The following is an 81,149-nucleotide window of genomic DNA, read 5'->3' as shown; positions in this document are numbered from 1 at the left end:
GCTCAGAAACAAGACCCGCTACCAGCCGGCCCGCCCCACAACCCAGCCCGCAGCGCCCCCAGCCGCCGCTTGACAAAAACATAGGAACACCCCCCCCTAGAACTGCGGCACCCCACGCAGTCCTAGGGCACGCACAGTCGGTGATCAACCGGTTTCGGTGAACTGTGATCAGGAAGGCCGTTCGTCGAGTTGGGCCGGGATCTCACCGTGTGGCGGTGACTTGCCATGCCGTGCCGCGCAGTCGGACGCCGTTGGCCTGCTGGTGCTGTTGCATCGCCGCCGTGAGGGCGGCGCGAGCTCGTTCGGCGGCGGTCGGATCGGCGTTGCGGACCATCGCCTGGACGGGGCCCCATTCGAAGAGGAAATCGGCCGCGTCCGTCGCGTCGCGGCCCCACGTTTGCGGCGCGTCGACCGGGATCGCGGTCACGTCGGAGAAGCCCGCACCGGTCAGCACTTCGCGGATGCGTTCCGGATCGGCCAGCGACATCGGACCGGGGGTGTGCGGGGCGGCAGGTTCCGGTGCCGGTAAGTGCTCCGCCGCCGCATCCAGCACCGCCCCGAGGTCGTTGCCGCTTCGCTCCCGCAGGCATACGAACGCCAGGCGTCCGCCTGGTCGTAGGGCGCGGCGGATGTTGGTGAATGCGGCGACTGGGTCGGCGAAGAACATCACTCCGAACCTGCTTATGGCCACGTCGAATTCGCCGTCATGGAACGGGTGGACCTGGGCGTCGCCCTGTTCGAACGACACATTGGCTATGCCCGCTCGGGTCGCGGTGTTCCGTGCTCGTTGCAGCATCGGTGCTGAGAGATCGAGCCCGACCGCGTGTGCTGCTCGTGCTGCCGCCAGGCGGGTCGTTTGCCCGTTGCCGCAGCCGATGTCGAGCACTCGGTCCTGCTCGTCGATGTTCGCGGCGTTCAGCAGGGGTTCGTTGAAGCCGCTGTTCACCGCGTCGTAGCGGTCTTGGTGTTCGGCCCAGTGCTCGCCTTCGCAGCCGTTCCACGCTTCGGCTTGGCCGGTGTTCACGATGGATTTCACGGTTTCTCCTCGATCAACTGGTTGCCCGGACGAGCCAGACGGTGCCGCGAACCTGCACTCCCTGCGGGGTTTCGTACGGCTCGAATCCGGCGCGCACCTCGTTCCGGATCCGGTCCACAGTGGATATCGGGATGTTTTGGAGGTTGAACTGGACCGGGCCCAGCGAGCACACGAACTCGGCTGCGTCGGCCGCGTTCGCCCCCAGCGTCTCGGTGGCTTCGGTCCGGTCGATGGTGATGTCGCCGAACCCGGCTTCGGTGAGCACCTCGCGGATGCGGTCCGGGGCGACCAGGGACATCATGCCGCGCGCCGCCGGGGACGGGCCGCGGAGGAATTCGGCTAGGGCCGCGGTCGCGCGGGCGTAGTCGCCGTCGGGGTTCGGGGCGGTCGGGGCGATGAACGCGAGTCGTCCGCCGGGCTGGAGGCTGCGGCGGATGTTGGCGAATCCGGCGACCGGATCGGCGAAGAACATCACGCCACCCCGGCTGATGGCCACGTCGAAACCGCCGGCCGGGAACGGGTGGACCTGGGCGTCGCCCTGCACGAACTCGATGTTCGGGATGCCCGTCGCGTCGGCGCGGGCGCGGGCCAGCATGGGGGCCGAGACGTCCACGCCGACGGCTCGTGCCGCGAGTCCGGCCGCCACTCGCGTGGTGTGCCCGGTTCCGCATCCGACGTCGAGGACCTGGTGGGTCTCGCCGATCTCGGCGGCGGCGAACAGCGGGCCGTTGAAGTCGTCGAGCATCCCGTCGTAGCGGCTGGAGTTCTCCGCCCAGAGCTCGCCTTCCCAGCCGTTCCACGCCTCGGCCTGCTGGGTGTTGGCCACGGATCGCATCGGTGGCTCCTTCCGAATTGACTAGAGTTCAACTCTAGAGAACGACTCTAGTTATAGACTCCGGTCATGAGTTCGGTCAACAAGGGCGGCAAGCGGGCCGAGAAGGCCAGGCAGACGCGGCTGCGGATGCTGCAGGCCGCCGGGGAGCTGTTCGTCGAGCGCGGCTACGGCGCGACGCCGCTGCAGGACATCGCCGACCGGGCCGGCGTCGCGGTGCAGACCATCTACTTCACCTTCCGCAACAAGCGGAATCTGCTGAAGGAGGTCGTGGACACCGCCATCGCGGGCGACGACGAGCCGATCGCGACGATGGACCGGCCGTGGTTCCGCGAGGCCCTCGAAGCCGACACCGCGGAGGCCCAGCTGCGGGCGCACGTCGCGGGCACGCGGCAGATCATGGAGCGGGTCGCGGCGATCACCGAGGTGCTGCGCATCGCCGCCGCGACCGAACCCGAGGTCACCGAGCTGTGGCCGCAGGGACCCGACCCGCGCTACACCGTCCAGGCCGCCGCTGCCGAGGCCCTCGTCGCCAAGCAGGGAGCGCGCGCCGATGTGTCCGCGGAGCAGGCTGCCGACGTGCTGTTCGGGCTGCTCAGCCCCGAGCTCTACCTGCTCGTGGTGCGCGATCGCGGCTGGAAGCCGGAGCAGTGGGAGCAGTGGGTTTCCGAGCTCCTGCGCGCGCAGCTCTGCGGGAGCTGATACCTGTTCGCCGGGTGCCGCAATTTCAATGGAAATCGGACCTCTGATTTCCATTGAAATTGCGGACGTTCACCCGATCAGCGGCGGATGAGGCGTTCCAGGACGTCGAGGGCGACCGGCATCGCCGACTCGTCGATGTCGAACAGCGGGTTGTGGTGCGGCGCCGTGTTCCCGCCGCCGACCGTCATGTAGGTGGCGATGCCCCCTGCGCGCTGGACTTCGCGGGCGAACAGGCTGGCGTCGTCGCTGCCGCCCATCTGCTTGAACCCGTCGGTGGTTCCGGCGTCGGGGAGCTCCGCCGCGATCCGGTCGATAGCGTCCACCAGCTCGGCATCGCAGTCCATAGTGGCCGATCCGCCGGTCTCGACCACGTCCACGCCGACCCCGTGCATCGCGCCCGAGCCGCGCAGTGCGGTCTTGATGCGTTCGGTCAGGTCCGCGCTCACATCGGAGTCCGTGGACCTCGCCTCCAGCGTCATCTCCGCCCACGACGGCACGATGTTGACGTTGTCGCCGCCGTGCAGCGTGCCGACGTTGATCCGGGTGTCCGCGGTGGAGTACCGCGGCAGCGCCATCACGTTGAGCAGCGCGCTCGCCGCCGTGACCAGCGCGTTCACGCCCTGCTCCGGTGCTCCCGCGGCGTGCGCGGCCGTGCCGGTGAACCTGGCGCGCATCTTGGTGGTCGCGAGCAGGCCCTGGATCCCGCCGCTGACCTTCCCCGCCGGCTCGTCGAGCCCGAGATGCACCGCGACGAACCGGTCGATGCCTTCGGCCGCCCCGGCGGCGATCATCGACGCGGCCCCGCGGCCGCCCTCCTCGGCGGGCTGGAACAGGAACCGGACCGTGCCCGCGAAGTCGTTGTTCGCCGCCAATCGGCTCGCCAGGCCGAGGCCGATGGCGGTGTGGCTGTCGTGCGCGCAGGCGTGCATCGCGCCGTAGTCGCAGCGGAATCCCCCTGCCGCCGGGGCGTGTTCCGGGCTGTCGGACTCCGCCAGCGGCAGGGCGTCCATGTCGAACCGCAGGCCCCACACCGGACCCGGCCGGTTGCCCTCGACCTCGGCGATCACCGCCGTGCCGAACTCGGCGGCGTGCTCGACACCCGCGGCGTCGGCGCCGGTGTTCACGGCCCGCTCCGCGAACAGCTCGCGCCGCTCGGCGGTCGGGTAGTCGACCACGGTGTCCGCCCGCATCGCGGCCCGGCCGGTCAGCGGCTCCAGGCCCAGCGCCCGCAGCCGCGACGCGACGATGCTGGACGTGCGGATCTCCAGGAACGCGGGCTCGGCGTACCGGTGGAAGTCGCGCCGCAGCGCCACGAGCTCGTCGAACTGCATCATCTCTCCTTTGTAGACGGTCACAGCCGGATGCCGGCGCCAGGTCCCACCGGCAGGTCGAAGAAGTAGAACACCGCGAGGATCAGCAGCCACACCGCGAAGAACGGCAGCACGAAGAAGCTCAACCGGGCCAGCAGGGTGCCCAGCTGCGTCTCCGGCTGGTACTTCCGGTTCACGCTCAGCAGGATGTACACGTAGGCGTTGAGCGGGCTGACCGCCTGCGTGGTCGAGTCGCCGATCCGGTACGCGGCCTGGATGAACGCCGGGTCGTAGCCGAGGATGGTGAACGCCGGGATCATCACCGGCGCCAGCAGCGACCACAGCGCCGAACCCGAGGTGACGAACAGGTTCGCCACCGTTGCCAGCAGCACCATCACGATGATCGCCGGGAAGCCCGTCAGGTTCGCGGCCCGCAGCCCGTCGGCGGCGCCGACGGCGATCAGCGTGCCCAGGTTCGACCAGGTGAACAGGGCGATGAACTGCGCCGCGACGAAGATGAACACGATGTAGCCGGCCATGTCCTTGACCGTCTCGGTCATCATCCGCGGCACGTCCGCGCGCTCGGCGACGGTGCCCGCGGTGCACCCGTAGACCAGCCCGGCCAGCAGGAAGGCGATGATGATCAGCGGGACGATGCTCTCCAGGAACGGTGACGGCACCAGCGCGCCGCCGTCGCCGCGCAGGAAGCTGCCGGGCAGCAGCCAGGTGCCGAACGCCAGCACGACGTAACCGGCGAGCACCGCGAACGCCCGCCACACGCCCTTGCGCTGCCGCGCGGTCAGTTCCGCCACCTGCTCGCCGTCGGGATCGGTCCACGGCCCGAGCCGCGGCTCCAGCACCCGGTCGATCAGGAACCCGCCGACCAGCGGGAGCAGCAGGCCCGCGGTCGCGGCGAAGAAGTAGTTCATCGCGATGTGCGTGTGCACCTCGGTGGCCAGCGGCGCGATCTGCAGCGCCTTGCGGGTGATGCCCTCCAGCAGCCCGTCCAGCGAACCGACCAGGATGCCGCCGGCGTAACCCGTTGCGCCGCAGGCGAAAGCCCCGATCAGGCCGGCCACCGGGTGCCGCCCGGCGGCCTTGAACATCAGCGCCGCCAGCGGCGGGATGACGATCAGCGACGGATCGGACATCACGTGCGCCTGGCACGCCACGAACGCCACCACGTAGGGCAGCAGCCAGCGCGGCGCGCGGCCGAAGACGAGGGTGACCGCGGCGGTCAGGAACCCGGTCCGCTCGGCGAATCCGACGACGAGCATCATCGCCAGCACCGTGCCCAGCGGTGGGAAGCCGATGAAGTTGTCCACGAAGTTCGTCAGGAACCACACCAGGCCCTCGGTGCTGAGCACCGCGCGCACCGGGATCGGCTCGGGCTTGCCCGGCACCTCGACGGTGACGCCGAACGCCGCCACCGCGGTGGAGATCACCGCCAACGCGGTCAGCAGGTAGACGAACAGGAAGAACGGCTCGGGAATCCGGCTGCCGAGCCGTTCGATCCCGGCGAAGACCCGATCCAGTCGGGTGGGCCGGGTACGCGCTGTGTCCATGTGATCTCCGGGCGCAGTCGAACTCGTCGCGGGCTCGAACCCGCAGTGGGGCAAGGGTGGACAAGGCGTCAGCCGCGCTGCTTGGATTGCCGGAAACGGTCACATGAAGGTTCGTGCATGCAAGATTCGTCCAACCTCGACGAGCTGGACCTGGCCCTGGTCAACGCCGTGCAGATCGCCCCGCGCGGCTCCTGGCAGGTGCTCGGCGCGGTGCTCGGCGTCGACCCGAGCACGGTGGCCCGCCGGTGGCAGCGGATCACCGAGCAAGGCCTGGTGTGGATGACCGCGTACGCGCGGCTGACCGCGCCGTCGGCGCACGTGCTCGGCTGCGTGGAGATCGACTGCCTGCCGGCCGAGCGGGACGGGCTGGCGATGCTGCTCGCGCGGCTGCCGCAGGTCGTTTCGGTGCACCACGTCGGCAGCGGGCGGGACCTGTTCGTGATCATCAACGCGCGGAGCCTGCCCGCGCTGTCCCGGTTCGTGCTGGACGAGCTCAGCCACCACCCCGGCGTCCGGCGCACCAGCGTGCACACGGCCACCACGGTCTACGGCGAGGGCGCGCACTGGCGGCTGAACGCGCTCACCCCCGCACAGCGCGCCGAGCTGGCGGAGCACGCGCCGCCGCGCGCCCGCCAGGGCGTGCTGACCGAGCAGGACCGCGACCTGATCGTCGCGCTGAGCGTCGACGGCCGTCGTTCCGTGGCGGAGCTCGCCGCGCTGACCGGCACCAGCGTGTCCACCGCGCGGCGGCGGCTGGTGCGGCTCGTGGACCACGGCCTGGTGTCGATCCGCTGCGAGGTCGCGCAGAGCCTCACCGGCTGGCCGATCTCGGCGATCTTCTGGGCGAACGTGCCGCCCGACGAGCTCTCCGCCGTGGGCCGGACGTTGGCGACGCTTCCGGAGATCCGGTTCTGCGCGGCGGTGACGGGACGGCACAACCTGGTGATGATCGTCTGGTTGCGATCGCCGGAGGACAGCCAGCACCTCGAGGAGCGACTGGCGGCCCGCCTGCCGTCGCTGTCCCTGGCGGAACGCGCGATCACCCTGCACCAGCTGAAGCGCCAGTCCCGCCTGCTGGACGACCTCGGCCGCAGCACCGAGGTGGTCCCCACCGACCCCTGGGCCGGCCTCCACCTCGCCTGAAACCGCGAGGCTTCAGGGGCGCTTGTCGATCACGTGGGTGCGGAGGTCTTCGGAGGTCTGCGCGAGGTGGTCGATCATCGCCTGCCTGGCCGTCACCGGATCTCCCGCCTCCAGCGCGTGCAGGATCTTGGTGTGGTGCTCGATCGCGTTGGCGCGGATCTCGCGGACGGACGAGGTCTCCCGCCGGCCCTCCACCAGCAGCCGCCCGAACGGCTCGAACATCAGCGGGATGAACGCGTTCCCCGTCGCCTGCATCACGGTGTTGTGGAAGGCGATGTCGGCCGCGACGAACAGCTCCACGTCGTCGGTGTCGGCGGCGGACTGCATGTCCTGCAGCTGTTCGCGCAGCTGCGCCAGGTCGGTCGCGGTCCGCTTGACGGCGGCGAGCTCGGCGGCCCCGACCTCCAGCAGCCGGCGCGCGTCGATCAGGCTCTCCGACACCACCCGGCTCGACCGGGGCGCCGTGGCGGCCCGGATCATCGGATCCAGCGCGGTCCACTGCGCGGGCGGGTTCACGTAGGTTCCGCGACCCCGCTGGATGCGCACGACGTTCTGCACCCGGAGCGCCTTGACGGCCTCGCGGACGGTCAGCCGGCTCACCGAGAACTGCTCGGCGAGCTCGCTCTCGGACGGCAGCGCGACCCCGGGCGGGTGGGTGCCGTCGATGATCGCCCCGAGCAGCCGCTCGGCGAGCTCTTCCGGCAGCGACACCCGGACCCCCTCGCGCGACATCAGATGCCCAGAACCCAGCGACCCTAAACGCCCCGTCCTCGCCCGGTCAAGCCCGTGGTCCACTGAGGACCGCACGCGGCCGCCGGATGGGTATAGAGGCTGTTTTGGATGTTGTGGTGTGAGGTGTGGTAGGGCGGGGTTTGTCTTTGAAGCGGCGCAGCCGCTTAGCCCGCCCTCGCAGCTTGCACCGCTGCGGGTTCTCAGGGGTCTTCTCGCGAGGACAGCCCCGACGTGGTGAATTGGCCATTCATGAGTCGGGGATCCCACAGCGAGAAGGCGACCGTAATTCCCGCAGGGGGCCGCTACCCGCACCGCCACGCAGAGCAAGTTGGAAACAGGCTCTATAGTCCGATGTGGTGGGGTTCTGCGGACTTGGTGGGGTTCTTCATGAGTGGTCGAGCTCCCGTGGTGGAGTTGCTCCGGCAGCAGCAGGGCACCGCCACCGCCGGTGAGCGGAAGGTCTGCCGGTTGTTGCTGGCCGACTACCCGCTCGCCGGGCTGGAGCCGGTGGCCCGGCTGGCGGCCCGGGCCGGGGTCAGCGCCCCGACCGTGCTCCGGCTGGTCGGCAAGCTGGGTTTCGTCGGCTACCCGGAGTTCCAGCAGGCGCTCAAGGACGAGCTGGGCGAGCGGCTGTCCTCGCCGCTGGACATGTACGCCAGGACCGCTGGGCGGGGCGGCGATCACGCCCTCGACCGGTCGGTGGAGGCCTTCACGCAGGGCATCCGGTCGAGCCTGGAGGCGGTGCCCGCCGCCGAGGTGGACGCGGCGGTGGCCCTGCTCGCCGACGCGCGCCGCCCGGTGACGACCATCGGCGGCCGCTTCAGCGGGATCCTGGCGCAGTACCTCGCCGGACACCTCCGCGAGCTGCGGCCGCGCACCTCGCACGTGCCCGACGGCGGCGGCGACCGCGCAGCCGCGCTGCTCGACATGGGGCGCCGCGACGTGGTGGTGGCGTTCGACTACCGGCGGTACGAGAAGGCGACCATCCGGTTCGGCGACCTCGCCAAGAAGCAGGGCGCGGCGCTGATCCTGTTCACCGACCCGTGGCTGTCGCCGCTGGCGAGCTCGGCCGACATCGTGCTGCCCGCCAGCGTGCAGGCGCCGTCGCCGTTCGACTCCCTGGTCCCGGCCCTCGCCCTGGTCGAGGCGGTGGTGGCGGCGCTGGTCGACGAGCTCGGCGACGAACCGCGCAAGCGCCTGGCCCGCTACGACGACCTGGCCGACGACGTCGCGGAGTAGCGGTTCCGTTTCCGCTGGTAGCGGCCTGCGTCAGGTGGCGGCGAGGTAGCCCGCGAGCATGGCGTGGGCGACGTCGCGGATCCGGTCGTCCGGCGGGAGGAACGTGGCGGAGTGGAGCTGTTCCGCGCCGCCGTGGGTGCCGACGAACATCATCAGGGACGGGAGCAGCTCGGAGAAGTAGGAGAAGTCGTCCGATCCGGCCGAGCGCAGGTCGGCGGAGACCCGCAGGCCCAGCTCGCCGAGCAGCGGGGCGGTCGCCTTCACCAGCTCCGCGTCGTTGTCCAGGACCGGCTCGCCGTGCACGAACTCGACCTCGGCGCAGCAGCCGTGCGCGCGGGCGGTCAGGTCGGCGACCTCGACCAGTCTCTTGTGGACATCCGTGCGATCGGCGGTCGTCATCGCGCGCACCGTGCCGCGCGCAACGGCTTGCCCTGGAACGACGTTCGCGGCGGTGCCAGCCGACAGGGTCGTCACGCTGAGCACGACCGAGGCCATCGGGTCGATGGTCCGGCTGATCATGCTCTGCAGCGCGACGATCACGTGCGCGAGCGCCACCACCGGGTCGCGCGTGCGGTGCGGGTACGCGGCGTGCCCGCCATCGCCGCGCACGGTCAGCGTGAACTCGTCCGACGAGCCGTTGACCACGCCCGGCGTGCACGCCACCGTTCCCGATGGCAGCAGCGGCTGCACGTGCGCACCGATCACCGAACGGCACTGCTCTGCTTGCAGGACACCGCTTTCCGCGATCTCCGCCGCCCCCGAAGGATAGGTCTCCTCGCGCGGTTGCAGCACCGCGAGCAGCGGCGCCGGGCCACCGACCGCGTCGACGGCGCGCGCCAGCGCGATCAACGCGGCGAGGTGCACGTCGTGGCCGCACGCGTGCATCGCACCGGGATGCCGCGATGCCCAGTCGACGCCGGTCCGCTCGGTGATCGCGAGCGCGTCGAGCTCCGCTCGCACCGCGACGGCCGGGCCCTCGCCGCCGACCCGCACGACCGCGGCGGTGTCGCCGATCCTGGTCACCGCTCCCGGCAGGTTCGCCAGCGCCAGGTCCAAGGTCGGTCCCTCGGCGCCGGACACGCAGGGCCGGGCGTGGATCTGGTGGCGGATGTCCACTGCGGACTCCAGCTGCCGATCCAGCTCCGCCAGCAGCCGCTTCACCGCTGGTCCAGCCGGTAGACGCGGCGCGCGTTGTCCTGGCCGATCATGCGGAACACCCGGATCGCGTCCGGCTCGGACCACTCGCCGGCCTCGACCCACTCCGACAGCGCCTTGAGCATTCCCCGCCGCCACAGCAACGCGCCGAGGTGGTGCAGTTCCGGCGGGCCCCAGGCGTCGGAGGAGAACAGGATCTTCGCGAACGGCGCGAGCTCCAGCGATTCGGCGACCACCGCTGCGGAGCGGACGCCGCTGTAGTTCACCCCGAGCCCCACGTCGAAGTACACGTGCGGGAACACCTGGGCCAGGTATCCGGCGTTGCGGTGGAACGGGTAGCAGTGCAACAGCATCAGGTCGACGCCGGAAGGCTCGACCAGCTTGATGAACCGCGTCAGCAGCAGCGGGTCGCAGCGGTGCAACTCGACGTCGGGGTCGCCGTACCCGGCGTGCAGCTGCAACGGCAGGCCCCGGTCGACGCCCGACCACAGCAGGAAGCGCAGCAGCACCGGATCGTCCACGCGCGTGGAGCCGGAACGCAGCCAATTCCCGGCGGCTGCAACGACTTCCGCCTCCGACGGGCGCTGCGGATCGAAGTCGAAGCCGTAGCGGTAGGCGACGATGCTCTTGAGCCCGACCGCATCGACCGTGCGCTCCGCGAGCACCTCCGGGAACCGCGACGGCAGCTCGGCCGCGCCCACTCCGCTGCTCGCGAGATCCTCCAGCACCGCCTCCAGGCGCACCACCTCGTCGGCGGGGACGCCGGAGGCCGACGCCATCTCGCCGGGGGAGAGGATCTCGTCGCCCTTGTAGCCGGTTTCGACCAGGTAGTGCCCGATGCCGCTGGCCGCCAGCAGCCGCCGGGTGACCTCCTCGGCGCCGAGTTCTTCCCGCCGCGCCACGTAGTCGGCGGCGTCGGCGTGCGCGGGCAGGTCGAGGACCGGGGCGCACCAGCGGCGGATGGCGAAGCCCAGCTGCGAGTCGAACTGGGTCATCCACGCCGGCACCGGCCGGTCGGATTCGGTGAGCATCAGTTCCAGCGCCGGGCGGTCCACCTCGCCGGCCAGCGCGCCGTGCACGTGGTGGTCCACCAGCGGCAGGCCGTCGACAGCCGCCGCGAGGTCCTCAGTAGACATCCGCGATCCTCCGGGTGCGTTCCGCGTCGTCGAGTCCGTCGAGGTGCGCGAGTTCGGTGCGCTTCACCGAGAGCTGCGTGGCCAGCAGCTTCGGGTCGAACCACGATCGCACCACATCATCGGATTCCAGCGCTTTCAGCGCCGATTCGAGCGAGTCGGGCAGCGCGGGCACCCCGGCGAGATCGGCCTCGGCGGCGTCCTCCGGCCACACCACCGGCTCGTCGTAGTCCGAGGTCAGGCCCGCCAGCCCGGCCCGGATCAGCACGCCGAGCGCGAGCCACGGGTTGGCGGTGGCGTCGGCGGCCCGGAACTCCAGGTTGAACTGCGCCGCCGGGTCGGGGCCGGAGGTCGGGCAGATCCGCAGCATCGCCTCGCGGTTGCGCTCCGCGAGGAACGCGCCGCCGACGCTCCACCGGTGCGGGGTCAGCCGCAGGAACGACACCGGGCTCGGCGCGGTCCAGGCGGTCAGCGCCGCCGCGTGCCGCAGGACGCCCGCCGCGAACCGGGTGCCCACTGTGGACAGCCGACCGGGCCGTCCGGCGTCGAAGAACACCGGCCGGCCATCGGCGTCGCGCAGGCTCAGGTGGATGTGCACGCCGTTGCCGACCCCGGACGGATCCAGCAGGGGCGCGAAGCTCGCGCCGAGCCCGCGCCGCCGGGCCAGGTCGCGGACGAGCTCCTTGAGCAGCACGGCGCGATCCGCCGCGACCAGCGCGGAATCCGGGTGCAGGGTGATCTCGAACTGGCCGTCGCCGTACTCGGGCAGCCACGTCTCGGGGCGCAGCCCGGCGTCCGCCAGCAGCCGCACCAGGTCCGAGCCGAACGGCTCGGCGGTCCGGAACCGGTGCAGCGAGAACGGCGCCGAAGCGGGCAGCCCCGGGAGCACGAACTCGTGCTCGAACGACGCGACGACCTCGAATCCGGTGCGGGCGCGCAGTTCGTCCACCGCGTCGCGCAGGAACGTGCGCGGGCAGCAGGGCCAGGGACTGCCGTCGGGCAGCGTCTGGTCGGCCAGGTAGAGCCGCAGGCCCGGCTGCTCGCCGTCGGCCGGGATGTCGATGCCGGTGGCGGGGTCGGGCCGCAGCCGCAGGTCGCCCTGCGAGCCGAAGACGTTGTCCGGGGCGATCGGGCCGAACGCCGACACCGCCAGGTCGGCGGGCACCCAGCCGACGCCGCTGCGCAGCACCGCGTCGTGCTCGGTGGCCGGCACCGACCGGCCGCGGGTCAGCCCGGCGAGATCGCAGGTGGCGACGAAAACGGTGGTCACAGCGCGCTCCTCTCGGCCTGCGGTTCCTGGGCGGCGAGTTCGGCGGTCAGCCGCTCGCCGATGCGCTGCGCCAGCCCGGGGGCGGCCAGCAGCACGACGGCACCGGCGAGGCACCAGGCCCCGGCGATCCACGGGAAGTAGGAGAACGGCGCGGGTTGGCCGGCCGACTGCGTGAAGATCACGAAGCCGAGGTAGGCGATGCCCGCGACCGGCAGCACGATCTCGTACTTGGGGATCGAGGCGCGGCCGGAGAGCGTGAACGCGATGACCCCGGCGCCGGCGACGGCGTAGGCGACCAGGATGCACAGCACGCCGATGGTCGCGAACCAGTAGTACGCGTCGAACGCGGAAACCCCGAACCCGGCGACGATCGCCACCAGGATCGCCGCCACCGCGCACACGAACGCCAAGGCGGCGGTCGGTGCGCCGGTGCGCGGGCTGGTCCGGGCCAGCCGGGCGGGGCCGAAGCCGTCGCGGGCCAGGGCGTAGACCAGCCGCGCGGCGGCGGCCGACGACGACAGCGCGGAGGCGAACGCCGACGCCACCGCGGTGAACGCGATGACCAGCGCGAACCAGGCCCCGACGTACTGCTCGGACAGCGTCGCGAGGGCGGCCTCGGAGCCGGCGAACTCCGCGACGCCGGCCGCGTCGGTGCCGAAACCGATGGTCTGGGCGAACATCACGAAGACGTACAGCACGCCCGTCAGCAGCACGCTGCCGACCAGCGCCCGCGGGATGTTGCGGCGCGGGTTGTCGGTTTCCTCGCCCAGCGATGCGCACGCTTCGAAGCCCGCCCAGGACACGAACGCGAACACGGTCGCGGTCATGACCGCGCTGAGCGTCGTTCCCTGCGCGGTGAAGACCGACAGGTCGAGGGTCTGCCCGCGCGGGGCCGAGCCGCCCGCCACCCGGCCGATGACCACGAACGCCAGCACCGCCATCACGACGATCCCGATGCCTTCGACGATCAGCAGGGTGCGCGCGGTGATGCGGGTGTCGCGCGAGTTGAGCAGGCCGACCCCGACGGCGGCGAGCAGGGCCACGATCAGCCACGGCGTCGCGGCCGGGATCCCCAGCGCGTGCAGGAAGGCGTGCGCGAAGACGCCGGTCGCGGCGAGCGTGCAGGTCAGGAAGAAGAGGTAGGTGCCCAGCAGGGCGAAGCCGCCGAAGAACCCGGCGCGCGGCCCGATCGTCGCCCCGGCCAGAGCGTAGACCGAACCGGCGTGGTTGAAGTGCTGCGTGAGCCGCCAGAACCCGTAGCCGACCAGGGCGACGCCGATCAGCCCGAGGACGAAGACGAGCGGCACGGCCTTCCCGGCGGTGGCCGCGACGCCCGCGCCGTTGAGGCCCATCGCGAGGGTCGGGCCCATCAGGCCCACGGACAGGGCCAGGGCTTCCCACAGGCGCAGCTTGCGCGGGGCGCGGGTTCGATCAGGCAACGGCTGCTCCAGCTGGCGGCGGACGGCGGAGCCACCGGCAGGCGACCCATCGGCACAGAATGAAACATCCATTCCATATCGACAGTCAACATCCCGTTCTGGAACGAACATGTCACGCTTCGCGTCGGCCGGATGACGTCGGCGCCGGCGTCATCCGGGGCGGCTGATCCGCCGGCGGGACGTTTGTCCTGCTAGATGCCCGTGCGCACGTTCTGCTGCTATGGCGACACGAAGTGTGCACGGGTCGTGACCAGCCGAAACGCCATGCCCTGCCGGGTGTTCGCGGATCAGCGAACGGTCGAACGTGATGAACGCCACGATTCGGCGTCGCCCCATGTGGCAGGCGTCCTGTGTGGACGATCCGGCCCGGTGGCCCACCGGGCCGTTCGCGTGGCTAAATTTCCCAGCTCGGCCGCGATTCCCGCGCCTTCCCACGCCCGCCGGAGGCCGGGCCGGTGCCGGACGCGGCGGTCGGGCGGGGCCGGAATCCGGCTTCGCGATGTCGTCACAGGCGTACTGACTGGTTGGTATGGGTGTGGTACTCCTGATGGACCGCCCAGGTGGGGGCGCGCTTGGAGGTGTGGTCATGGGCGACTCGCGGCACGAGTGGATCGAGCCGGGCGCGTACGAAGTCGCGCCGGGCGTGCACCGGATCCCGCTGCCCCTTCCCAACGACGGCCTGCGCGCCGTGAACGTCTACGCGATCGCCGACGGCGACACGCTGACGCTCGTCGACGGCGGCTGGGCGCTGGACGAGGCGCGCGAGCAGCTCGCCGCCGCGTTGCGCCAGATCGGCGCCGGGCTCGGCGACATCAACCGGTTCCTGGTCACCCACGCGCACCGCGACCACTACACGCAGGCGGTGGCGCTGCGGCGGGAGTTCGGCTCCAAGGTGCTGCTGGGCGAGGACGAGCGCCACACCATCAACGTCCTGAAGGATCCCGGGCACCGGCCGCTGGCCAAGCAGATCGAGCTGCTCGCCGAATGCGGCGCGAAGCCGGTGCGCGACGCGGTCATCGCCGCCCGCGACGACGGCCCGCGCGGCCCGCACTTCTGGGAAGAACCCGACGAGTGGATCGGCGAGTCCACCGACATCACGCTCGCCGACCGGCCGCTGCGCGCGCTGGCCACGCCCGGCCACACCCGCGGCCACCTGGTCTTCATCGACGACGCCGCCGGGCTGATGTTCGCCGGCGACCACGTGCTGCCGCACATCACGCCGTCCATCGGGTTCGAGCAGGCTCCCACCGAGACCCCGCTGCGCGACTACCTGGCGTCGCTGCGGCTCGTCCGCGCGCTGCCCGACATGCGGCTGCTGCCCGCGCACGGCCCGGCCACCGACAGCGTTCACCAGCGCGTCGACGAACTGCTCGACCACCACGACTCCCGCCTCGACGCGATGGCGGCCGTCGTGGTGAACGGCGCGAGCACCGCGTACGAGGCGGCGCGGGCGCTGACCTGGACCCGCCGCGAGCGCAGCTTCGACGAGCTCGGCGACCCCTTCAACCAGATGATGGCGGTGCTGGAAACCGCCGCCCACCTGGACGTGCTGAGCCTGCAGGGCAAGCTCGTGAAGGAGAAGGTCGAAGGGGTCGTGCACTACTCCGCGGCCTGACCGATGCGGATCAGGAACGGCACCACGCACACGGCGAGCACGCCGCCGCCGATGGCCAGCGCGCTGTAGCTCGTCGAGGCCATCACGAGACCGCTGGAGAGCCCGGCCGTCGCGCCGGCCAGCGAGACCGCGAGGTCGACCCGACCCTGGATGCGGGCCCGGTTCGCGAGCGGGGCGGCGTCGGTGACCATCGCGGTCCCACCCAGCAGGCCGAGGTTCCAGCCGAGCCCGAGCAGGCCCAGGCCGATCGCGAGCCCGGCGACGGAGTGCTCCGGGGCGAACGCCGCGACGAGCCCGGCGGCCAGCAGCACGACGCCGCCGGCGGCGATCACCGCGCGCCGGCCGAACTTGTCGGCGAGCGCGCCGGTCAGCGGCGACGGCAGGTACATGCACGCGATGTGCACGGCGATCACCAGGCCGGTCTCGGCGAGCCCGTGACCGTGGTCGCGCATGTGGATCGGCGTCATGGTCATCACCGCCACCATGACCAGCTGGGTCAGCACCATCGCCCCCGCGCCGAGCGCCAGGCCGCCGCGCGGCCCGTTCCCGCCGGGCTGCGCCGGGCCGGAATCCTGTTGGGCGGCAAGCTCTCGCGCGGTCAGCAGCGGGTCCGGGCGCAGCAGCACGGCCAGCAGCACGGCCGCCGCGCCGTAAGCGACGGCGGAGAGCAGGAACGGCCCGGACAACGCAGGCAGGCCAACGGATTCTGCCGCTGAGCCGGTGACTTCCGTGAGGTTCGGGCCGAGCACCGTGCCGCCGGTGGTCGCCAGCAGCACGATGCTCAGGGCGCGCCCGCGGTGCGCGGGATCCGCCAGGTCCGCTCCCGCGTAGCGGGCCTGCAGGTTCGTCGCCGTGCCCGCCCCGTAGGGCAGGAACGCGATCAGCAGCAGGGCAGCGTTGTCCAGCAGGATCGCCGCCACGATCCCGAGCGCCCCGAGCGCCCCGATGGCGTAGCCGGCCGAAAGGCCGCTGCGGCGGCCGCCGCGCTGCGACAACCGGCCGATCAGCAGTGCGGCGGCGGCTGCGCCGAGGGTGAACAGCGCGCTGGTGATCCCGGCCCAGCGCTTGGATTCGAGCATGTCCTCGGCCAGCAGCGCCCCGACGACCACGCCGGAGGACAGCCCGGCACCGGCCAGGACCTGCGAGCAGATCAGCGCGCGGATGGTCCGGCGCTGCACGAGCCGCCGGGTCCGGGTGGCGGTATCGGAGTTCACAGCATCTTCGACGGCCACGCCCCGCTCACCGGCCGGTTCGGGAAGTGGCCGGACACCGCGGAATTCCGCGCGAGGGAGATGAGGAGCGAGGCGCAATCATGGACATTGTCTACCTCTCGCGGTTGTGCCGGGGCAACCTTCGGCCGTGCGAGCGGGAATTCCGGCTCAGAGCACCGGGTGCATCTCGGGATGGGCCTGCCACCACTGGTGGAACAGCGGATTGTCCGCGACGTGCAGCAGGTAGGCGCGGGCGATCTCCCGGTAGAGCAGGTCCGCCTGCTCCCGGGTGATGCGGTCCGGCCGCCAGGCCACCACCAGCCGCGCGACCAGCGGGTCTCCTTCCAGCGGCAGGACGACGGTGCCGGGCGGCGCGGCGAACGTGGGCTCCACCACACGGATCCCGTGGCCGTTTGCGACGAGCTCGCGGCCGCCGCCGCTGGGCGCCTCGAAGCGGATCCGGGGCTCGAAACCGGCTTCCAGGCACGCGGCGCGGAGCGCGGCCAGCGAGCCGTCGTCGGCGCCGGGCGGCCCGATCCACGCCTCGTCGCGCAGGTCGCCCAGCCGCACCTGTTCGCGGCCGGCCAACCGGTGGTCGGCGGCCAGCGCGACGAAGCACGGATAGCGCGGGACCAGCACGCGACTGATGACCGGCCGCTTCAGCGGAACGTCGAAACCCGCGCTGATGCCCAGCAGGGCCGCGTCGTACCGGCCGCTGGAGAGCGAATCCGCCAGCACCGCGGCGGAAGACTCGACGTGCAGCATCACCGAACGCCCCAGCGGGGCGGCCTGGACGCGGTCCACGATGCTCGAAATGCACGCTATGTGGGCACATCCCAGGTGAAGTGGCTCGGTCGACGCCTGCGGACCGCCCGCGCCGCCGAACAGGGAATCGACCTCCGACAGCACGATCCGGGCGCGATCGAGGGTCCGCCGCCCGAACTCCGTCGGCACGACGCCGGTCCTGCTCCGGACGAACAGCGCATCGCCCAGCATCCGTTCGATCGCGTGCAGCTGGTTGCTCAGCGCCGGCTGGGTGAGTTCCATCCTGGCGGCGGCGCGCGTGATGCTGCCCGCCTCCGCGATCGCGCAGATCATCCGCAGCTGCCGGATCTCGATCGTCATAGCCGAACTGTATAGCGCCGCTTATGGGGCCAGATGTCCTTCTGATGACAGAATTCCCGCAACGTGCGCACGTTCCAGGAGCCGGGAGACCGGTATCCCGGCTCCGCCCCCTTGCCGAAACCTTCCTCGCTAGGAGGTCGAACGTGCCGAAAAGACCGCCTCATGCCGCCCGGAGCCGGCGCCCTGCCGCGCTTCGGATCATGCTGCTCAGCCTGGTCTTCGCCCTGATTTCGCCCGCCGCCGCGCAGTCCGCGCCCGGCCCCGCCGAAACGCCCGTCACACCAACGGAAAAGGTCCCGTTCCGCACGCTGGACGCCAAGGACCGCCCGCCGCTGCCCGCGGACGACTCCGCCCAGCGGCGCAAGTACTTTGAAGTGCAGGACTTCCCGTTCCGGCCGCGCCCTTCGATGCAGGCTGAGGTGCAGGCGCCGGACTGCGATCCGTCACAGTTCACCGGCAATACCGGAAGTGAACTCGTCCGTCAGATCCAGTCTGCCACCCCCGACTGCATCAACACGCTGTTCCGCCTTACCGGCGGTGACGCCCACGGGGCGTTCCGGGAAGAGCAGATGGTCACGGTCGCCAATGCGCTCCGGGACAACGCCGCCGCCTATCCCGGCGACAACAGCACGAACACCCTGCAGCTGGTGCTCTTCCTGCGCGCCGGGTACTACGTCCAGTGGGGCGACCCGGGAAGCGTGGGTGAGTACGGGCCGGCGCTCAAGGCGGCGATCCAGGGCGGGCTGGACGCGTTCTTCGGCAACCCGAAGTCCGGAACGGTCAGCGACGAGAGCGGCCAGATACTCTCCGAATCGGTCATTCTGATCGACAGTTCCACCGAGAACGGCCGCTACCTGGAGGTCGTCAAGCGGCTGCTCACCGCCTACGACTCGTCCTACGACCAGTTCTATTGGATGGTCAACGCGGTCAACAGCGTCTACACCGTGCTGTTCCGCGGGCACCAGTTCCCGGACTTCGTCGACGCGGTCCACGCCGACCCGAGTGTGGTGGACACCGTGCACACCTTCGCGACGCAGCACCTCGACCTGCTCGGCACCGAGAACCGCTTCCTGACCGCCAACGCGGGCCTCGAGCTCGGGCGCTTCGTGCAGCACGAGGCGCTGCGCGACAAGGTCCGGCCGATGCTCAAGGACCTGCTCGGCCGCAGTCAGATGACCGGCCCGACCGCGCCGCTGTGGGTGAGCGTCGCCCAGATGACCGACTACTACGACAAGCAGAACTGCGGCGAATACGGCACCTGCGATCTGCAGCAGCGGCTGACCGACGCGGTCCTGACCGTCAAGCACACCTGCTCGCCGAGCATCAGCATCCGCGCTCAGCAGATGGCGGCCGAGGAACTGGCGGCCAGCTGTACCAGCCTCATCGGCCAGGACGCCTTCTTCCACGACAAGGTCCAGGACGGCGGCCAGCCGGTGGCGGACGACAACAACACGACCATCGAGGTGGTCGCGTTCGACTCCAGCGCCGACTACCAGACCTACGCGGGCGTGATCTTCGGGATCAGCACCAACAACGGCGGCATGTACCTCGAAGGCGACCCCGCGAAGCCGGGCAACCTGCCGCGGTTCATCGCCTACGAGGCCGAATGGCAGCGGCCCACCTTCGAGATCTGGAACCTCAACCACGAGTACACGCACTACCTCGACGGGCGCTTCAACATGCACGGCGACTTCGCGGCGTCGACCAGCACGCCCACGGTGTGGTGGATCGAGGGCGTCGGCGAGTACATCTCCTACTCCTACCGCAACCTGCCGTACCAGGAAGCGATCGACGAGGCCGGCAAGCAGACCTACCGGCTGAGCGATCTGTGGAACACCACCTACCAGAACGGTGACACCAACCGGACCTACCGGTGGGGATATCTCGCGGTCCGGTACATGTTCGACCGGCACCGCGCCGAGCTCGGCACCGTGCTCAACTACTACCGCCAGGGCGACTGGAACGGCGCGCGCGAGTTCCTAACCCGCACCATCGGCACGAGCTACGACCAGGACTGGTCGAACTGGCTGACCGAGTGCGCCGCAGGCGCCTGCTCGACGCCCTGACCGATAGCGATCCAGCCGCGGGCGCGCGGCCGGCGTGGAGCCGGCCGCGCGCCTGCGCGCGTCGAATGGCAACGATCAGTGATCGGCATCGTCGCTGTGCGTGCCCGAAAATCACCCGGCTGCCGCGTAGGGCGGCGAACTCCGGCGTGCCAGGCTTGAAGGGCTTGAGGCAGGTGGGGGGCGGGTACCTCGTTGGGGTCGAAGGGAACGTAGCTAGGAGCTCGTCATGTTGAGCAGGCACGAGCGGGACAGGCTCGCCGAGATCGAATCCGAGCTGGTGTCCGGCGATCCTCGGCTGGCGGAGAAGTTCGCCCGGTTCGACAGCGGCCAGAGCTGGGGTGGCGTGCGCCGGCTCCTGGTGTTCCTGGTTCTCGTCCTCGTCGCGCTGCTAGCCGTGCTCTGCCTGGTGAGCGGGCTGGTGCTGACCGCGATCGCGTTGGTCCTCGGCACCGCCGCCGTCGCGTTCGGCGTTTGGTGGCACGCCAGGCGGAAACACGGGGCGTGACCGCCGATTTGTCCTATATGGACGATTCATGGGGTCGGATGGGGAAGTGCCTGCAGCACGGTGTCGGGCTCGACGAAGACGCCGTCGGGCAGGCTTCGGAGGCGTTCCAGATGCGCCGCCGGCGCGCCCAGCGCGACGCACTGCTGGTAGATCTCCTGCTTGGTGGCCGGGAAGCGCACGTGGCAGAGGAACCTGAGGAGTTCTCCGCGATCGGGTACGGGCATCGTTCCCCCCGCCCGTCGAGCCGGTTGGGTCGACATCCGGCTACCCCTCCGGCGCGGCACGCACACGCGACCCGGCGATGACGGCGCGGGTGGGGCTGGCGAGTCAGACGGCGACCATTTCGCGGGCCGCGAGGGCGATGGCGGGAGCGTCGATGCCCGCCTGCCCCAGCAGCTCGGCCGGCGTGCCCGAGCCCGGCATGCCGCGCACCGCCAGCACGCGCACCGGCGCTCCGGTGCCCGCGAGGGCGCTGAGCACCGCCTCGCCGAGGCCGCCTTCCGGCCAGTGGTCCTCGGCGGTGACCAGCCCGCCGGTCTCGGCGGCGGCCCGCCGCAGCGCGTCGACGTCCACCGGCTTGATCGAGTACAGGTCGATGACGCGGGCCTGGATGCCCTCCCGCGCAAGCGTTTCCGCCGCCCCGAGCGCCTCGTGCAGGGTGATGCCCGCGCCGACGAGCGTGACGTCGTCGCCGTCGCGCACCACCCGCGAGCCGCCGACCGGGAACTCCTCGCCGGGCTCGTAGATCACCGGCGTGGCGCCGCGGGTCGTCCGCAGGTAGTTGATGCCGTCGCGGTCGGCCATCTCCGCGACCAGCTGCACGGTCTGGTTCGCGTCGCACGGGTAGAGCACCGTGCTGCCGTGCACCGCGCGGAACTCGGCGAGGTCCTCCAGCGCCATCTGCGACGGCCCGTCCTCGCCGATCGACACGCCGGCGTGCGAGCCCATCAGGCGCAGGTTCGCCCGGCTCACCGCGGCCATCCGGATGAAGTCGTAGGCGCGGCTGAGGAACGCGGCGAACGTCGAGGCGAACGGCACCCACCCGCGCACCTGCATGCCGATCGCCGTGGCGACCAGCTGCTGCTCGGCGATGTACATCTCGAAGTAGCGGTCCGGGTGGGCGTCGCGGAACAGCTCCGCGAAGGTCGAGTTCGACACCTCGCCGTCGAGCGCGACGACGTCGCCGCGGCGGTCGCCGAGCGCGCGCAGCACTTCGCCGTAGGCCTTGCGGGTGGCGACCTCGGTGCCGGGCTCGAACGCGGGCAGCCCGCCGCCGGGCGCCGCGAAGACGTGCGGTACCTCGTCGCCGGTCGGTTTCGCGCAGGTCACCCGCAGGTCGCGGATGCCGCCGAGCTCGTGGATCGCCTCCTCCGGGTGCACCAGCGGCTTGCCGTGGAAGCCCGGCCGGTCCTCGACCTCGGCGACGCCCTTGCCCTTCTTGGTGGCCGCCAGCACGGCGACCGGCCGCCCGTCGCCGGACTCGGCGTCCTTCAGCGCGGCCTCCACCTGCTCCGGGTCGTGGCCGTCGATCTGCAGCACCCGCCACCCGGCGGCGTGCGCCCGGGCGGCGTAGGCGTCGAGATCCCAGCCGTGCATCGTCTGCCCGGTCTGGCCGAGCCGGTTGACGTCGATCAGCGCGATGAGGTTGTCGAGCTGCTCGTGCCCGGCGTGCTCCAGCGCTTCCCAGATCGACCCCTCGGACATCTCGCTGTCGCCGCAGAGCACCCACACCCGGTAGGGCAGCCGGTCGAGCCGCTGCGCCGTCAGCGCCAGGCCGACGCCGATCGGGAGGCCCTGGCCGAGCGAGCCGGTCGCCACGTCGACCCAGGGCAGCACCGGCGTCGGGTGGCCCTCCAGGCGGCTGCCGAACTCGCGGAACGTGAGCAGCTCGGCGTCGTCGATCGCGCCGACCGCCTTCAGACACGAGTAGTACAGCGGGGACGCGTGGCCCTTGGAGAAGATCAGGTGGTCGTTGCGCGGGTCCTCGGGGTGGTCGAAGTCCAGCCGCAGGTGCCCGTCCAGCAGCGCGGCCATCAGGTCGGCCGCCGACATGGACGACGTGGGGTGCCCGGACCCGGCGGCGCTGCTGGCCCGCACGGAGTCGACCCGCAGCTGCTGCGCCAACTCGAATCGGAAGGTCAGATGGTCCATGCCAGGGGACATGCCCGCACGCACCCCCGGCGAAACCAGCACCGGCGGGTTCCCAGTTTCAAATCGAAACCGCAGCCGGCCGTGGGTGCCGTGGTTCCGCAGTTTCAATTGAAACTGCGGCCGAGCGGGGCGTCGGGGTCCGCAGTTTCAATTGAAACTGGGATCCGTGCCCGTGCCCGTGCCCGTGCCCGTGTCCTGCCTGGTTCGTCAGGTCAGGTCGCTGTTGCTGAGGCCGGTGAGGAGGCGCTTGATCACCTCGGGATCGATCTCGGCCGTTTCGTCGACCTGGTGCTCCGCCTGGGCGCGCCTGCTGCGGGAGCGGCGCGGCAGCGGCACGGCGTTCGCCGAGACGCCACCCGGCAGCGGCAGCTCGCACCACACGAGGGTGCCTCCGCCGCGCAGGGCGGTCGCGCCGCAGCGACCGCCGGCGAACCCGGGCGCCAGCGCCGGTGGGACGCTCGCCAGCTCGTCCTCGACCTCGGCGACGAGGCTCTCGCCGCTGAGCCGCAGGCGGACGGTGATGAAACCGGGGGTCTCGGGGTTCGCGCTGTCGACCGCCGCCGTCACCAGCGCGGTCGTGAGCTGCGAGGTCTCGTCGATCAGTTCCCGCAGGGACCACTCGGCGAGGGTGAACCGGACGAACATCTCGGCGCAGTTCACCGCGCTGGGCAGTGCGATGAGCCGTAGGTCGTCGACTTGGGAGGTCTGGGTGTTCACCTGGTTGTCGTCCTCCATCCGCGTCCGCTGCGCGCCTTCACCCGTGAGCCTTATCTTGCCAACTCGAGCGGGTGGCTTGTCTTCAGGGGCGGGACTAGTGGTGTCACCGCTCGCGGCTCGGTTCCGGGCTGGCTTGTCGATCTCTCCGGCGTGCGCACCACGCGGCGACCGCTCGGCCCCGCCCGGTGCGGTGCCTCAGGTGGCTCGGTGCATCTGTTCGCCATCCCTTGACTGTCTGTTGTGGACGATCTCCGGGGAACCCCGTTCCAGCGCAGCGAATTCCGATGCCGAGCGCCTAACGCGTCGGTACCGGGCGGGCCGGGCACAGTGGTCTGGCCAGAAACGTACGTGACGAATCGCGGTTGGTACAGACCGGTACGTATCGGTTCCACAACGGCAGTGGTCGGGCCCGGTGCCCCGGCGGGGTGCCCGCGGTCGGCGGGCACCCCGATCGGGTCACACGAGGGCGTCCAGGCCCTCCCGCATCGCCTTGCCGATCAGGTCGATCTCCGACTCGCTGATGATCAGCGGCGGCGACACCGCCAGCGCCTTGCCCAGCGGGCGCACGATCACGCCGAGGTCGCGGATCGCGGTCTGCGCGCGGCCCACGGCGCCGGGGTCGGCGGCCAGCACCTCCGGTGCCAGCTCGACCGCGCCGAGCAGGCCGGTGCCGCCGCGCACCTCGGCCACGGCGGGGTGGTCGGCCAGCTGCTGCAGCGCGTCGTGCAGCGGGCGCTCCAGCTCGTCGGCCCGCGGCAGCAGCTTCTCGCGCTCCAGGATGTCCAGGTTGGCCAGCGCCGCGGCGGCCACCGTGGGGTGCCCGGAGTAGGTCGCGCCGTGCCGGAACGGGCGGCCCGGGTGGTTCCAGAACGGCTCGGCCACCCGCTCGGCGACCACCACGCCGCCCAGCGGCAGGTATCCGCTGGTCACACCCTTGGCGAAGGTGATCATGTCGGGCTGCAGGCCCCACCGCTCGACGCCGAACCAGGTGCCGACCCGGCCGAACCCGCAGATCACCGCGTCGGCGACGAACAGGATGTCGTGCTCGGCGCAGATCTTGGCGACCGCCTCCAGGTAGCCCGGCTCCGGCGGGTACAGCCCGCCGGCGCCCATCACCGGCTCGGCGAAGAACGCCGCCACCCGGTCGGCGCCGAGCCGGTCGATGGCCTCCCGGAGGCCCTCGGCGTCGTCGTGGGCGACCCGGCCGACCTCCGGCACGAGCTGGCCGAACCCGGCCTGGTTCACCTCGATCCCGCCGATGCTGGTGCCCATGCCGTTGGTGCCGTGGTAGGCGTTGCCGCGGCTGAGGATGTGGGTGCGCTGCGGCTGCCCGCGCTGCGCCCAGTACTGCCGGGCCAGCTTCGCGGCGGTGTCGATCGACTCGCCGCCGCCGGTGGTGAGGAAGATCTTCGCGCCGTCCATCGGGGCGAGCTGCGAGAGCCGGTCGGCGAGCGCCTCGGCCGGCGGGTTGGTGAAGTCGTTGAACACGAAGTAGGACTCGAGCTCGCGCATCTGCGCGGCGGCGGCCTCGACGATCTCGGTGCGGCCGTGGCCGACGTTGGCGTACCACAGGCTCGCGGTGCCGTCGAGGTAGCGGCGGCCCTCCTGGTCGTAGATCCAGACGCCGTCTGCCTTGCTGACGCAGAACTGGCTCTTCTTGACCTGGAACATGTCCGCGAACGGGTGCCACAACGCGGTGTCGCGCGGTGCTGTCGACATGCAGTCCTCCTTCGGTATCGCGCCCCCAGCTTGGTCGCAGCACCCGCCGGTACGCCAGTGCCAAAACGCCGAAATTCGCCGATCGAGTTGGCCAGATCGCCACCGGTGATCACGCGCTGTGACTGCGGGGTCGGTCACAGCTGGGACCTTCTCCTCTGCTCGCGGCCCGCCGCCGACGGCACTGTCGTGGTGTTTGCCGACGCGTGGAGGTGATCAACGCATGAGTAGCCCTGTGTCAACCCGAGTCCTCCTCAACCGCACCTCAGGGGAACGTGACGCAAACCAGCCACAAGAAAGTGCGAAACGCGGGATTGAGCCGGACGCAACCACAACTGTGAAACGCGGAGAGGCGGAACTGGCATGAGCTGGCTCCCGATGCTCCGCCGCCAGTCGCCCGAATCCGGCGACGAGCGGCCGTGGACCCCGGAAGAGGTGGCGGTGCTGGCCGAGGCGGTGCGCCGCGCGCCCTCTGTGCACAACACGCAGCCCTGGTCGCTGCGGGTGCAGGGGCGCGCCGCCGTGCTGCGGCTGCGGTCGATGCCGGAGCTCGTCCACCACGACCCGGACGGCCGCGACCGGCGGATGTCGTGCGGCGCGGCGGTCGCCAACCTGGCGATCGCGATGCGCGGGCTGGGCTGGGCGACCGACGTCCACTGGCACGCCGACGACGGCGAGGCGGCGGTGATCGGCACGCACCGGCGGCCTGCGACCGCGATCGACCGGGAGCGCCGCGAGGCCATCGGCCGCCGGGCGAGCTTCCGGCGCGCCTTCACCGGGCGCCCGGTCCCGCACTTGGCGCGCGCCTCCGTGGCGGCCGCGGCGACCACGCAGGCCACCTGGGTGGACGGGCCCGCCGAGGAGCACGTGCTGGCGCGCCTGCTCGCCTACGCCGCGCGCGCCAACCACGCCGACAAGACCTACCAGCGCGAGCTGGGCGCCTGGATCGGGCCGGTCTCGGACGAGGGGCTGCCGGCGGAGGTGCTGCCCGTGCGCGGCGTGCCCGCGACCGGCCTGGCGACCGGCGCCACCCGCCTGCCGGACCAGGCGCAGATCGCCCGGTCGCTGGCGCAGGAATCGGTGCTGGTCTTCAGCACGATCACCGACGGCCCGCGGGACCAGCTGATGGCCGGGGAGGCCGCGGAGCGGGCCTGGCTGGAGGCGACGCGGCTGGGCCTGGTCGCGTCGGTGATGACGCAACCGCTGCGGCTGTCGGAGGTCCGCGCCGCGCTGAGCGTCGAGCTCGGCCTCGGCGGGATGCCGCAGCTGCTGATGCGGATCGGTTACCCGCTGGCGATCCCGGTGCCGCGCGCCGGCCGCCGCCCGCTCCCGGACCTGTTCGCCGACTGATCGTCCACTGTGTCCATCAGGCCGTCCGGCGGGCCGGTCCCGCCCGGTGCGCCGCCTCGCGTCCGGCTGGTGGGACGGGCGGATGCCCGCATTGACATGCCGGTGGTGCTCTGTTGCGATTGATTCGTGATGTTCCCGGTGCTCACGAAGCGGCGGCACGTGGATTTCCGCCGCGTGTCGACCCAAGCGTGTCGTTCCTAGCGCTCCGCCAGCCCGGGCTCCGCACCGCGGTGGAGATCCGGATCAGCAGGCAGTCCACATCGGACTGAAATCTCGGACCCAGGGAGCACGTGTGTCCAGCGTCCTCGTCATTTCCGGCAGCCCGTCGCGCACCTCGAAGACCGAACGAATCGGTGAGCACATCGCCCAGCGCATCGCGGCGTCCGGCCGCAGCGCCGACCACCTGCGGGTCCGCAGCCTGCCCGCGGATGCGCTGCTCGGCGCCGACACCCACGCCCCGGCGATCGCCGAAGCCATCGGCAAGGTCGCCGAGGCCGACGGCGTCGTGCTGGCCACCCCGACCTACAAGGCGGCGTATTCCGGCCTGCTGAAGGCCTTCCTCGACCTGCTGCCGCAGTTCGGCTTCGCCGGCAAGGCGGTGCTGCCGCTGGCGACCGGCGGCACGGTCGCCCACGTCCTGGCCATCGACTACGCGCTGCGCCCGGTGGTGCACTCGCTGGGCGCCCGCCACGCGGTGCAGAGCTTCTTCTTGCTCGACAAGCACATCTCGGTGGTCGAAGACCAGCTCAGCGTCCACCCGGACAGCGCAGGACCGCTGGCCGACGTCATCGAGCAGTTCACCAAGGCCCTCGACGGTGTCCCGCACTCCACCGTCCTCGGCCGCACGGCGTAGTCCTGGAAGGCCCTTGGAAGAAGGCGCCTCCCGCCGCATCCGGCGGGAGGCGCCCTTCGTCCTACCGGCTCAGCGCAGCTCCGGCGGGTTGGTCTCGGAGGTGCTGATCGCCGAGGCCTCGACGCCCCACTTGCGCACGATCCGCTCGTAGGTGCCGTCCTGGATCAGCTTGTTCACCGCCGCCTGCAACGCGGGCGCCAGCGGCGAGTCCTTCGGCAGCGCGAATCCGACGTTCAGGCGCCGGAACTCGTTGAGGAACCGCAGGTTCGGCTGCTGGCTCACGGTGTAGCGCAGGCCGTTGATCGTGCTCATCAGCACGTCGACCTTGCCCTGCTGCAGGGCGGAGTACTGCGCGCTCATCTCCTTGAAGACCAGCACCTGGTAGGCCGGCCGGCCCAGTTCACCGCAGCGGTGCTGGTGGGCGTTGAGCGTCGTCTCGAACGTCGTGCCCGCGCCGGTGCCGATGGTGCGCCCGCACAGCTGCGTGACGTCGGTGACCGGGGCGAGATCGCTGTCCTGGCGGACCGCGAGGCCCTGGCCGTCGTTGAGGTAGGTCACGAAGTCGACGGTCTTCTTGCGCTCCTCGGTGACCCCGAAGTTGCCGGTGCCGACCTGGAACTTGCCGCTGCCCAGCGCGGGCAGGATGGTGTCGAAAGCGGCGTCCTGCCGGTCGATCCGCACGCCGAGCACGCGGGCGGCGGCCTCGGCGATGTCGATGTCCACGCCGACCGCGGTTCGGTTGTCGGGCAGGTAGAACGCGCCGGGCGGGCTGCCGTCGAGCGAGCTGCCGAAGGTCAGCGCCCCGGCCTGCCTGACGTCCGGCGGCAGCAGCGCCGCGATCGCTTCGTCCTTGGGAACTGCGGAGACCACATCGGCGGTCGCATCGAGACCGGGCGCGGCTTCGGTCGGGATCGCGCCGGGCGCGCATCCGGCGAGCAACCCGGCCGCGGCCAGCATCACGACGATCGTTCTGAAACGGGGCAGCATTCGGTGTGAACCCTTCGAGGGGAGCGAACGGGCGCGGTGGTGGTGGCGCGGCCCGTGCGAGGAGTCAGCTGCAGCGGCTGACGGCGCGAAGGAGGGATGACGTCAGCCGCGACAAGCGGCCGACCACACCAGGGCGAGGTCGATGTGGGCGCGTTTCACCAAACGCAGTTGCCTGGTCACGAAACGAGAATCGCCGGAGGCCGGGTGGGTGTCAACGACGATCAACCTGTGGGACGGCCTTGACCCGGCGGCCGGGGCGGCTAGCGTGTCAGGCGGTGGTGGACCCCGCCGACGTCGTTCGGCGGCCGTTTCCTGCGAGGCGTTCCTCTCCTTTTCGTCCAAGCAGCGCGATTTCAGCGGAAATCGACGTGCTGATCTCCGCGGATTCGCCGCACGACAGGGAAGTCCCGATGACCCGATCAACGCATCTGCAGGCGGTGCCCGATGCCGGGACCGCCACCACCGCCCCGCCGCCCGTGGTGCCCGCGCGGCATCCCGGCAGGTGGATCGCCGCCGTCGCGGCGCTGGTCGTGTTCGCGCTCGTGGTGCATTCGATGGCCACGAACCCGAACTTCCAGTGGCCCGTCGTCGCCGCCTACTTCACGCTCCCGGCCGTGCTCAACGGCCTTTGGCTCACGCTGTGGCTGACCGCCGTCACCATGGTCCTCGGCTTCGCGCTGGGCGCGGTGCTGGCCGTCATGCGGCTGTCCGGGAACGCCGTCCTGAACTGGCTGAGCTGGACCTACACCTGGCTGTTCCGGTCCATCCCGCTGCTGGTCCAACTCCTGTTCTGGTTCAACATCGGCGCGCTGTACCCGACGCTGAGCATCGGCCCGTGGTTCGCGGTGGACACCGTGAACCTGCTCGGCGGCACCACGACGGCGGTGATCGGCCTGGTGCTGCACGAGGCCGCGTTCGCCGGGGAAGTGGTGCGCGCCGGCATCCTGTCGGTCGACGCGGGCCAGAGCGAGGCCGCGCAGGCGCTCGGCATGACCAGGATGCGCGTGCTGCGCCGGATCGTGCTCCCGCAGGCGATGCGCGCGATCATCCCGCCGGCGGGCAACATGCTCATCGGCACGTTGAAGGGCACCTCGATCGTCAGCGTCATCGCGGTGCACGACCTGCTGTACTCGGTGCAGCTGATCTACAACCGGAACTACCTGGTGATCCCGCTGCTGGTGGTGGCGACCGTCTGGTACCTCGTGATCACGTCAATCCTGACCGCGGGCCAGTACTACGTCGAACGACACTACGCCCGCGGTGCCCACCGCGAGCTGCCGCCGACGCCGCTGCAGCGGTTGCGCGCCGTGCTGAAGGGAGCCCGCTGATGCTCCGGATTTCCGGTTTGCACAAGAGCTTCGGCGCCACGCCGGTGCTGCGCGGCGTGGATCTGGCGGTGCGGCAGGGCGAGGTGACCTGCGTGATCGGCCCGTCCGGCTCGGGCAAGAGCACGCTGCTGCGCTGCATCAACCACCTGGAGAAGGTGGACGCCGGGAGCATCGAGGTGGACGGCGTGCTGATCGGCTACCGCGAGTCGGCGGGCCGGCTGCACGAGCTCGGCGACCGCGCGATCGCCCGCCAGCGCGCCGGGATCGGCATGGTGTTCCAGAGCTTCAACCTGTTCGGGCACCTGACGGTCCTGGAGAACCTGATCGAGGCGCCGGTCGGCGTGCTCGGTCTGTCCAAGAAGGACGCATTGGTGCGGGCGCGGGAGAAGTTGCGCCGCGTCGGCCTGGCGGACCGCGAGGACGCCTACCCGCGCCAGCTCTCCGGCGGCCAGCAGCAGCGCATCGCCATCGCCCGCGCGCTGGCGATGGAACCGAAGCTCCTGCTGTTCGACGAACCGACCAGCGCCCTGGACCCGGAGCTGGTGGGGGAGGTGCTGGCGGTGATGCGCGACCTGGCCGCGGCGGGCCAGACGATGGTCGTGGTGACGCACGAGATCGGCTTCGCCCGGGAGGTCGCCGACACCGTCGTGTTCCTGGACGGCGGCGAGGTGCTGGAAACCGGGCCGCCGGGGAAGGTCCTGGACGACCCCGAGCTGCCCCGAACCAGGGACTTCCTGCAACGCGTGCTGTGAAAGGGATCGGGCCTTCGCAGGACTGGTCCTGCGAAGGCCCTTCTCGATTCGCCGCGCCTCGGTCAGGCGAGGAGCCGGCCCCGCGGCGCGGTGTCCCTGAGGACGTCGCGCGCCGCGAAGACCAGCTCAACGGCCCGACCACGGAGCAGCGTCACTTTTTCTTCGCCCGGCCGTACCGCAGCATGCCTTCCAGCCACTCGTCGAGGCCCGCCGACTGCGGTTCGCCGCGCCACGCCAGGTGACCGTCCGGGCGCACCAACCAGACCTCGTCGGCCTCCGCGCGGGCCTTCTTGTTGGCGGCGTTCGACGCCTTGCGCTCCAGCACCGTGAAGTGCTCCTCGCCCAGCCGCTTCCGGACCACGTCGACGCACGGGTCCGCGCCGCCCGCGGGCACGAGCAGCACCCAACGCCCACGGAACTCGTCGTACAGCCGGGTGCGGCGGCGGTCCGCCGAGCGAACGCATTCGAAGTCGCCCACCATGTCGCCGGGCCGTGGCTTGGCGTCAAAGCGCGCTCCGCCGCCCAACGGGCCGTCCCGATAGGTCTCCCAAAGCTCGGAATGCGAGAACGTGGTCAGCTGCTCGAATCCGGGGATCTTGACGATCGGTGCCACCACGCGGTCCCGCACGAACCGCACGATCGGGTTGCGCATCTTCTCGATCTGGCTGGGCGCGGTCTTGCCGAGGACGATTTCGGCCGCGATCGGGCGGCGCTCGCCCTGGTAGGTCTCCAGCAGCGCCTCGCTCGCCTTGCCCTGGATGACGAGGGCGAGCTTCCAGGCCAGGTTCTCCGCGTCGCCCATGCCGGTGTGGATCGCGGGCCCGCCGAACGGCACGTGCGGGTGGGCGGCGTCGCCGGCCACCAGGACGCGGCCTTCGCGGTAGTTGTCCACGATCCTGGCGTGCGAGACGAACGTGAGCTTCGTGGTCGTGTCGCGGAACTCGATGCCGCCGTAGGGGGAACGCTCGGCCAGCACGGTCCGCACCCGCGAAACGATCTCGTCGTCGGTGGGCTTCTCGGTGCCCTGGTCGGGGTCGAGGGCCAGGAGGCGCCACAGGTTGTTGGCGCCGTCCGGGTCGATCATCGGCATCGCGCCGACCCGCCCGTCGGGGTGGATCCAGCTCGTCAGCCCGCCCCGGTCGAGGTCCCAGTCGATGTGCGCGTCGACCAGCAGGTAGCGCTTGCTGCGGCCGATGTAGCCGATCCCGGCGGCCTTCCGGACCATGCTCTCGGCACCGTCGCAGCCGACCAGCCAGCGGGCGCGGACCTGCTCGCCGTTGGCGAGCACCGCGGTCACGCCGGTCGGGTCCTGCTCGATGTCGACCAGTCCGCAGTCCCATTCGACGGCTCCGCCGAGTTCGGCCCAGTGCTCCCGGATGGCCGCCTCGATCTTGCCCTGGTTGATCAGCATCGGGGGAGCCAGGTTCTCCTTGCCCGGCGTGGTGTAACGCAGCCGGATCGGCTGGAGCCCGAGGTGGGCGGTGGCCCTCGTGAGCAGCGGCGTCTCGTTGGGCAGGTTGCCCAGCGAACCCATCCGCTGCATGACTTCGGATCCCGGACCGTGCACCGAGCTCGACAACCGCACGGGCGGGCTGGGGGCCCGGTCCATCAGTCGTACCGAAACGCCCTGGAGCGCCAGGTAGTTGGCGAGCGTCAGGCCCGCCGGTCCGGCGCCGATCACCAGCACGTCTGTCGTTGATTCACTGCTCATTCTGGGCTCCACGGGGGGTGATTTATCGGGACCTTGCGACGATCGCCCTCGCGTCACCGAGTCCAGGCCTGGATCCAGCGCGAGGACGCCGGCCGTCCCCGGGGGTGGCCCGGGGAGGGCGGTGGTGAGGGCTGTTGGTCACGCTTTTCACATGCCGTTCGGGCGAGTGCCCTGGGCGGGTCCGGATTCGGGTCCCGCTGACGGCCGGACGATCCTGATCGGCGTGCCGGGCTCCGCGCCGAGGCCGGTGGTTCTCGGGCCGTCCTCCGCGCCATCTTCGGCTGCCGCTGTTCTCACTCCTTCCGGATTTCCTGCGAGAATGTGCAGAATGTAGGGAGATCGCGATCTTGTGCACAAGCGTTGGGACACCAAGTTGCCACCGCCGCGAGTGTCGGTGGACGGCGCTTCGGAGGGGTGGCAGTTACCTGCCACCGCCGGCCCCGGTGCCGCCGCACGTGACCACAGGGGACATTCATGGCGGAAGAAGTGTTCCGCCGGCGGCGTGCACTGACGTGATCCACTCCGCTCGCGGTGATCGCGGCACCGATTCGACCTCGATGGCCGGGTGTGCGATCTGCCGGAATGCACAGGTCGTGACAGTCCACATTGCACCGATGTGAACGGCGGAGCTGAAAGGGCCGGGGCAGTGGCCGAGGGTTCGGTGATTTCGTCGCAGCCCTGGGCGGTCGAGGAAGACCGGGCTCGGAGCCGTAGACGCGCGGCTGACCGAGGCGGGGGCGCAACACCGGAGGTCGGCACATGCGGCAAGGGTGCTGTTCGGCCTGATCCGCCCGCGCGATCGGCTCCGGCCGTGGCGTGGCCGTTTCGGGCCGAGATGGCGGAGGTGCGGCGGAATCGCGGCATCGGCCGAGTCCGCATCGCGCCAACGCTCGGTGGCCCCTCGTCAATTCCTTTCATCCGGTGATCTCGTCTTTTCGCCGGTTGCCCGAGTGCCAGGTCACGCGAGCTTGGATCACTCGAACGGGCTCCGGCAATCCTTTCGAGGCAGTGTGAAAGGTGACGGTCGTGGTGTGTGTGCCAGATCACAATCAAGTGCTTTTGCTCGAGAAGCGCCAGCACCATCGCGCTTGCGGCGCTGAGGCCGCAATCACATTCGTCGGGGGTGTGCAGATGAGCAATCCCGTCGGTGCCGGCGCGCCGGGCCGCCGTCGGCTCGTCCGGCCGAAGGGCTTCCGCTCCGGCGGCGATCGTGTCATTCGGACGGCGGAGGTGCGCCTGTTCCGAATGCGGATCATGTTCGTGCGCGCGAGGAATTCGCCGCCGGCCGCCGCATCGTGCGGCGGGCGGCAGGCGGCGGGGAGCGGTGCGTCGTCCGTTGTGGGAGCGGCCGAGGAGCCTGCCGCGAGACCGCTCCCCGGTGGGCGCCGCGCGATCGGCACGCGTTCCGGTCGCGCTCCTCGGTTCGCGTTCGGCTTTGAGGACGGGCACCGGGAAGCGGTAGCGCGGTGACGATTCACCCTGGGGCGAAAGATGGTTGGTGGGCTTCCCGCTCGCTGGCTAGTGTCGGCCCAGGCGGGTTGCTGGAGATCTCGGTCAAGACGGCGTAGTCCGCTTCTCGGAGTGTGCGGCGGGCGCCGTTCCGCGTGTTCGGCGCTCTTTCGGTTCTGTGGTTTCGCCGTTCGGCGAAGCGGTTCCTTCCTGCTGTTCGCGGGAAGGTCGGGTGGGCTTGTTGGCAGTTCGTGCTGATCGAATGCGACTTGGATAGTCCAGGAGTTGAATGGTGTTCGAGTTGGCTTTCGCTTCTGAAGGTTCGGTAGGGGGCCTGCGCGAGATAGCCGCCAGGGAGCGGCGGGGCGCTGTCGACGACGGCGGCGCTGTCGACGACGGGCTGGAACGTTCGCTGCTGCGGGCGAACGAGCTGATCGAGACCGCGGTGCACGAACACCGCCGGAGATCGTCGCAGAGCTCCTTCGCGATGGTCGGGCTCGACGAGGACCTGCGGTGCACGGTGGAACAGATGGTAGCGCGGGCCGAGAGATCCGTGTCCATCGCGGTCTCACTCCCGTCCGATGCGGAACTCCTCTGCCGGACAACAGGAATCGGTGCGGCGGTGGGCGTCCGGGTGCTGAGCGCTCCGCAAGGTCTGCGGGTGGACCGCGCGGTGGAGATGATGCGTCGGCCGGAATGCGAGATCAAGCTCTCCCGGAGCCCCCTGCAGGGAGTCGTCCTGGTGGACGGCCGGCTCGCGTTGCTACGGTCGAATCCGGGAACCGCGGACCGGCAGGCGTCGATCATCCGCCTGCCCGCGGTGGTCCGGGCATTGGAAGCGCTGTTCGTCGCCTCCTGGGAGACCGGCAGGTCGCTGCCGGACCACCTGCTTCCCCTCGAACGCCGGAGCGTGGCGCCGGTGCGGCGGATCTTGGAGCACATGCGGGCCGGGCACACCGACAGCCAGTCGGCGCAGAAGCTCGGCATCTCGCTGCGGACCTACCGCCGCCAGGTGGCCTGCATCATGCAGGAGCTCGGGGCCAAATCGAGGTTCCAGGCCGGTGCCCTGGCGGTCGAAGCGGGCCTGCTGGACGCGCGGGGCACGGCGCAGGATTCGTGAACATGTCGGGTTGGTGGGCGGAGAGGCGAACGCGGTGGAGCATTCGATGGTCGGGGACCAGGCGGCGCACGGGCGTGCCTGCGAGCAGGCGGCGTTCGGGCACCTGGCGGATGGGATCGAGCAGGCGTTGCTGGAAGTGCGTGCGCTCATCGGGGCCACAGTCGCCGAGCACCGCGAGAAATCCGCATCAGACCAGGCGTTCCGGGTCGTGGGCCGGGACGTCGACGCGGCGCTGGAGGCGATGGCGAACCTGGTCGGCCGGGCGCGGAACAACGTCGAAGTGGTGCTCGCCTCGAAATCGGAGTTGCGCATGTCGGCGCGTTCGGTGCTGCGCAACCTGGCCCGCTTCGCGGGCGACCAGGTGCGGGTCCGATTGCTCTGCGCCCCCGCGGTTCTCGATCTTTCGCTCTTGCGGGCCGGTGACGAGCAGCGGGCGCCGTTCGAGGCCCGGTTCGGTCGGATCAGTTCGCTGGAGGCCGTCGTCGTCGACGGGCGGACCGCGCTAGTGCGTTCGGACGCGACGTGCGACGGGCAGGCAGTCGTCGTCCGCGCTGCGCCGGTGATCCGTACGCTGGAGGACCTCTTCGCCGATGTTTGGCGCAATGCGCGTCCCGTGGCGAAGCCCGTCGACTTCGGCGGCCGGGCGCACACCGAGTTCGCGCAGCGGGTGTTGAAGATGCTCTACGACGGCTACACCGATGCGGTGGCCGCGCGGGAACTCGCTGTGTCCGTCCGGACGTACCGGCGCTACGTCGCCGAAATCGTGGAGTTGTTGGGGGCGAACTCGCGCTTCCAAGCCGGCGTGCGGGCCGCCGAGATCGGCTTGCTGCCCGCGTCGTGACGGCGCGATGATCGCAAGTTTCCGATTGTGCGCCAAGGGAATCGAGTGACAGCTGGTTGCCAACCAGGTGGTTCGGCGGCGCGCGGCCGACGGCCGGTGGCAGCTTGTGGCCGCAGGCCTTGTTGTTCGATCGGGGCCGGCAATAGCGTCGAGCCACGCTCGCGCGGAGGTCGCGAACCACGAGTTGGTGCGGAAGGGGCGTTATGGCTGCGCTTTTGGAAGAACGCAAGGTAGAGATCAAGGACATCGTCTGCGACATCCTGGAGATCGATCCCGACGAGCTGACGGACGCGAGCCTCTTCAAGGAGGAGCACGACGCGGACTCGCTGCGCGCGATCGAGATCCTCGCGGCCCTGGAGAAGAAGTTCGGCGTCGTCATCGACCAGTCCGAACTGGGGCGGATGGTGAACCTCGACGGCGTGTACTCGGTATTCGTCGAGGCGGCCGACAAGTAGCCGGTCCGGCGGTGCCCGGATCGTCGGGATCCTCCTCCCGGCTTGGAAATCTCCTGCCGGACGCCCACGCAATGACGCCTAGGAGGCGAGGAAACCATGCGCGACGCCGCGGCCCATCGCGTTGTCATCACCGGTATCGGTGCGGTTTCCAGCATCGGGATCGGGGTGCCGGACTTCCTGGCAGGGCTGCGCGCGGGCGACAGCGCGGTCAAACCGATAAGCGCGTTCGACACCAGCGGGTACGAGCACGCTCTGGGATGCGAGATCGATGATTTCGAACCGCAGCGGTGGATTCGCAACATCGCGCCCGACGGCCTCGGCAGGGCGAGCCAGTTCTCCGTCGCCGCGGCCCGCATGGCCGTCGACGACGCCGGGCTCGGCGAAGAGGCCCTGCGCGAGCGGCGCTGCCTGAGCGTGATCGGCACGACCGACGGCGAGGCCCGCGACCTGGACCAGCTGGTCGAAACCGAACTGCGGTCCGGGCCGGGGGACATGGACCCGGCCGTGGCCGCGCGAGTCCCGGCGGGCCGGCTCTCGACCGCGGTCGCCGACGAGTTCGGGCTGCGCGATGTCGAGGCGGTGACCCTCCCGACCGCGTGCGCCGCCGGGAACTACGCCATCGGCTACGGCTTCGACGCCATCCGGGCCGGAGACGTGGACTTCGCCCTCTGCGGCGGCGCGGATGCCTTGTGCCGCAAGACGTTCACCGGATTCTACCGCATCGGGACCATCGCCCCGGAGCGGTGCCAGCCCTTCGACAAGGACCGCAAGGGGATCCTCACCGGAGAGGGCGCGGGCGTCCTCGTGCTGGAGAGCCTGGAGTCCGCCCTGGCACGCGGGGCCCGCATCCACGCCGAGGTGCTGGGGTTCGGGCTCAACTGCGATGCGTTCCACCCGGTCGCGCCGAACGAGGACAGCGTGGCCAGGTGCATGCGGCTCGCACTCGACGACGCGGGCGTCAAGCCGGGCGAGGTCGACTTCATCTCCGCGCACGGCACCGGGACCAAGGCCAACGACGTCACCGAGGCCTCGGCGATCCGGCGGGTGTTCGGCGCGGACACCGCGCCGCGCACGATCTCCATCAAATCGATGCTCGGGCACACCATGGGCGCTGCGAGTGCGCTCGCCTCGATCGCCTGCGTGCTCGCGATCACGGAAAACTTCATCCCGCCGACGATCAACCACGTCGAGACCGACCCGGAGTGCGGCGTCGACTGCGTGCCCAACGAGGCGGTCGAGGCGCAACCGCGGATCGTGCAGAACAACGGGCTCGCGTTCGGCGGGAACAACGCCGTCGTGATCTACGGCAAGTACGAAGAGGAGCGGGTGTGACAAGGCTTTGCGCGCACAAGAGGCGTTCCCGATGAGCTGTCTGATCACCGGCACCGGAGCGGTGGCGAGCGTCGGGAACACCGCGGACGAGGTCTTCGACGCGCTCTGCGCGGGCCGCAGCGGACTGGCGCCGCTGCGCGGCTTCGACAGCGACAAGTTCCGCGCCAAGAACGCCTACGAGATCGATGACCGCCCGGCGTCGGGAGGCGACGTGCCGTCGCGCGCCACGGACTGGCTGCTGCGAGCGGTTGTCGAGGCGTTGCGGGACGCCGGTCTCGGCGAAGACCTCTCCGACGTTCCCGTGCTCGTCGGAACCGGGCTGCGCGAACTGCGGTCCGTCGAGCTGAAGTGGCGCGACGGCGCCGAGTTCGACCTCGACCGGTTGCACTTCGGCACGGCGCTGCGGGAACGCTTCGGAGCCGCCCGGACCTACACGCTCTCCAACGCCTGCTCGGCTTCCCTGCACACGTTGGCGATGGGCAGCGACATGATCGCCGCCGGGCTCGCCGACACCGTCGTCGTCGCCGGCGTGGACACCGTCACGGAAAGCATGTTCGGGCTGCTCGACCGGGTCCAGCTCGATCCACCGGACCGCGTTCGGCCGTTCGACCGGGCCCGCCGGGGCACGCTCATGGGCGACGGGGCGGCGGCCGTGGTGCTGCGCCGGGAAGAACCCGCGGCACTGGCCGGGGCCAGCGGCCGGCTGCGCGCCGCGAGCATGAACTGCGACGCGGCCCACGCGACCGCGCCCGACCCGCACAGCATCGCCGGCGCCATTCGCGCGGCGCACGAGCTGGCTGGCGTCAAAGCGCATGACATCGACCTGATCCTGTTGCACGGCACGGGAACGCCGCTCAACGACGAGGCGGAGGCGACCGCGCTCAGCGAGGTCTTCGGCGCCGACGTCGAGCTGCCGCTGCTGACGGCGCTGAAGTCGATGACCGGACACACCTCGGGCGGGTCTGGGCTGCTGAGCCTGATCGTCGCCGTGCTGGCGCTGGCATCCGGCCGGATCCCGCCCGCCACCGGCCTGACCGACCCGACGGCCGATGCCGAGCGCTTCCGGTTCGTCCGCGACAGCCGTCGGCACCCGGACCTCAGGCTGGCCCAGGTCAACGCCTTCGGCTTCGGCGGTGTCAACGCGGTCGCCGTCGTGGAAGGGATGGACGGCTGATGCGGATCGTCATCACGGGTGTCGGCCTGGCACTGCCCGGCGCTGAAGACCTCGCGGCGCTGCTGCGCACCGACGGGCAGCGCGGCGAGCCGGTCGACCCCGGGGCCCGGATCGGGCGCCGCGGCCTGCGCTACAAGGATCGCGCCTCGCAGCTCGCCTTGTGCGCGGCGGCGGAGGTGCTGACCGACGCCGGTTTGCGCCCGGCGGACGGCGAGTTGACCGTCGCCGGTGAATCGGTCGCCGTCGTGGCGAGCTCGAACCTCGGCAACCTGGACACCGTCTGCGAGATCGCGTCGGCCATCGCCGAGGAGTCCACTGATCGCATCAGCCCGATGGCCCTGCCCAACGCTTCGAGCAATGTCGTCGCGTCGTCGGTCGCCATGAAGTTCGGCCTGCGCGGCCCGAACCTGATGCTCTGCAACGGTCCGACCGCCGGCCTGGACGCCGTGCACTGGGGTGCGGCGCTGGTCGCCGCCGGCCGGTGCGAGCGCGCTCTCGTCGTCGGGGTGGAGACGCGCAACCACGTGGTCGAGGCCCTCACCGGCGAGGTCGACCTGCTGGACGGCGCGGTCGCGCTGATGGTGGAGAGCGACGAGGCGGCACGGGCGCGCGGTGCGCGGGCGGTCGCCGAACTCGGGCAGTACAGCCGGGAAGGCAGCGTCGCCGCGTGCGTCGACCGGGTGCTCGCCGGCGGAGGCCCGCCCGGCATCTGGTTCACCCCGGACGCCGCCGAACGGCCCGAGGTCACCCCGGGAACACCGCGCCACGACGTCACGGGTGCCTTCGGGCTCGCCTCCGGCGCGCTCGGTGTGCTGCAGTGCGCCGCCGCGATCGGCTGGCTCGGCACCGGTGGCGCCGGTTCCGCGCTGGTCACCGCGGGCGACGACGCGGCCGACGGGGTCGCGGGAATGGTGTTGCGGTCAGCTGGGAAAGGGGAGCGATGAGTGCTGACACGTCGGCTTCGCCGAGCCAGGTAGCCCTTCTCGGCGGCCGAGAACCGGTCGCGGTGCGGTGCGCTAGGAAGGCGGAGGTGCCCGACGACCCGATTCGCGTCCTCCTGGTGCACGGGCTGTGCAGCAACGCCGCGATCTGGGACGCGTTCGTCGCGCTGGCCGACCCCAGGTGCGAGCTCTGGGTCGCCGAACTGCCCTGGCGAGGCACGGGAATCGCCGGGTGGACATCGCAGCCGGTGGAGGAGTGGATCGGCCAGGCGGTCGCCCGAATGCCGGGCGGTCCGGACGTGGTCATCGCGCATTCCTTCGGGACCAACGCCGTGCTCAGTTGGCTCGACCGGCAGGACACCGGGCCCAACGGCCGGATCGCGGTCGAGGGTCGGGAACTGCGCGGCGTCGTCCTCGTCTCGCCGCTCTACCGCGCCGAGCCGGAGGACTTCGACTGGGATTCGATCGGCTACTACCTGCACAACTTCGACCAGATCCTGGCCGCGGGCATGCGCGTGCGGCCGGGCAGCAGGCGCCTCTCGCCCGAGCAGCGGCTGGCCATCGCGGTGAAGGTGCGCGACCTCATCGGGCCCTACGGCTGGATCCGGTTCCTCGACACCTACCTGCGGATGCCGGAGGTGCGTACCGAACGGCTGCTGATGCCGTTCCTCGTCGTCGGCGGCGAGTCGGATTCCATCGCGTTCCCCGCCGACTCGGAAGCCCTCGGCAAGGCGCTGCCGGACGCTTCGGTGCACATCCTCCCGGGCAGCGAGCACTTCCCGATGGTCGCGTCGGCGGAGGCGTTCGCCGACCTGGCAAACACGTTCCTCCGCACCCTGTCGGCCTGATCGTCTGTCGGCGAATGCCGTCCGCGCTTTTGGAAGCGGCGCAGCCGCTTGCATCCACCTTGCCAAGACGACCACCGGCGGGTTCTGAGAGGTTTCCTGGCGAGGACGGCCCCTCCGCCGCGTATTGGACATACATAAGGAGGGGCACCCACAGTCCAGGGAAGCTCTCAGGTTCCGCTAAGCGACCACTCACCCCAGACCAGCCACCAACAGGCTCTGATCACCGCCAGGAGCCCGTCACCCAACATGGAGCGCAACCGATGACCGCCGACACCGAGCCGGTACTGACGAAGTCCTTGTTCGCCAACACCACCCACGTGGCGCTGCGGCCCCGCTACGAGGGCTCCAACATCTGCACGTGGATCGGCTTCAAGCACGTCAACTACCTCGTCGAGGAGGCCGTGCTGGAGCACTTCCGCAGCGCGGGCCTGGGCGCCCGAGGCCTGTTCGAGGCTTACGGCCTGGGGCTGGACATCGTCGACCTGGACACCCGCATCCTGCACGCGCTGCACATGGACGACCTCGCCGATGCGGAGGTCGTCTCGGTCACGAAGCCGGGCGATCCGGTGCTCGGCTTCCGCGTCACGCTGAGCCTGGAGCGCGCCGGGCAACCGACCAAGGCGGTGGTCGCCAAGGTCAAGGTTTCGTTGCGCCCCACCGACTACCTGCCCGCCGCAGGTGAACCACCCGCGGAACTGGCCGGTTTCGTGGTGCCTCAGCTCGGCGCGCACCTGCCCGCCGCGCGCCCCGCTGCGACCGTCGAGCCCGCCGACAACACCGCGCTCCAGCAGGGGCGCGGGACCACCGGCGGCGACCCGGTGCTGGAGCGGCTCACCGCCGGGGAGAACGCCTTCGGCTGGAAGTGGCGCATCCCCTACCCCTACTGCCACTTCACCGAGCGGCTGCAGATGTCGGGCTACCTGCGGCAGATGGAGGAGGTCGTCGACCTGTTCCTCGCCGACCGCGGCATCTCCATCCGCGAGCTGCTGGCCGACCGGCGGTGGATCCCGGTCGTCCCGCACTCGAACATCCAGATCCTGGACGAGGCCCTGATGGAGGAGGACCTCTACACGATCTACACCGTCGAGGGCATCTTCAAGGACTTCACCTACACCTCGCGGATGGACTGCTACGTCGTCCGCGACGGCCGGCTCGTGCAGACCGCCACCGGGCGGATCACCCACGGCTACGCCCTGATCGAGAGCCGCAGCGACTGGCGGCTGGTCAACTTCGACGAGCGCGTGGTGCGCGCGCTGGGCGGTTGACGGGCCCACGCGGCGCGGGAACGGAGACCCATGCACGAGTACTTGCTGATCGAGAGCGGCGGCACCCGAGCGGGCGCCGGGTGCGACCGGTTCGTCGGCGACGCGATCCGGTTGCTCGAAGGCGGCGACGCGGTGTCGCTCCTGCTCATCGAGAACGCCGCGCCGGCCGCGGTGCGGGATGCGTTCCCGAGCATCGACGGATTCCTGCGCAACGGCGGCGAACTCTGGGTGGATTCGTTCTCCCTGCGGCAGCGGGCCGTGCGAGCCGAAGATCTGGTCCCCGGCGTCCGGGTCGTGGAAATGGTCGACGTCGCCGAGAAACTGCTGGAGACGGGACTTCGGGCGGTGTGGCACTGAAATGGTGTTCGCGGTTCCTCACACGGACGTGCTGCTGAAGGTACTCGGCACGCCGCACCAGACCGAGCTGGTGACCAGCGTGTTCCGGTTGGCGGATGCGTTGCTCGACCGCGGCGCCGCCGTGCAGGTCTGGACGTGCGGCGACGCCACCGGCCTGACCCGGGTCAGCCTCGGCGACAGCAAGCCGATCAACTTCGCCGATCGGCACGCCGACCACCCGTCGACGGCGCGGCTCGTGCGCGAGCTGCTGAGCGCGCACCCGGATCGGCTCAACTGGTACGTCTGCCGCTTCTGCTGCGCGGACCGCGGCGCGGCCGAGCAGATCCCGGAGGTGCGCAAGCGCCCGCCGGCCAGGTTCTGGGAGCACGTGCAGGCGACCGACAAGGTCCTGGCGATGGGGGTGTGCTGAGCGTGGCGAGCGGAAGCACCCTGATGATCATCGAGCGTGCCTACCGGGGATCGGTCGAGACGCAGTTCGCCGACGTCCTCTACTTCGTCCGCGAACTGCACCGCCAGAGCGGCGGTGTCGACATCGCGCTGCGCGGGCCGGCGGCGGGATACGCGGTGGACACCGAGTTCGAACCCGCCATCCGCATCGCCGGCCGGGTGCTCGACTCGCTGCCCGACCCCCGCCACTCGCTGCGGCAGCTGCTCGACGACGGCGTCGGGGTCTGGGTCGAGGAGCCGGACCTGGCGGCCCTCGGCCCCAGCGCGCGAGACCGCCTGGTTCCCGGCGTGCACGTCGTTCCCGCGCACGAGCCGGCTTCGCGCTGGCCCGACTACGAACGGGTCTGGTTCTTCTGAGCCCGACCGCCCCGATCCGCCCGTCACAGCCGGAGGAAACACGAATGGCCCTCACCGCCGCCGTCGGCAACCCGGTCATCTCCGCGTGGTCCACCATTTCCCCCTTCGGGTTGAGCAGCGCCGAGTTCGCCGCAGGGCTGCGCTCGGGGCGCAAGCCCGCGGGCCGCCTCGACCGCGGCGAGTGGCGAGTGCCGTTCGAGGAGGCGCGCCTGGTGCCCGGCTTCGACATCAGGGCGGTGCTGGGCAGGCGCGGCACCCGCTCGATGGACCGGGCGAGCGGGCTGGCCGTCGCCGCGGTCGGCCGGCTGCTGGACGGCGCCGGCGGCGAGCGGCTGCCGGGCGTTGGCGAGGACACCGGGCTGGCGCTGGGGACCAGCACCGGGAGCGCCCAGAGCATGATGGACTTCACCCGGGACTCGCTGGTCGGCGAGCGGCCCTACCTGGTCGACCCGGCGCGCTTCCCGAACACGGTGATGAACTGCGCCGCCGGTCAGTCCGCCATCTGGCACCGGCTCAAAGGACCCAACACCACCATCGCCGGCGGGCGGGCCACCGGGCTGCTGGCCCTCCAGTACGCGCTGCGGCTGCAGCGGGCCGGCCGGGCGGAGACCTTGCTGTGCGGGGCGGTCGAGGAGTTCTCGACCGCGCGCGCTTGGCTCGAATGGCACGCCACCGATCGCCGGGACAACGTGCTGGGCGAGGGCGCCGCGGTGTGGTTGCTGGAGCGCGCCGGCACAGCCCGGGACAACGGCAGGCCCGGCATCGCCGAAGTCATCGGCCTGGAGTTCGGATTCGCCAAGGACGGGCGGGAGATCCGCCCGGTCCTCGGGGCGGGCCTGCGCCGCCTGCTGGATCGGTCCGGGGTAGCGCCGGAGGAGATCTGGGCGGTCGCCGACTCGCAGGCACCCGGCGCCGACGGAGAGGAGGAACGCGCGGCCATCGCGGACGTGCTCGGCACCGCCACCCCCCAGCGCGTGCCGTGCGCAGAGTCCATTGGGGACACCTCCGCAGCGTCCGCGGCGTTCCAGATCGCTGCTGTTCTCGCACTTGCGGAGGACGGCGGGGCAGGCGGTGCCCGGACGGTCCTGATCACCTCGGCGGAATCGAACGGCGTCGTCGGAGCGGCCCTGCTGGGGCTGGTCGACCCCGCCCGATCCGGGCCGTAGCGGACATACGTGGATCGGGGATCCCGCAGACCAGACGGCGTCTGTAACTCCCGCAGGGGGCCGCTCCCCGCACCGCTACGCAGGACGAGTTCGGAAACATGCTCTGCAGCGCAGTACCGCCACGAAAGGGATGCACACGATGCCCGACACCGACGCGACGCCCATCGACCCGGAGGACCTGCGGCGCATCGTCGCAGAGGTGCTCGACGTCGAGGTGTCCGACGTGACCGACGACGCCCGGTTCGTGGAGGACCTCGGCGGCGATTCGCTGCTGGCGTTGGAGGTCATCGTCGTGCTGGAGAAGAAGTACGGGGTGAAGTTCACCGAGCCCGAGGTGCAGGGCCTGACGTCCCTGCCGAAGACCCACGACCTGCTCGCGGCCAAGTTGGGGGGCGCCTGATGCGCGCGGCGTGCAGCCCGATCGCGGGCGCGATCGAGGTCGCGGGCCAGGAGCTCGCGATGGTCGTCGAGCCCGGCGACCCCGTTTTCGCCGGCCACTACCCGGGATTCCCGATCTTCCCCGGGGTGAACATCGTCGAGTTCGTCCACCGCGGTGCGCTGGCCGCCATCCCGGAAACCCAGCAGCGGTGGGAACTCTCGGGCATCGACAAGGTTCGCTTCACCAGCCCCGTATTCCCGGGCGATTCGCTGACCGCGGACCTCCGGTGGCGGCGGCGCAGTGCCGGCTGGACCTGTGCCGCCTCGGTCGCCACCGAGCGCGGGCCCGCCGCGCAGGTCCGGATCAGCTTCGCGGAGGCGGGCGCGGTGACCGCGGGGGCCGGCGGGATCGCCGGGATCAAGCAGATCCTGCCGCACCGCCACCCGATGCTGCTCGTCGACCGGGTCGTCGATCTCGTCCCCGGCGAGCGGCTCACCGCGCTGAAGGCGGTCACCTGCAACGAGCCGTGGTACCGGGAGCTCGCGGACGACGCCGACGACGAGGACTACGACTACCCGGGCGTGCTGCTGCTCGAATCCTGGTGCCAGGCGGCGGGATTGCTCATCGCGGGGGCGAAGCCGAACCCCGACGTGCGTACCGGCGCGGTGATGCTCTTCGGCGGGATCGCCGGCGTGCGCCGCACCGGGCGGGTCCGCCCCGGCGACGTCGTGGAGCACCGGGTCCGCTTGGCGCGGACGTTCGCCGACACGGCGATCTTCGAAGGGGAGAGCGCGGTCGGCGGCGAGGTCGTGATGGAGATCGACCAGGTGGTGATGGCGCTGCGACCGGCATCCGAACTGACCGGCGCGGCGGCCGGAGCGGAGGGGACGGGCGGATGACGGACACGGACAGGCGGGTCGCCCTGGTCACGGGCGGATCGCGGGGGATCGGCAGGGCGACCGTGCTGCGGTTGGCGCGGGACGGGTTCGACGTGGCGTTCTGCTACGCGTCGAACCCCGAAGCGGCCGCGCTGCTGGAGAAGGAAGCGGGCGACCTGGGGGCGCGGGTGGTCGCCGAGCAGGCGGACGTGTCGCGGGCGGATGAGGTGCGCGCGCTGGTCGCCGACGCCCAGGAAGAACTCGGGCCCATCGACGTCGCGGTGACCTCGGCGGGCATCGTCCGGGACAACCCGCTGCTGCTGATGAAGGACGAGGACTGGCACCAGGTCCTGGACACCAACCTCGACGGCACCTACCACGTCTGCCGCTCCGTCGTCTTCGAGATGATGAAGCGCAAGCGGGGTTGCATCGTCAACATCTCGTCGGTGGCCGGGGTCCACGGCAACGCCACGCAGACCAACTACTCGGCGTCCAAGGCCGGGATCATCGGCTTCACCAAGGCGCTCGCCAAGGAGGTCGGGAAGTACGGCATCCGCGCGAACGTGGTGGCGCCGGGCTTCGTCGAGACCGACATGACCGCCGGGCTGTCCGAGAGCACCCGCGCGGCCGCGGCGGCGAACATCGCGCTGGGGCGGTTCGGCCGACCGGAAGAGGTGGCCGACATGGTCGGTTACCTGGTGTCCGCCGAGTACGTGACCGGCAGCGTGCTGCAGATCGATGGCGGCATCGTCATCTGAGCCGGCCGAGGAGCGGAGAACCCGTCATGCCCAGGAAGAACAGCTTCCCCAGGTGGTACTTCTCGTTGCGCAGCCCGTATTCCTGGCTCGCCTACCGAGACCTGGTGGACCGGCACCCCGAGGTGGCGGCAGCGGTCGAGTGGCGACCGTTCTGGGAACCGGACGCCCGCAGCGAACGGATGCTGGCCGATGCGGGCGGCAGCTTCCCCTACGTGGCGATGTCCCGCGCCAAGAGCCTCTACATCCTCCAGGACGTGCGCCGGCTCACCCGCGAGCGCGGTCTCGAACCGACCTGGCCGGTCGACCGCGACCCGGTGTGGGAAGTGCCGCACCTGGCGTACTTCGTCGCGCTGGACGAGGGACTGGGGCGGGAGTTCGTCGACCGCGCCTATCGCGCCCGCTGGCAGGAAGGGCGTGACATCTGCGACCGCGCCACCATGGCGGAGCTCGCCGCCGAGCTCGGGCTGCCGCCGGACCGCGTCTCGAACGCGGTCGACGACGAGGAACTGCGTCGACGGGGGACCGCGGCGCTGCTCGACATCGACGAGGACGGCGTGTTCGGGGTCCCGTTCTTCGTGGACCGCTTCAACAAGTTCTGGGGCGTGGACCGGCTGCCGGCCTTCGTCCGGTCGGTGGCCGGCACGGCCGCCGCGCCGGTGCCCGTTGCGGCCGCGGAGCCGGACCCGGGCCTCGGCGGCGACCAGGGGCATGCCGGTGGCTGCGGCTGAACGACCATTCCGCGCGACCTGGAGGGCGAGATGAGGGAAGGCAACATAAGTTCGGCCGCGGCCGTGCACCGGTGGGCTCGGGTTGCCGGCGGCACCACGGCGATCGTCTACGAGGGCACCGAGATCAGCTACGCGCAGCTGTCCGCCCGGGTGCGGCGGTTGGCGGCGGTGCTCGCCGATGGCGGGCTCCGCCGCGGTGATCGGGTCGCCTACCTCGGTCGGAACAGCGCGCTGCTGCTGGAGACCGCGCTTGCCGCGGCGCACCTCGGCGTGATCTTCCTACCGCTGAGCTTCCGGCTGTCCAGCGACGAAGTGGCTTTCCTGCTCGGCGATTCCGGTGCGCACACGCTCGTCGTCGAGGACGAGCAGCGGGCGTTGGTCGACGGCATCGCCGACTCGGTCCCGGTGCGCCGCTTCCTGCTCGACTCGGCGGCCGAACCCGCTCACCCGCGCTGGGAGCGCTTGTCGGCGGCGGCTTCGCCGGACCGGGACGACGAACCGGTGCACGTCCGGGAGGCGGACGTCGCCCTGCTCATGTACACGTCCGGGACCACCGGGCGGCCCAAGGGCGCGCTGCTGACCCACGGGAACCTGTGGTGGAACCAGGTCAACACGGCGACCGCGATCGAAACCCGGTTCCGCGACCCGGCCCTGGTCATCGCGCCCATGTTCCACATCGCCGGGCTCAGCGGCTTCACCATGGGCACCTTCGCGCACGGCGGCACCTTGGTGGTCCGGCGCGCGTTCAACGCCGAGCAGTGCCTGGAAGACCTGGTGGCGCATCGGGTGGCCAACCTGATCGCGGTGCCGACGATGTTCGACGCCATCGCCCGGACCCCCGGTTTCGAGCGGGCCGACCTGTCGGCGTTGCGCGCCGCGATCGTCGGTGGCGCGCCGGTCCCGGACCAGCTCGTCCGCGACTACTCGGCGCGGGGTGTGAAGCTGCAGCAGGCGTGGGGCCTGACCGAGACCGCGCCGCTGGCGACCTACCTGCCTCCGCAGTTGGTGGACGGCAACCCCGGGTCGGCGGGTTTCCCCATGCCGCACACCGAGATCAGGCTGATCGATCCGACGACAGGGGCCGCGGTGACCGAACCGGGCGAGCCCGGCGAGATCTGCGTCCGCGGGCCGAACGTGATCTCCGGGTACTGGAACGACCCGGACGCGACTCGCAAGGCGGTGGACGACGCCGGCTGGTTCCGCTCCGGCGACATCGGACACTTGGACGAGCAGGGCCACCTCTACGTCGTCGACCGGCTCAAGGACGTGATCATCAGCGGTGGGGAGAACATCTATCCCGCCGAGATCGAGCGGCTGATGGCCGAGTTCCCGGGCGTCCGCGAGGTGGCCGTGGTGGGCGTGCCGCACCCGAAGTGGGACGAGACCCCCGTCGTGGTCGTGTGCCAGGACGGCGCGGCCACCCTGGAGGAGATCCGCGCGTTCCTCGGGGAGCGGTTGGCGCGGTTCAAGCTCCCCACCGCAGTGCACCACTGCGACGTCCTGCCGCGCAACGGCACCGGGAAGGTCGACAAGGCGGGGTTGCGGGCGCGGCTGGCCGGCGAGCTCGAACCGGTCGCCGCAGACCGATGATGCGAGCCGGGCCGGGAGGGGTGCGACATGGTCGGCGTTCGTGATGGCACCGCGACCGCAGTTTCAATTGAAACTGCGGCCACGATTCACGGCGCGATCGAGGACCAGGTGCGGCGGAGCCCGGCCGCGGTGGCGATCGCGCACCGCTGGTCCGAGCTGAGCTACGCGGCGCTCGACGCCAGGGCGAACCAGCTCGCGCACCACCTGCGCGCGCTGGGCACGGGGCCGGGTTCCCTGGTCGGCGTGGGTCTGCGCCGCGGGCCGGACCTGGTCGTGGCGCTGTTGGCCGTGCTCAAGGCCGGTGGCTCGTTCGTGGCCCTCGACCCCGCCGAACCGGCGAAGCGGCTGGCGCTCATCGCATCCGACGCCGACCTGCACTGCCTGATCACCAGCGGCGCCGGCCCATCGGGGCTTCCCGCCCGCCACCTCGTGCGCATCGACGCGCACGCCGCGGAGATCGCCCGGCGGCCCACCGCACCACCGGAGTCCGTTGTGGACGGTGAGTACCCGGCGTACGTCATGTACACCTCGGGACCGCACGGTCGGCCGCTGGGAATCGTGGTCCGGCACCGCAACGCGCTCGGCCGCTTCGCCGGGATGCGCGACCGGATCGGTTGCGCGGAATCGGACGTCGTCCTCGCGTTGACCAGCATCTCCTCCGACGCCGGGGTGCTGGCACTGCTGTGGCCGCTGACCTGCGGCGCGAAGGTCGTCGTCGCCGGGGACCGGTTGATCGAGAACCCGGCTCCCGCCGCCGAGCACCCGCTCGGCTTCAGCCTGTTCTTCTTCGCCGCCGCCACGGCCGACGAGCAGCGGCGCGACGGCTACCGCCTGGTGCTGGAGGCCGCGAAGTTCGGCGACGCCCACGGGTTCGAGGCCGTGTGGACCCCCGAGCGGCACTTCCACGCCTTCGGCGGCCTGTACCCGAACCCGGCGGTCATGGCCGCGGCGCTGGCGACGGTGACCGAGCGGATCGGACTGCGGTGCGGCAGCGTGGTCGCGCCGCTGCACGACACGGTCCGCATCGCCGAGGAGTGGTCCTTGGTGGACAACCTCTCCGATGGCCGGGTCGGCCTCGCGTTCGCATCCGGCTGGAACACCAACGACTTCGTGTTCTTCCCGGACCACTTCCCGCGCCGCAAGCAGCGGATGGCCGAGCAGCTGGACGAGTTCCGGCGGCTGTGGCGCGGGGAGCCGGTTCGGCGGCGGGGCGGCGACGGCGCGGAGGTCGATGTGCGGGTCTTCCCGTCGCCGGTGCAGGGCGAGCCCCCGATCTGGCTCACCTCGGCGGGCTCGGTGGAGACCTTCGAGCGAGCGGGGGCGGCCGGGGTGAACGTGCTCACCCACCTGCTCGGGCAGGACCTCGACGAGCTGGCGGTGAAGATCGCGGCGTACCGGAACGCCAGGGCCGGGCACGGGTTCGCCGGGCCGGGCCGGGTGTCGGTCATGGTGCACACCTTCCTGCTCGACGACGCGGAGCGGGCGAAGGCGCTGGCGAGGGGCCCGTTCCGGGAGTACCTGCGCAGCTCCGCGGAGCTCAGCCGGGTGCTGTTCGGTGCCGGGACCGCCGTCACCGACGAGGACCTCGAATCGGTGCTGGACCTGGCGCTCGACAGGTACCTGGAGCGGTCCGGCCTGTTCGGTTCGCCGGCGGAGGGCGTCGAAGTGGTGCGCAGGCTGGCAGCCGCGGGTGCGGACGAGATCGCGTGCCTGATCGACTTCGGGGTCGCCGTCGACGAGGTGATCGCGGGCCTGCCCACGCTGAACCGGCTGAAAGAACTGCACGAGGAGGAGGTGGCCGACGCCGAGCACTCGTTCGCGCAGCTCGTCCGGCGGCACAACGTCACCTTGCTGCAGTGCACGCCGTCCTTCCTGGCCGCACAGCCGGCCGGCTTGGAGTCGTTGAGGGGCGCCCGCGTGGTGCTCGTCGGCGGGGAGGCGATCCCAGCGGATCTGGCGCGACGCCTGTCGGCCGCGTTGCCGGGGGTGCGGTTGTTCGCCGCATACGGCTCACCGGAGACGACTTCCTGGGCCGCGGTCCACGAGATCGGCCCGGACGCGGCGGTGTCCATCGGCCGAGCGCTGCCGGGCACCGAGGTGCTGGTGGTGGACGAGGACCTGCGGGAGGTGCCGGTCGGAGCGGTCGGTGAGCTCCTGATCGGCGGGGCCGGGATCGCCGCGGGCTACCTCGCGCAGCCCGGGCTCACCGCGCAGCGGTTCGTCGCGAGCGGATCCGGAGCCGCCTACCGGACCGGGGACCGCGTGCGCCGGGGAGCGGACGGAACCCTGACGCTCCAGGCGCGTGATGATCGCCGGGTGACTGTCCTCGGGCACCGGGTCGAGCTCGCCGAGGTGGAGAACGTGCTTTCCCAGCATGCCCAGGTCGAATCCGTCGAGGTGACCGCGAGCACCGGTCGGTCCGGTGGCGCGCAGCTGGTCGCGCGGGTCGCCCCGGTGGCCGAGCCGACCGACCACGTCGCCGAAGAGGCCCACGTGCGCCGTTGGTGCCAGGAGTGGGAGCGGATCTATGCCGCCGCCGAGCCGGGAACCGGTGCCGTCGAACCGATTCCGCCCCAGGACATGCGCGCGTGGCTGGACCACACCGCGCGCCGCATCGCGGACCTGGCGCCGCAGTCGGTCGTGGACGTCGGTGCCGGCCCCGGACTGCTGATGCGCGCGCTGCTCCCGCACATCGCGGAATACCGCGGGATCGAGCCCTCCTCGTCGGCCGTCGGAGCGGCTCGGCAGTCGCTCGGCCCCGAGCCACCGCACAACGTCGTCATCGACCACGCCGACGCCGCCGCGCTCGCCGGCATGCCGACCGCCAGCGCCGACGTGGTGGTGCTGAACTCCGTCGTCCAGTACTTCCCGAGCACCGGATACCTGGAGCGCGTTCTCGCCGAGGCCGCCCGGGTCGGTCGGCGCGCGGTCTTCGTCGGCGACGTGCGGGGCTTGGCGGAGCTGGACGCGCGCTACGCGGCAGCGGAGCTCAAGCGCTGCCAACCGTTGACGTCGGCGGCGGGACTCGCTGCGGCGATCTGGCGAAGCGTCGCGGGCGAGCCGGAGTTGTGCCTTTCGCCCGCGTACTTCAGGCGGTTCGGCCACGCGCGGATCGAGCTCAAGCGCGGGCACGAGGTCAACGAGCCGACCTGCTTCCGCTACGACGTCACCCTGCTGCTCGACGAGCCGCCCGGCGGCCCGGTCCCCGATGCGTTGGCCTGGTCGGAACTCCCGGCCGGACTGGACGGCCTCGCCCAGCGGATCGGCACCGGGCCGCTGACCGTCAACGGCATCCCCAATCGCCGGCTGGTGCGCCCGCGGGCACTGCTCCGACTGCTCGGCGGGATTGCGGACGACACCACGGCCTGGGAGCTGGAGCGGCTGCTGTGGGAGGTCGACGGGTCGTCGGCCGTCGACCCGGAGAGCGTCGTGGAGTTCGGTGAGCGGCACGGCGCGAGGGTCCGGCTGCTGGTCCCGGAACATGGCGGCCTGCACGAGTTCGACGCTGCTTTCGAGCCGGTGGAGCGGCGCCGATGAAGACCGGGGCAACCGATCCGCTGGCCGTGGCGCGGGCGCCCGGGTTCCGCGCGGCACTACGCGCCTTCGCCCGGGAGAGCCTTCCCGGAGCCATGGTCCCGGGGCGGATCGAGGTCGGCGGCCGGGATCCCGACGGGCTGGCCGGAACCGCGTACGCCGCGCCGACCGGTCCGGTCGAAGCCCGGCTGGTCGGCATCTGGCAGGACGTGCTCGGCGTGCACCGGGTCGGCGTCGCGGACGACTTCTTCGATCTGGGCGGCACTTCCCTGACCGCCGCGGTCTTGCTGGACCGGGTGCGGGACGAGTGCGGCGTCGAAATCGGGCCGCACGAGCTGTACGCAGGGCCCGTCATCGCGGAGCTGGCGCGGTTGGTCGGCGATGAAGCCGTTCCCAGCGACCGATCGCGCGGAATCGACCCCGACGCCCTGGCTGCGGAAGCGCTGCTGCCGGACGACGTCCGGCCAGGTCGGGTCGTCGAGCCGGTCGCGCCCTTCCGGAATGTCGTGCTGACCGGCGCGACCGGGTTCGTGGGCGCGTTCCTGCTCCGCGACGTGCTGGACCGCTCCGATGCCGACGTGCACGTCGTCGTGCGGGCCGGCGACCGGGACGGTGCCGTGAACCGGGTCCGGAAGAACCTGGCCGCGTACGGTCTGTGGCGCAGGGCGGATGCACGACGTCTGGTCGGGGTGCCCGCCGACCTCAGCCGCCCCTACCTCGGCCTGGAACGTCCCGCGTACGAGGAACTGGCACGGCGGGCCGATCTGGTGCTGCACAGCGGCGCCGGGACCAGCGCCGTGCTTTCCTATCGGCAGCTCAAGACGACGAACGTGTTGGGAACATTGGAAGTCCTGCGGCTGGCGTGCCGAGGTCGCGTGAAACCGGTGCACTACGTGTCATCGCTCGAGGTGTTCCCCGATGCCCTGGGCGTGCAGCCTGTCGGCGAGGTGGAACCGCCTGATGTGGACGGTGTGATCGGCGGTCGTGCGCAGACCAAGTGGGTGGCGGACCGCCTCGTCGCGCAGGCCGGGCGGCGCGGCCTCCCGGTCGCGATCCACCGCCCCGGGCAGGTCGTCGGGGGTCGAGCGACCGGGGCCTGCCCGCCGGAGCTGTTCTTGTGCGCCTGGCTGAAGGGCTGCATCCAGCTGGGCTCGGCGCCGGACCTGGACCTGTTCGTCGACGCGGTTCCGGTCGATTTCGTTGCGGCGTCCATCGCGCGAATCGCGTTGAGCGGAACGGGGTTGGGCCAAGCGCACCACCTGCCGGGTGCTCCGCCCGTGCGCTGGGCGGTGCTCGTGGACCTGCTGAGCGATTCGGGGTATCGGGTGTCGCGCAAGCCGTACGGGGAGTGGCGCAGGGATCTGCGCGTTGCGGTGGAAGCCGGCGCGGAGAATGCGCTGCTCCCGTTCCTGCCGCTGTTGGGCGAGGAAGGACCGGCGCCGGACCTGCCGCTCCGAAATGTCGGCCGCCCATTCGAGGCGGATCGGGCGGGCGGCTCGGAAACAGCTCCTCCGGTGGGCGTCTCGGAACTGATATCGGGTTGCCTGGACTACCTGGTCGCGATCGGGAACCTGGAGCCGCCGATGGCCGCTGGGTGAATTGAGACTTTTCCAACCTCGTTTTGGGTGGCGGTGCGGGTGGCGGAACCTCAGATGGCGGTGTTCGAATTGCTGCGATAATGCGGAATTCGGTTGCTTCGTTCGCTGTCGGGCGGAATTCGAGCACTCGTGAAATCCCGTGCGGGTCATGTGGGTGTCGCATGGTTTCCGCTGTCGCTGAAAGGTGCGCCCAGGGCGATCGCAGCTGTTTGTTTTCCGATGTTGTCGTTCTAACGTTGCAGTGGAAATCCGGCTGGACTGGTGAGGTTTGCCGTGACCGCTAAGAAATCAGCAGTCGAGGACATTCTCCCGCTTACCCCGCTGCAAGAGGGGTTGCTGTTCCACGCCTGGTACGACGAGCAGGGGCCGGACGTCTACATCGTCCAGCTGCGCGTCGATCTCGAAGGCGATTGCGACGTCCCGAGGTTGCGGGCAGCCGCTCAGGCGTTGGTGGACCGGCACGCGAGCTTGCGCGCGGCGTTCGTGCGCCGCGGTGGCCGGGAGCCGGTGCAGGTGATCGCCCGGCGGGTGCGGGTGCCTTGGCGGGAACTCGACCTGGTGGCGGCGGCCGACCCGGAGGCCGCCTTCGCGGATGTCCTTGCGGCGGACCGGAACGAGCGGTTCGACCTGGGGAGACCGCCGCTGGTGCGCTTCATGGCGGTGCGGTTCGCCGCTGACCGCGTCCGCCTGGTGATGACGTGCCACCACGCCCTGTTCGACGGTTGGTCGCTGCCGATCGTGGTCGATGAGCTGGTCGAGCTGTACTCCCGAGACGGCGACACCAGCGGGCTCCCACCGGCTCCGGCGTGGCGGGAGTACCTGGCGTGGTTGTCGGATCAGGACGGTGCGGGGGCCGTTCGGGCGTGGGGTGAGGCTCTTTCGGCGGTGGAACAGCCGACTTTGGTGGCTCCGGGCGCGGGTCGGGGCGGAGTGGTGCCGGATCGTGCGGTGGCTGATGTCTCGGCGGGTTTGCTGGGCGATTTGCGGTGTCTGGCGGCTGAGCGCGGTGTGACGTTGTCGTCGGTGGTTCAGGTTGCTTGGGGGGTGTTGCTCGGCGGGTTGGTCGGCTGCGAGGACGTGGTTTTCGGCTCTGTGGTGGCGGTTCGCCCCCCGGAAGTCCGGGGCGTCGAGTCGCTGGTGGGGTTGTGCGTCAACACGGTTCCGGCGCGGGTTCGGTGGTCGCCTGGGACGCGTGTCGGAGATTTGCTGGCGGAGGTCCAGTCCGCGCAGATCGGGTTGATGCCGTACCGGCATGTGGGGCTGCCGGAGATCCAGGGTGCGCTGGGTGTTGGTGAGCTGTTCGACTCGGTGGTCATCTTCGAGAACTACCCGACCAAGCCAGGAACGGCTGTCGAAGCGGCAGCGGGGCCTTCGCTGGGCGTCGCGAACGTCGAAGGTCTCGACTCGACGCATTACGGGTTGGCGTTGGTGGTGCTGCCGGGGGACGAGCAGCTGACGTTGCGCCTGGACTACCGGCCGGATTGCTTCACCGCGGAGGAAGCGGAACTGGTCCTGCGGCGGTTCGTTCGCGTGCTTGAGTCGATGGCCGCCGATTCCGGCATGCTCGTGGCGGACATCGACATCCTCACCGAGGAAGAGCGGTACCAGCTGCTTGAGGTGTGGAACGGGCAAGGTGTGGTCGTCGCCGAGTCGACCTTGCCGGAGTTGTTCGGGGCTCAGGTAGCGGAGTCGCCGGATGCCACTGCGGTGGTGTGTCGTGATGAGTCGGTGTCGTATGCGGAACTGAACGCTCGGGCGAATCGGCTTGCTCGGTGTCTGATCGATCGTGGTGCCGGGCCGGGTTGTGTTGTGGGGCTTGCGGTTCCGCGGTCGGTCGAGATGGTCGTGGCGGTGTGGGCGGTGCTCAAGGCGGGTGCCGCGTATGTGCCGGTCGATCCGGGCTTCCCGGCCGAGCGCATCAGGTTCATGTTGGCCGACGCCGAGCCGGTGCTGGTGGTGACGACGGTCGAAGCCGAACACGCGATGCCACCGGGTTTTCCGGTTCTCGTGCTGGACGATCCGGGAACCGCGGCCGCGGTGGCCGGCGCTTCGGGTGCGGAAATCACTTGTGCGGATCGTGCTGCTGTGCAGCTCGACGACGCGGCGTACGTCTTGTTCACGTCGGGTTCGTCGGGGCGCCCGAAGGGCGTGGTGGTCTCTCACCGGAATGCGTGCGGGTTCGTCGCGGCTGTCGATCCGTGGTTGGGGGCCCGCCCAGGGGACAGGTTGCTCGCGGTGACGACCTTGTCGTTCGACATCGCCGTGGTGGAGTTGCTGGCGCCGCTGCTCGCCGGTGCGGCGGTGGTCGTGGCTCGAGGTGGTGAGGTCGGAGATCCGCGGGCGTTGGCGGCGTTGGTGGCCGACCACGCGGTGACGGTCATGCAGGCGACACCGGCTCTGTGGCAGGCGCTGGTGTCCGAAGCGCCGGGGATGATTCACGGGCTGCGGGTGTTGACCGGCGGCGAGGCCCTGCCAGAGCAGCTGGCGGTCCGGCTGCGCGGTTTGGCCGGTGAGGTCGTCAACCTCTACGGGCCGACGGAGGCCACGGTGTGGTCGACGGCGGCGGAGATCGATCGCGATGGTCGGGTGACCATCGGCCAGCCGTTGGGCAATACCCGCGTCTACGTCCTCGGCCCGAACCTGCGGCCGGTGCTTCCCGGAGTGACCGGTGAGCTGTTCATCGCTGGTTCCGGGGTGGCCCGGGGCTATCTCGGGCGTCCTGGGTTGACGGCTGGGCGTTTCGTGGCTGATCCGTTCGGTCCTGCGGGTGGGCGGATGTACCGGACCGGGGATTTGGCGCGTTGGAACCGGGATGGGGAGCTGGAGTTCGTTGGCCGGGTTGATGATCAGGTCAAGGTTCGTGGTTTCCGGATCGAGTTGGGTGAGGTCGAGGCGGTGCTGGCTGCTCATCCGGCGGTGGCGCAGTGCGCGGTAGTGGCCCGTGAGGACCGGCCGGGGGAGAAGCGCCTGGTCGCCTATGTGGTGGCCGATGCCGGCGACCCGGCCGAATTGCGGGCGTACGCGGCTCGGCGGCTGCCCGACTACATGGTCCCGTCGGCTGTGGTGGTCCTCGACGGTTTCCCGTTGACGGCGAACGGAAAGCTGGATCGGAAGGCGTTGCCCGCTCCCGATTTCGGTTCCGGTGTGGTGAAGGTTCTGCCGAGCACTGAGCGCGAGATGTTGTTGTGCGGGTTGTTCGCCGAGGTGCTGGGCGTTGCGGAGGTGGGGGTAGAAGACAGCTTCTTCGACCTGGGCGGCCACTCGTTGCTGGCGACTCGATTGGCCGGCCGTGTCCGTGCCGAGTGCGGTGTGGAGTTGTCCGTGCGCGCGGTGTTCGAGGCACCGACAGCGGCACAGCTGGCCATCCGGATTGACACCGAGGAGGGGGTGCATCACCCGGTGGCGCTGCGCGCCGAGCAGCGGCCGGAACGGGTTCCGCTGTCCTTCTCCCAACGCCGCTTGTGGTTCGTGGGGGAGCTCGACGCGACCGGCTCGGCGTACCACCTCCCCCTGGCGTGGCGGATCCCCGGTGAGGTCGACATCGTCGCCCTGCAAACGGCGGTGCGGGACGTCCTCACGCGCCACGAGGCGCTGCGGACGGTATTCCCGTTCGGCGAGGACAGCGTGCCCTGGCAGCAGGTCCTGGACGCCGACACCGCGCTGGAACGAGCCTTCGGCACTGCCGAAGCGGAGATCGGATCCGACGACGTCGAGCGGGTGGTCGCCGAGCATTCTGCGCAGGCCTTCGACCTGGGGGTGGAGCCGCCGATCAGGGTGCGATCGTGGGAGATCGTCGGCGGCGGCCGCGTCCTGCTGGTGGTTCTGCACCACATCGCCGGTGACGGTTGGTCGGTGGGGCCGCTGGTGCGGGACTTGGCCGTCGCATACGCGGCACGGTGCACCGGCGAGGCACCAGGTTGGCGGGAATTGCCGGTCCAGTACGCGGATTTCGCGTTGTGGCAGCGGAAAACCCTGGGCAGCGAGGACGACCCCGGCAGTGCGATTTCGCGTCAGCTGGATTTCTGGAGGCAGGCTCTGCGGGGCCTTCCGGAGGAACTGGCGCTTCCGGTGGACAGGTCTCGGCCGGCCGTGGCGTCGTATCGGGGCCGGACTCTTTCGGCCGTCGTCGAGCCGGGTGTGCACCGGCGATTGGTCGAGCTGGCCCGGGAGTGCCGGGCGAGCACCTTCATGGTCGTGCAGGCCGCGCTCGCCGCGTTGCTGACGCGGTTGGGTGCGGGGACGGACATCCCGATCGGGAGTCCGATCGCCGGGCGCGACGATGAGGCGTTGCACGATCTTGTCGGTGCGTTCGTCAACACGTTGGTGTTGCGGACGGATACTTCGGGGGATCCGAGTTTCCGGGAGCTGCTGGGCAGGGTTCGTGAGACGAACCTGGCTGCGTATGCCCATCAGGATCTGCCGTTCGAGCGGCTCGTGGAGGCGTTGAACCCGCAGCGGTCCCTGGCCCGTCACCCGCTGTTCCAGGTGGCTCTCGCGTTCAACAACGGACCCATCGCCGCGCTCGACCTGCCCGGCGGGAACGCCGAGCCGATTGCCGTCCCCATCAGCACCGCCAAGTTCGACCTCGCCTTCACCGCGGTCGAACTCCCGGCCTCGGGAGAGCACCCCGACGGCCTGGAGGTGTCCGTGGAGTACAGCGTGGACCTCTTCGACGCGGACACCGCCGAGCAGCTCCTCCAACGATTGCTGCGGCTGCTGGATCGGGCGTCCGCCGATGCCGATCGGCCACTGCACGAGCTCGACGTCCTCGCAGCGGCCGAGCGCCACCGGCTCCTCCACGAGTGGAACGGCGGTCAGGCGGCACCCGGTGCCGTGGTCCCCGATCTCTTCGAAGCGCAGGCCGCACGTACTCCCGACGCGGTCGCGGTGCTGTGTGACGGGACGGCGGTGACGTACGCCGAGCTGAACGCGCGGGCGAACCGGTTGGCGCGATGCCTGGTCGAGAAAGGGGCCGGGCCGGAGACCGCGGTGGGGCTCGCGATCCCCCGGTCCGTCGAGATGGTGGTGGCGCTGCTCGCCGTGCTGAAGGCCGGGGCCGCATACGTGCCGCTGGATCCGGCATATCCGGCCGACCGGCTGGCGTTCATGGTGGCCGACTCCGCACCGGTGCTCCTGCTCGCCCGCAGCGACGTCGAGCAGCAGTTCGCGACCGGCCGAATGGTCTTGGACGAACCGGGTGTCGTCGAGGCGCTGGCCCGGTACGCCGGTACCGACCTGACCGACGCCGAGCGGAATGGTCCGCTGGATCCGGCGAACCCGGCCTACGTCATGTACACCTCCGGCTCGACCGGAACCCCCAAGGGGGTCGTCGTCACGCACTCGGGGATGGCGGATTCCGTCGCGTGCGCGCACGCGGTCGTCGGCCCGGAACGACTCGCCCGCGTGCTCGCCTCGACATCGCTGAGCTTCGACACCTCGGTGCTGGAGATCTTCCCGCCGCTGACCTCCGGCGGGGCGATCGAAGTGGTACCCGATCTCCTCACCTTGGCGGAGCGCCCGCAGGTGCTGTCGGACGGCGGCCTCGTCAGCGCCGTGCCGTCGGTCCTGGCGAAGGTGATTCGCGGCCAGGAGCGGGCGGAGGGCGTGCACACGGTGATCTTGGGCGGCGAATCCTTCACCGCCCGGCTCGTCCGGGACATCCGCGCGGTCTTCCCGAACTGCCGGATCCTGAACTTCTACGGGCCGACCGAAGCCACGGTCTACTCCGCGGTCTGGTACTCCGACGGCGACGAGCCGCCGCAGGTGCCGATCGGGCCGCCGGTGCCGAACACCAGGGCTTACGTGCTGGGCCCCGCTCTGGAGCTGGTGCCCGCCGGGGTGGTGGGCGAGCTGTACATCGCAGGCGCCGGGGTGGCGCGCGGGTACTCGGGGCGTGCCGGGTTGACGGCCGAGCGCTTCGTGGCCGATCCGTTCGGCGCCGCCGGCGGGCGGATGTACCGGACCGGCGACCGGGTGCGCTGGAACCGGAACGGGGAGCTGGAGTTCCTCGGTCGCGCCGACGACCAGGTCAAGGTCCGCGGTTTCCGCATCGAACTGGGCGAGATCGAGGCCGCGGTCGCTGCGCACCCGCGGGTCGCGCAGTGCGTGGTCGTGGCGAGGGAGGAGCAGGAGGGCGAGAAGCGCCTGATCGCCTATGTCGTCCCCGAGGCCGGGGGGTGCGATCCGGCGGAGGTGCGGGCTCAGGTGGCCCGCAGCCGACCGGATCACATGGTGCCTTCGGCGGTGGTCCTGCTGGAGAGTCTTCCGCTGACCGCCAACGGGAAGCTGGACCGGAAGGCGCTGCCCGCGCCGGACTTCGGCTCCGGGAAGGCGATCACGCCGCCGCGGACGCCGCGCGAGGAACTGCTGTGCGGGTTGTTCGCCGAGGTCCTGGACGTGGACGAGGTGGGGATAGACGACGGCTTCTTCGATCTGGGTGGTCATTCGTTGCTGGCGACTCGGTTGGTGAGTCGCATCCGTACCGCGTGCGGCGTGGGGTTGTCGGTGCGTGCGGTGTTCGAGGCGCCGACCGTGGCGGAGTTGGCCGCGCGGTTGGACGGCGATGACGAGTCGGTGCGCCCGGTGTTGGCGGGGATGGTTCGGCCGGAGCGGGTGCCGTTGTCGTTCGCGCAGTACCGGTTGTGGTTCGTGGACAAGCTGGACGCGGTTGGTTCGGCGTACCACATTCCGCTTGCTTGGCGGTTGACCGGCGAGGTCGACGTTCCCGCGTTGCAGGCGGCGGTGTGGGACGTGGTCGATCGTCACGAAGTCCTGCGGACGGCGTTCCCGGACGTGGCGGGGGTGCCGTTCCAGCGGGTGGTCGGCGATGCCCGGGATGTTCTGGACGTTCCGGTGCTCGCGGTCTCCGCGGATGACGTCGAGGAGGTGTTGGCCGATCAGGTCGAGCGGGGTTTCGACCTGTCCTGCGAGGCACCGGTCCGTGCGCGAATCCTCGTGGTGGACGAGCGCGAGGTCGTGCTGTCGGTGGTGTTGCACCACATCGCCGGCGACGGTTGGTCGGTAGGTCCCCTGCTGCGGGACCTGGCCGCGGCGTATGCCGCGCGGTTCGCCGGTGAAGCGCCGGGTTGGCGGGAATTGCCGGTGCAGTACGCGGATTTCGCGTTGTGGCAGCGGCAAGTCCTGGGCAGCGAAGAAGATCCGGACAGCGTGATCTCCCGCCAGCTGGAGTTCTGGAAAGCAGCCCTGCGGGGTCTTCCGGAAGAAATCGCCCTTCCCACCGACCAGCCGCGTCCGGCAACCGCTTCGTACCAGGGGTGGACCCATTCGGCCGCCGTCGCCCCCGAGGCGCATCGGAGGATGGTCGAACTGGCCCAGGCGTCCCAGGTGAGCACCTTCATGGTGGTGCAGGCCGCGTTGGCGGTGTTGTTGACGCGGTTGGGTGCGGGTGCGGACATTCCGATCGGGAGTCCGATCGCCGGGCGCACGGAGCAGGCGACCGAGGATCTGGTGGGGTTCTTCGTCAACACGCTGGTGTTGCGGACCGACACTTCCGGTGATCCGAGCTTCCGGGAACTGCTCGCGCGGGTCCGTGAGACGAACCTGGCCGCTTACGCCCACCAGGACCTGCCCTTCGAGCGGCTCGTCGAAGCGCTCAACCCGCAGCGATCCCTCGCCCGACCCCCGCTGTTCCAGGTCTCGCTCACGGCCGGCAACGCGCCGGTCGGGGCGCTCCGACTGCCCGGCGTCCACGTGGAGCAGGTGACGGCCGCGGCCCGGACCGCCAAGTTCGACCTCGCCTTCACCGCACTCGAGCACGGCGGGACGGACGGCGGGCTCGACCTCTTCCTCGAATGCAGCGCGGACCTGTTCCGGCCGAACACCGCCGAGGCGCTGCTCCGGCGGCTGGTTCGGGTGCTGGAAGCAGTCGTGGCCGACCCCGACGTCCGGGTCGGGGACGTCGAGGTCCTGTCCGGGGCGGAGCGGCGCCTGCTGCTCGAAGCGCGGCGGGAAGCCGATGTCCCGGTCGCCACGCTGCCGGAGCTGTTCGAGGCTCGGGTGGCGGAGTCGCCGGACGCCGTGGCGGTGGCGTGCGGTGGCGAGTCGGTGACCTACGCGGAGCTGAACTCCCGCGCGAACCGGCTCGCGCGGTGCTTGGCGGATCGCGGGGTGGGGCCGGAAAGCGTTGTGGGATTGGCGTTTCCGCGATCGCCCGCGATGATCTCGGCGATGCTGGCCGTGCTCAAGGCCGGCGCCGCCTACTTGCCCATCGATCCGGATCAGCCCGCCGATCGGATCGGGTTCATGCTCGCCGACGCCGAGCCCGTGCTGGTGCTGACGACCACCGAGGTCGAACGGGCCCTGCCACCCGGAACGCCCCGTCTGGTCGTCGATGATCCACGCACGGCCGGCGTGCTGGCCGGGATGCCGGATGCGGACCTCTCCGATGCCGATCGCGCTGCCCCGCTGCGCGTGGGCAACGCGGCGTACCTCCTCTACACCTCGGGTTCGTCGGGACGGCCGAAGGGCGTGGTGGTCGATCACGCGAACGTCGCGAGGTTGTTGGCGGTCGCCGGCTCCCGAATCGATGCGGGACCCGGCGATGTGTGGACGTTGTTCCACTCGTACGCGTTCGACTTCTCGGTGTGGGAGATATGGGGCGCGCTGGCCGGCGGCGGGCGGCTCGTGGTCGTGCCGTGGGAGGTGACGCGTTCCCCGGCGGATTTCGCGGAGCTGCTGGTCCGTGAGCAGGTGTCGGTGCTGAACCAGACCCCGTCGGCGTTCTACCAGTTGGTGCGGGCCCTGGAGGACGAGCCGTCCCGACGGGACGGTTGGCGGGTGCGCTGCGTGGTCTTGGGCGGCGAGGCCCTGGACCCGGCTCGCGTCCCGGTCTGGGAAACCGGCATGCCCGCGGTGGTGAACATGTACGGGATCACCGAGACCACCGTGCACGTCACCCACGCGGAGATCGACGCCGAGGATCGCCACGGCCGCAGCGTGATCGGCCGGCCGCTGGCGGACCTGCGGGTGTACGTGCTGGATGCGAACCTGCGACCGGTTGCGCCGGGAGTGGTGGGCGAGCTGTACGTCGCCGGTGCCGGGGTGGCGCGGGGCTATTCGGGGCGCCCCGGCTTGACGGGGCAGCGGTTCGTGGCCGATCCGTTCGGCCCTGCCGGGAGCCGGATGTACCGGAGCGGCGACTTGGCGCGCTGGAACAGCGACGGCGAGCTGGAGTACGCGGGGCGCGCCGATGACCAGGTCAAGGTGCGCGGTTTCCGGATCGAGCTCGGCGAGGTCGAAACCGTCCTGACCGGCCACCCCGACGTCGCCCAGGTCGTCGCGGTCGCCCGGGAGGACCAGCCCGGCGAGAAACGGCTCGTCGCCTACGTCGTCCCCGGCCCCGGTGGGTGCGATCCTGCCGGCGTGCGGGCGCACGCGACCCGTCGCCTGCCGGACTACATGGTGCCCGCGGCGGTCGTGCTCCTCGATGCGCTTCCGTTGACCACCAACGGAAAGCTCGACCGCGGGGCGCTGCCCGCGCCGGCGTTCGAAGCCGCCCGCGGGCGACGTCCGGGCAACGAGCGCGAGGAACGCCTGTGCGCGGCGTACGCCGAGGTGCTCGGCGTAGCCGAGGTGGGCGCGGACGACGACTTCTTCCGGCTCGGCGGCGACAGCATCATGACGATCCAGCTGGTGGCGAAGGCCCGTCGCGCGGGGGTGCGGATCAGCCCGAAGCAGGTCTTCGAGCAGAAGACCCCGGCGGCCCTGGCCGTCATCGCCGAGGTCTCGGACGAGCCCGGCGCGGTGGTCGGCGGTCCGGAGGCCGGACCGGTCGCGTTGACGCCGATCCTGCACTGGCTGCGCGATCGCGGCGGCCCGGTGGACCAGTACCACCAGAGCATGGTGGTGCAGGTGCCCGCGGCGGTCGGCGAAGCCGAATTGGCCAGGGCCCTGCAGGCCGTCATCGATCACCACGATGCGCTTCGGCTGAGCCTCGACGACTGGAACCTGCGGGTGCTCCCACCCGGGACCGTTCGGGCCTCCTCGCGGCTGCGGCGCGTCGTGCTGGACGGCCCCGACCCCGACGAGGTCGTGGGCGAGCACCTCGACGACGCGGTGCGCCGCCTGAACCCCCGCACCGGCGAGCTGCTTTCCGCGACCTGGCTGGATGCGGGGAACCACTGCCCCGGCCGGCTCCTGCTCGTGGTCCACCACGTGGCCGTTGACGGTGTCTCCTGGCGGATCCTGCTGCCCGACCTGCAGGACGCGTGGTCCCAGGTCGCGGCGGGGGAAGACCAGGTGGTCCTCGAACCCGTCGGCACATCTCTGCGCGGCTGGGCCGACCACCTCGTCGAGCAGTCCCGCTCCCCGGAGCGGCTCGCCGAGCTGCCCGGCTGGCGGCTGGTGTCCGGTGTCGAGGAGCCCATGCTCGGAAACCGGCCGCTCGATCCGGCCACCGACACCTCGGCGACGCTGCGCGCGATCGAAGTCATCATCTCCGCCGACGACGTGCTGCCGCTGCTGACGACCGTTCCCGCCGCGTTCCGCGGCAATGTCGACGACATCCTGCTCACCGCATTGGCCTTGGCCGTGCAGCACCGGCGTGGCGGCGGCGCCGTGCTGGTGGACGTGGAGACGCACGGCAGGCAGGAGGCAGCCGGGATCGATCTGTCCCGCACCGTCGGGTGGTTCACCTGCATCGCCCCGGTCGTCCTCGACCCCGGTGAGGTGGACCGGGAACAGGTGCTCAACGGCGGCCCGGGTGCGGCGCGGGCCGTCAAGCGGATCAAGGAACAGCTGCGCGCCATGCCAGATCGCGGGCTCGGCTACGGGATGCTGCGGTACCTCAACCCCGATACCCGGCTCGCCGGCGCGAATGCGCAGATCGCGTTCAACTACCTCGGCCGCTTCACCGCACCGGCCGAGGCCGCGGACTGGGCACCGGCGCCAGGGGCGGGCCTGGGAGCCGGGAGCGATCCGGATCTGCCCGCGGCCCACAGCCTCACCATCGACGCCGTGACGGAGGACGCCCCGGGCGGACCGAGGCTCGTGGCGACCTGGTCGTGGCCGGAAGGCCTGCTCGGGGAGTCAGAAGTGAGGGCCTTGGCGGCGGACTGGGTGGAGACGCTCCGGGCGTTCGTCCGCCACCCCGGCGGTGGCGGCAGCCCGTCGGACTTCCCGCTGGTTCCGCTGAGCCAGGACGACGTGGACCGCATCGAGCAGGCCGGCCCGGCGGTCGAGGATGTGCTCCCGCTGACCCCGCTGCAGGAAGGGTTGCTGTTCCACGCGTGGTTCGACGAGCTGGGGCCGGATGTGTACTTGGTCCAGCTGTGCGTGGAGCTGGCCGGTTCCTGGGACCTGCAGCGACTGCGCAACGCCGCGCAGCGCCTCTTGGATCGGCACGGGAGCCTGCGCGCCGGGTTCGACCGGCGCGGCCGGGAGCCGGTGCAGGTCGTCGCCCGGCAGGTGCCCCTGCCTTGGCGCGAGGTCGATCTGACGGGCGCGGACGATGTCGAGCAGGCGTACCGGGACCTGCTCGACCGTGACCGGCGGGAGCGGTTCGACCCGGGGCGCCCGCCGCTCCTGCGCTGCACCGCCGTGAAGATCGGGGCCGGTCGCCATCGTCTGGTGATGACGCACCACCACGTGCTGCTGGACGGCTGGTCGCTCCCGATCGTGCTGCGGGAGCTGCTCGCCCTGTACTGCGCCGAGGACGAACTTCCGCCGGCTCCGGTGTGGCGGGACTACTTGGCGTGGTTGTCCGATCAGGACGGTGCGGGGGCTGTTCGGGCGTGGGCCGAGGCCCTTGCGGGGGTGGAACAGCCGACCCTGGTGGCTCCGGGCGCGGCTCGGGGCGGAGTGGTGCCGGGCCGTGTGGTCGCGGGGGTGTCGGGCGAACTGTTGGGTGGTCTGCGGGCCCTGGCCGGCGGGCGCGGTGTGACGTTGTCGTCGGTGGTTCAGGCTGGTTGGGGGGTGTTGCTCGGTCGTCTGGTCGGCAGCGGGGACGTCGTTTTCGGCTCTGTGGTGGCGGTCCGCCCCTCGGAGGTCCGCGGCGTCGAGTCGCTGGTGGGTTTGTGCGTGAACACGGTTCCGGTGCGGGTCCGGTGGTCGTCCGGAACGCGTGTTGGCGGCTTGCTGGGGGAAGTTCAGTCCGCGCAGGTCGAGTTGATGCCGTACCGGCATGTGGCGTTGCCGGAGATCCAGGGCGCGATCGGTGTTGGTGAGCTGTTCGACTCGGTGGTGATCTACGAGAACTATCCGGCGGGACCGGACCTTCTCGCGGATGGTCCTGACTCGACCGTCGACGACGAGCCGTCAGTGGTGAGCGTCGAAGGACGCGATGCAACGCATTACGGGTTGGCTTTGGTAGTCGTACCGGGGGAAGAGCAGCTGACCTTGCGCCTGGACTACCGGCCGGATTGCTTCACCGCCGAGGAAGCGGAACTGGTCCTGCGGCGGCTGGTTCGCGTGCTTGAGTCGATGGCGGCTGATCCCGACATGCTCGTGGCGGACGTCGACATCCTCACCGACGAAGAGCGAGACCAACTCCTCGAAGACCGGAACGGACGGAGACCTGACGTTCCGGTGGCGACGCTGCCGGAGCTGTTCGAGGCTCAGGTGGTGAAGTCGCCGGATGCCACTGCGGTGGTGTGCGGCGATGAGTCGGCGTCGTATGCCGAGTTGAATGGCCGGGCGAATCGGCTTGCTCGGCGTCTGATCGCTCGTGGTGCCGGGCCGGGTTGCGTTGTGGGTCTTGCGGTTCCGCGGTCGGTCGAGATGGTCGTGGCGGTGTGGGCGGTGCTCAAGGCGGGTGCCGCGTATTTGCCGATCGATCCGGGCTTTCCGGCCGAGCGCATCGGGTTCGTGCTCGCCGATGCCCGCCCGTTGCTGGTCGTAGCGACTTCCGGGGTTGTGCCAGGATTGCCCGGCGAGATCGATGTTCCTGTTCTGGTGGTGGATGATCCGGTCGTTCGTTCGGAGGTCGCGGGGGCAAGTCCGGGCGACGTGGTCGATGTTGATCGCGTGAGCGGTTTGTGCGCGGATCACCCGGCGTACGTGTTGTTCACGTCGGGTTCGTCGGGGCGGCCGAAGGGCGTGGTGGTCACTCACCGGAATGTCTGCGGGTTCGTTTCGGCGATCGATCCGTGGTTGCGGGTTGGGCCGGGGGATCGGTTGTTGGCGGTGACGACGTTGTCGTTCGACATCGCCGTGGTGGAGCTGCTGGCGCCGCTGCTGAACGGTGCATCGGTGGTCGTGGCTCGGGGTGGTGAGGTCGGGGATCCGCACGAGTTGGCGGCGCTGGTGAGTGATCACGCGGCGACGGTCGTGCAGGCCACGCCCGCTTTGTGGCAGGCCTTGGTGTCCGAGGTTCCCGAGACGTTGCGTGGGCTGCGGGTGTTGACCGGTGGCGAGGCCTTGCCGGAGCACCTGGCGACCAGGCTGCGGACCTTGTCCGAGGAGGTGATCAACCTCTACGGGCCGACGGAGGCCACGGTGTGGTCGACGGCGGCGGAAGTCGGCAGCAATGGTCGGGTCACTATCGGTAGGCCGCTGGGCAATACCAGTGTCTACGTCCTGGATGCGCGTTTGCGGCTCGTCCCGCCCGGTGTCGTGGGTGAGCTTTTCATCGCCGGTGATGGCGTGGCGCGGGGATACCTCGGGCGTCCTGGGTTGACGGCGGGGCGTTTCGTGGCTGATCCGTTCGGTCCGTCTGGTGGGCGGATGTACCGGACCGGGGATTTGGCTCGCTGGAACCGGGATGGTGAGTTGGAGTTCGTTGGCCGGGTTGATGATCAGGTCAAGGTTCGCGGCTTCCGCATCGAGTTGGGTGAGGTCGAGGCCGCCCTGGCTGCTCATCCGGCGGTGGCGCAGTGCGTGGTAGCGGCCCGTGAGGACCGGCCGGGCGACAAGCGCCTGGTCGCCTATGTCGTCCCCGGAACCGGCGGATGCGATCAGGCCGAATTGCGGGCTCACGTTGCCGGCATCCTGCCGGATCACATGGTGCCTTCAGCGGTGGTCCTGCTGGAGAGCCTTCCCCTGACCGCCAACGGGAAGCTGGACCGGAGGGCGTTGCCTGCACCCGATTTCGGTTCCAAGCCGGTGAAAGCACCGCCGCGGACCGAGCGCGAGGTGCTGTTGTGCGGGTTGTTCGCCGAGGTGCTGGGCGTCGACGGGGTGGGGGTTGACGACAGCTTCTTCGAACTCGGCGGGCATTCGTTGTCGGCGACTCGGCTGACCGGCCGCATCCGAGCCGCGTGTGGCGTGGAGTTGTCCGTACGCGCGGTTTTCGAGGCGCCAACGGTGGCGCAGCTGGCCGAGCGGGTAGGGCTCGCCGGCAAGTCGGCGGGTCCGGACCCGGTGTTGGCGGGGATGGCGCGGCCGGAGCGGGTGCCGTTGTCGTTCGCGCAGTACCGGTTGTGGTTCGTGGACAAGCTCGATGCCGCGGGTTCGGCGTACCACATCCCGCTGGTGTGGCGGCTGACCGGTGAGATCGATGTTCCCTCGTTGCAGGCGGCGGTGCGGGACGTGGTGGACCGCCACGAAGTGCTGCGCACGGTTTTTCCCGCTGCGGAAGGAAATCCGTGGCAGCAGGTGATCCACGACCCGGGTTCGGTGCTGGAGGTGCCGGTGGTGTCGGCACCCGAGCCGGACCCCTTGCTGGACGCCGTGGTGGATGAGCGCTTCGACCTTGTCCGAGAGCTGCCGATCCGTGCGCGGATCGCGGTGGTGGACGAGCACGAGGTCGTGCTGTCGGTGGTGTTGCACCACATCGCCGGTGACGGTTGGTCGGTGGGCCCGTTGCTGCGCGACTTGGCTGCCGCGTACGCAGCGCGATGCGCCGGAGCGGCACCGGTCTGGCCGGACTTGCCGGTGCAGTACGCGGATTTCGCGTTGTGGCAGCGGGAAGTCCTGGGCAGCGAGGAAGATCCGGGTAGCGTCATCTCCCGCCAGCTGGAGTTCTGGAAGGACACCCTTCGGGACCTTCCGGAAGAACTGGCGCTCCCCACCGACCGGCCTAGACCCGCCGTGGCCTCGTACCAGGGCCGCCGAGTGGATCTCGAGGTCTCGCCCGAGTTGCACGCGGGCTTGATCCGCCTCGCCGGTGGAAGTCGAGCGACGGTGTTCATGGTCGTGCAGGCCGCGCTCGCCGCGTTGCTGACGCGGTTGGGTGCGGGGACGGACATCCCGATCGGGAGTCCGATCGCCGGGCGCGACGATGAGGCGTTGCGCGATCTTGTTGGTGCGTTCGTCAACACGTTGGTGTTGCGGACGGATACTTCGGGGGATCCGAGTTTCCGGGAGCTGCTGGGCAGGGTTCGTGAGACGAACCTGGCTGCGTATGCCCATCAGGATCTGCCGTTCGAGCGGCTCGTGGAGGCGTTGAACCCGCAGCGGTCCCTGGCCCGTCCCCCGCTGTTCCAAGTGCTGCTGGTCGTCAACAACGGTCCCGCCGCACCCCTCGACCTACCGGACGCGGACGTCGAGCAGATGACTCCGCCCGCCCGCACGGCGAAGTTCGACCTGACCGTGGAACTGACCGAGCGCAGCGGAACAGCGGGTGAGCCGCGGGGATTCGCCGGGGCGGTGGAGTTCAGCACCGACCTCTTCGACCTCGCCACCGCGCAACGGCTCGTCGCCCGGTTCGTGCGCGTCCTGGAGGCAGTCGTCGCCGACCCCGGAATCCGGGTCGGGGACATCGACGTCCTCACCGAACCCGAACGCCACCAGCTCCTCGAAGCGCGGACCGCAGAGGCCCCCGCGCCGATGGTGCACGAGGCGTTCGAGGCCCAGGCGGTGCGGACCCCGGATGCCACCGCGGTGGTGTGCGGCGGAGATTCGGTGTCCTACGCAGAGCTGAACACGCGGGCCAACCGGCTGGCCCGATACCTGGTCGCGCAGGGGACGGGGCCGGAGTCCGTCGTGGCCTTGGCGGTGCCGCGGTCGGTGGACATGGTCGTGGCGATGCTGGCGGTGCTCAAGTCGGGAGCCGCTTACTCGCCGATCGACCCCGCCTACCCGGCGGCGCGGATCGAGTTCGTGCTGGCCGACACCGAGCCGACGCTGGTGGTGACGACCACCGAGGTCGCGGCCGGCCTGCCGATTTCGGGGATACCCGCAGTCGAGCTGGACACACCCCACGTGCTCGGCCTGATCGCCGAAGAATCTCCCAGCGATCTCGCGGACGCGGAGCGCCGGCGACCGTTGCGGCCGGACCACGCGTCGTACGTCCTGCACACCTCGGGTTCCACCGGCCGCCCGAAGGGCGTGGTGATCTCCCACCACAACCTGGCCTCCTTCTCGACGGCGGTTCAAGCCTGGGCGGGGTTCGAGCCCGCCGATCGGGTCGCGGCGGTCACCACGCTGTCGTTCGACCTCGCGGCCCTCGAACTGCTGGTGCCGCTGCTGACCGGTGCCGCGGTGGTGGTGTCGTCCGGCAACACCCCTGAGGAACTGTCCCGGCTGGTGGCCGAGCACCGGATCTCGGTCATGCAGGCCACCCCCACGCACTGGCAGCTCCTCGTGTCGGCGGCCCCGGAGATGATCCGGGGATTGCGGGTCCTCGCCTGCGGCGAAGCCCTCCCCGACAGGCTCGGTGCCGAGCTCGCCGCCCTGGCCGGCGAGGTCGTCAACGCCTACGGGCCGACCGAGGCCACGGTGTGGTCCACCGCGGCGCGGGTGACCCGGTCGGGACCGGTGACGATCGGCCGAGCGCTGCGCAACACCCGGGCGTACGTGCTGGATTCGGGCTTGCGGTTGGTGCCGCCCGGAGTGGCGGGGGAGCTCTACCTCGCCGGCGAGGGCGTGGCCCGCGGGTACTGGGGACGTCCCGGGCTGACGGGCGAGCGGTTCGTGGCGGATCCGTTCGCCACCGGTTCCCGGATGTACCGGACCGGGGACCTGGCCCGCTGGAACCGGCAGGGCGAGCTGGAGTTCGCCGGTCGGGCCGACGACCAGGTCAAGGTCCGCGGCTTCCGCATCGAGCCGGGCGAGGTGGCGGCGGCGCTGGCCGATCACCCGCAGGTGGCCCGAGCCGTGGTGGTGGTCCGCGAGGACCGGCCGGGCGACCGGCGGCTCGTGGGCTACGTCGTGCCCGAAGCGGGGCAACCTTGCGACCCGCTGGAGGTGCGCTCGCACGCGACCCGGACCCTGCCCGACCACATGGTGCCCGCGGCCGTGGTGGTGCTGGACGAATTTCCGCTGACCAGCAACGGAAAGGTGGACCGTCGAGCACTGCCGGCCCCGGACCCGCACTCGGCGAGCGCGGCACCTCGCACGCCGGACGAGGAGTTGTTGTGCGGGCTGTTCGCCGAGGTTCTCGGGATGCCGCGAGTCGGGGTCGACGACAGCTTCTTCGACCTCGGCGGGCATTCCTTGCTGGTGCTGCGCCTGGTCGAGCGGATCCGGGCGGAGCTGGGGGTGGAGGTCGGGATCGGCGCGGTGTTCCAGACGCCGAGCGTCGCCGGGCTCGCACCGCACCTGTCCGGCCGAACGCGGCAGGATCCGTTCGAAGTCGTGCTGCCGATCACACCCGACGAGGGCAAGCCGAACCTCTTCTGCGTGCACGCCGCAGGCGGTATCGCCTGGTCGTACCGCGAGCTCGCCCGGGCCGCACCCGCCTTCGCCGTCTACGGAATCCAGGCGCGCGGCCTGGATCCGGCGGAGGAACTGCCCACCAGCGTGGCCGAGATCGCCGGGGACTACGCCGCGCAGGTACGAGCGATCCAGCCGCGTGGCCCCTACCGCCTGTTGGGGTGGTCGTTCGGCGGCGTGATCGCCCACGCCCTCGCCACGCTCCTGCAGGACGAGGGCGAGCAGGTCGAACTGCTCGCGGTGCTGGATGCCTACCCGGTCACGGCCGCCGAATCGGGGAACGCAGAACCGCCCACAGCGGACGAGATCGGGGAACTGCTGCCAGGGCTCTTCGGCATCCGCGATGACGACGGCCTCTGGCACCGGGTCGTCGAGGGCGTCCGCCGGGTGTACGGCAACAACACCGCCCTGCTCGCTTCGAGCGAACTAGGCGTCTTCCGCGGCGACGTTCTGCTCTTCACCGCCGCGCGGGAGGCGAACGGGGGCGCGGCGGCGCTCGACGTCTGGCGTCCCCACGCGACCGGGGAGATCCGCACCCACCAGATCGACTGCAGGCACGCGGACATGATGCGACCGGAGTCCGCCGATCAGATCGCCCGCATTGTGATGGAGATACAGGAGGCAAGCGATGAGTAGTCCGACGAATCCGTTCGACGACGAGAACGGCAGGTTCCTCGTCCTGGTCAACGACGAGAACCAGCACTCCCTCTGGCCGTCGTTCGTCGACGTCCCGGCCGGATGGCGCGTGGTGCACCCGGAGGACACCCGGCAGGCCTGTCTGGAGTACATCGAGGCGAACTGGACCGACCTGCGGCCCCGGAGCCTCGTCGAGAAGATGAAGCGGGCCTGACCCGAAGCCGAGCCGGTGAGGTCGCCCTGCGCCCGGTCCGACCGCGCCGGGCGGCCTCCCGATGCCGTCTCCGCCTGGTTGATGACGATGTGAAGGAGTCGGGCCTTGGTGGCGTTGAATCCTGTCCGGGGCAACACGGTGCCAGAGCTGTTCGAGGCGCAGGCCGCTCGCGCTCCGGAAGCGATCGCGGTGGTGGCCGAGGACGCCACGCTGACCTACGCCGCGCTCAACACCCGCGCCGACGACCTCGCCGGACTCCTCTTGGAGCGTGGTGCGGGAAGCGAGACCAGGGTGGCCGTGCTGCTGGACCGCTCCGCGGATCTGGTCGTGGCGTTGCTCGCGGTGCTGAAGGCGGGCGCGGCGTACGTTCCGCTGGACCCGCGTCACCCGGCGGACCGCATTCGCTTCATGCTGCGGGACTCCGCAGCGTCGTTGCTGCTGACGGACGATGCCGCACCGGAGCTCGTCGAGTCGATCGACGTCGTCGTGCTCGACGACGGGGCCAACCGGGCGGTACCGGAACCCGCGGTTCCACGCGATCCTCGGCAGCTCGCGTACGTGATGTACACGTCCGGTTCTTCCGGGCTGCCGAAGGGAGTCGCGACCACCCACGCCGACGTGGTGGCGCTCGCGTCGGACAGCGCATGGGACTCCGGGCAGCACGAGCGCGTCCTGGTGCACTCGCCGAGCGCCTTCGATGCGTCGACGTACGAGTTGTGGGTTCCGCTGCTGCGCGGCGGCCGGGTCGTGGTCGCGCCGCCGGGGGACCTGACCGCTCATGCGCTGGATCGCTTGATCGCGGAACACCGCATCACCGGACTGTGGCTCACCGCAGCCCTCTTCAACGTCTTGGCGGACGAACGACCAGAGGTCTTCGCCGAGGTTGGTGAGGTGTGGACAGGTGGGGAAGCCGCTTCGGCCGCGGCCTTCCGCCGGGTCTTGGACGCTTGCCCGCGGACGACGTTGGTGAACGGGTACGGCCCGACGGAGGTCACGACGTTCGCGACCAGCCATGTGGTGCGCCCAGGCACGGAACTGGGGAACGGTGTCCCGATCGGCGGTCCGCTGGACGACACGCGTGCGCACGTGCTGGACGCGGACCTGCGACCGGTGCCTCCGGGCGCGGTGGGAGAGCTGTACGTCGCAGGTGCCGGGGTGGCGCGCGGGTACTGGGGGCGTGCCGGGTTGACGGCCGAGCGGTTCGTGGCGGACCCGTTCTCCGCCGGCTCCCGGATGTACCGGACCGGGGACCTGGCCCGCTGGAACTCGGAAGGTGCCTTGGAGTTCGTCGGGCGCGCCGACGACCAGGTCAAGATCCGCGGCTTCCGGATCGAGTTGAGCGAGGTCGAGGCCGTCCTGAGCGCCGATCCCCGGGTGACGCGGTGCGTGGTGGTGGCCCGGGAGGACGGGCCGGGAGACAAGCGGCTGGTCGCGTACGTCGTCGCCGGGCCGGACGGGTGCGAGCCGGCCGAGGTGCGGGCGAACGCGGCCCGGCTCCTACCGGACTACATGGTGCCCTCGGCGGTCGTGGTCCTCGAACGCTTTCCGTTGAACACCAATGGGAAGGTCGACCGGGGCGCGTTGCCGGTTCCGGAGGTCGCGACCGGGAAGGGGCGGGGCCCCCGCACGCCCCGCGAAGACCTGCTGTGCGGGTTGTTCGCCGAGGTGTTGGGCGTGGAGGGGGTGGGGGTTGACGACAGCTTCTTCGAGCTGGGCGGCCACTCGCTGTTGGCGACGCGGTTGGTGAGTCGTGTTCGCGCCGCATGTGGTGTGGAGTTGTCCGTGCGTGCGGTGTTCGAGGCGCCCACGGTGGCGGAGCTCGCTGCGCAGGTCGGCGCTCAGGAGGGTGGGGCGAGTCTGCCGTTGGTGGCCGGGGACCGGCCGGAGCGCATCCCGCTGTCGTTCGCCCAACACCGGCTTCGGTTCGTCGACGAGCTCGAAGCCGCTGGTTCGGCCTACCACATTCCGCTGGCATGGCGGCTGACCGGCGAGGTCGACGTTCCGGCCCTTCGCGAGGCGGTCTGGGACGTGGTGGACCGCCACGAAGCACTTCGGACGGTGTTGCCCGAGGTCGGGGGCGTGCCGGAGCAGAAGGTGCTCCACAGCGCGCGGAGCGTCCTGGACGTTCCGGTGTTGCGCGCTTCGGCTGGTGAGGTCGATCGGGTCGTGGCCGACCACGCGGAGCAGCGGTTCGACCTGTCCCACGAGGTGCCGGTTCGGGCGCGGATTCTCGTGGTGGACGAGCAAGAGGTCGTGCTGTCGGTGGTGTTGCACCACATTGCCGGTGATGGGTGGTCGGTCGTCCCGCTGGTGCGGGATTTGGGCGCGGCGTATGCCGCGCGGTGCGTTGGTGAGGTGCCGAGTTGGCGGGATTTGCCGGTGCAGTACGCGGATTTCGCGTTGTGGCAGCGGGAAGTCCTGGGGAGTGAAGATGATCCGGGGAGTGTGATCTCGCGTCAGTTGGAGTTCTGGAAGGACGAGCTCCGCGGCCTTCCGGAGGAGATAGTTCTTCCGGTGGATCGGTCTCGTCCGGCGGTCGCTTCGCATTCGGGTCGGCGGGTGGGTTTTGAAGTCTCGCCGGAGCTGCATGCGGGTTTGGCGGGTGTGGCCGGTGAGTGCCGGGCGACGGTGTTCATGGTGGTGCAGGCCGCGCTCGCCGCGTTGTTGGCGCGGTTGGGTGCGGGTGCGGACATTCCGATCGGAACTCCGATCGCCGGTCGTAGGGAGCAGGCGACCGAGGATCTGGTGGGGTTCTTCGTCAACACGCTGGTGTTGCGGACCGACACATCGGGCGATCCGAGCTTCCGGGAGCTCCTGGGGCGCGTCCGCGAGTCGGATCTGGCTGCGTACGCCCACCAGGACCTGCCTTTCGAGCGGCTTGTCGAGGCGTTGAACCCGCAGCGCTCTCTTGCCCGGCATCCGCTGTTCCAGGTCATGTTGGCGTTCCAGAACGTCGACCAGGCGAGCTTCGGCTTGCCCGGCGTCGAGGCAGAAGCCCTGTCGGCGGTCGACGGTTCGGCGAAGTTCGATCTGACCTTCGAGCTGACCGAGCGGCGTGGTGCGGGGCTCGCCGGTGAGCTGGAATTCAGCACGGACCTGTTCGACCGTGCCACCGCGGAACAACTCGCCGCCCGGCTGGTGCGCGTGCTGGAAACGGCTGCCGTCGACCCGGATGTCCGGGTCGGCGACATGGACGTCCTGACCGAGGACGAGCGCTATCGATTCCTCGAACGCTCGAATGGAACGCCGGACGTCCCGGTGTCGACCCTGCCGGCATTGTTCGAGGCCCAGGCGGCGGATTCGCCCGATGCCGTCGCGGTGGTCTGCGGCGACGAGTCGGTGTCGTACGCCGAGTTGAACGCTCGCGCGAACCGGCTTGCTCGGCACTTGGCCGACCGCGGCGCCGGCCCGGATTCCGTGGTGGCTTTGATGTTCCCGCGGTCGGTGGAGATGGTCGTGGGAATGCTGGCGGTGTTGAAGGCGGGTGCCGCGTACCTGCCGATCGATCCGGACCAGCCCGCCGAGCGCATCGGGTTCATGCTCGCCGACGCCGATCCGGCGCTGGTGATGACGGTCCGCGGGGCCGAGGCCGGACTACCTCGCGGACACGGGTTCCCGGTGCTGGCAGTTGACGATCCGGCCGCCGCCGAGGTGGTGGCCGGGATGTCGGGTGCCGATCTTTCCGATGCGGATCGCGCACTTCCGCTGGATACCGGTCATGCGGCGTACGTGTTGTTCACGTCGGGGTCGTCGGGGCGGCCGAAGGGCGTGGTCGTCACCCATGCCAACGTCGCGCGGCTGCTGGCGGTCGGTCGAGCCCGCTTCGGCTTCGGCCCCGACGACGTGTGGACCTTGTTCCACTCCTACGGGTTCGACTTCTCGGTCTGGGAGTTGTGGGGCGCGTTCTCGTGCGGCGGTCGGCTGGTGGTCGTCCCGTGGGAGGTGTCGCGGTCTCCCGGCGAGTTCGCCGAGCTGCTGGTCCGGGAGCGCGTGACGGTGCTGAACCAGACGCCGTCGGCGTTCTACCAGCTGGTGCGAGAAGCTCAGGACGGTCGGCTTTGGGAGCGGGGCTGCGTCCGGTACGTGGTCCTGGGCGGTGAGGCGCTGGATAGCAGCCGGGTTCCGGATCGGGGTGACGGTCGGGGCCCGGTGGTGGTGAACATGTACGGCATCACCGAGACGACCGTGCACGTCACCCACGCCGAGATCGGGGCCGGTGATGGCGGGCGCGGCAGGATCGGTCGGCCCCTGGCCGACCTGCGGGTGCACGTGCTCGACGCGAACCTGGCACCGGTGCCGGTGGGCGTGGTGGGCGAGATGTACGTCGCCGGCGCGGGCGTGGCGCGGGGCTACGCCGGGCGACCCGGGCTGACCGGGCAGCGGTTCGTCGCCGACCCGTTCGGCGAGGCCGGTGGGCGGATGTACCGCAGCGGGGACCTGGCCCGCTGGAACCGGCACGGCGAACTGGAGTACGTCGGCCGGGCAGATGACCAGGTGAAGGTTCGTGGCTTCCGGATCGAATCGGGCGAGGTGGAGGCCGCGCTGGGCGCGCATCCTCGGGTGGCGCGGTGCGTGGTCGTCGCGCGCGAGGACCGGCCCGGCGACAAGCGGCTGGTGGCTTACGTCGTGGCCGATGCTCACGGCTGCGACCCGGGCGAGGTGCGGGCGTTCGCGGCCGGACGCCTTCCGGACTACATGGTGCCCTCGGCAGTGGTGGTGCTGGATGATCTGCCGCTGACGGCCAACGGGAAGCTCGATCGCCGCGCGTTACCTGCACCGGATCTCGGCCCCGCGGCGGGGAACGTGCCGCCTCGGACGCCGCGCGAGGCGTTGTTGTGCGGGTTGTTCGCCGAGCTGCTGGTCGTGGAGGGGGTGGGGGTCGACGACAGCTTCTTCGATCTGGGCGGGCATTCGTTGCTGGCGACCCGGTTGGTGAGTCGCATCCGTGCCGAGTGCGGTGTGGAGTTGTCGGTGCGTGCGGTGTTCGAGGCGCCAACGGTCGCCGAACTTGCTGCGCGGATGGAGAGCAGCGACGTACTGGCGGGTGCTGTCCGGGGCTTGGTCGCTGATGTTCGGCCGGAGCGGGTGCCGTTGTCGTTCGCGCAGTACCGGTTGTGGTTCGTGGACAAGCTGGACGCGGTTGGTTCGGCGTACCACATTCCGCTTGCGTGGCGGCTGTCCGGCGAGGTCGACATCCTGGCGTTGCAGGAAGCGGCGCGGGACGTCCTGGCGCGGCACGAGGTGTTGCGGACGGTCTTCCCGCAGGACGAGGACGATGTTCCTCGGCAGCGGATCCTGGACACCGGAACCGCGTGGGAGCTGGCGGCCGGCGGAACCGAAGTACCGGAGATCGCCGCCGACGAGGTCGCTCGGGTGATGGCCGAGGAAGCCCGGCAGGCTTTCGACTTGGGTGTGGAGCCGCCGATCAGGGTGCGCTTGTGGGACGTCGCCGAAGGCGGCCACGTCTTGTTGGTGGTGTTGCACCACATCGCCGGTGATGGGTGGTCGGTGGTGCCGCTGCTGCGGGATTTGGGCGCGGCGTATGCGAAGCGGCGCACCGGTGAGGAACCGGGTTGGCAGGACTTGCCGGTACAGTACGCGGATTTTGCGTTGTGGCAGCGGGAAGTGCTGGGCAGTGGGGAAGATCCGGGCAGTCTGATCTCTCGCCAGCTGGAGTTCTGGAAGGACGAGCTCCGCGGCCTTCCGGAGGAGATCGTTCTGCCGGTGGATCGGTCTCGTCCGGCGGTCGCTTCGCATTCGGGTCAGCGGTTGGGTTTCGACGTATCACCGGGGCTGTACGCGGGCTTGGCGGGTGTGGCCGGTGAGTGCCGGGCGACGGTGTTCATGGTGGTGCAGGCCGGGCTTGCCGCGTTGCTGACGCGGTTGGGTGCGGGCGAGGACATTCCGATCGGGAGCCCGATCGCCGGGCGTACGGAGCAGGCGACCGAGGACCTGGTGGGGTTCTTCGTCAACACGTTGGTGTTGCGGACCGATACATCGGGCGATCCGAGTTTCCGCGAGCTGCTGGCGCGGGTCCGGGAGACGGACCTGGCCGCATATGCCAATCAGGACCTGCCGTTCGAGCGTCTCGTCGAGGCCATCAACCCGCAGCGGTCGCTGGCTCGGCATCCGCTGTTCCAGGTGATGCTGGCGTTCCAGAACGTTGAGCAGACGGATCTGGAGATCGCCGGCGCTGGAGTGGAATCCCTGCCGGTGGATGGTGCGGCGGCGAAGTTCGATCTCACCGTTGAGCTGACCGAGCGGAGTGGTGGGGGCCTCGCCGGTGAGCTGGAGTTCAGCACGGATCTGTTCGATCTCGCCACCGCGGAACAACTCGCTGCCCGACTGGTGCGCGTGCTGGAAGCCGTTGTCGAAGACCCGGACGTTCGGCTAGGAGAGATCGACGTTCTCATCGGCGCCGAACGGGATCGGTTGCTCGAGGTGTGGAACGGGCGAGGTGTGGTCGTCGCCGAGTCGACCTTGCCGGAGTTGTTCGAGGTCCAGGTTGCGGAGTCGCCGGATGCCACTGCGGTGGTGTGCGGTGATGAGTCGGTGTCGTATGCGGAACTGAACGCTCGGGCGAATCGGCTTGCTCGGTGTCTGATCGATCGTGGTGCCGGGCCGGGTTGTGTTGTGGGGCTTGCGGTTCCGCGGTCGGTCGAGATGGTCGTGGCGGTGTGGGCGGTGCTCAAGGCGGGCGCTGCGTATGTGCCGGTCGATCCGGACTTTCCGGCCGAGCGCATCGGGTTCATGTTGGCCGACGCCGAGCCGGTGCTGGTGGTGACGACGGTCGAAGCCGAACACGCGATGCCACCGGGTTTTCCGGTTCTCGTGGTGGATGATCCGGGTACTGCGCTCGTGGTGGCCGGGTTCTCGAATGCGGAGCTCACTCGCGGAGACCGGGCCGGAGCGGGTCCCGATGATGCGGCGTACGTGTTGTTCACGTCGGGTTCGTCGGGGCGGCCGAAGGGCGTGGTCGTCACTCATCGGAATGTGTGCGGGTTCGTTGCGGCGATCGATCCGTGGTTGGAAGCAGGACCCGGGGATCGGTTGCTGGCGGTGACGACGTTGTCGTTCGACATCGCCGTGGTGGAGTTGCTGGCGCCGCTGCTCGCCGGCGCCTCGGTCGTGGTCGCGACCAAGGCTGAGCTGGCGGATCCGCCCGCGTTGGCCGGGTTGGTTGCCGAGTGGGGTGTGACGGTCATGCAGGCCACGCCTGCCCTGTGGCAGGTCGTGGCGGCCGAGACTCCGGCGATGTTGCGTGGGCTGCGGGTGTTGACCGGCGGCGAGGCCCTGCCGGAGCACCTGGCGACCCGGCTGGGGATGTTGGCCGGTGAGGTCGTCAACCTCTACGGGCCGACGGAGGCCACGGTGTGGTCGACCGCGGCGGAAGTCGACCGAACGGGTTCGGTGTCCATCGGCCGACCACTGGGCAATACCCGCGTCTACGTCCTGGATGCGGGCCTGCGTCCGGTACCGCCTGGTGTGCGAGGTGAGTTGTTCATCGCGGGTTCCGGGGTGGCGCGGGGCTATCTCGGGCGTCCTGGGTTGACGGCGGGGCGTTTCGTGGCTGATCCGTTCGGTCCTGCGGGTGGGCGGATGTACCGGACCGGGGATGTGGCTCGTTGGAACCGGGATGGTGAGTTGGAGTTCGTTGGCCGGGTTGATGATCAGGTCAAGGTTCGTGGTTTCCGGATCGAGTTGGGTGAGGTCGAGGCGGTGCTGGCTGCTCATCCGGCGGTGGCGCAGTGCGCGGTGGCCGCACGAGAAGACCGGCCGGGGGAGAAGCGCCTGGTCGCCTATGTCGTGGCTCGCACGGGCGAACTAGACCCTGCGGACTTGCGGGATCACCTGACCCGCAGCCTGCCGGATTACATGGTCCCTTCGGCAGTGCTGCCCCTGGAGCGTCTTCCGCTCACCGCCAACGGGAAGCTGGACCGGAAGGCGCTGCCCGCTCCGGACTTCAACTCCGGACCGGCGGAAGCGTCACCGCGGACACCGCGCGAGGAACTGCTTTGCGAGTTGTTCGCCGAGATCCGAGGCCTGCCGGAGGTGGGCGTCGGGGACAACTTCTTCGACCTCGGTGGGGACAGCATCGGGTCCATGCAGCTGGTGAGCCGCGCCCGAAGCGCCGGACTGGTGATCACCCCTCGCGACGTGTTCGAGCACAGAACGCCGGCGGCATTGGCGGCCGTCGCGGGGGTGCTCGAGACCGCGCCGGACACCTCGGACGAATCCAGCGAATCCGATCCGGTGCTGGTCGTGCTCGATGCGGCTGAGGCTCGGCTGGTGGAGGAGGCGGTCGGTGGGGTGGTGGATGTCCTTCCGCTGTCGCCGCTTCAGGAAGGGTTGCTGTTCCACGCCGTCTTCGATGACGGCTCGAATGATGTCTATTCGGTGCAGCTGGTCTTCGAGCTGTCGGGGGAGGTGGATGGCGAGAGGTTGCGGCGTGCTGGGGATGTGCTGCTCGCGAGGTATCCGAATCTGCGGGCGTGCTTCATTCACGAGGGGCTGGGTCGTCCGGTCCAGGTCGTGCCGAGGGAGTCTGATATCGGCTGGACCGAGGTGGATCTGTCGTCCTGTGCGGAGACCGAGCGCGAGCTGGCCCGGCTGCTGGAGCGGGATCGGGCTGCCGGGTTCGACGTGCAGCGAGGGCCGCTGCTGCGGATGATGTTGGTCCGCCTCGGCGAGGAGCGGTCCCGGATGGTGGTGACCACTCACCACCTCGTGCTGGACGGCTGGTCGCTTCCGTTGCTGGTGCGTGAATTGTTCGCGTTGTACGAGCGACGCGGCGATGACGGTGACTTGCCCATGCCGAAGAGGTATCGGGACTTCCTGGCGTGGCTGAGCAATCGTGACCGCGACGCGGCACTGGGAGCGTGGCGGGAGGCGTTGGAGGGTGTCGAGCCGTTGTTGCTCGGCTCTGGGGATCGGGTGCCGGTCGTACCGCAGCGGTTCTCGCTGGAGTTGCCCGCGGAGCTGACCGCAGGGCTGGTGGAATGGGCCCGGTCCTGCGGGCTGACGCTGAACACGGTGGTGCAGGGCGTGTGGGCGCTGCTGCTGAGTCGGTGGACCGGTCGCGGGGATGTGGTGTTCGGGTCCACTGTGTCTGGTCGTCCTCCGGAGCTTCCGGAGGTGGAGTCGATGGTGGGCCTGTTCATCAACACGATCCCGGTCCGGGTCCGGCTGGATCCGTCGGAGACCATCGCGGAGATGCTGGTCCGGTTGCAGGCGGAGCAGGCGCGGCTGCTGGACCACCAGTACTTGGGCCTGGCGGACATCCAGCGCCAGGTGGGTACCGGTGAGCTGTTCGACACCGCCACCGTCTACGAGAACCATCCGATCGACCTCGATGAACTGTCGAATCCGATGCGCGAGTTGCGGATGACGTCGGCGGAGAGCCTCGACGCCACCCACTACACCCTCAACCTGGCGGTGATGCCCGGCGAGCGGCTGCAACTGCGGTTCGGCTACCGCCCCGACGTCTTCGAGCAGGCCACCGTCGAGACGCTCGCCAGCCGCCTCCAACGCATCCTCGAAACGGCTGTCGAAGATCCGGACCAGCGGGTGGGGCGCATCGATGTCCTCTTCGAGGCGGAACGCCGTCGGCTCCTCGCGGATTGGAACGCGGCCGAGGTCGAGGTTCCGGAGGTCGCACTGCCGGAGTTGTTCGAGGCTCAGGTTGTGCGGGCGCCGGAGGCCACGGCTGTGGTGTGTGGTGGTGTGTCGGTGACGTACGCGGAGCTCAATGCGAGGGCGAACCGGCTCGCTCGTTGTTTGGTCGCACGGGGTGCTGGGCCGGAATCCGTTGTTGCGCTGGCGCTTCCGAGGTCGGTCGACATGGTCGTCGCCGTGTTGGCCGTCCTCAAGGCCGGGGCCGCCTATCTGC

Annotated in this window: 50 protein-coding genes; 33 read left to right on the top strand and 17 right to left on the bottom strand. The window is 70.4% G+C overall.

Features of this window, described 5'->3' with window-relative positions; translation table 11 throughout:
* Positions 1-202: 202 nt before the first annotated feature.
* Both AB0H93_RS35920 and AB0H93_RS35915 read right to left on the bottom strand, forming a co-directional pair.
* Positions 203-1,036, bottom strand: a complete 834-nt coding sequence (locus AB0H93_RS35920; protein ID WP_358579361.1) for a methyltransferase domain-containing protein — start codon at positions 1,034-1,036, stop codon at positions 203-205.
* Positions 1,037-1,049: 13 nt separating this feature from the next.
* Positions 1,050-1,871 (bottom strand): methyltransferase domain-containing protein, encoded by an 822-nt coding sequence (locus AB0H93_RS35915; RefSeq protein WP_358579359.1) that lies wholly within the window; start codon positions 1,869-1,871, stop codon positions 1,050-1,052.
* Between the two features lie 66 nt (positions 1,872-1,937).
* Here AB0H93_RS35915 and AB0H93_RS35910 point away from each other — a divergent pair, with 66 nt between their 5' ends.
* Positions 1,938-2,570: a helix-turn-helix domain-containing protein gene (locus AB0H93_RS35910; protein WP_358579356.1), complete on the top strand. Its 633-nt coding sequence runs from the start codon at positions 1,938-1,940 to the stop codon at positions 2,568-2,570.
* Positions 2,571-2,647: 77 nt separating this feature from the next.
* On the opposite strand, the gene AB0H93_RS35905 is transcribed toward AB0H93_RS35910, so the two are convergent.
* Both AB0H93_RS35905 and AB0H93_RS35900 read right to left on the bottom strand, forming a co-directional pair.
* Positions 2,648-3,901 carry an amidohydrolase gene (locus AB0H93_RS35905; protein WP_358579353.1) on the bottom strand — a complete coding sequence of 418 codons (1,254 nt, stop codon included), beginning with the start codon at positions 3,899-3,901 and terminating at the stop codon, positions 2,648-2,650.
* A gap of 20 nt (positions 3,902-3,921) precedes the next feature.
* Positions 3,922-5,445 carry an AbgT family transporter gene (locus AB0H93_RS35900; protein WP_358579350.1) on the bottom strand — a complete coding sequence of 508 codons (1,524 nt, stop codon included), beginning with the start codon at positions 5,443-5,445 and terminating at the stop codon, positions 3,922-3,924.
* A 117-nt stretch (positions 5,446-5,562) separates the two neighbouring features.
* On the opposite strand from AB0H93_RS35900, the gene AB0H93_RS35895 reads away from it, so the two are divergent.
* Positions 5,563-6,588: an Lrp/AsnC family transcriptional regulator gene (locus AB0H93_RS35895; RefSeq protein WP_358579348.1), complete on the top strand. Its 1,026-nt coding sequence runs from the start codon at positions 5,563-5,565 to the stop codon at positions 6,586-6,588.
* Between the two features lie 12 nt (positions 6,589-6,600).
* Here AB0H93_RS35895 and AB0H93_RS35890 read toward each other — a convergent pair whose 3' ends face one another.
* Positions 6,601-7,320: a FadR/GntR family transcriptional regulator gene (locus AB0H93_RS35890; protein WP_358579346.1), complete on the bottom strand. Its 720-nt coding sequence runs from the start codon at positions 7,318-7,320 to the stop codon at positions 6,601-6,603.
* 387 nt (positions 7,321-7,707) lie between these two features.
* Here AB0H93_RS35890 and AB0H93_RS35885 point away from each other — a divergent pair, with 387 nt between their 5' ends.
* On the top strand, positions 7,708-8,559 hold the full coding sequence (locus AB0H93_RS35885) for a MurR/RpiR family transcriptional regulator (RefSeq protein WP_358579344.1): 852 nt from the start codon (positions 7,708-7,710) through the stop codon (positions 8,557-8,559).
* 30 nt (positions 8,560-8,589) lie between these two features.
* Here AB0H93_RS35885 and AB0H93_RS35880 read toward each other — a convergent pair whose 3' ends face one another.
* From AB0H93_RS35880 to AB0H93_RS35865, 4 genes are read right to left on the bottom strand one after another with little or no spacing between them, the layout of a single operon-like run.
* Complete coding sequence (locus tag AB0H93_RS35880) at positions 8,590-9,720, bottom strand: M20 family metallopeptidase (protein ID WP_358579342.1); 1,131 nt, start codon at positions 9,718-9,720, stop codon at positions 8,590-8,592.
* On the bottom strand, positions 9,717-10,850 hold the full coding sequence (locus AB0H93_RS35875; RefSeq protein WP_358579340.1) for an amidohydrolase family protein: 1,134 nt from the start codon (positions 10,848-10,850) through the stop codon (positions 9,717-9,719). Before AB0H93_RS35875 ends, AB0H93_RS35880 begins: the two co-directional genes overlap by 4 nt.
* A complete protein-coding gene (locus AB0H93_RS35870; RefSeq protein WP_358579338.1) occupies positions 10,840-12,117 on the bottom strand; it encodes a glutamine synthetase family protein in 1,278 nt (425 codons plus the stop codon). Before AB0H93_RS35870 ends, AB0H93_RS35875 begins: the two co-directional genes overlap by 11 nt.
* Positions 12,114-13,556, bottom strand: coding sequence for an APC family permease (locus AB0H93_RS35865; RefSeq protein ID WP_358579336.1), 1,443 nt, complete (start codon positions 13,554-13,556; stop codon positions 12,114-12,116). The genes AB0H93_RS35870 and AB0H93_RS35865 overlap by 4 nt, the downstream gene beginning before the upstream one ends.
* Before the next feature lie 586 nt (positions 13,557-14,142).
* On the opposite strand from AB0H93_RS35865, the gene AB0H93_RS35860 reads away from it, so the two are divergent.
* Entirely contained in the window at positions 14,143-15,171 is a 1,029-nt protein-coding gene (locus AB0H93_RS35860) for an MBL fold metallo-hydrolase (protein WP_358579334.1), read from the top strand.
* Here AB0H93_RS35860 and AB0H93_RS35855 read toward each other — a convergent pair.
* Both AB0H93_RS35855 and AB0H93_RS35850 read right to left on the bottom strand, forming a co-directional pair.
* Positions 15,156-16,403, bottom strand: a complete 1,248-nt coding sequence (locus AB0H93_RS35855) for an MFS transporter (protein WP_358579332.1) — start codon at positions 16,401-16,403, stop codon at positions 15,156-15,158. The genes AB0H93_RS35860 and AB0H93_RS35855 overlap by 16 nt on opposite strands.
* A 147-nt stretch (positions 16,404-16,550) precedes the next feature.
* Positions 16,551-17,507: a LysR family transcriptional regulator gene (locus tag AB0H93_RS35850; RefSeq protein ID WP_358579330.1), complete on the bottom strand. Its 957-nt coding sequence runs from the start codon at positions 17,505-17,507 to the stop codon at positions 16,551-16,553.
* A gap of 200 nt (positions 17,508-17,707) precedes the next feature.
* Between AB0H93_RS35850 and AB0H93_RS35845 the strand changes: the two genes are divergently transcribed.
* Together AB0H93_RS35845 and AB0H93_RS35840 are read left to right on the top strand one after the other, a co-directional pair.
* Positions 17,708-19,573: a collagenase gene (locus tag AB0H93_RS35845; RefSeq protein WP_358579328.1), complete on the top strand. Its 1,866-nt coding sequence runs from the start codon at positions 17,708-17,710 to the stop codon at positions 19,571-19,573.
* Between the two features lie 226 nt (positions 19,574-19,799).
* Positions 19,800-20,078 (top strand): DUF3040 domain-containing protein, encoded by a 279-nt coding sequence (locus AB0H93_RS35840; RefSeq protein WP_358579325.1) that lies wholly within the window; start codon positions 19,800-19,802, stop codon positions 20,076-20,078.
* 26 nt (positions 20,079-20,104) lie between these two features.
* Here AB0H93_RS35840 and AB0H93_RS35835 read toward each other — a convergent pair whose 3' ends face one another.
* The 4 genes from AB0H93_RS35835 to AB0H93_RS35820 all read right to left on the bottom strand — a co-directional run bounded on the left by AB0H93_RS35835 (position 20,105) and on the right by AB0H93_RS35820 (position 24,665).
* Positions 20,105-20,302, bottom strand: coding sequence for a DUF2795 domain-containing protein (locus AB0H93_RS35835; protein ID WP_358493869.1), 198 nt, complete (start codon positions 20,300-20,302; stop codon positions 20,105-20,107).
* Between the two features lie 103 nt (positions 20,303-20,405).
* Positions 20,406-22,229, bottom strand: a complete 1,824-nt coding sequence (locus AB0H93_RS35830; RefSeq protein ID WP_358579323.1) for a transketolase — start codon at positions 22,227-22,229, stop codon at positions 20,406-20,408.
* Between the two features lie 207 nt (positions 22,230-22,436).
* Positions 22,437-22,964, bottom strand: a complete 528-nt coding sequence (locus AB0H93_RS35825) for an ATP-binding protein (RefSeq protein WP_358579320.1) — start codon at positions 22,962-22,964, stop codon at positions 22,437-22,439.
* Positions 22,965-23,402: 438 nt separating this feature from the next.
* Complete coding sequence (locus AB0H93_RS35820; RefSeq protein ID WP_358579318.1) at positions 23,403-24,665, bottom strand: aspartate aminotransferase family protein; 1,263 nt, start codon at positions 24,663-24,665, stop codon at positions 23,403-23,405.
* 360 nt (positions 24,666-25,025) lie between these two features.
* Here AB0H93_RS35820 and AB0H93_RS35815 point away from each other — a divergent pair, with 360 nt between their 5' ends.
* Together AB0H93_RS35815 and ssuE are read left to right on the top strand one after the other, a co-directional pair.
* Positions 25,026-26,012 carry a hypothetical protein gene (locus tag AB0H93_RS35815; RefSeq protein ID WP_358579316.1) on the top strand — a complete coding sequence of 329 codons (987 nt, stop codon included), beginning with the start codon at positions 25,026-25,028 and terminating at the stop codon, positions 26,010-26,012.
* Positions 26,013-26,304: 292 nt separating this feature from the next.
* Complete coding sequence (gene ssuE, locus AB0H93_RS35810) at positions 26,305-26,865, top strand: NADPH-dependent FMN reductase (protein WP_358579314.1); 561 nt, start codon at positions 26,305-26,307, stop codon at positions 26,863-26,865.
* A gap of 69 nt (positions 26,866-26,934) precedes the next feature.
* Here the strand turns inward: ssuE and AB0H93_RS35805 are convergent, their stop codons facing one another.
* Positions 26,935-27,852: an ABC transporter substrate-binding protein gene (locus tag AB0H93_RS35805; RefSeq protein ID WP_358579312.1), complete on the bottom strand. Its 918-nt coding sequence runs from the start codon at positions 27,850-27,852 to the stop codon at positions 26,935-26,937.
* A 410-nt stretch (positions 27,853-28,262) separates the two neighbouring features.
* Between AB0H93_RS35805 and AB0H93_RS35800 the strand changes: the two genes are divergently transcribed.
* Together AB0H93_RS35800 and AB0H93_RS35795 are read left to right on the top strand one after the other, a co-directional pair.
* Positions 28,263-29,180 (top strand): amino acid ABC transporter permease, encoded by a 918-nt coding sequence (locus tag AB0H93_RS35800; RefSeq protein WP_358579310.1) that lies wholly within the window; start codon positions 28,263-28,265, stop codon positions 29,178-29,180.
* Positions 29,180-29,932: an amino acid ABC transporter ATP-binding protein gene (locus AB0H93_RS35795; protein ID WP_358579307.1), complete on the top strand. Its 753-nt coding sequence runs from the start codon at positions 29,180-29,182 to the stop codon at positions 29,930-29,932. Before AB0H93_RS35800 ends, AB0H93_RS35795 begins: the two co-directional genes overlap by 1 nt.
* A gap of 151 nt (positions 29,933-30,083) precedes the next feature.
* Here the strand turns inward: AB0H93_RS35795 and AB0H93_RS35790 are convergent, their stop codons facing one another.
* Complete coding sequence (locus AB0H93_RS35790) at positions 30,084-31,643, bottom strand: FAD-dependent monooxygenase (RefSeq protein WP_358579304.1); 1,560 nt, start codon at positions 31,641-31,643, stop codon at positions 30,084-30,086.
* A 1,017-nt stretch (positions 31,644-32,660) separates the two neighbouring features.
* Between AB0H93_RS35790 and AB0H93_RS35785 the strand changes: the two genes are divergently transcribed.
* The 23 genes from AB0H93_RS35785 to AB0H93_RS35675 form a co-directional block, all read left to right on the top strand.
* Entirely contained in the window at positions 32,661-33,113 is a 453-nt protein-coding gene (locus tag AB0H93_RS35785) for a hypothetical protein (protein ID WP_358579301.1), read from the top strand.
* Positions 33,114-33,393: 280 nt separating this feature from the next.
* Positions 33,394-34,212, top strand: coding sequence for a hypothetical protein (locus tag AB0H93_RS35780; protein WP_358579299.1), 819 nt, complete (start codon positions 33,394-33,396; stop codon positions 34,210-34,212).
* Positions 34,213-34,258: 46 nt separating this feature from the next.
* Positions 34,259-35,053 (top strand): hypothetical protein, encoded by a 795-nt coding sequence (locus tag AB0H93_RS35775; protein ID WP_358579297.1) that lies wholly within the window; start codon positions 34,259-34,261, stop codon positions 35,051-35,053.
* A gap of 203 nt (positions 35,054-35,256) precedes the next feature.
* Complete coding sequence (locus AB0H93_RS35770; RefSeq protein WP_358579294.1) at positions 35,257-35,508, top strand: acyl carrier protein; 252 nt, start codon at positions 35,257-35,259, stop codon at positions 35,506-35,508.
* 96 nt (positions 35,509-35,604) lie between these two features.
* Positions 35,605-36,840: a beta-ketoacyl-[acyl-carrier-protein] synthase family protein gene (locus AB0H93_RS35765; RefSeq protein WP_358579292.1), complete on the top strand. Its 1,236-nt coding sequence runs from the start codon at positions 35,605-35,607 to the stop codon at positions 36,838-36,840.
* A gap of 31 nt (positions 36,841-36,871) precedes the next feature.
* Positions 36,872-38,014 (top strand): beta-ketoacyl synthase N-terminal-like domain-containing protein, encoded by a 1,143-nt coding sequence (locus AB0H93_RS35760; RefSeq protein WP_358579290.1) that lies wholly within the window; start codon positions 36,872-36,874, stop codon positions 38,012-38,014.
* Positions 38,014-38,958, top strand: coding sequence for a beta-ketoacyl synthase N-terminal-like domain-containing protein (locus AB0H93_RS35755; protein WP_358579288.1), 945 nt, complete (start codon positions 38,014-38,016; stop codon positions 38,956-38,958). The genes AB0H93_RS35760 and AB0H93_RS35755 overlap by 1 nt, the downstream gene beginning before the upstream one ends.
* 86 nt (positions 38,959-39,044) lie before the next feature.
* Complete coding sequence (locus AB0H93_RS35750; RefSeq protein WP_358579286.1) at positions 39,045-39,803, top strand: alpha/beta fold hydrolase; 759 nt, start codon at positions 39,045-39,047, stop codon at positions 39,801-39,803.
* 260 nt (positions 39,804-40,063) lie between these two features.
* Positions 40,064-41,068: a hypothetical protein gene (locus AB0H93_RS35745; RefSeq protein ID WP_358579284.1), complete on the top strand. Its 1,005-nt coding sequence runs from the start codon at positions 40,064-40,066 to the stop codon at positions 41,066-41,068.
* 30 nt (positions 41,069-41,098) lie between these two features.
* Positions 41,099-41,425: a hypothetical protein gene (locus AB0H93_RS35740; RefSeq protein ID WP_358579281.1), complete on the top strand. Its 327-nt coding sequence runs from the start codon at positions 41,099-41,101 to the stop codon at positions 41,423-41,425.
* A gap of 4 nt (positions 41,426-41,429) precedes the next feature.
* Positions 41,430-41,834 carry a hypothetical protein gene (locus AB0H93_RS35735; RefSeq protein ID WP_207954543.1) on the top strand — a complete coding sequence of 135 codons (405 nt, stop codon included), beginning with the start codon at positions 41,430-41,432 and terminating at the stop codon, positions 41,832-41,834.
* 2 nt (positions 41,835-41,836) lie between these two features.
* A complete protein-coding gene (locus tag AB0H93_RS35730) occupies positions 41,837-42,229 on the top strand; it encodes a hypothetical protein (RefSeq protein WP_358579277.1) in 393 nt (130 codons plus the stop codon).
* A 44-nt stretch (positions 42,230-42,273) separates the two neighbouring features.
* Entirely contained in the window at positions 42,274-43,395 is a 1,122-nt protein-coding gene (locus tag AB0H93_RS35725) for a beta-ketoacyl synthase N-terminal-like domain-containing protein (RefSeq protein ID WP_358579275.1), read from the top strand.
* 139 nt (positions 43,396-43,534) lie between these two features.
* Entirely contained in the window at positions 43,535-43,795 is a 261-nt protein-coding gene (locus AB0H93_RS35720) for an acyl carrier protein (protein ID WP_358579272.1), read from the top strand.
* Positions 43,795-44,673 carry a hypothetical protein gene (locus AB0H93_RS35715; RefSeq protein WP_358579269.1) on the top strand — a complete coding sequence of 293 codons (879 nt, stop codon included), beginning with the start codon at positions 43,795-43,797 and terminating at the stop codon, positions 44,671-44,673. Before AB0H93_RS35720 ends, AB0H93_RS35715 begins: the two co-directional genes overlap by 1 nt.
* Positions 44,670-45,410 (top strand): 3-oxoacyl-[acyl-carrier-protein] reductase, encoded by a 741-nt coding sequence (fabG, locus tag AB0H93_RS35710; RefSeq protein WP_358579267.1) that lies wholly within the window; start codon positions 44,670-44,672, stop codon positions 45,408-45,410. Before AB0H93_RS35715 ends, fabG begins: the two co-directional genes overlap by 4 nt.
* Positions 45,411-45,436: 26 nt before the next feature.
* On the top strand, positions 45,437-46,138 hold the full coding sequence (locus AB0H93_RS35705) for a DsbA family protein (RefSeq protein ID WP_358579265.1): 702 nt from the start codon (positions 45,437-45,439) through the stop codon (positions 46,136-46,138).
* Between the two features lie 30 nt (positions 46,139-46,168).
* The gene (locus tag AB0H93_RS35700; RefSeq protein ID WP_358579262.1) at positions 46,169-47,728 is read left to right on the top strand and encodes a long-chain fatty acid--CoA ligase; all 1,560 of its coding nucleotides are present in this window, start codon (positions 46,169-46,171) and stop codon (positions 47,726-47,728) included.
* Between the two features lie 27 nt (positions 47,729-47,755).
* Positions 47,756-51,265 carry a MupA/Atu3671 family FMN-dependent luciferase-like monooxygenase gene (locus AB0H93_RS35695; RefSeq protein ID WP_358579259.1) on the top strand — a complete coding sequence of 1,170 codons (3,510 nt, stop codon included), beginning with the start codon at positions 47,756-47,758 and terminating at the stop codon, positions 51,263-51,265.
* The gene (locus tag AB0H93_RS35690) at positions 51,262-52,860 is read left to right on the top strand and encodes a thioester reductase domain-containing protein (protein ID WP_358579257.1); all 1,599 of its coding nucleotides are present in this window, start codon (positions 51,262-51,264) and stop codon (positions 52,858-52,860) included. Before AB0H93_RS35695 ends, AB0H93_RS35690 begins: the two co-directional genes overlap by 4 nt.
* Positions 52,861-53,133: 273 nt before the next feature.
* Positions 53,134-71,046, top strand: coding sequence for a non-ribosomal peptide synthase/polyketide synthase (locus tag AB0H93_RS35685; protein ID WP_358579254.1), 17,913 nt, complete (start codon positions 53,134-53,136; stop codon positions 71,044-71,046).
* Positions 71,039-71,260: an MbtH family protein gene (locus AB0H93_RS35680; protein ID WP_358579252.1), complete on the top strand. Its 222-nt coding sequence runs from the start codon at positions 71,039-71,041 to the stop codon at positions 71,258-71,260. Before AB0H93_RS35685 ends, AB0H93_RS35680 begins: the two co-directional genes overlap by 8 nt.
* 108 nt (positions 71,261-71,368) lie before the next feature.
* Positions 71,369-81,149 (top strand): amino acid adenylation domain-containing protein (locus AB0H93_RS35675; RefSeq protein WP_358579250.1); only part of this gene is annotated, 9,781 nt, incomplete at its 3' end.

Source organism: Saccharopolyspora sp. NPDC050642 (assembly GCF_040654735.1).
Taxonomy (GTDB): Bacteria; Actinomycetota; Actinomycetes; order Mycobacteriales; family Pseudonocardiaceae; genus Saccharopolyspora; species Saccharopolyspora elongata.
This window is presented reverse-complemented; position numbering and strand designations above follow the sequence as displayed.

Coding starts and splice junctions, on each gene's coding strand:
- AB0H93_RS35915 (WP_358579359.1), bottom strand. CDS start 1,871: ATGCGATCCGTGGCCAACACCCAGCAGGCCGAGGCGTGGAACGGCTGG.
- AB0H93_RS35910 (WP_358579356.1), top strand. CDS start 1,938: ATGAGTTCGGTCAACAAGGGCGGCAAGCGGGCCGAGAAGGCCAGGCAG.
- AB0H93_RS35905 (WP_358579353.1), bottom strand. CDS start 3,901: ATGCAGTTCGACGAGCTCGTGGCGCTGCGGCGCGACTTCCACCGGTAC.
- AB0H93_RS35900 (WP_358579350.1), bottom strand. CDS start 5,445: ATGGACACAGCGCGTACCCGGCCCACCCGACTGGATCGGGTCTTCGCC.
- AB0H93_RS35895 (WP_358579348.1), top strand. CDS start 5,563: ATGCAAGATTCGTCCAACCTCGACGAGCTGGACCTGGCCCTGGTCAAC.
- AB0H93_RS35890 (WP_358579346.1), bottom strand. CDS start 7,320: ATGTCGCGCGAGGGGGTCCGGGTGTCGCTGCCGGAAGAGCTCGCCGAG.
- AB0H93_RS35885 (WP_358579344.1), top strand. CDS start 7,708: ATGAGTGGTCGAGCTCCCGTGGTGGAGTTGCTCCGGCAGCAGCAGGGC.
- AB0H93_RS35875 (WP_358579340.1), bottom strand. CDS start 10,850: ATGTCTACTGAGGACCTCGCGGCGGCTGTCGACGGCCTGCCGCTGGTG.
- AB0H93_RS35860 (WP_358579334.1), top strand. CDS start 14,143: ATGGGCGACTCGCGGCACGAGTGGATCGAGCCGGGCGCGTACGAAGTC.
- AB0H93_RS35850 (WP_358579330.1), bottom strand. CDS start 17,507: ATGACGATCGAGATCCGGCAGCTGCGGATGATCTGCGCGATCGCGGAG.
- AB0H93_RS35845 (WP_358579328.1), top strand. CDS start 17,708: ATGCTGCTCAGCCTGGTCTTCGCCCTGATTTCGCCCGCCGCCGCGCAG.
- AB0H93_RS35840 (WP_358579325.1), top strand. CDS start 19,800: ATGTTGAGCAGGCACGAGCGGGACAGGCTCGCCGAGATCGAATCCGAG.
- AB0H93_RS35835 (WP_358493869.1), bottom strand. CDS start 20,302: ATGCCCGTACCCGATCGCGGAGAACTCCTCAGGTTCCTCTGCCACGTG.
- AB0H93_RS35830 (WP_358579323.1), bottom strand. CDS start 22,229: ATGGACCATCTGACCTTCCGATTCGAGTTGGCGCAGCAGCTGCGGGTC.
- AB0H93_RS35825 (WP_358579320.1), bottom strand. CDS start 22,964: ATGGAGGACGACAACCAGGTGAACACCCAGACCTCCCAAGTCGACGAC.
- AB0H93_RS35820 (WP_358579318.1), bottom strand. CDS start 24,665: ATGTCGACAGCACCGCGCGACACCGCGTTGTGGCACCCGTTCGCGGAC.
- AB0H93_RS35815 (WP_358579316.1), top strand. CDS start 25,026: ATGAGCTGGCTCCCGATGCTCCGCCGCCAGTCGCCCGAATCCGGCGAC.
- AB0H93_RS35805 (WP_358579312.1), bottom strand. CDS start 27,852: ATGCTGCCCCGTTTCAGAACGATCGTCGTGATGCTGGCCGCGGCCGGG.
- AB0H93_RS35800 (WP_358579310.1), top strand. CDS start 28,263: ATGACCCGATCAACGCATCTGCAGGCGGTGCCCGATGCCGGGACCGCC.
- AB0H93_RS35795 (WP_358579307.1), top strand. CDS start 29,180: ATGCTCCGGATTTCCGGTTTGCACAAGAGCTTCGGCGCCACGCCGGTG.
- AB0H93_RS35790 (WP_358579304.1), bottom strand. CDS start 31,643: ATGAGCAGTGAATCAACGACAGACGTGCTGGTGATCGGCGCCGGACCG.
- AB0H93_RS35775 (WP_358579297.1), top strand. CDS start 34,259: ATGGTCGGGGACCAGGCGGCGCACGGGCGTGCCTGCGAGCAGGCGGCG.
- AB0H93_RS35770 (WP_358579294.1), top strand. CDS start 35,257: ATGGCTGCGCTTTTGGAAGAACGCAAGGTAGAGATCAAGGACATCGTC.
- AB0H93_RS35765 (WP_358579292.1), top strand. CDS start 35,605: ATGCGCGACGCCGCGGCCCATCGCGTTGTCATCACCGGTATCGGTGCG.
- AB0H93_RS35760 (WP_358579290.1), top strand. CDS start 36,872: ATGAGCTGTCTGATCACCGGCACCGGAGCGGTGGCGAGCGTCGGGAAC.
- AB0H93_RS35755 (WP_358579288.1), top strand. CDS start 38,014: ATGCGGATCGTCATCACGGGTGTCGGCCTGGCACTGCCCGGCGCTGAA.
- AB0H93_RS35745 (WP_358579284.1), top strand. CDS start 40,064: ATGACCGCCGACACCGAGCCGGTACTGACGAAGTCCTTGTTCGCCAAC.
- AB0H93_RS35740 (WP_358579281.1), top strand. CDS start 41,099: ATGCACGAGTACTTGCTGATCGAGAGCGGCGGCACCCGAGCGGGCGCC.
- AB0H93_RS35725 (WP_358579275.1), top strand. CDS start 42,274: ATGGCCCTCACCGCCGCCGTCGGCAACCCGGTCATCTCCGCGTGGTCC.
- AB0H93_RS35720 (WP_358579272.1), top strand. CDS start 43,535: ATGCCCGACACCGACGCGACGCCCATCGACCCGGAGGACCTGCGGCGC.
- AB0H93_RS35715 (WP_358579269.1), top strand. CDS start 43,795: ATGCGCGCGGCGTGCAGCCCGATCGCGGGCGCGATCGAGGTCGCGGGC.
- fabG (WP_358579267.1), top strand. CDS start 44,670: ATGACGGACACGGACAGGCGGGTCGCCCTGGTCACGGGCGGATCGCGG.
- AB0H93_RS35705 (WP_358579265.1), top strand. CDS start 45,437: ATGCCCAGGAAGAACAGCTTCCCCAGGTGGTACTTCTCGTTGCGCAGC.
- AB0H93_RS35700 (WP_358579262.1), top strand. CDS start 46,169: ATGAGGGAAGGCAACATAAGTTCGGCCGCGGCCGTGCACCGGTGGGCT.
- AB0H93_RS35695 (WP_358579259.1), top strand. CDS start 47,756: ATGGTCGGCGTTCGTGATGGCACCGCGACCGCAGTTTCAATTGAAACT.
- AB0H93_RS35690 (WP_358579257.1), top strand. CDS start 51,262: ATGAAGACCGGGGCAACCGATCCGCTGGCCGTGGCGCGGGCGCCCGGG.
- AB0H93_RS35680 (WP_358579252.1), top strand. CDS start 71,039: ATGAGTAGTCCGACGAATCCGTTCGACGACGAGAACGGCAGGTTCCTC.